Consider the following 95,908-nt stretch of genomic DNA (forward strand, 5'->3'; position numbering starts at 1 on the left):
GAACTCTACCCTGGAATGGGTTACTCAACCGAAGCCAGCCGTCCTCCTTCTCAGGTTTAGACTGAACGAATCGCACTTCCCAATGCCCAATGCCCAATGCCCAGAATGTAGTAATTTCCGAACAAAATCATTACCTTATCTCCGAGCGGAATACGTGCCTTTATGGGGTAAAATAAATATTAATCAAGGTAAAAATATTTGAACAGAAGATTATCATGACAGTTTCCACGGCATCTAGAAACCAAACGATCGCTTTTGACTTAGACAAATTAAATGAGCAATTTGAAACTGCCACTCCAAAAGAGATACTGGCATGGTCTATAGAAAATATCCCAACAGGACTGGTACAAACCAGCGCCTTTAACGTGGATGACATGATAATTACCCATATTCTTTACACTGAACTGAAGCATCCCGTTCCTGTGATCTTTCTCGACACCTTGCACCACTTCCCTGAAAGCCTAGAATTAGTTGCCAAAGCCAAACAAATCTACAACCTCGATTTGCAAACTTACAAAACTCCAGACCTAGACACCCGCGAAGCCTTTGAAGCCAAGTACGGCGAAAAACTCTGGGACAAAGATATTGCCCAATTCCACCACATTACAAAAATTGAACCACTACTACGGGGTCTAGACGAACTCAACAGCGTCGCTTGGATAACTGGACGCCGCCGTGACCAAGCAGTAACCCGTGGGAATATGCCCATATTTGAATTAGATGGTAAAGATCGGCTGAAAGTAAATCCTATAGCTACCTGGACACGCCAAGATAGCTGGGTTTACGTGGCTGAACACGGAGTCATCTACAACCCTCTACACGACAAAGGTTATCCCAGCATAGGCGACGAACCGATCACCACCAAAGTCGGCGAAGGCGAAGATGAACGCGCCGGACGCTGGCGGGGAAGTGATAAAACAGAATGTGGAATTCATATTTAAGGGGGAGTGGGGAATAGAAGAAAAGAAGAATTTCGCCTAACTCTCCCCTTCTCTCCTTACTCTGCGGTTCCGATTACACTGTTACACTCTACATTCCTAAGCAAAGGACAACAGCAGTTAATCAGTATAGCCCGTGCGATTTTGGTAAACCTGCGAATCTTGATTTGCACGCAACAACCAGTAACATTGGCAGCCAAACAGAGAATTTAGTTCAACAAGCGATCGCTAATTTACTTAGGAACACGTATTTAACGCGATGTGCGACTTCTTCTTAAAACCCCTCTCCAAACCTCTCCCCGAAGCGGAGAGAGGCTTTAAGTTTTGCTCCCCTTCCCTACAAGGGAAGGGGCTGGGGGTTAGGTTTGAGAGAAAGTTGCACAGCGCGCTATTTAATAAAATACAAAACCTCACACCCAACCCCTCTCCGTGAGTTCGGAGAGGGGGGACTTTGACGAAAGTCAAAGGCGGGGTGGTTTTTTTACAGGTGTAATTGGCAGACGTTACCCGATTGGAAAAATCCGAGGAGGTTTTGATCTAGAGATAGATAAGTGGCGCAGGTAGATCAATAGCTAAAAGCAAACCCCCACTTACCAATTGCTTTGTCAAAAAAGTTGACGCAGGTAGGTACTATGTAATATAGTATGTTACAGATGGAATGAGTTAAATTAAAAAGACTTCCTAGCCAGTACAGCACGGTGGAAATAAAATTACCATTTGTACGCATTTAGTTTATATTACAATAAAACTTTTTCAAAATCTCCTATTTCACACAAAATAACTCGACTAACGCTGCATAACTAACAAATATGGATTTTGACTATTTTAGAAGCAATGAAGGCTCTCCTACAAATAATAGTCGGCAAAGTTTGCTTGCTAGCGGTTGGCGACCGTTTAACCGAGAATTAGACTGGGGGTTTTTGTGGCAACTATTGTATAGTGACTCCCGCGAATTAAGTCAAAAAAGTTTGAATTTAGCGAGTAATGTTGCTGATATTTTAGGACGAAATAATTATGCGTGGTGGGCTAATTTATTAAGTGTTGTATCTGATAATACCCGCTATGAAGTTGAAAAGTTTTGGAATTACATCACGCCAGATCCCCAATCACCAGATCATCGCTACAAAGATGTTTTGAGTACGGAAACACCCATTGTCCAGTTTGTCAGTCGTAGTAGCATTCCCATTGATTATGTTCTTAACCGACTGCAAGAAATTACTGTACTCCGAGTTTTACAAGTGTTGGGTAGTCCCGATATTATTACCCAGTATTATTCAGAAAGAGATTTTTATTTTCCTATAGATAAATTTGTTAACTGGGAACGCTTAGACGTTCTCAATACTGTTTATGCTTACTGGTCGAAGTCTGACGTTTGGTTGCAAATTGACCCCTACGATCGCGGGCGACGACAATATAGTTTAATGGCGAAAAATCTCGCGCCACTAATTAACAAAGCAACTTACGACTTAGCAGTTATGCTGAGTGGATATCAAAGTCGTGTAGGCAAAGTTCACAGTCAATTTGCCATTCGGACATTTCCCGCAGATATCCAAAACTTTACTGATTCTGTACAGCAAGCGATTCTGAATCAAAACCAGTTAGCGGTTGTTGTACATGGGGAACCAGGTACAGGTAAAACAGTCTGGACACAGGCAGTAGCAAAAGAAATTCTTGTACCTTTAGGATATGTAATTTTTATTTTAGATCATGATGCGATCGCTAATTTTGTCCCACCGACTTACATAGAGCGTATTTGCATCGTGATTAACGAAGCTGATAATCTAGCGCAAAATCGTGCTTCCGAGGTAGCGCAATACAATAACAAAACCGAACACATTCTGAGTTTGCTGGACGGCACTTTGTATCAGAGTGTAATTGATGACTCTGGTATTCAGATGCAGCAACGGTTAGTTGTTTTGATGACTTGCAACACTACTGAAAGATTAGATCCAGCCATGTTACGTAAGGGCAGGGTGGATTTAATGTATGAGTTTACGCAACTATTTATTTGAATTGGGTAATACTATTTCACCCAAACCCTGATAGCTACTTATATCTTGCATTAGGCGACTGGAAGTCGCGGCTACACAGGCAAAACCAGCCTCCGCGGGTTGAAAACCTTGATTTGACCTTAGTCCGCGCAGGCGGACTTCGTTTGTATAGCCGCGATTTCTAATCGCTAGGGCTACGTGTAAGATGTGAGGCTACTTATTTTTTTTGAGTTCGTGCATACTTCTCACAACCTTTATGACTAAATTTCTGGGTGTAAATCTGACGCTTTCAGTCAATATTTTATTTCTGATCCCAGGAACGACAACAGTTTTGTTTGTCATTAAGCCTTGATAGCCAATCCTAGCAACGGTTTCCGTATCCATCATTCTCTTAACGCTAGCAATCTTTGAATCTTCCATTGCAGCAGTTTGTTGAAATTGGGATGCTGTTGGGCCTGGACAAAGAACAGTCACACTGACACCTGTGCCTTCTAATTCATTAGCGATCGCTTCCGAAAATGATAACACATAGGCTTTAGTAGCGAAATAAACTGCCATTAGAGGCCCTGGTTGAAAAGCAGCTGCTGAGGCCACATTTAATATTTTTCCATAGTTTTGCGCGACCATATCCTTGAGGAATAACTTAGTTAAATGAGTCAGGCTGACCATATTTACCTGTAGCATTTTCAGTTCAAGGGTGAGGTCTGTTTCGTTAAATGCTCCATAAGTACCAAAGCCAGCGTTGTTAACCAGCACATCAATCTTGATGGATGCTTGCTGTAGTTCTGTGAAAATTTCTTGTGGGGATGTTGGGATAGATAAATCCTTAGCAAAAATTTTGACAAAAATGCCAAACTTTTGCGGAAATTGATTTATGATTTCAGTAAGTTTTTGTTCATTCTTATCAACTAACACAAGATTATAACTATGACGGGCAAAAATTTGGGTTAATCGATAGCCTATCCCACTAGCGGCTCCTGTAATTAAAGCAGTTTTTTTTGCCGACTTTCGGATGTTTTATTCATGTTACAAAAATGGCCAACTTGAGTTAATTAATTTAACTTTTATAAATTTAGCCACAGCAATATTCTCATATTTGCTATAGCTATTTTTATGGGGACAATGAATGATGCTGTCCACCTGAAATGAGTATGTTTCAATCCAGCATATTAGGCGCACATATAAAAATCTGTATCTATATATAGCGTTTCCTAATCACATGAAGTACATCATAGCCCCCTCTCGAAGAGCCTACGGTGTACACACAAGTTATCCGATTACCCAAAACCTCACCCTGTCCTATCTTTAATCCCTCTCCTTAATAAGGAGAGGGACAGGTTTTACGTATTAAAACCAGGGTGAGGTATCTTAGAGGTTGTTTGAAAAGTCTAATTTATTACTTGCCTTGGCGACTAGAAGTCGCGCGCCAGTTGCTCATGGGGAGCCACTGCGGTGGATGGGTTCCCCGGCATAAAGCAAGTGGCGTGGAAACCCCCAAGACCGCACTGGCTTGGCTACACGAGACTTTACCCACCTTTCCTTGCAGAACGCTACGCGAACGTGGGTTAAAATCCTTAATTTTTCATTAGTCCGCGTAGGCTGACTTCGTTTATGCAGTAGATAATTATACTTAAAAAATACTTTTCAAACATCCTCTTAGGGGCTATAAGACTTAACCGTAAATTGCGTTCAGAAAGACTTATGTGTACACCGTAGCCTCGCCTGCGGGGAGGGGGTGGGGTTCTTGTACCTCACTGAACCGAGAACCGCTATAAACAAGAGCAAAAATATTTAACTAAAACGCCGTAAGTCCTGAGATTTTACAACTATCCATTGCGTCACAGGTGCTATTGCTCGCCAGCCCAAAAATTTACCAATAGGTTCCGCCCGTTGGATGGCAATACGAGTTAAATCACCACCGACTCGTTCATGCCATTGAAATAAAGTTTGCTCACCCTCTACCGTCACGACATTTGCTACCAAACGCCCACCCGGCCGCAGTGCCTCCCAGCAAACATCAAAAAGTCCTATTGCTGTTACTCCACCACCAATAAAAATAGTATCTGGTGTAGGCAAATCTTTCAGGGCATGGGGTGCTTTACCTTCAATGATTTGCAGATTTGGAGTACCGAGAGTGGCAGCATTATCGGCAATATAAAGTAGTCTAGAAGAATTTTGTTCGATCGCGATCGCGCGACACCGAGCATGACTTCGCATCCATTCGATAGAAATTGAGCCGCAACCTGCGCCAACATCCCACAATAATTCTCCCGGTGTCGGAGCTAAAGCTGCTAGAGTGATTGCCCTAACTTCACGCTTAGTTAATTGTCCATCATGGTGATAGGCGTTATCTGGTAGCCCTGGTAACTTTGGTAAAGGGATAACCCCAACATCAGCAATACAATAAACTGCGATCGCATTCAAAGCAGCAATTTCAGTTTGACTCCACGATGCAGCCGTACCTTCCACAATTCTTTCATGAGTGCCGCCCATGCGCTCCAGTACGGTAATTTTACTGCCACCATAGCCGCGATTTGTCAAAATTTCGGCAAGAATGGCGGGTGTGTCCTTCCCCTCGCTCAAAATCAAGAGCTGCGCTCCCGGATAGATGTAAGACTGGAGTAGGGAGGATGAACGACCATTCAAACTCAAGGTTTCCACCTCAGTTAAAGACCAGCCAACTCTGGCGCAAGCGAGGCTGAAGGCTGAAGGTGCGGGGATAATCGTCATTTCCGAGATGGGAATTCGCCGCATCAAGGTAACACCAATGCCGTAACACATCGGATCGCCGCTTGCGAGTACGCAAATCGACTGACCGCGACGCTGGATGATTTCCTCAACTGAGGCACTAATGGGGGATGTCCAGACTAGTTTCTCACGTTGGTCATCTGTAGGGAGCATTGCCAAATGGCGATCGCCTCCCACAATTACTGTAGCTTGATCGATTAGAGAACGAGCGATCGCACTTAACCCCTGTAATCCATCTTCCCCAATCCCAACGATAGAAAGCCATTTCTCTGTCATGCTAATTCATGAGTCATAAAATGCAAAAGCTTTCTACTGCCTATTTTTACTATTTATATCAATTAGCTTTAACATTCAGCGCATATTCTTTAAACCTTTCTAAATCAGCTTGAATCGTCGATTCAACTATTCGTCCCAAAAATAAGTTATCCATAATTTTGCCAAGAATGCCGGGGATGGCGTAGGAAATGGTCATTTTGACAACGCTACTACCATTGCGATCGTAAAAGCGAATCGCTCCCTGATTCGGCAAACCATCAATCGATTCCCATTGGATAATTTGGTTGGGAATAACTTTGAGAATTCGAGATTTCCAAGTAAATTCTAAACCACCCGTCTTTAATTTCCAAACAGATATATCTGGATTATCTGGCGGAATTTTCACCGAATCAATCCACTTCATCCAACGGGGCATTTGCTCCAAATCAGACCAGAGGCTCCATACTAAATCTATGGGAGCCTCTACTTCTACCTGCACAGTATGCTCTAACCAATCTGACATCTCTCTTTTTCTTCCTTCTCTACGAGACGCTTTGCGAACGCGTTCTTTGCGCCCTTCTCTAACGAGACGCTGCGCGAACGCGGTTTGTTATCTCTTCAAACTTTCCAAAATCACTTTTGCCGCCCGCCGTCCAGAAATAGTTGCTCCTTCCATGCTGTCGATGTAGTCTTGCTGAGTATAACTCCCTGCAAGGAAGAAATTATCTACTGGTGTTTTTTGATTAGGACGGTACGCATCCATCCCTGGGGCTTCTCGGTAGAGAGACTGAGCAAGTTTTACCACACTATACCAAGTCATATTTAGCTCCCGCGACGAGGGAAACAGTTCATGAACTTGCTTGAGGACATGCTGCGCGATCGCTTCATTACTTTGGGCAATAAACGGATCTCCCGGTGTCAGCACTAGCTGCAACAAAGACCCCTGTCCTGGGCGATAATAATCAGCAGGGCTAGTCAACGCCAAATCGGCAAAACAAGAAAAGTCAGCATCGGCTGTGTAAAGTAAATTATCGATTCCAGCCGCATGAGTTAGCTGTTTACGTTGTTCTTCATCGTTGAGTTCCGTTACCCAACCATCGAAGCGTAACTGCACTGTAGCCACTGGCACTGCATCCAGTTTGTAAATATTGTCAAATTCTGACCACTTACGCCACTCGTGGGGTAGGATGCGTTGAATTCCTGGAACATCACAGGCAAAAACGTAAGCATCAGCAGTGATAGTTTCTACGCTATCACCTTGAGCAACTACTATACCAGTGACGTGGGTTTGTTTGTCTAACTCAGTAAACTGAATTTCCCGCACTTGCCGACGCGTGTAAACTTTGGTGCCTCTTACTTCTAAATATTCCAGAATAGGCTTGTGTAAATACTCATCGGGAGAACCTTTGAGCATTCGCAAAACTGAAGCTTCAGTTCTGACTGCAAATAACTGGAATATCGTTAACATACAACGGGCAGACATATTTTCGCAATCAATAAATCCCAATGCGTAGGCGATGGGGTTCCATAAGCGCTTGATGCTGCCATTACTGCCACCATGACTGCGAAACCAATCGGCAAAGCTAATTTTATCTAAGTTGCGGATGGTTTTCATCGCCCCGTTAAAGTCTACCAATCCGCGAACTATCGGACTAGTACCCAAAGCGATCGCATTTTGCAATTTATCCTGCAACGAGAGTTGAGAAGTAGTAAAAAATGCCTTTAAGCCATTGAAAGGCGCACCCGTAAAGAAGCGAAAATCTAAAGCACCTGTGCGCCCCCCTTTGTTAATGAAAGTGTGGGTATGTTCCTTGAGGCGTAAGTTTTCTAACACCCCCACTTTCTTCATTAAGTCAAATAGTTGGTAGTAGCAGCCGAAAAATACATGCAACCCCATTTCTAGATGGTTGCCATCTCCATCAACCCAACTGCCAACTTTACCACCCACAAACGGACGAGACTCAAAAATCTCTACTTCACAACCAGCATCAGCTAGATCTACTGCGGTTGCTAGTCCAGCCAGTCCCGCACCTACGATTGCAACGCGCATTCCGTTGTTCCTTTTCAGTTTCTTTACAGATTGTAACTGGGTTGGTGTCGGAATTTGCTACTTAATATCGACTCCACCAGCATATTAAGTCCAGGCAATGTCGATACTAAAACCTCTTTGATCACTCCTTTTATTTCCCAAAAATGACCAGACGCGAGAAAAACGCGTCTGTATCAGCTAGACAAACTGTTGTCCATTGCGGCGGACTCAAAAAAGTATCATAGCTATTTTTTTGCTAGTAAAGCAGTTATCTGGATAAGTCATGAAAGTAACTTATTACTTGTTTACATCTTTGCTGTCGTCGGAGACAGGCAAACTTCTAATCAGTTCACGAATCACGTCGGTTGCGGGTCTACCTGTTTGTTGACAATATTTTTCTAGTTTTTCTGCTTCCTGTGTTGCGAGATTTACTGTTATGCGTTTAACCGCCCATTTTTTATTTGTCATTATCATGCTATTTGCTGTATGTTTTAGATCATTGAAAGAATCTAACTAAAGAGGAGGACGATAACAATATCAGAGTTTGTCTCAGGAAACAAGTAATACCATTAATATTAAAAATGTTCATTTTGTCCCAGGATTTATCATTTTGTAAAGAAATGAAAAAACTAGACTTTATTTGTTACTACTTTGACAGTAAAATAGCACAGACTTGCTTTTTAAAAAAATCACCCTACTAACAGCATGACTAAAGCCTGACAATGAAGTTTGATAAATGAATTTGAGACATCTACTGTTGACTCAATCAAGATTTACAAAATTATTCTCCATTGAAAGCATTTGACCTTCTCTCTTAACCAAGTTATCCAAACCCGCTTGGAGAAAGCATCTGGTACAAAACCAGAGAATAAAGCTTTACTATTCATTATGATGCTGAAATGCGGGCTTACAGGCGAGTTAGAGTCATGTGTATAGATCGTGAATAAGCACTTACAAAGTATGTAAATAAGCGATCGCTCTAGAATAAACACTCATCTGCATCCATTGCAGATATGATGTTAGTTGAATGTTGTTAAGCATAATTTTTGAGTTTTGTTTCATGCTTTCACACCAACTTCCCGTAAAAATACAATGAAAATGTGCATGCCTTTTATCCTCTCTCTAGCGATGTAGTTTGCTTTCAAATCAGCGATTTTTTTGATTGTTCCTATTCATCTATTTGGAATATATACGAATGGTTTTTAGCTAATTAGTGCGCCAAAAATTCGACAGCAAACCTTTTGATCAGATTTGAACTAAGAAATAAATTATTGGCAATAAAGTTTTGAGTTAAAACTATTTATTAATTGTTAAGTATAACCATAAAAGTAATTGTATATTTTAATGTTTTTCGGTAGTCTGTTCATTATAGCTATTATTTACGCACTTTAAATAATCTTCATTTAGACACTAAATAAGCTAATTTTCCTTCTTTATAAAAAACTTACAAAGAAAAAGATATACATCTGAACTTTTGCTTAATGATATTGATACATAACAAGATGCTCGACTCAAAAACATGTTAAAAAAAAGATTTCGATATCTAAATGTATCAGCTAGGTTTGATTAAACCGAACTCTGTAGATAGACTAGTATCAGATTGTAGTTATTTATACTGAAAAATAGCTAAGTAAAATAACTGGAAAACTATGAGAATACTGGGACTTCATGAAATCGAGGTAAAGTTAACTTCTAATCATTGGTCGCCTATCAGTATTTACATTTACATGAATATGGATTAAAAAGTGCAGCGCCCTGAGAGGTTCGCGGATGAAGAGTGCTGAATGGAGCCGGAGCATCTGTGAGAGGTTAAAAGACCACAAAAATTCTGAGTACTTTTTACTTCACCCAGGACGGGCTAAATCCTAGATATCCGCTAACAGGACTCAGCAAGAAATGCAGTCAAGATGCGAATCAAATACACATCAACTTAATTTCTCATAGCCACAATTTGAGATTGAGAATTACAGGAATTCGTGCAACTATTCAAATTCAAGTTGGGGCATCAGTTGAAGAGTGCCAATACCTAAATCTTTAGGTGAGAGCGATCGCGCTTCAAACAAAGCCATCATATCTCGTAACTGAGGATTACCACGGGAAGCTCCCGTTAGTCCTTTAGCAATGATTAAGCCACAGTAGCCCTTAGTATTTTTACAGCGCTGATTCCATTTTTTTCGGGCTTCGACATGAATCGGATCTTCATCTAAAAATTCACCAAATAGGAACAATTCGCCATTTTGAGTTTGTAATAAACCCAGATCATAGCGATCGCCATCGAAGGGGTCGGCACCTGGATTAAAGCAAATTGCTCTCAGTGTGCCTGCTGCTTCAATTCTTTCAATTACAATCTTAGCCTTGGGCCGGGAAGTTTGAATTAAAATCACCGGCAAACCGTCACCCACTTGTTTGATTTCACCAGCATTATGGTAGCTGATCCCCTTTTTGAGGGACTCCAACATTTCCCACGACACCACACCTAAGCTAAGGAAGGAATCTTCTGGGATCAAGTCATCTTGCAATGCTTGGAAAGATGGTGAGTCAGGGTTTTCAATCTCCTGATCATCGACATCAAAGCCTGCCATTTCCTCTAATTCTGCTGCTAACTGCGGCATGGTAGAGACTGTCACAGCCAAAGATTTAGTTGATTCTTCCGACTGCGGCAGAGAAATGCGATAGCGACGGCTGAGGATAGGGAAGATGTCCTCATGAAGCTGGCGACGGTGATCGCGAATAAAGCGGCTCAGGCTTTCGATGGCAACGAACATTACCAGTGCTTCTTCGTCATATAAAACAGACCGTAGTCCTTCTAATGGGTGGATATTACCGAAAGTGGGGTCAATTTCCGATAATGGCAGATCCGCTAAATCACCTTCTTCATCCTCATCTTCATCAGCACTGTCAAAAGTGAGAAACAGGCAATCTTGTTTGAGGAACGCTTCTTCTAAATGCTCCGTTGATTCTTCATCTGTTAAAACTGCGGCGCGAAACTGTTTTAAAGACTCTTCTGAGCGATAAAACAAAATTCCATACTCCATTCCCAGCATTCCCATAACTGAGGCGTAGAGTGTCCCAACATCCCAGTTATTAATCTCGATTGACAAAATTTGCTGTTCTTGCAAAAATTCCCAAGGTGCTGCTTGCCAAATTGCAAATGCCTTCTCTGGCAAGATTTGTGCATATTGTGGGGGTAAGTCGGGGGTTTGACTATCGAGGATGTCGGTGAACCCGCGAAACAGTTCGTCAATTAAAGGCAGTTCTGGTGCGTAGTCAATGGCAATATCCAAATCTTGCAGCACCCCCCGCAGGTAAAATTGGATCTCGCGATCTCTGACTATAATTCTTTGGGGTCTGGCAGGTCTTGCCGGACTCTGAGGATGCTCCATTGCTTGCATTAAGGTGCGAACTATTGCTTCTGGTCCGATATCTGAAGCTACCACGTCCATTCCTCGGACAATACCTTGGGAATAATCTACCCAAAGAATGCATTCTCCCTTTGCCTCTGAGTCTGAGTAATGGTTTGGTGATGACAACGGACGGCGATCGCCCTCCCATACAGAAGGAATTTGAGGTAATTTCTTCAACCGACGACTGGTAGAGCGATTAAAACTTGTCATAGAATAAGTTAATCAAAAGAAGCAATTTGGAAGTAAACTTTGGGGGATAGCTAGCCTCGGATTAAGTTTTGATGGCTGCACCTGAAGGGTGGTTGCTTCTGTGGCTGCCGCAAGACTTGAACTTCAAAAATACCGAATCTATAAATACACTAAGTCTCTCAATTCTAGAATAAAAATTTTTGGCTGCTTTTGACGGAGTGTTTACAATTTGGCATCTAGCGGCTCAGATGTCGCTAGAATGAATACAAAAACACTCAACGAGCAACCCACAGGCATTAACAAGCCGATATAGGGTAACACTTAAACTAATTAAGGAGTTAAAAAAGCAGATGACACAAGCAATTCAGGCTCAACAACGCGGAATTCTGTTGAGCGAAGCCGCATTGCACCAGGTAAAATCCCTCCGGGACAGGCAAGGCACAGATTTCTGCTTACGGGTAGGAGTCCGTCAGGGTGGCTGTTCTGGGATGTCTTACATGATGGACTTTGAAGACACGAGCAAGATCACCCCTGAAGATGAAGTTTTTGACTATGATGGCTTCAAAATTGTTAGCGATCGCAAAAGTCTATTATACCTCTACGGTTTAATGCTCGATTATAGCGATGCCATGATTGGTGGTGGCTTCCAATTCACTAATCCCAATGCTAACCAAACTTGTGGTTGCGGCAAGTCATTTGGGGTGTAATATAGTCATTTGTCATTTGTCCTTTGCAAATGACTAATGACCAATGACTAATGACCAATGACTAATGACCAATGACTAATACAGTAGAATCCCTATTTGATACAGGTTTAGAACGCTATAAAGCAGGAGAAGCAGTAGATTCTTTAATCCCTGTATTTAAAGAAGTGTGCGATCGCGCTCCTAAAACTAGTGCTGCTTGGATTTGTTTGGCGTGGTTGTATCTACTCGATAACAAACCCAACTTAGCTTACAAAGCCGCACAGAAGGCAGTCAAGTTAAATCCACAAGACCCCCAAGCTAGAGTAAATCTCGCCTTAGCAATGCTGGAAACAGGTCAAAAAGGTTTGCGCGAACACATCGATGTAGCACAACAGTTAATGTTTGTCAATGAAGAATGGAGTGATGAAATTAAAAATAGTATTCAAGACGGTTTAACTAGAAAACCAGATTGGCAGAGTTTGACAAAAGTCAAAAATTGGCTGTTTGAAGAGTAGAGAATGGGGAGTAGGGAGTTAGGGAGTAGGGAGTGGGGGGGGACAACGATAAATATATTGAATAAGTCTTCTTTCTTGTCTCTTGCTAATACCAACTCCCCATTCCCCATTCCCCATTCCCCACTCCCCACTCCCCACTCCCCACTCCCCATTCCAATCATGAAAGATAAATTGTTAAATTGGCTAAACATGGTTTTAGTCGCAGATGTTTTTTTGGTTTTGTTTGGCTTTGGCTGGTTAGCGATCGCTGCGATCGGAGATGCGGCGGGAGTAAACCTGGGTTTGGATTTGTGGCATAAACTGTGGCAACCCTTGTTTAACCCAGCAATTGGCATCCTCATGGGCGGTGCCATTCTCAGTGGTATTATCAGTTGGGTTTCAAGAAAATTTCTCTCTAGTCAATAGTCAAAGAATTGGGCATGGGGCATGGGGCATGGGGCATTGCTTATTTCTCCCTTGTCTCCCTCATCCCCCTTATCTCCTCCACTCCCCACTCCCCACTCCCCACTCCCTTTTAACTAAGAATTTGTGTTAGCGCTGATTGTAAATTAGGATATTTGTACTCAAAGCCTGTTTCCACGGTGCGTTTCGGGATGACTTGCTGACCTTCTAAAACTACTATAGCCCCGTCTCCTAAAAGAGCTTCGATCGCAAAAGCCGGAACGGGCAACCAAGAAGGGCGATTCATGACTCGCCCCAAAGTTTGGCTTAAATCTGCCATCCGAACTGGATTAGGGGCAGTGGCATTATATACGCCTTCTATTTCCGGTTTAGTTAAAGCTTGCAGAATCAGGTTAACTAAATCGTCTACGTGAATCCATGAGAACCACTGGCGGCCAGTACCAATGGGGCCACCAGCGAAGAGTTTGAAAGGTGAAATCATTTTACCTAAAGCACCACCATTGCCCAGAACGATCCCAAAACGCAGAATTACCAACCGTACACCAGCATCTTTTACCTTTTTCGCTTCTGCTTCCCAGGCTTGGCAGACTTGGGCGAGAAAATCGTTACCAGATAGACTTGTTTCATCAAAGGTAGCCGTTTCACTAGTGCCGTAGTAGCCAATAGCCGAAGCGTTAATTAAGACGCTAGGGAGGCAGCGCGTTGCGGGGGTTCCCTCCGTTGTAGCGACTGCCGTTTTGGGGTTAGCGTTGGCTATTGCTTCAACTATTTTTTGTGTACCTAGCTTCCGGCTATTGAGGATTTCTTGTTTCCGTTCTGGTGTCCATCGTCCTTCACCAATGGGTTCTCCTGCCAAATTAACTACACCATCACAACTAGCGATGACATTTTGCCAAGAACCAGATGCATTAGGTGTATAAGCAATAATTTCTAGATTGGCGTAAGCCTCAGATGGAAAAACCTTTTCAGCAAAGGTGGTGTTCCGAGTTAATACTACTATTTTATGACCTTCCTGGTGGAGTCGTTGTATCAAACGACTACCGACAAATCCTGTTGCTCCAGTAATTGCGACTTTCATTTTCTATCTCAGCCAAACTTTCATTGTAAAGTTTTTGATCAAACTTTTAGCTTACGGCACTTTCGTTGTCGATAGAACAGATGTGACTGTATATCTTGTAATCCCTGATCTCAAAACTCAATAACTTTGCTTTTCTAATGACTTTCCGTTTAGATGCTTCGGTATTATAGGATGGACGGAGTGTTGCAAGGCGTGGGGCTATTATGGCTCGCTATACCTGTTCATTTATTGTTTCTGTTCCTAGTGACCATCTGTTGCCGTTACTTGTAGAACTGCTACAGGAATCTCAATTGGATATTCAATACCACACGGCCGAGTACATTATCGCTCGTGAGGTTCCCGGTAATGTTCCTTTTCCTAAATTAGTCACAGTAGAAGTACTGATTGATAAATCAAAATCTACTGAAATAGAAACCCGAATGAGTATTGTGATTAAAAATGAAGAACTACCACTCCAACTAGATAATTATTGCCGACAAATGTTTGAATTCATCAAGCAGGCTATTGAAAATAGCCGCCATTGGCATTTGATTGAAAGTCTTGCAGGATAATAGCTTTAGTGATTATATTCACATTCCCACGACTTGAAGCCGTGGGATTCTTAGACTGCTATTGCTAGTTACAGCAGATTTCAAGTTAGTGAAATACACTATCTAAGCCTCAAAGCTAGGCACAGAGCCTATTCTAATTCTGAATTCTGATGCCTCGGCGGAGCGTCTCCGGCTTTGCTCCTGAATTCTGAATTCTGCTGTATAATTCACTCTCCCACATCCTCTAAATCCTCGGCCATACCGGGGTTTATTAGTGTAATGTCGTACTCACTCGAATCCGTTTGTCCCAAACGCTGATTGTTTCTTAAAAGGTAATAAATAGCACGTACTTGAGGTCCAAAAACGATCTCATCTTCATTTTTTAGATCGTGAGCTGGTATTTTACGTCCATTAATCATCAAACCGTTGGAACTAGGCTTACCTTTAGCATCGCCATCTACAATTCGGTAATAATAGCTATGACTATTATGCTCTCGTGGCAATCTCACTAATGTGGCATGGCGGCGGGAGACAAACTGCGACATCAAACGGATATTACACTCGCGATCTCTACCGATAGAGTAGACGGGGTGCTCCAGAGAAAATTCTTTGCGACCTTGATCGTCTTCAATAATCAGTAGATGGTTTTCATTGGTTTCTGCTGCCATTGACAAATCGGTGGAACTGTGATAAATCAATATTTGTTTAGTATCGTATCTTGCCATTCTCGCGCACCATAAGTCTGTGGTGCTGATCTAAATAAGCTTTAAAATTGCATAATACCTTGAAAGAGTAGAACATGGCCGTTCTACTCCAGTAGCTATGATAGTTTTGGTAGGTGTCTCAAGAGGCTTTGTGGGCTGCTTAAAACCTGACGGGGCGGACTTAGTACAGTTTTGCATAAAAGCGTAGCGTTTTTAATTGCAGGGAAACGCATTGGCATTGCAGAGTATTACCAAATTTAATTTGCTACGAATTAATGAAATGCTGTACTTATATCATGTCCGCATAATTAGTTACGATTTCCCCAGTCACTGCACCCCACCCCTTAATCCCCTCCCTGCTTGCGGGGAGGGGAGACAAAGCATAGCTTTGGCGGGGTGGGGTTCTTCGGGTTTAATAAGCAATCAAGCGGACATGATATTACAGCTATTTTCAGGTAAATAGACCACTCAGTAAGGGCACAGCATTGCTGTGCCCCTACGACAGATGTGGTTTAAATAGATGAAAACTGCTGTAGTTTACGCCGTGTGTGCAACTTTCTCTCAAACCTAACCCCTAACCCTTTACGCCAGGTGCAACAACAGTGGCTCGCCGCCCAACGCAATGGCTTCCCTACTAGCGTTGGGGAGTAAGAATCAAAACCTCTCGGACTGTGGGGGAGAAGAATGGAAGCGGGGTTTCAAGAATAAGTTGCACATCGCGTTAGTTTAACTTGAGATAGGAATAACCAAGATTTGTGCTGGCAAATTTGACAGATAAAAGAGTCTTCTACGGGTGATGAGCTAATCGTCGTAATAATATTGAGTTTGTAACGACGCTAACAGAGCTAAAAGCCATTAATGCAGCAGCACTAGATGGGTTAAGGACAAAACCCAGACTAGGGAACAAAACACCAGCCGCTAAAGGAATGCCAACTGTATTATATGCAAAAGCCCAGAATAAATTTTGGCGGATTTTGTTGAAGGTGGCGCGACTAAGCTGAATAGATTCGACGACATCGTTTAAGCGATCGCGCATTAGGATAATTTCAGCAGTTTCCATCGCCACATCTGTCCCGGAGTGTAAAGCAATTCCGATATCTGCTTGGGATAAAGCTGGAGCATCGTTGATTCCATCTCCCACCATTGCGACTACAGATTGGGGAGTGGGGAGTGGGGAAGGTGGGGTCCCCTCTGGGGATAAGGGGTAATGGGGAGTGGGGAGTAGAGACGCGATTAATCGCGTCTGTACAGGAGTTGCTTTTGTCCCTGCTTGTTGTAGAGACTGGATTGCAGCCGCTTTTTTGGCTGGGGGGACACCTGCGATCACATCAGTGCTATCTAATCCTAGTTGTTTGGCTATGGCGCTAGCTGCTTCTAGGCGATCGCCACTGAGCAACATTACCCGTAAGCCCATCTGACGCAATTTGTCTACGGTGGATTGGGCATCTGGTCTGAGGGTATCAGAAACAGCAATTAGTCCGGCTAAAGTTCCGCCAACTGCTACGCAAACGACTGTTTTACCATCTGTTGCTAAATCTTGTGCTACTTGTTGTGCAGTTTCACCAATGGCAATACCGTGCCAATTCAACCAGTCCCAGTTACCCAACAGCACAACTGTACTATCTACTACAGCAGATACACCTAGTCCTGGTTCCGTGTGAAAGTCCACAGCCTCTGGAATAGATAACTGTTGCCGTTGTGCTTCTTGCTGAATCGCTTTTGCTAGGGGGTGGTGAGTACCGCTTTCTACGGCTGCTGCTAGTTGTATTAGGGAGTAGGGAGTAGGGAGTAGGGAGTGGGGTTCCTGACTCCCTGCTCCCCATTCCCCACTGCCCATGTCTGAAATTAATAGGCAATCTGTGACGATGGGATTACCTGTGGTCAGAGTGCCAGTTTTATCAAATACTACGGTATCTAACTGGTGTACTTTTTCTAAAACGTCGCCGCCTTTGATTAACAGACCTCGTTCTGCGCCCATAGCAGTCCCCACAAGAATAGCTGTTGGTGTGGCAAGTCCCAAAGCACAGGGACAGGCGACTACCATAACTGCGATCGCTAGTTTTAAACTGATTAATAGGGGAGAGTGGGGGGCGTTGTTTGTAGCGTGGCTAATCATTTCCATGCCATCAGACATGGTGATATCAGTCCAGATGTGAGTGCCGAAAAAGTACCAAAAGACAAATGTTAATATAGATGCTGTCAGCACCCCGTAGGTAAAGTAACCAGCTACTGTATCTGCTAATTTCTGTACCGGGGCTTTCCGAGTTTGGGCAGCTTCTACTAAAGCGACAATTTGAGCTAGAGTTGTATCACTTCCAATACGGGTTGCCTGAATAGCGATCGCTCCTGACTGATTTAGGGTTCCCCCTGTCACCATATCTCCCGGTTGCTTGATTACTGGTACGGCTTCCCCAGTCAGCATTGACTCATCGACCGTTGTTTGACCAACCATCACTTCACCATCGACAGGGATTTTATCACCTGGTAGCACTTGTAACCATTCACCGACACGCACCTGTTCAGCAGGAATCTCTACACTAGAAGATCCCACTCCTGCTTTCTCCGGGTTGGCAATCAATCGCGCTAAGAGTGGCTGGAGTGCTAGCAATTTCCTAAATGCCGATGCGGCGCGACCTCTAGCTTGTTGCTCTAATGTTCTTCCCAAAAGAATAAACCCCAGCATCATTACTGGTTCGTCAAAGAAGCACTCCCAACCCATTTTGGGAAAAAGCAGCGCGACTAAACTAGCAATGTAGGCTGTCAGCGTTCCTAATCCAATCAGGGTGTTCATGTTAGGCGCATTTCGCCGCCAGCCTAGCCAGCCATCTACTAAAATCTGGCGACCGGGAATTAATAGCGCCACTGTCGCTAGTCCACAGTGAAACCAGATGTTATTTAGTACTGGCAACACTGAGCTACCAAGATTACCAAAATGTCCACTTCCCGACAATATCAGCAAGACCGCAGCGATCGCTAACTGCCTGAGTGAAGAGAGCATTTCTCGGCGTTGTCGTTCTGCTGGGTCTGGTAAAGTAGATATCTCGCCTGCTACTGTGCCACTAGCTTTTCTCTGTTGAGTCGGGAATCCAACGGCTGTTAATCGCTGTGCTAGTGCATCTGCATCTACCACACCAGTTTCTGACTCTACGACTGCTACCTCTGTCGCCAGGTTGACACAGGCACTTTTGACTCCTGGATGTTGGGTTAGCTCTCGCTCTACTGCGTTCACACACCCAGCACACTTCATGCCGCCAACGTCTAGAATAATTTTCTCTAGAATTGGGTCAAGTTCTGGGACTAGCTTAGTTTTCGGGAGAAGTTGCATGGCAAGTGTTTAGATTCGCTACAGAAATTCAACGCCTGACAAAAAGCGTCTCTAATTTGAGCGTAGGCGAAATATGGAACTATGACTCAATGTCAACCATATTTAAATTATTAATTTATCCTATTTCGTTGAGCATCAACGACTATCACTGCACTCAATTTAACGTTCCAAGTTCCCAGATTTATCTGTAGGGTTCTTAATTTTGAATTTTGTTAGGGCAGCGTTAGCGAGTCCGCGAGCGTCATTTTGAATTTTGAATTCCCCCACAGGGGGTTGACGGCTCCAGCGTAGATAAGTCACATAGATAATAGCTACCACCTGTATTGGCATGATCACAATCAGGCTTTTTAAGAAATAGTTGATTTCCAAATGAGACATAGCACTGAAATATCCTAAGCCCAATAAGAGGAACATCATCCAGGTAAGCTGTTGCTGTTTAGGTTTGATAATGAGCATATCAATAGAAATAAATATAATAGGTGATATTCTGTCAAGTTGATAAAGTACTAAGCTAATCGGCATTAAAATTGCATAATCAGGGCGGGCAAGACTTCGGCGTGAGCGCTCAGTCCTTCCCTGCGGGACGCTACGCGTAGCAAGAACCCCGTAGGGGAGGGGTACGACAAGGCTCAGGAACCATCGAACGCTGCCCACCCCACAAGATATTGAGAAAATTTTAGGAACGTGGATTAAATAAAATGCAAAACTTCATCCTGTCTCACGATCCCTCTCCTTATAAAGGAGAGGGATTGAGGGTGAGGTCAGCCAGGGACATAAATTGTATGTTATTTAATTCTTATTCCTTTATATGCAAATTAGATATGTTTTAGCTTAGAACCAGCCCTGCTTATTCACAAAGTAGGTATTTACGAATTCTTCAGGGGACTTATTCAAGTAGATCATGCCTTCAACTAAACCTACAAGTAGCATTATTAACAAGGCAAGCCCGTAGGTGAAAGAACCCCCAACTACAGAAATCACCAACATGATAAAGCCTTCTGAAGCGTATCCTAGAATAAACTTATGAACCCCAAATCCTCCAAGGATAATGCCACAGTAACCAGCTAGAAGTTGTTTGGTTGGATGAGTGGGGTTGAAATTTGCCATATAAGTGCTGCTCCTGGATAACTAAGGTATAAAAATAAACTTTTTCTGGGAATAAAACTAAGTAAACACATTTACTTAATCAATGGATTTTTAACTTTTTCAGTATAAGTAAGCCCCAAGACAAATAATCAAAATTAGCGTGCTTCTCTTCTTGAGGGGACGCTAAGATGTCTTGCGGCATAGCCTGAAAATCTGGCGCTCCTTAATGACTTTTGGTGGATTTGATGATTGCAAACTCTGGTGCGGCAGTTTTGCAGATTTTTAGGTAAGACATTTATCTTGAGAAAAATGAACCTCAATAATCAGCAAAAACTGCTACATACACCACTTTTTACAAGTCGATCAGTATTATTTCCGGATTTTTTGACGTAGGCGTAGCCCGTCGTAGACATCGCTTCCAGCAGGCATGAAACGCCATCGCACCAATATACGAGACCAGTTGTGTGGTTAGTGGGAATGTAGAAGACCAAGAGGCATCTTCTAATATCTCAAAAATGGCTCAAATCACCCGAATGAGAATAAATTGTCATCTTAACAGCATTCTTTGATTTGCTTTTGCCATTTTCTTACTTTGGTTTTCAACAAGTATTTATGCTTACAACCAATTCTAACTAGTAAATTGTTCCTACTTATGGAGATAAAAGCAAATATTTCCGATTTGGGCAACAGTAGCACTTTAGTATTAATTGCTGCCTAAAACGAACAAACTTAATAACGTACCACTATTCCAGAGACTATGGAGGAGCATAGGAGCGAGGAGGTTGCGCGATCGCGTGTAAACTACCCCCAAAACAATGCCTAATGCGGTCAGTGGCAGAATTTCCGACAAGCTGAGGTGAGCGATCGCAAACAACAGACTACTTATAAAAATCGCTCCCGACACGGGTAAGTAACGAGTTAGAGAGGGTAACAAAAAACCGCGAAATAGAATTTCTTCAAAAAATGGCGCTGCGATCGCTGCTGTGGAGAAAAATATACCAAGTGCTACACCATCTTGGCTTTCCAGTGCTAATTGCAACAGGGGATTACTACCACCCTGTCCTTGCCATAGCTGTTGATTAATCAAAGATACCACCACAACTATCGGTAAAGCCGTGCAATAACCCCCCAGTCCCCACAAAAACCAATTATCTTGAAAACGGAAGCGAAACCAAAATTCTGGTAGGGGAAAAAAGCGCTTGAGAGAGAAATACAGCACTAATAGCGCACCCGATGCTACCAGTAAGTAACTAATCAAGACAGAAAACGCCTGAAGTCGCACATCAGCGACGGGATGCGGGATGGGTAGCAGCGATATCACCAAGGGTACAAAAATTTGCCCCATGAAGAAAAAGCCGACGACAAAAACCTGCAAAATTGTTTCACCACCCCAAGGTGTTGACCAAGGGACATCAGCATTTTGAGCTAGTAACGAGGCTTTTCCTTTCAACAAGCGTTGAGCAAATAATAAAATCAGCAGTATTAGACCAATTAAAGCTGCCAAGGTAGGAATAGTCCCAATAACCGCTAATTTGATCACCGCTTGAGCAGCAGATTCTTGTTGTGCAGCTTTAACGCCTAATAAAGCGTCTTGTCGTTGCTGGAGTTGATATAGCTTTACCAAAGCAGTAGAGCGAAACCAACCTTCTAAATTCTTTTGAATCAACTCTTGGGCATTTGGGAGGAGACGAAGGGGATTGTTCCACAGTCCACTCAATGCACCAGCAGTTTCCCCAAATTCTGGATTAATATCTGAGCGTTGTTGTAATTCGCTCCAAGTATTGAGGGCTGTATCTGTCTGTCCTTGCTGTGCTTGTAAAATTCCCAGCCGCAAGTCTAACTCAGCCAGTAATTTTTGCAGTTGCTTGAAAGACTGCTGTAACTGTTGCTGTCCCTGTCTAGAGGTTTTAGTAGTCGGAGGAACATCAGGCAAAGGTTTCGGAGGCGTAAGAGTTATTTCCGGTTGAGAGCGTAATTGTGCGAGTTTGTTGTTAACTTTGTCCAAATTAGCTTGAACTGATTCACGCGCCTCCTGATACTGCTTTGTAGCGCTTTCCAGAGGTTGCTCACCAAGTATAGCTTCCCGAATCACCTGGAGATTGTCATCGTTGCTATCTTCTGATTGCCAAGCTTGGGCTTGTAGAGCAATATTGGTTTGGTATAGTTCCAGGCGACTTTGAAACTGAGGTTCTTGCCAACTATTAAATAAAGCCAAAACTGCCAACAGAACTGCTATAGGTGTCAGTATAAAAATTAAAATCAACCGCTTGAGTGTCATCTATCCCTCTTTTACTAACCAGTGGAGAGCGCGTCCCCCTTGGGAATTATCGCAAGAAAAAGTCAGAGGTGGATAGATATGATCAATATTATGAATCTGCGATGTCTACGACGGGCTACGCTTACGCACCCACCATGTTAAATTACAACCCATTGCACTGCTTACCTTCCGCCGAGGATCTGCCTGATTCGGACTATACACCTGTGGACAATGAACTACAAGATTTAATTCCCAGTTTGCTCAAAGCCATCCTAGCTTGGTTATGGACAACCCGCATGGATTGGTTTTTTGGGGTTGATATGGGGATATATTACGATCCTGAACTACCGCCGATTGTGCCCGATGGGTTTTTAAGTATACAGAAAATGTCTAATTTCTACTTTCCATGTGTTATTTAACGATTGCAACTGGGAAAGATAAGATGTAAGGCAAAATCTCATTAAAAAAGCAGGTGTTTATGTCGAAACCAGAACCTAATATACTCAAACTTGCTAAACAAGGAAATCCAAAAGCTATTGCAACTATAATAAACAAACAACTAGATCCTAAAGGTATCATTGCTCAAGTTGATTTAAAAGATGAATGCTTGCGTATTCTTATAGAGTCAGTTGAATTACCGGAAAAAGCAAGCATAGTTGAGTATTTTCGTAGGTCTTTTATCAGTTTAGGCGCTGCTTCAATAAAAAGTGTTCAAATTTATGGAAAACGACCTGGAGAAGTATTTTTTGATTGGCATGAGTTATTCGATTTAGTAGAACCGCCAGAACAAGAACTATTGAGAATGGCTAAATCTGGTGATATTCAATCAATAACTATTTTGATAAATCAGTGCTTAAAAGCTCAAGGCATTATAGCCAAAATAAATTTTAAAGATAATTGCTTGCGAGTAATGCTGGAAGCACAAGAAGCTATAAATCAACAATTAATAGTCCCAATACTAATTAATGAATTGGAAAAATTAACTATCGAATCTATCAATAAATTAATAGTCTATGGTAAACAAACTCATGAAGATTTTCCAGGATGGCATCAAGAAATTAACTATAATTTACTAACTAATAACTCAGGAAAAATAGTAGAATCTTTAGCTTTAGTCTCAATTAACAAGACTGAAGTTAAAGATATGATAAATGTAAGCCTCAGTCAAATTGAAAATATAGATTCTGTCAAGTTGTCAAACTATCTATATTATGAATTTTTAAAAACTAGAATATATGAACCTCTATCAGTTAGGTTGAAAGCTGAAGAAGAAGAAAATAAAATTCATCAAATAGTAAACGCCTTTAATATTTCTACTCTAGAAGAGGATATCAAGCTATCCATAAGGCAAATAGAAAAGCAAATTGTAAAAACATTAGAAGATAACTTCTATCTTACTTTAGATAAAAACCAAGTAGAAACAATATTTTATGATATTTGCAATTATAGGTTTTCTAGTCTAAAAAATGCAATTAAGCAGATGGATAAATCTATACAGGAAGTTTTAAATTTTGATTTTCCTGAAGAAACAAACGAGTTAAAAGCCTTCTTTAAAGGAACCGTAGAAGCAGCCGTAGATGGTCTTACAGGAAGAATTAAATATACAGAAGTGATTGTAGGAAGTGTAATTGGTAATTTTATTGTACCGGGATTAGGGGGTGTAATTGGTGGTGCAGTTGGAGGGTGGCTTGCAGGTAAGAAAGAAGAAAAGAATATGGAAGAAATTCTTAATAAATATGATACAGCTAGAAATAGACTAAATGAAGAATTTAATATTTTGATACGGAATTGTTATGAGGAAATTTCTAACTTAATTAATAATTTATACAAAATACATCTTATTAAATATCAAGATTTTGTACAATCTGAAGAACTTAATAGACAAGGAATAGAGAGTAGAAAAATTAAAAATCTTATAGAAGCTATTCATTGCTACGATAAAGCTGTCAGCTTAAATCCCCATTATTACGGAGCTTGGTGCAATAAAGGCTGGGCTTTGGTGTTATTAGGTAAGCATGAAGAAGCTATTGATACGTATGATGAAGCTATTAAAATTAATAATAAATTTACTATTGCTTTAGAAAATAAAATAATGGTTTTAGAATATCATCTAAAACAATATGAAACTGCCCTTTTATTATGTGATAATGCTATTTCTCAAGGTTGTAATACTTTTAATATATTGTATTCAAAAGGTTTTTCTCTCTATAAATTAAAGGAATACCAAGAAGCAATTAAAGTTTGTGATACAGCTATTTCAATTTATTCTTCTAGTCCTGATATATATCTGTGTTTTATACAGAAAGCTGCCTGTATGATATGGATGGGAGATTCAGAACTTGCTCTAGAAAATCTCAAAGAAGCGATAACATTAAACCCAGAAGATTCCCAAGAAGTAATAAGAGTTAGTCCGAGCTTTGATAGTCTGAGAAATGATGAAAGATTTATAGGGCTGATGGAATCGTCTGTGGGACTAGATTATAGTAATTTGAAAAAACTATTAGCAGAGAATAAATGGAGAGAAGCTGATATAGAAACAGCAAAACTCATGTGTTTGGCAGTTACTAATCATGATAAAAGACTTAATATAATCGTGAAGGATGCTAGAGCATATACAGAATTGAATAACGAACGAATTGTTAAAATACCAGCCATAGATTTAAATACACTTGATAAGCTTTGGCTAAATTACAGTGAAGGAAAATTTGGATTCTCTGTACAAAAAGAAATTTATCAAAGTTTAGGTGGAACTAAAGAATTTAATGGTGAAATACGAGATAAATTTGGAGTATCAGTAGGATGGAGAACCCTTAATAAGGATAATAACTACTTGTGGCGGAATTCAGACTATTTTCATTATTTTCTTGACATTGACATTGCACTAAGAGGACATCTCCCTAGTTGCTTGTGGGCAGGTATTAATGATGTCTTGTTTGAAGAAAATAGAAGGGACAGATTGATTACTCTTTTTTACCATTTGGAAGCTAGTAGTATTGGCAATATTTCAAAACAGTAATTATTCTCTAGGTTTCTCAAACATATTGGCTTGTATAGAGACTAAGTATAGTGGATATTTAGTTAGTATCAGAGACAGTGAAAAAAGTCAAGTGGGAGGATGAACGTCAGCGACTCCCCATCCATACCCGTAGCTTCTTTACCTATCATATCCGAGCTTAGAGTCCCGTCAGCTAGACACTCTCTCAGCAGTTCCACACTGTTATCTATCAAGCTAGAATCATGCTTGGTAGCGTCAGCGTCAACAACATTTGACTTTGGCTTATATATCCTTATTTTCTAAGCATTTTAGTACTTACTACAAACCCTCAAAACTAGCTGGACAAAGTACTAGAGTATGCAAGCTCTATAGTTTTTACATACCAAAGTGTATAACTTAATATAAGTTATGGCGTATTAACGCAGAAGCAGCACTACTATGAAATCGAAGTATTCTTTATACACAAAATTTTTAAACAATCAAGATTAATATAAATTTTTTAGGTTTTAAAACTATTGGCGATAGGGCTTAGTACACGCCATCTAAATCATACTATTAAAAAGCTGAAACTATTGCAAAAATAACTCAAATCCATTGTCTAGTAAGTTCTTAGGAATTATCAGAGATATGTTGATATATAACCTATAATGCGAACTTATATTAAGAATTAGTAATTATAATTTTTTTGTATTCCAGCTATCCACCCTCATCTCCTTTCATAGGGTAAATTGGGTTTATCCCTTGAGAGAAAATCTGGATGCTGGAAAAAGTGGGTGACGAGGGATTTGAACCCGCAACCAATAGATTAAGAGTCTACTGCTCTACCGTTGAGCTAGTCACCCACACGAATAACCATCATAGCAAACTTCTGACAGATTTGCTAGTGCCGCGCCCAAAAAAGAAATTAAAGGGGGAATTTGACGGTGAAAGTGGTTTGACCAGTTGCACTCTTTACATAAATTGAGCCACCTAAATGTCTGACCATTTTCTGCACTAATGCCAATTCCAGTCCAGTACCGCTATGTTTCCAAAGATCATGTTTGGAAAGGTGATAGAAAGGCTCAAAAATCCGTGAGAGTTCATTGCTGGTAATCTCTATTCCCGAATTAGTAATATTAAGCTCTACTGCATCCCCTGTTAGATGAGCAGAGACTGTGATGTATTCGCCTGCTGGGGTGTATTTGCAGGCATGGTTGAGCAATTCCGTGATAATCCGCTCCAAATCGGTGATATCTGTCTCTAAAGGCGGCAACGCACGAGCAACGATCAAGTTTAAGTGTTGTCGCTGACAGCTGGTGAGGTCTCGAAAAGACTCGACAATGGGGTAAAGCCAGCTTTGTAAGTCAATGGCAATCAAAGTTGGGGGATCGGGTTCGGCTTCGAGATATGTGAGTGTGAGTAAGTCGTTAATTAACTTGTTTTCTCGTCCACACTCGTTATGCAGAATCTGCAATAGTTGCGGAACTATTTCTATACTTGATATTTCTACTGGTGTGAGAACACTTTCGAGAGTTTGGACTGCGAGGCTGATGCTAGTTATTGGTGTCCGCAGTTCCTGGGAGAGGGTTCTGAGAAATTGGTTTTTGAGCCGATCGCCTTTTTCCAGTTCTTTTACCTGTGCCTGGGTTTGTTTATAAAGCTGGGCTTGACGAATAGCGATCGCACATTCATTTGCAACTTGCTGCACTAGCTCGATTTCAAATTCATCAAATGCATCTTGTGATGGTCTTATCAACCAAATATTTCCCAAAATCCCTTGAGGATCAAAAATTGGACAAGCCATCTGGGACATAACCAACAATTTTGGTTGCCATCCCGGCAGAATTTCCAAAAATTGCAATGGTTGTTTTTGCAACAGGGGCTGATAGACTTCCAGACGGTCTGCAATCTGTCTGGTCAATCCTTGACACTGGGGTAGGTTCGTGCTGCATTCGTAGGTAATCGTAACCAGGGTTTGGCAGATGCTATAGAGTTCGATTTGGCAACGATCAAGGTTCAGTAACTGTACTAATTCCTGGGTAACAGTCTGCAACACCTGAGTCTCATCCAGACTGTCGCGGATTTGTTCTGTCATGCGTCGCACCAAGGCTTGAAAGTTTCGTACCTGCTGCAACTGATTGATGTGCTTCTGTTTTTGCAACTCCCTCTTGGCTTTGAGATTCTTGATCTGCTGATGAAGTTCTGCCTGCCCAACAGCAATACCGATTTGAGTTGCCAACTGCTTGAGCAAATCGGTTTCTGTTTGCTGCCATTGACGCGGTTCGTGGCAATGCTGGGCAATCAAGAGTCCCCACATATCTTGCTCTGGGAAAATCGGCACGACTAGATTGGCTCTCACCTGCAAAGATGCTAGGAAATCTATATAGCAAGAATGCAACCCTGCTGCATAAATATCCTCGACAACTTGAATGCAACCTCGTCCGTAGTGTTCTCGATGTTTGCGACTGAAGCAGGGATCGGTGATCTTTTTTCCCAATAGTCGATCGCTGGCAGTTACAGTTGATTCGGCAATGATTAGTCCACTGCCATCAGCCTGGAAGCGATAAATTAGTACCCGATCGCAATTCAAAAACTGCCGCAGTTCTTTTGTGGACTTCTGGATAATTGTCTTTAATTCTACAGATTGGTGAATCCGTCGGGCGATCGCTTCTAAGAGTTGCTCTCGTTCAACCTGGAGGCCAACTGCTTGTTCTGCTTGCTTCACAGGCGTGATATTGCTACTAGTACCAATCAGTCGATAAATCCGAGAGTTAGCATCCCTGAGTGGGGTAAGAGTCGTACTCCACCAAGTAGGAATCCCCTGGAATTGCAAACATTGTTCGTAAGAAATAGTTTTGCCAAATAGCACGCAGTCAAAATAATGCTGACGCACTTTCGCAGCATCGATGGGAGAGAGAATATCCTCTGGTTTTTTGCCCCGGAGATCGTCTGAGCGAATGCCTATCCACCGCTCATGAGTGGGATTTAATGCCACATACCGAAAGTCTCCGTCCTCCAGCACATCCACTACAAATATTGATGCCTGCACAGAATCGTACATGCTCAGTAGAAACTGTTCGCTACTGCTTTTATCATCTACTTCTTTGCCAAAGAGAATCTGACGAGGTGATAATTTTGTCAACTCTATAGTTGATTCCACTGGATTTATATTCATGCGAGAGTCCCTGTCTGGTATTACTCTGACTCTTCTAGGCGCTCTCTTGTCGTTACGCTTGCACTCGATGCACTTTAGCGCCTATAGCAAAGTCTTGTCAGCTGTTGCTCATGGAAATTTGGATCTTTCTCTACTTCTGATCAGAAATCTAGGAAAGCTAAGTAGGAGTCAGCTTAACAAATCCTGCTTTTTGAAGGCGAAAATACATGATACTGTTGGTCAATTCACTCTCTTGTTAAACCCCCCACCCCTAAAACCTCGTTTTTGCGTTGCTTTCCCGCCCTGCAATAAATTGCGGGCTAATAGCTAAAGTGCGTTGAAAGGCACTGAAATTAAAGAAATTTCAGATGAATTAGGGCTGATGGGTTAGACCCCCTATTAATTCAACAACAGTATCATACATTTGCAGGTTAGGGCAAAGTTACTGAAATTTATTTTTAACAATTTCTTAATATTCTTGCATATATCTCAGTACAAGCATGAATATACATCAATTAAATTTACAATTCTTAATAAAGTTATTGTGTGAGGGTGGGGAATAGGAAGATATAATAGAAGATCCGAAGGATACTTAATTCCATCCTCAGTCCAAGACGATTGCGTGGTTTGTCTATAGGTTGCTTACTATTCGTTTCGCTTGAGCAATTGTTCTAAGATTCTATCAAACCTTTCCACAGCAGCATTAGTGGACATTTGTCCCTCTCGTAATTCAAGTATTACCCCATCTAGTACGGCGTTCCGCGCTTTAGTTGTATCGATAAAATCGTCAGTCTTGTCCACAAATCTGTCAGTCTTCTCCACAAATCTGTCAATCTTCTCCACAACTCTGTCAATTTTTTCACCCATAACTTGAACAGTTACGGCTAGACCATCAAGCTGTCTTTGGGTTAAGTCTTGACGTTCAACTAGTCGGTCAATCCTTTTGTCAGCTGATTCTGCATAGCTGGTTGTTGATACCAACAACTGTTTAACTGTTTCTAAATCATTTTCCACATTGTCAAGTCGTTGTGCGTTGCTCATGGTGTAGTTTCTCCTTTTTCTTTATCCTCATTTGTATTTAGATATTCTGCATATGATCAAGTATTGATTGCTTTTCTTTAGTCCATTTTCTAATCATTTCTTCCAGAGCTTGACCGAAACAGACTCATGATACAGAGCAACTAAATTTATTTATGGGGATTATTAATTTTGAATTTTGAATTTTGAATTCGGAGCGTTCACATCGCGTCTCGTTAGAGAAGCAATGTGACTTTGGTCTGTTTCGGTGGCGACAAAAATATTTTTGAATAATAAAGCAAGTTCTTTTGGTACGTAACCAGAGATTAATTTATAGCTTGGATCTCCCCTTTTACCGCGAGTGTTTTCAACCATAGATGTATAAGTAAATCCCATATTGTATCTATAATTGACATGAAGAAAGGCTATATTTTCAATAAATGTTCATGTACACACGTTATCATATCGGCGTGAACAAGCCAATGAAAACTCACGATCGCAATTTGTGAGCATTGATTCCTGTGAGGATACCAACTAGCAGCCAAGTGATGGCTAATCCCATGACTTCGCCTAAGAATAACTGCGTTAAGCGGTGCAAAATCATCCCGACAGCAGAACCCACGGGGACAGCAACAGCCCAACTTGCTGAAGAGACAAATATCCATCGCCACGCCATCGGCTGGGGAATTGCCAACCATTGTGCCAATCCAATTCCCAAGCCGCCAAGTCCACCATAAACCGCCCCAGACAGGATTCTCAGGGGAAGAATCTGAGTGCTAGGTACAATCCAACCCACGGCACCAATACCGATCGCGGTGATGATACTCCAACCCAAAAGACTTGACAAAATCCACCTAATGCAAAATATAGGTTCTTTGAGAAGACAACCTTGAGGAAGTGCGATCGCAAATCCGCCGATAGCTGCTTCTATTACCCCAACATCTGGCTTTTCGCCGACTTCAATTAAGAATAAACTTAATAAAAAACCGCTAAAAGTAGCTAAAGTCCACAGCAATGTAAAGCGAAATCTAGTATTTTCAAGCGCGAATGGCATCAAAGTTTCTTTGGTTGTAATAGTCTGACAGTTTTAGTATGAAACATCTCAAAAAAAGCTTTGCGTCGCTGTTGGGGTGATTCAGGTGCGATGTAACCCCACAGACTCTCCCAGTAGAAAAAGGAGATACCATCAAAATGGCGATCGCGCACTAGCTGAACCTGTTGTTTAACTTGTACCATTTTCACAGGATTAGCCATCGTTCCCGTCGATATACCAATACCTACAGGAATTAAACTTTGAGCCAATTTCACAGATGGTTGTTCCAGTTGAGCGATAAAAGAGTTTTTATCATTTCGATATACCTGCAAAATTAACTCATTAACTAAACCTTTTTTTACCCAACTTTCCCAGTCTTGCAAATAGTATTTGTAGGCGAAAGCTTGATAGTTAGGAGACAAAGATATTTTGACTTTGGGTTTAACCGCCTTGACAGCTTGATAGATTTCCGCCATAAAATCAGTAATTTTGTCTGCTCGCCAACGCATCCATTCTGGGTTAAAAGGATCACCAGGGGGACTTTTGCCTTGATGTTCTTGCTGGTAGAGTTGAATAGTGAAGCGATCGTAGCCAAACTGTACCGGCATCCCAAAATGGTCGTCAAGCTGAATACCATCTACATCGTAATCCCTGACTACTTCTAAAATTAGCCCTTGGATAAACTCTTGCACTTGTGGATGTAAAGGATTTAACCAAGCCTGTTTATTCACCAAACCATTCTCGATTTCTTCCGGTGGGGCATCTTGGATAGAATTTATACCTTCTTTCCCAATTGTCAACCAATCGGGATAACGCCTTGCTAATTGTGAATAATGCGGCGTCATGAATCCGTATTCAAACCAGGGAATGACTCTCAAATTTTTATTTTTAGCAAGTGTCACTATCTTTGCTAAAACATCCTGTCCACCATGCATGAAGTTGAGCAAAGGTTGAGTATCCGAGCCTGTAGTCATTTTGGCTATAGGACTTTTATAAAAAGTATGTCCTCGGTTCCAAACTACAGGATAAATTGTATTAAAATTGAGAGCCGATAATTGATTTAAAGCGCGGTTAATACCCCAAGGGACAAATAGTACACCACTAGCAACATTAGTGAGCCAAACGCCGCGAATTTCTGTAGTTAAAGGACTTATTTTTTGCGAATAAACTGGCAGTGAAGAGAGTGAAAAAACTGTTAAAGTGATTGCTAATCCCAAACACAGTAAGTAAGAAACACCACGGCGAGCAACCCGATTCATTTGTAAGCGTGACCTAGTGCGATCGGAATATATATAACTACAAAATAAATTTGTAATCCTCCGGATGATGTAAACAAATAATGATTTTATGCCCAGATGTAAATTAATAAATGTGCCTTAGCGGACAATTATCGCTATTTTTAATTCTGTGAAATACAAGAGGCCATGATGTGCGTAGTTTTCCCACATTTAAGCACACCCCTGAAACTCTTATTTCCAGTCTCCAGCTATTAGTGATAACCTCATAAAAAGGTAATGTTGTCAATAAGTGCATCCTTTACAACAAAGCAATGGGAAATCCACGAGTCGGTAATCCAGACTACAAGTGAGATCGAAATATGCCAGCGCCAGAAACAAGAGCGATACCTGTGGCGAGCTTTGCTAAAGCTCTGTGGATGCAGAAGCTTGGTATAAAACCAACTGAGCTATTACAACCAATTCAGAACCGCTATAGTTAACTTGTGTTGTTAACCAACTTCTTGGAGGCGCAGCAAAACTTACCTTAAAAAAGCATCAAGCTTCAGGGAAGCTGCGAAAACTGATGACTTATAACTTTTTCAGTAATAAAAAGCTACTTTTTGACGCCTGGGCACCAAGTTACGACTGGTTCTTTCCTTCAGTGTTTTATCGAGCCGTTCACAAACGGTTGCTGGAGTACGTCGATTTACCAGAGCCAGCAAATGTACTTGATATCGGCTGTGGTACTGGACGCTTACTTGAGCGCCTTGCTACTCAGTTTCCCGACCTGCAAGGCACCGGATTGGATTTATCTGCTAATATGTTGCGAGTAGCAAGACAGAGCAACCACCACCGTCCACGTTTAATTTATATTGAGGGCAAAGCTGAGTCTCTTCCCTTTGCTGATGGTCAATTTGATGCCGTTTTCAGCACTATCAGCTTCTTGCACTATTTGGAACCTAAACAGGTGGTTAGTGAGATAGCACGGGTACTTTCTCCCGGTGGACGCTTTTATTTAGTTGACATTACTTCTAAAAAAGAGACAGAACCTCAATTATTGCCAGTCTCTCCCCGTGGAATTAGACTCTACAGCCCTAATCAACGTCAACTTCTTGGCTCCTCTGCTGGGCTATTGTGTTTGAATCACCACTATTTACTAGGGCCAGTCTTACTAACGATTTTTGCTAAACCTCCGATTTGAAAATAGGGAATAGGGGAGAGTAAAGAGTTAGAAACAGCTTGTATCCAGCCTTGTTCTGCACATCTTAATTACGAATTACTCTGACCTCGATATTCCATAAACACCACAGGAACTCTGAGCAGGCTTTTAGCTAATTGCGAGAATCTAAATTTCCCTTTGAGCGTAGACAAGCCTATTGTCTTGGGAAATTGTGGTAAGTCTTCAAAAGATATTGGCACAAAGTCAAAGCGACTGTAAAACTGCGCCAGTCGCTCACCTAAACATTCAAGATAAAGTGGTTGTGTTGCTGTATTAATTAATTGCTGCATTAGCAAAGTAGCCAAACCGCGACCTCTCCAAGCTGATACAACGACCAAACTACCAAGTTCTTGTGCGCCTGAGAAATTACGTAGCTGTCCACAAGCTACCAGATTGCGTAGGCTTTGCCCCCCGTAGGCATCGCATTCAATTACCCAAAATTGCTGCCAATTTAATTGGGTTGGATCGAGTTTCGCTGAGAACACCAGCAATCGAATCGACCACTTATCCGCAGAGGTTGCTTTGCGAAGGATACACCCAGATGGTAACGATAGATTCTGGCTCATGAGTTGAATACTACTAAACAATACTTCCGATAGAGGGGCGAATCAGCCATAACTAGATTCTGGATAGATGTAGTCACACCCGAATTTTATTAAGATAATACCAACAATAGATGATTAGGAATATTAGTCATGGCTGAAGAACAAAAACAAAAACCTAATAATCAAGAAACGACACCTGCCGCTTCTGGTGGCTACCAAACCCCCATCGACGAAAATATCCGTAAAACTGGCGATGCTGAAAAGAGTGATGCTAAAACCACTGCTAAACCAGAAGCACCAGGAGAAGATGGTATCGCAGGTAGCCCCAATCAGGGAACTGAGTCACGTTAATTGGTTTGAACTTTCCCAAGTTCCAATAATCTAATTGATTTTTTCTAGTAACCCGGATTTAGTAAACTTTGAGTGGATAGTTGTGGTTTATATCATGATTATCCACTCATTTTGCTTGTATAAGAATCGTTTTTAGAGGATCTGAAACAAACAGCAGGAGCTATTAGAAAAAATTAATCCCAAATAGCTTGATACCGTAAAGCTCCACTACTGCCACTCGGAAAAAGCGCATTTTCATATATACCAACTAACTCTTTTCCAAGTCGCTGACAATTTTTAACTGAAACTTCGCTGAGATTACTGGCAACAATTCCACACCCTAACACTCCTGGATGTTCATCGAAGAGTGGGTCATCTATTGCAGCTAAACTTACGTCACCGCACCAAATTCGTCTTTCTATCAAACTTACTTTATATTTTGCCAAAGACAACTTTATTTCATTGATCAAAGTGTCTCTGTATTGATAAGAATCATAACCAGACCAATACAAGACTTTTAAACCTTGCTGACTCAATTTGCTAAATAAGTCTATCGAATGCAGTCCGTTAGCAGACCGCGTAAATGGACGAAAAGGATCAATATGTACAAATGTAGTTAAAGCATTTTCTGCTGACAACTTTGCTGCTTTTTCTGCTAATGTACTAATGCCGTCTGCGTGAATCACCTCAACAACTTTTGATATCCCTTCAGCATCCGATGTTTCTTGAATATTCTTCAAGCTTTCATTATCTATGTCGCAAAACAAAAACTTAGATTTGTTTTTATGCAGCACTTTTAATGCAATCAACGGTGAACCTGGATATGTAGATAATTGTCCCTCTTGTTGGTAGGTGTTAAGAATATGCTTGTATGCTGACGCTTCAAGCATTGGAGATTGGGTTGTATTGTCTATGAAGTAAAACACTCCATAATCCCTCTGAATAGAATGTGTGAGGGTGTACAACGCAGAACCAGCATGAGATTCCCAGTACGAAAACGGCTTTTCAACTCTCAGAATTTCTGCTAGTGGCAAATGTTTCCATATATCACCGATTGTTCCGAAATGTCTATTTGCCATATTGATTAGCAAAAGATTTTATCTGTAATAACACTTGTCAATCCAAATTCGCATTTCTTCTTCAGAGCCAAAACAAGCAGAGCGTCCTGTGATTGGATCGTAGGCGTGCCAACAAGAAATGTTACCACACCGGTCTGATTCTGGCCAAACTTGGAGGTCAGAACCACTAATCATCCATGTAACAAAATATTGCCAATATTTTCGTACATTTAACAAAAAATTAAATTTGTTCATAGTGAAAGTATCTGATAAACAGTGAACTATTACTTTTACTTTTACGTAAGAGTTTTTAATTGAGTCCAATTATACAAAATAGTAATAATACTAGTTGCGCCTTGTGTAGGATTAATCAACGGTAATTTGGCAGGCTTACCGTATTTTAACTGGTAGCGCCAGGATTCCCTATCTTTACCACAGCAAGTTGGGGATTGAGGACTGGGAAAGGATTATTTGAACCCTAATTCCTCATCTCTGATTCCTAATTCAAACAAAGATTTTTATCCGTTCAAAAAGTTAAATACTACCAGATTTACGTAGGTATAGCCCGCCCCAGGCATCGCGTCTGGATACAATGCCTTAGTATCTATAGCGATTTTAGTTTGGATGCAATACGCAATGTCCAATGCTCTTTTTTGTAAAGTTTATCAAATCTTCAGAAAGAAAAAGTTTGAGTGGGGTTCTGAAAGAGCTAAAGTTTTGTTAAGATGCAATTGCTAGCAGTTTCTCAGCGAAATTCACCTATCGGGGTGTGGAGAAATAAAAAGTACTAGCAGCACAAAATTCAAAAGGTGAAGCAATGACCACCTATATTTTTTTCGATGAAGCCCTAAGAATGTTGACCAACGCCTATTTGATATCAGGAGTACTGTTAATAGCAGCTTCTAGTATAGGTTTGGCGGTAATTGAAACAATAGAAAAGACAGGAGAACGCTAAGTTTGCAGATGGCAATGTCGTTATTGCCAAAAACCATTGGGTGCGAGTGTTCGCCGTGACGAAATCCTGGGAACACTAAAGCATGAAAGTCTCACAGCGTTGCAGCCTTACCTGGAAATCCACCAAACACACAGGTAACTGTAGCGCTATTGAGACCCTAAGCAAGGAGTTACTACAATGGGTCTATTCGACGCTGTGTTGGGCACTGAAAGCCAAACCCAAGCAGCACTCAATCCAGAGGAAGCTTTTGCTGTCATTATCTTGATGGCAACAGCCTCAGACGGTTATCTTTCTGTTGAGCAAGCAAATTCTATCACTTCTGTGCTGTCTCGGATGAAACTTTTTGAAAGTTATCCCGATGAAATGATGAACAGACTGTTTAACAAAATCTTGGGCATTTTCCAGGGTGATGATTTTAATGCTTTATTTGATGCAGCAAAAGATTCTCTATCTCAAGATTTGCGAGAAGCAGCTTTTGCAGTAGCCACCGATTTAGTCCTAGCTGAAGGCATTGTACCTGAAGAAGAAAAAAACTTCTTAAATGATTTATATCAAGCATTAGGTGTTTCTAATGAGATAGCAACACAAATTGTGCAAGTAACCTTGATTAAAAACCGAGGATAGGGCGATAGAAGATATACCTAATTAAACTATATAAATAGCTTATAAACAAAGCGTGCCAAAGAAGCCTAACTCCTTTGGCACTATTTTTGATGTTATTCTGACTAGGCTGAGATTCCCGACTTTTTCAAGAAGTCGCAAATCTTGTAGTTCAATGCAGTATTGTGTCATAATCCGATTTTATTTTTAAATTGTGAATTACTTATGCGTTGTTCTGCCACCCTGACCCAACTGGTTGAAGTTCTTTTGGCTCAAACTGTAAACTTATCTGAAACTGCTTTAACACAAGTAAGTAGCGGTATACAAACAGATAGCCGTACCCTGAAGCCGGGTGAAGTATTTGTAGCTTTGCGAGGCGATAAGTTTGATGGACATGAATTTGTGCCAACTGCGATCGCAAAGGGTGCAATAGTTGCAATTGTGGATTTTGAATACGAAAATCCTGGATTTCCGATATTACAGGTAAAAGACACCCTCAAGGCATATCAACAAATTGGCAGATGGTGGCGCGATCGCTTTAAAATTCCGGTAATTGGCGTCACAGGTTCCGTGGGTAAAACTACAACCAAAGAATTGATCGCCGCAGTTTTGGCAACCAAGGGACGAGTTCACAAAACTTATGGAAATTACAACAACGAAATTGGTGTCCCGAAAACTCTCCTAGAACTTCGGGCAGAAGATGACTACGCCGTGATTGAAATGGCGATGCGCGCTAGGGGACAAATTGCCGAACTGACACAAATAGCGCGTCCAACAATCGGAGTAATTACCAATGTGGGGACGGCGCATATTGAGTTACTGGGTTGCGAAGAAGCGATCGCTCAGGCAAAATGTGAGTTGTTAGTCGAAATGTCTGCTGATGGTGTGGCAATTCTCAACCACGATAATCCCCTATTAATGGCCACGGCGGCTTCAGTTTGGCACGGAGAAGTTTTGACTTACGGCTTTTCTGGTGGGGATATCCAAGGGCAATTAATTGATAACGAGACTGTGGAAGTCGCAGGAATCCAACTGCCTCTGCCTCTAGCCGGTCGTCACAATGCGACTAATTTCTTGGCAGCTTTAGGGGTGGCAAAAGTGTTGGGGATTGATTGGGCAAGCCTGAAAGCAGGTTTGGTGGTGAATATGCCCACAGGGCGATCGCAACGATTTACCTTACCCAATGATGTGGTACTCTTAGATGAGACTTATAATGCTGCACCAGAAGCTATGATCGCAGCGTTGCAATTATTGGCAGACACACCCGGAAAGCGGAAGATTGCCGTATTGGGTGCAATGAAAGAATTGGGAGAGCGATCGCAGCAGTTGCACCAGCGAGTGGGAGAAACAGTGCGAAAGTTGAATTTAGACGGCTTGTTAGTTTTGGTAGATGGACAAGATGCCGAAGTGATCGCTCTTAGTGCCGAAGGTATTCCATCGGAGTGCTTTGCAACTCATGCTGATTTGGTGGCTAGGTTGAAGACATTTGTCCAAGCAGGCGATCGTTTATTGTTCAAAGCCGCCCATTCCGTAGGATTAGATCGGGTTGTCAATCAGTTACGTGCAGAATTTCCCAAATGAGTCTCCCACTAAAAACCCAACGTCTCAGACTGCAAGACTTTGTAGAATCCTAATTCGCTGGGGGTTCATAAATACGCTGATGATTTTCTGAAAATCTCACCAATAGATGCCCGATAGACTTCAGTTGGAAAGACTAGGGCTATTAGTGTAGCGTCTTTGAAAAAGAATCGCTGCGAAATTAGTAACTAAACAGGTGATTGCTAGCCACAGCAAGATATAAGTAGGAGCCATCACCACGCCAATCATGAACCAAGTATATACGTGTAGTATCATTACAGAAGCGAAAAAGCTGGCAATTCCAGCACATTGCCACACTTGATGTGATGGGCGACGTAACGCTACTAGGCTCATCGTTAAAATTGTGATAAGCAAGTTCGCTGGTACGAGAAATGCACAAATACTTATGCAGTTGCCACGAGATAACTCAGCTAAGGTGTTAAAATCGAGCATTAATTTGTTGGGATAGATGTTAGCTTTTTAAGAATTTAATTTATTTTAAAATAACAAAATCTAAATTAACATATAAGTGAGTAATCACTTTGCAAATATAACATAAATTAAACTATTGAGTTGCGTTTTGATACTACTCAATAGTTAGTTAATTATAAAGATTTTAGATAAGTAGGGTGGAAAACACCCACCCTAGCTAAATTAACCCGGTAAAATCACTGTATCGATAACGTGTATCACCCCATTATCAGCTTCGATATCTGCTGCTAAAACTGTGGCATTTTTAACTTCAAAACCATCAGAAGAATCAATTTTAATGGGTGAACCTTCCACAGAATTAACCGTACCGAGTTGTGCAAAATCAGCCTTTAGGAGCTTTCCGGGAACGACATGATACTTTAAAATCCGCGTTAGCTGGGGAATATTCTGTAATAGAGTTTGGATAGTTCCTGCTGGTAACTTGGCAAAAGCATCGTCATTTGGTGCAAAGACAGTGAACGGACCAGGACTTTTTAATGTTTCTACTAAACCAGCAGCTTGTACAGCCGCCACCAGTGTTTTGAAAGACTCAGCCGTAATAGCAATATCAACAATATCAGCCATATATCTTACCTAAATCTATGCAAAAGATTTTAAAGGATAATAGACCTATTTGAAGTTTTATTAAATTAAATAAATTTAAAATCAGACCGGCATCAGTGCATCAGTAAGTAAATTTTGAGAGTATAAATAATACAAATTTGCCTTTGCTTGCTATTCAAAGCGAAGCGAATAATCTTACTAAATACATGACTACAGTACGTTTCGTTAAAAATAAAAAAAGAGTATTTATCCCATTTTAGTGTAATTGATGACACCATTGCCAAAATGAGTTACAAATGAGCAGTCATTGACTTGGAAAGTGAACATTTAGTCAAGACACATTAGAACTATTCGTTGGGAAAAACTCTTTTCATCCAAAGGCAGTACTTGCAGCCAAGGTTATTCATGCCCTGGCTATTCTCTGATTTTCATATCCGCATCAAACAAACAGTCATATCTTTAGGAGACACTTACTCATGAACTATCAAAGCCCTTTAAGCAAAAATTCCTCTCGCCGTGCGCTAATAGTGAGTGGGGCAGTCGGTGGTATAGCGACTGCGTTAGGTTTGCCGCTGATTGCCCAAAAAGCTGATGCTCGGACAACAACTCCTGGGCGAAACGAAACGATGCAAAAATTCTGAACAATGCTCTTTATTACGAACACCAGGCGATTTGGGCTTATGGTGCTGCTGCTGGCAAGCTAACTAGTACTGAGGTTGGTAAAGCTGTTTTGGCTTTGGCGCTCCGCAACCAAGCTGATCATAAAAACCATCGGGATACTCTAGCAGCTACGATCGCCAGTTTAGGTGGAACTCCAATAAAAACACAGTCTAGCTATGATGTTTCAGGCTACATCAAAAAGGGTGAGGGAAACTTGGATAGCGATGTAAATATTGCCAAGCTGGCTTTAGCTTTGGAGACTGATGCTGCGATCGCCTATACCCAAGAAATTGCTAAGTTGAAAACTCCAAAATTGATTACTGTCGGGGCGAGTATCGGCTCTACTGAGGCTGCCCATGCTGCGGCTATTCGTGCCACTTTCAAAGCCCTCGGAGTGAATCTCGAAATCGTACCAGAGTCTTTTGTTAGCCTTGAAAATCGTGAAGCCTGGGTGTTGAAGGTATAGATAGGGGAGTGGGGAGAAATCAATTCAAAATTCACGCATTCAAAATTGAATCCTGCCTCCTCTTTCTCAATGCCCAATGCCCAATGCCCAACGCCCATTAATTATGATTAGCTTTCCAGTTTGCTAGATCAGTTAAAGAGCGATCGCGGTAACGTCCGTAACGCTCTTGTTTACTTTTGATTTTCGCACCACCCAATTCAGGAAAAATCCCAAAGTTAGGCGGCATTGGTTGGAAATGCTTTGGCGAAGCGGAACTAATAAATTCCAATAACGCACCCATCATTGTTGTTGGTGGTAAAACCAAAGGTTCTTTACCCAAAGCTAGCCGTGCTGCATTAATTCCCGCCAAGCAGCCACCCGCAGCCGCAGCAGTGTAGCCTTCAGTACCAATCAACTGTCCAGCTGCTAACAATGTCGGACGCTCTTTAAATTGCAAAGTCGGATGCATTAGTTGAGGAGCATTAATAAAAGTGTTGCGGTGCATCACTCCCAGCCTTACAAACTCTGCCTTTTCCAAACTGGGAATAAGTTGAAATATGCGCTTTTGCTCACCCCAACGCAGGTTAGTTTGAAATCCTACCATATTCCACAGTTGACCGGCTTTATCTTCTTGGCGCAACTGCACTACAGCATAAGAACGTTCTCCGGTGCGAGTATCTGATAATCCCACTGGCTTTAGGGGGCCGTAGCGCATGGTATCTTCCCCCCTCTGTGCTAGTTCTTCTATGGGTAAACAAGCTTCAAAAAATTTCGCCGTTTCCCGTTCAAAACCTTTGAGTTCTGTTTGTTCAGCTTTACAAAGTTCTTCTCGAAACTGCAAGTACTGCTCTTTATTCATTGGGCAGTTGAGATAAGCTGCTTCACCTTTGTCATAACGTGATGCCATAAAAGCAACGTCACGGTTAATCGATTCTCCCACAATAATCGGACTAGCCGCATCAAAAAAGCTAAGGTATTCCATCCCGGTAAAGCGGCGTAAATCTTCTGCCAAGTCGGGACTGGTTAAAGGCCCAGTCGCCAAAACGACAATTCCTTCAGGAATCGCAGACACTTCACCCCGGCGAAATTCAATTAAAGGATGGCTAGCTAAAGTTTGAGTCAAGTCTTGGCCAAATTGTCCTCTATCGACGGCTAGCGCCCCACCAGCAGGTACGGCGTGTTCATCAGCTTTAGAAATGACGATCGAACCCAGTTGGCGTAATTCTTCGTGCAATAATCCCGCCGCGCGATCGCTTGCCATTGCCCCAAAGGAATTACTACATACTAATTCTGCCAAATGTTCTGTATGATGAGCAGGACTAAATCGCTTTGGACGCATTTCATGCAGAATTACTGGCACTCCAGCTTGGGCTATTTGCCAAGCTGCTTCTGTCCCAGCTAGCCCACCTCCAATTACTTGTATCGGTTGTTGTTCCATAGTTAAATTTTTAATTCCCTATATAATAACGGTTGGTTGGATTTGTCATTGCTATTTAACCACCATTAGCCAGATGTTGGAAATCCTCGTGTATTACACGATGAAGTGCGGAATGTGGGATATAAGCTTTGTCGCCATTTAATTTCTCAACAATCTTGAAAATGAGCGAACCAACCGTAAGGATGATTTCTCTATTGATATACTGTTTTGTCTCAGTTTGAGCAATCATGACAGGTTTACCTCCAAGGCTTTAAGTTGCTGGTTAATCCAATGGGTTGCGATCGCTTCATCAGTCTCTATCGCTCGTTATACTCCTGTTTTAGCAATTTCCAGCAGTAGTCATTCACTATGGAAAATATCGATATATTTCCTTGCGATGTAATACACGAACAAAGGTAATCATATCTTTGTCTTCGGCAAAACAATTCCATAGTCACCAACTCGGATACGGTAGTAATTTCCATCTGCCTTAAGTTTTTTGATGTTGCTGATATTCAAGAGACTTTCAGCAGTTTCCACTTCTTCTATTACAGTTTTAATTTTCAGGAGCAAGTCCTCATCTCGAATCTTACCAAGATCCTTTTCAAAGCTTTTTCTGAACTCGACTTTCACGATTTCGGCTCCAAAAGTTGAAAAATGGAGTCGCGGTTAACTAGATCAGTTGTTTCACCTTCGGCGATCGCTCGTTCCATTGCTATGTCTTCAATAATTTCTGCCAAAAATTCAGATACTTCTTCACGGTTATCACGAATCAATTCGACGATCGCGCTTTTCAAGATTTCCTTGAGTTGTTCTGGGTTTAGGGTAATGTCAGACATTATGCCTCCATTAAATTAAGTTTAATTTGATAAATTAATGCCAACCGCTTCAAGTTGTTGATTTATCCAAGCTGTTGCGATCGCTTCATAAGTCTCTATTGCCCGTTTTACGACTGTTTTAGCAATTTTCTCAGGAGGCTAACAATGCAGTCACAGTTTCATTTGACATAAAGCGTCGAAAGTCTAGTATTTCAACTAGAACTAGCTTGGTATCTTGAGAATAATGTAAAATCACTTGTCCTTCGTCTTCAGCATAGGCAATTGGCTCATTGGAAAGTTCAATTAATAGAACGTCAACATCTTTGCTATAGCTAATCTTTTTCATATCTAGACCTCCTGCCAGGATAAAGGGTGACGATCTAAATGAAAGCATTTAATTCTCGGTAAACGACTCGAAGCACTAAATTTTCGTCTAAACGTTTTTGTGCAATTAGTTTATCCACTTCACCAGTTTACAGCTTGTCTTGCGATCGCACTGTCTCTATTACAAAGTTCGGATCGATGCTTATTTCATGACTCGCTAAAACCTCCATTTTTAATTGAGCATGATCGCTAAAGCGAATTTCTTTCATTTTTTATTTCAACACATCTATTTCTATATTTAATGCTTTAAGCTGTTGATTTATCCAATGGGTTGCCGTTGCTTCATCAGTCTCGATCGCTCGTTCTACTCCTGTTTTAGCCATTCAACTCAAACGGTCGAAAAATCAATATTTTCGTAAAGTTCTGAAATTTGAATTTGAAACTCAAAGGTACTCAAAGAAAGGGTGACATTTGGATCGTCGTATTCTGAAAATAGCCACTGATGAGCGGCTGTTTTGACATGATGCTCAACGTGTGTACGGTATTGATCAATCAGCAGATATTCTCCGAAGGTGGAAATTGTACGATAGGCAACAAATTTCTCGCCGCGATCATAGTTTTGGGTCGACTTAGACAACACTTCAGCGATAAAGCAGGGGTTCACCACGGTATCCTTGCGTCCAGTTTGAAGTTCTAAGGGTTTGGGCAGAACCATCACATCGGGATAGGTATAAAGGCTGACACTTGGAATCCAAAGTCGTTGATCGGCATAGAAAGTCCGGTAGTCTTTCCCTTTTAAGGCAGATTTAAGCAAAATATACAAGTTTCCAGCAATATCATTGTGGTTGGGTGTTCCACCAGTCATTGAAATGATTTCTCCATTGCAATATTCGCTGCGTATTTCTGACGCGATTTCTAGTTCTAGATATTCATTAATGGTGTAGTGTTTTGTCTCAGTTTGAGCAATCATCACAGGTTTACCTCCAAGGCTTTAAGTTGCTGGTTTATCCAATGGGTTGCGATCGCTTCATCAGTCTCGATCGCTCGTTCTACTCCTGTTTTAGCAATTTCTAGCAGTTGTTTGGATTTTTGCTTTCTTTTAAGAGATAAAACATACTGATTTACGACTTGCTCCTGCTTCTCTTTTGCGATAGAAGGAATGACAAAATTATCAATATCCTTTGGATAGAGTTCTGCTTGTGCACTTCCAGCACTTAATTTTTCAGTTTGAAGCCTTCCGATTAATGAATTAATCACGAAACCCACGTAAATCTGATCCTCTTCTTTTAACCTCAAAATCTCGAATGTTCTTATCGGAAGAGTTGTTAAAGCGTCCTTGGGGAAGCACGATCGCCATTCTACCCCCCGGTTTCAAAAAATCCAGGTTGCGCTCAATAAACAAAATGTCGCGCCCCACTTTACTTTGCCACTTGCCATCCGGCTTTTTCGCTAGGTCATAGCGGGCAATCATGCGCGGTTCTTTATTCTTTAATGGCGATCGCTTGTTCAGGAGCCTTGTCTAACTGGTATGTTCAAATGCCTAAATTCAAGAAACCTAATATATTCCTGGTGAACACATCACCCTCATTCTATTTGATCTGTGCGATCGCAGTTCCCTAGAGAACTAGCCTCGCCTTTTACTACTGCGAATTTGCCAATGGATTCTAATGCGGCTAAACCCGGACGATTTTTTGTGTGGAAGCCCCGCTACCACACAAAAAGAATCTCAATTTAGGTGCATAGTGCTATAGAAGTATTTCGGTGGCCGCGCCGAGATAGGTGCAAAAGTGTGATTAGCTGTAATGGCTTAGGTATCCACCTATGCTGCAATTCTCTCCATCTGGTGAGAACTTTCCTGCAACATCGGGGTAATTATATCAGCAGGGACAGGACGACTGAAGTAGTAACCCTGACCTTCGTCACATCCCTGCATTCGCAGGTAGTCAAGCTGTTCTTTGGTTTCCACACCCTCTGCCGTGATTTTCAACCGCAGGCTCTTTGCGAGGGCAATGATCGCATCGGTGATGGCGGTGCTATCAGGATTGGAAATGACATCCTGTACAAATGACTGATCAATCTTCAGCATGTTTACAGGAAAGCGCTTCAAGTAATTCAGGGAGGAATAACCGGTGCCAAAGTCGTCTAGAGCCAACCATATACCCAGTTCTCGTAATTGTTTTAAGGTATTAATTGATCGCTCAATGTCACCCATCAAGAAGCTTTCCGTCACTTCCAGTTCCAGATAAGATGCTTTGAGTCCAGTCTCCTGAAGAATTTGGCTGACGACATCAACCAGATTCGGTTGTTCAAACTGTCTAGCTGAGAGATTTACAGATATCCGAATTGGGTTAAATCCAGCAAGCTGCCAAGCACGGTTTTGGGCGCAAGCAGTTCGCAAAACCCATTGATCAATTGGCACGATCAAACCATTGGCTTCGGCAATGGGAATAAACTTTGCTGGAGAAATCAAACCTAAAGTAGGATGCTGCCAGCGAACCAACGCTTCCATACCTGTAACTTTTCCGTTCTGTAAATCAATCAGAGGTTGATAATAAACCAGCATTTCATTACGCTTCAGCGCTGCATATAATTCATTTTCTAAGGTGAGTCGCTCTTGTAACTGAGCATTAATTTCCGGCGAATAGTATTGGTATTGGCTACGCCCTTGCTGCTTCGCCTGGTACAGTGCCATGTCAGCCTGTTGCAAGAGTTGATCTACGCTATTAAGATCATTTAGTCCATTAATTGTGATGCCGATGCTGGCGGTGATATGAATCAAGTTACCTTCTACAAAAAAGGGTTTGCTCAGGTTACTTGATAGCAGTTGAGATAGCTTAATCACACTTTCAAAAGAAACAATGTCCATGCGGGCAATGGCAAATTTATCTCCACTCAAATGGGCAAGAATATCTGTTTGCATCATGCAGGTTGATAACCTCTGAGCAACTGCTCTTAACAACAAATTTGTTATATGATGCTCCAACCCATGACTCAAAGCAGTGAAATCATCAATACTTAGCAAAAAGATAGCTACAAGGCGCTGGTTGTTTTCAGGTTGGGATAGAATCTCATGGAGGCGATCGCAGAATAAATCACGATTGGGCAATCCTGTTAGATCATCATAATTAGTGATGTAGTGAATTAACTGATCTAATTTGTGAAGAGTTTGTGAAGTATCCGCCATCAATGTACCCGCTTCATCAGCATATTCTGTGGGCAATTCAGGTAGGGTTTTGGTGTTCAGATAGTTTTGCAATGCAGCAGATGTCAAAATAACGGGTTTGAGAAGGTGGTGTAGTGCGTAGAGGGTGACGGCTGTACCCACTAACGTCGCCAACAGAGCAACGCTCATAACTCGCGCCGCCATCTCCAAGGAATAGGAGTTTGAGACGAGGAAACTCAAAAGTAACGTTAGAAGTGGTACATGAGTGCCCAAAAATGCCACCAACAAGATTTTAGCGGTGTAACTTTTCTTGAGCCATCCGAAATGAGCTAGGAACGAGTACAAGTAGAGCTTGTGATTGAGCTTCATAAATTCTGTTCAATAGTTGGCGAATTAGTTCCGAGCTATCCTGGCAAAAGAATATTTTTGATTCACAATCCAGTGTCATCAGCTCTCGTGGAACCCAACCCTGATAAGGTTATATTTTATGCTTCCCAATATAGGTTCCTACTTGATCTATCTAACCATAAAGTTTCTGTAAAAGTTATTCCATAAAGAACTTCACAATTAATAGGGAATTATGTTGATTGTTACCCCATTAGTATTTATTAGTTTGTATTAACGTGATGTAGGGTTTCCTAAGCAACTGGGGTACAGCTTAACCTCACCGCGATAAAGAATAAGCGGTTCTCCCCTCTTTTTGAGTTCAAAGCTACGGTGTACACACAAGTTATTGCATTCCCCAAAAGTCCTCTAAAACCTCACCCTGTCCTATCTTTAATCCCTCTCCTTAGTAAGGAGAGGGACAGGTTTTGCGTAGCAGAACCAGGGTGAGGTATCTCAGGGGCTGTGAGACTTAACCGTAAATTGCGTCACCAAAGACTTGTGTGTACACCGTAGTTAGTAAGGAGAGGGGTTGGGAGTGAGGTTTTGAGATGCACTTCACTCTTATTGGGAAACGCTATATACAGCAGAATTCAGAATTCAGGAGCGGAGCCAGAGACGCTCCGCCGAGGCATCAGAATTCTGAATTAGAATAGTCTCTGTGCCTAGCTTTGAGGCTTAGATGGTGTACTTCACTAACTTGAAATCTGCTCTAAGAGCAAAATTAACTACGGATAAACACTGATATTTACTTAAAAACTTTGCGGGATACCGCCACTATTGCCTATGAAGGTAACAGCGCTATTGTTACTTTGTCCGGCAATATCCGGTTAAATGTGGCGTAAATTTATCAGCAGATTTGTAACTTGCTCTAACACCTTTAATGCTGTTAACGAACCTCGAATCAGCCGAGTCGCAGCAAGGGGTTGTCGAAGCATTCCCATCGCTAAAGGCAAAGGGTTTAGGGAGCCATCAGAGTTAATTGCTGATGTAAGATCAGGGATATTATGCTGACAATCGTCACTGACGACTCTCAGTATTGCCACGGATACCCCAGATGCATTGAAAAACTCTAGGGCGGTAAATCCTTCCATATCAACAACATCAGCCGCCAAAGTCTCACCTAAATGGCGTTTTTCAGCAGCAGACCAAATGACGCGATCGCTTGTCAGTGACTTGACTAATGAGGCTTTTTGTGATATTAAAGAGTGCAATTGTGCTGTAAAAGTGCGATCGCATTCTTGCTGCTTCCCTTGATAAACACAATCTTGATACAGCACGATATCACCAACTGTATGGCGATCGCTCAAGCTGCCACAGATACCCATAATCAGCACTCTGGATTTTGGAACCAGAAATTGTCCATTTCCTGGGGATTGTTGCAGATATTTGAGTAAAGGCTTCATCCCAACAGGTATGGCTGCTACCGTGGGAATAGAGCCAGTAACGCCGCTTAATCCGCGACAGACAGCTTTATATTCTGCTCCCTGAGGTACCAGAATTATGTTGATGGGCAAAAAATTAGGCACTAGTAGACCACGGCGTAAATAGAGCAACCATTTAAAATTCTTAAAAAGCCCATTTCATAATACTTTTGACTTTTGACTTTCGCCTTGCGGTATTAGCCCTCTCGACAGTTTTGAAGTTTCCTTCTCGATTAAAAATTTTGCCATATCTGAGTGACAATAAATAATATTGCCGTTTAACAGTAACCAAAACTCGCAAACCGAAGGTGATTGCTGCTGCCAGTACTAAATTAACACGCATTAAAGTTGCATATTAGCAATTGCCAAAAGGCTGGCTAGAATTGTGTTTTTTCATTTTGAATTTTGAATTTTGAATTTTGAATTGCTTAATAATTGTGTCACCCACACGATAATTTTCCAAGATGGTAAAGCTTCATAACTCCAAATCCGCACGAGAACTCTTCAATATTTCCAAATTAGCGATTCAATTTTCGTGGCTGACGGTGAGTTTTTGGATTGCCGTAACGGTAGCTGGTGTTCTGGCTTTCAGTTCCCTTAAGTATGCCTTGTTTCCAGATATTACCTTTCCAGTGGTGGTTGTGAATGCTACAGCCCCCCTGACAACTGCCCTGGATACGGAAGCGAAGCTCACCAAACCCCTAGAAAAACGCCTCCGCTCCCTAGAAGGACTGGAAAATATCCGCTCATCCACCTATCCTGGTCAAACTGCTGTTAGCCTTTCTTTTGTTGTGGGGACGAATTTAGAAACATCGACCAAAAAGGTTGAAACTGCCCTCAAGCAGTTGACTCTACCTCCGGGAGCAACTGACAAAATTATTCCCCTGAATCTAAACGAGTCAGCCGCCATTAGCTATGCCATAGAGAGTTCCACGCGGAATCTCAAAGATTTGACGAAGTTGGCGCAAAATGAGATTGTGAGTGCGATCGCTAAACTACCAGGAGTCCTGAAAGTCTCACTACTAGGTGCTGCTACTGCAACTCCTCCGGTAAATCCAGCGAATGCGAGTGCAGCTGCTCTCCCCCAAGGTAGAGCAACATTAGTCAGGTTTAATGGTGAAGATGCATTAGCATTTCAGGTCATCAAACGCGGTAATGCTAACACCTTAGAAGTAGTGAGTCGAGTTGAGAAAGAAGTTCAAAGGCTACGCTCCACCCTCAAGGATGTCAACCTCACTTTAGCTGCCACCCAAGCAGAATATATCCGCCACGCTACCCAGTCAACAATCGATGCTTTGCTGGAAGCAGTCTTGTTGTCAATCGTGGTAATTTTTCCTTTTTTATGGAATTGGCGGGCAACTCTCATCTCTGCCTTGGCGATTCCGACATCTTTGTTGGCGACGTTTATCGTCATGGCGATTTTCGGCTTTAACCTGGAGACGATTACGTTGCTAGCTTTAGCTTTGGTGATTGGTAGTATTGTTGATGATGCGATCGTGGATGTGGAAAACATCATGCGACACATTGAAGATGGTGAAACTCCTCGCCAAGCGGCGCTTTTCGCGACAAATGAGATTGGGTTGACAGTTACCGCCGCCACTTTGACAGCAGTCGCGGTTTTTCTGCCCATAGGTTTGATGGGTGGGGTAATCGGTCAGTTCTTCAAGCCTTTCGGCATAACTGTTTCAGCCGCGATGCTTGCTTCGATGCTAGTTGCTCGGACTTTATCTCCAGTTCTGGCTATCTACTGGCTAAAACCTAAATCCTCACTCTCCCCGCGTCAGGAAGCAAAAATTTGGGTGGCGTTTACCCAATTTTACAGAAATTTGCTGAGTTGGTCTTTGAATCACCGGAAGATAGTTATCGGGTTAGCTGTCCTCAGTTTCATCGCAGGTATAGGACTGATTCCACTAATTCCCAAAGGGTTTATTCCCAAACTCGATCGCGGCGAATTTAATATTGCTTATACGGCTCCTTTGCCAAGTATCCCCAGGGGAGCAGAGGGGCAGGGGAGAAATCCCAGTCCGCAGTTCCCAATTCCTAATCCTTTGAACGATTCTCTTGAGGTTGCGAAGAAACTAGAAGAGGTTGTGAGAAAATCACCGGCAGTTGAAACAGTATTTACCACTGTTGGTTCTCGTGAGGGTGAGCCGAACAAAGGCATACTATATGTGAAGTTAAAGGAAAACCGGACAATCACAACTGGGGAACTACAAGATCAATTGCGCTCCTCCTTACCTGCTCTTTCTGGGGTAACTACCAGTGTTGAAGATATTCAATTTGTCGATTCCGGCGGTGAAAAACCCCTCCAAATAGCATTACAAGGGAATGATCTCCAAGCTCTAAGCAAAGCAGTCAAAGCGATTAAAGAGAGGATTCAGAGGCTACCAGGATTCGCTGATGTCACGGTTACAGGTGAAACGAATCCGCAGGGCAAGGTTTTTCAGATCGAGCGTCTGAATAATCAACGGGTGGCCTACATCAGTGCTAATCTGGGCAAGGATCTGTCCTTGGGTGATGCCACTGAGAAAGTGGTAGCTGAAGCAAAGGCGGTGTTACCCTCCGATGTTTCCTTAAATTTAGGGGGAGACTCTGCCCGTCAAGATGAAGTTTTTGGCAGTTTCGGCACTACTCTAGCTCTATCTGCCCTGTGCATTGTTGTGGTACTAATTTTGCTATTTAAAAGCTGGGTAGATCCTCTGGTTATTGGTGTCTCTTTGCCTTTGGCACTAGTGGGGGCAATGTTGGCGCTACTAATCACCAAGAGCGACTTTGGCATGATCTCACTGATCGGTTTCGTCTTTTTGCTGGGGCTGGCAAATAAAAATGCCATTTTGCTTGTGGATTTTATCAACCAGTTACGCAACGCTGGCTTAGACCGCACCGAGGCGATCCTCAACACCGGACTAGTGCGCCTCAGACCAATTATGATGACCACGGCCGCCACTATTTTAGGGATGCTACCGATCGCCTTAGGTTTGGGTGCTGGTTCAGAATTGCGATCGCCTATGGCTGTAGCGATCGCTGGTGGACTAGTAACTTCTACTATCCTCAGCTTGATTGTTGTGCCAGTAGTTTACACCATTTTGGATGATTGGTTTCCCCGATTTCAGAAAAGGGAGATAGGTTAATGCAGGTTTTTGTCACGGGGGGGACGGGTTTTATTGGTGCCCATTTGGTACGGTTGTTGCTGCAACAGGGTTACACAGTCAAAGCACTGGTACGCCATAGCAGCAATTTGGAGAATCTACGCGGTTTGGAGGTGGAAATTGTCAAAGGTGATTTAAATTCACCAAATCTCTGGCAACAGATGCTTGGTTGTCAATACCTATTTCATGTGGCAGCCCATTATTCCCTGTGGCAAACAGACCGGGAGTTACTCCACCGTCACAATGTCCTGGGTACGCGCAATGTGTTAGCAGCAGCTCGCAAAGCGGGCATTGAGCGCACCGTCTACACGAGTTCAGTGGCAGCAATTGGCGTAGGATCATCTGGTCAAGTCGTCGATGAAACACATCAGAGTCCCTTAGAAAAGTTGGTGGGTGACTATAAAAAGTCTAAGTTTCTGGCTGAACAAGAAGCTATGCAAGCCGTTGCTACAGGTCAGGAGGTAGTTATTGTCAATCCCAGCAGCCCGATTGGTTCGTTGGATATCAAACCTACCCCCACGGGTGATATAATCTTACGGTTTTTACGACGGCAAATGCCCTTTTACTTAGATACTGGTCTAAATTTTATCGATGTCCAGGATGTGGCATCGGGGCATTTACTGGCTTTGCAGCGAGGTAAATCAGGCGATCGCTATATCTTAGGTCATCAAAACCTCACTCTCAAGCAACTACTCGAACAGCTCGCCGATATCACAGGTCTAAGCGCACCTCAACGAACTGTACCCGCTTGGTTGCCCCTTAGTGTTGCCTGGGTTGATGAAAAGATTCTCGCACCACTGGGAAAATTGCCCTCAGTGCCATTGGATGGCGTTCGGATGGCGAAACAACCTATGTATTACAATGCTGCAAAGGCTGTACGAGAGTTGGGTCTACCCCAATCTTCACTGAAGGCGGCACTCAAGGATGCTGTAGATTGGTTTGTTGCTCAGGGTTACGTCAACCCCTCCGGGGAATTCAAAAGTCAAAATTCAAAATTCAAAATTAAAGACCCCACAGATAAATCTTGGGGCTGAGAAAGTGGTGTTTTGATCTACAGAGGAGTAATAGAATGGCAGTTAATATACAACAAGCTATGGATATTGGGAAGTACCTTGTTACTCAGCGTTTGAAAGGACGTAAACGCTTCCCTTTAGTATTGATGTTGGAACCTCTTTTTCGGTGTAATCTAGCCTGTACTGGTTGCGGTAAGATCCAACATCCAAAGGAAATATTAAAGCAAAATCTCACCCCAGAACAGTGCTTTGCCGCAGTGGAAGAGTGCGGCGCACCGGTTGTCTCAATTCCTGGAGGAGAACCTCTGCTACATCCCCAAATTGATGAGATTGTCCAAGGATTAATTGAGCGCAAGAAATATATTTACTTGTGTACCAATGGCTTGTTGTTAGAAAAGAGTCTGAATAAGTTTCAACCTTCTCCTTACCTAACTTTTAGTGTGCATTTAGATGGAATGCGGGAGTTGCACGATCAGTGTGTCGATCGCCAAGGTGTCTTTGATATTGCTGTCAAAGCTATTCGCGCCGCTAAAGCTAAAGGCTTTCGAGTTACTACTAACACCACTATCTTTGAGGGTACCCAACCCAAAGATATGCAAGAGTTCTTCGACTTTCTAGAAACACTAAATACTGACGGGATGATGATTTCTCCCGGTTACAGTTACGAGTGGGCACCAGATCAAGATCATTTTCTCCACCGAGAACAAACCCGCGCCCTCTTCCGGGAAATTCTGGCTCCATACAAAGCTGGTGAAAAAAACTGGAACTTCAATCACAATCCGCTATTCTTAGATTTTCTTATTGGTGAGAAAGACTACGAATGCACGCCTTGGGGTAGCCCTAGTTATAGCGTTCTCGGTTGGCAAAAACCTTGCTATTTGCTGAACGAAGGTTATTACTCTACCTTCAAGGAATTACTAGCACAAACTGACTGGAGTCAATACGGCCAGAAGAGTGGTAATCCCAAGTGTGCCGATTGTATGGTTCACTGCGGCTACGAACCCACCGCCGCAATCGATGCAATGCAGCCGCAAAATATGGCGCGTGCCCTTGGTAGTGTGTTTGGTAGGAACTAAGTAATTTTGTATTGCTCAAAACTTAATTGCTCTGTATTCTTACAGTCGGATAAAGCAATATTAAATCTGGGTAGTTCATCCTAAAGCTATTCCTAATAGCCTGTTAAAACAGGCTTTATATCATGTCCGCCAAATTACCCATAATAAAAGAACCCCACCTCCAACCCCTCCCCGCAAGCGGGGAGGGGAGACAAAGCATAGCTTTGGCGGGGTGTGGGGTTCTTCGGGTTTAATAAGTAATCAAGCGGACATGATATTATTTATATTGCCTTGCAAATCTAGAGCTTCGGCTGCACTAAGCTGTTGGACATTTATACGAAGTTGCCAAAGATCGTATAGAAAACGCTTCCTCGCAATTGGGGAGAGCGATGTCTAGCGACAAGCTATTCGGCATCGCATGACCCTAAAGTTTGTCAAACCCAAAGCCTCCTAATCGCCAAAACAAGAGCTAGATGGCAGCTTAGGAGGATGTTTGAACTTTGGACAAAGGCGATACCGAAGGCGGTAAACTACTCACTGATGACGGCATTCAAGCGATCGGGTTTAGCGTCTGGTAGAGAGGAAACGAAGCGATCGCTGGTAGGTTGAGACTTGCCAAAATATTCATTGAGAGAATGCTTACCTAGTAAGCTTTTCAGGCAAATGCGTCACTCTTTTGTGTGACTTAGGGTCGCACCTTCGATTGCTCATTTACCCCGTGTATGGAACGGAAAACCACCTTTAAAGCATCACGAGGTCGGGGTGTGGGTATCATTACTAAATCCAAATTTTGCCCTGGTACAAGTTCCCATTCATAACCACGCAATAGCAAAGCAGCAAATATTTTCATCTCTAATTTAGCAAATTCCTTACCTAAACATTCTCTTATTCCACCCCCAAAAGGAACGTAACTAAAAGGTTTAGATTTATCCTCAGCCCTATCTATACCAAACCTTTGCGGCTCAAAATTCTCAGGATTTTTATATATACTTTGATCTTGATGGGTTTTACCTATCTGATACAATACAGACCAACCTTGGGGAATACGATACCCATTAAACTCACAAGTTTGGATAGTCGAGCGAAAACCGCCACCAACTGGAGGAATAATTCGCAAAACTTCCTTGAGTATTTGGTCTAGGTAAGTCATTTGTTTAAGATGTTCAGATGTTAGCGCACCTGCACAAATTATTTGTTGTTGTTCTCTCCTAGCGGCTGCTAAAATTTCTGGATTTTGCGCTAACAGCAAACATAGAGAAGATAGTGCAGAAGTTAAGGTTTCATGCCCAGCGAATAATAAAGTCAGAATTTGGTCTTTTAGTTCTTCTATACTTAAACTCTTACCATCGTCATCTCTGGAATCTAGCAATAAACTTAAAGCATCTTGATGAGAATTTCCTTGTTGTTGACGCTGTAAGATCATCTCTTCAATTTTTGTTAATAACTTTTCTCGGCATTTTAATGCTTTCCCAAATTTCGTCCAAGGTAATCGAATAGGGAGAGTAAATAATCCGGCACAGCATTCTTCAAATAATTCAGTAAAATGGGTATCATTAGTAGCGTCTGTTCCTACTAATAATTTACAAGCTATATCAAGAGTATATTGTCTTAGCTGAGGATACCAAGTCAATTGATCGAATGTTTCCCATTTTTTGAAGTAGCGATAGCTAATTTCTGACATCGCTGGTAGATAACTTGCCAAAGCTCTCGGTTGAAATGCTTGTGATAATAATTTGCGTCTTGTTTGATGGATGCTGCCTGTTTGCGTTGATAAAGAAGCAGAGCCGAGTAATATTGCAACACTCTCTGGCCATTTTATTGCAAAATTCTGGTTTTCTTCGCTAAATAAATAACGATTAGCTTCTGCTCCCAACATCATAATAGTTGGCGAACCAAATAGATTAGTTTTAAAAATGTTGCCGTACTTCTGTTGTCGTTTGGTAGCAAAATCTGGGTCACGCAAAAAGCTAATTGTCTCCCCAATCAACGGGAAGCCCAAGCTTCCGGGAGGTAAAGGTAGTTGATTTTTAGTGAAAATATCTTGGTTTTGTGATTGTTTTTTTGGGATTTTCATGTGTTTAACCATCCAGCCTCGCCATCTACAAGATTTGTCTGTATTCTTGCTAGATAGTAGCTTAACAAGGTTATGCCAACATTTGACCAGATATAATCGCCTGACTTTTGCCGTTAAGTCTCAAAAAGCCTGCTAAAAAATTGCTCTACCCCCAGAGCAAAAATTTTTGTTGAGAGTGAGTTTATACTCTGGTTTTCCCTCCCGCGACTGGTCCTGTAATCCCACGACATGATTGGATTAGGGACTTCCAAAAACCTAACCTTTTTTCCTTGGTTTGCTACGCCCTGCTTTAGACCGTTCCTGCCCCGCCGTAGGCGATCGCTCTATCTAAGCAGTAAATATTGTCTGGACAGGATTTGGTTTGTTGTGGTCAAGCTTTATTGGACTACTGGATACAGCCTTGCCTGTTGAAGAAACAGAGACAATCCGGGTTATCCTCAGCGAATACGAACACCAGCTTCTATTAAGGCTGACCAAGGAAGTCTTGTTTGCCAAGTTCTACACCGCAGTGTCTGAGAATGTCATAAGCTGTTGTGACATGGAAATAAAGATTTGGTAAAACAAAATATAGGAGAAATGGCATTCCTTGAAAAGAGAGAGTGTTGTCACCCATCTTAAGGGTAATTGCTCTCTCGTCAGAACCGTCGATTTGCTCAGGTTTAAATGTATTTAAATGAGAGATAGTTTTTTGAATGCGGTCAATAAGTTGAGGGAATGTAGTTTCATTGTCCTCAAATTGGGGTGGTTCTATTCCTGCTAATCGTGCAGCACCTCTATTTACTATGTCAGAGGCAATTTGCACTTGTTTTGATAACGGAAACATATCTGGGGATAGACGACTATTGATCAACACAGAAGGATCTATTTTTTTAGTTTCAGCATAAGTAGCACCTTTTTGCAGAATATTTACAAGGTTATTCAGTGTGCGAATAGACACAGGTATTGAAGCTTGGTACATTGAAATGGTCATTGAGATTTCTCCACAAAAAGTTCAAAGGATTTTGAATCGTCCCATCTCATTTTATCGCATGGTTTACTACGACTATGAACCAACGGTTGCAATGCGATCGCAAATTAGGCGTGTGCCCCTGTCAGGGGCTAGGAAATGGCCAATACTACACAAATTAAAGGTGCGATGCCTGGGTTGGGCTATTCGGCGTCGCATTCTTTAACGGATTTCCCAGAAATAAATTATTCCATCTTTTATCTTTTGGGGTGGAGAGGATTCAATATGGTTCGCTTAACTTGTTGAACACTCGAAGATCCCCGTAACAGTGTAAATACTTAGTCTCAGAAGCTAAAAGTAATATTGCTTATCTTATCCGCTTTTTAGCCTTTGGAAAAATGTTAACTTATGTAAACGAAATTAACAAACATAACAATAATTTGTAATAAATTATGATGCGGTAGCATTGTATAAAGAGAACGTTAGAGGCAAAAAACAACATCTTAATCAGGTTTTCCAGTCGTTCGCAGAAGTTTTAAGTTTTCTAACAAAAGTTTTAATCTGAAAGCCTGGAGATCGTAAACTTATTTCTTAGATGTCTGTTTTAAACCTTTCGTAACTCGTCAGGCAGTGCTGACATCAAAAATAAACTGAACCATTCAGTTTTGAGTCCAATTATTCTTAACCAAGCAAATTAGGAGATTTAAGGCAATGGTTTTAGATGCATTTGCAAAAGTAGTTTCCCAAGCTGATACACGTGGGGAATACCTCACCGATGCACAATTGGATGCATTGAGCGAAATGGTCAAAGATGGTAACAAGCGTACAGATGCCGTGAACCGGATTACCAGCAATGCGTCAGCTCTTGTTGCTGCTGCGGCTCGTGATTTGTGGGCAGAACAACCCCAATTGATCACTCCCGGTGGTAATGCTTACACCAGCCGTCGCGCTGCTGCTTGCATCAGAGACTTGGACATCATTCTTCGCTACATCACCTATGCAATCTTTGCTGGCGATTCCAGCGTGCTAGATGACCGTGCCCTCAATGGTTTGCGTGAAACCTACTTGGCATTGGGAACTCCAGGAGCTTCAGTTGCTGTTGGTATTCAAAAGCTGAAACAAGCTTCCCTGGCCATTGTCAACGACACAAATAACATCACCAGAGGCGATTGCAGCGCTTTAGCATCTGAAATAGCTAGCTATTTTGATCGTGCTGCTTCAGCAGTAGCTTAAGGCAGACATTTCTGCTATTGACTGAGATATTGTCCATAGGACAAAACAAAATTTCAACTAAAAGTTTGTAAAAGGGAAATACCAAAATGACAAAAACACCTCTAACTGAAGCAATTTCATCGGCTGATTCTCAAGGTCGCTATCTCAGCAGCACCGAGATTCAAGTTGCTTTTGGTCGCTTCCGCCAAGCGCCAGCTAGCTTACAAGCAGCAAAAGCCTTGAGCGCCAATGCTCAACGGTTGACCGAAGGTGCAGCTCAAGCAGTCTATAACAAGTTCCCTTACACCACTCAACAACAAGGCCCCAACTTCGCGTCTGATACACGCGGCAAAGGCAAGTGTGTTCGTGATGTTGGCTACTACTTGCGGATTATCACATACGCTTTAGTTGTTGGTGGCACAGGTCCCTTGGACGATTTCTTGATTTCTGGCTTGGCTGAAATTAACCGGACTTTTGACCTATCTCCTAGCTGGTACATTGAAGCTCTGAAGTACATCAAAGCTAACCACGGTCTAAGCGGCGACCCAGCTGTTGAAGCAAATTCCTACATCGACTATGTAATCAATACTCTAAGCTAGAGTGTTTCTTTAGCCCGGAGAGGAAATCAGCTCTTATGACAAGTAAGTTCTATGAGTTGTTTACCTCTCCGGGCAGTTTTATAAGAAAGGCTAGCTGAAAACCCTGGAGAAACAGGAACGTAGTTCTGCATTTTTTGATTTAGACCAGGGATGAAAACTGCCGACGTAGCACGGCACTTGCTACAACTTTAGAAAAGTTTGCAACCCAGTGCCTCCTTTAAGCTACCGTCAATTGGCACAATAATTTTATCAGTACAAGATTTAAAAACCTACCCATGGACTGGGGGAAAGTATACGCCCGAAACAACGTAAGGAGATATCACTACGCCCTTGTGGCAAAGGTAGTGAGCCTGGGAACCTCTGCAAATAGGATATTAAGGCAGGGATGTCTTAACAATCACCGTACCTAAAGGTGCAGTGAGTGTCAATTTCAAAAGACTGTTAAAAGATTAGAAAAAAATTTTCTAAAAAGTTTTCAGTTTTGCAGTTAAAACTGAGGAGGTTTAAAGATGGCAGCTTTGGGACAAGCAGCAAGATTAGGGATTGGAGCATTTGAAAACTCAGCACTGGTAGAACTACGTCCCGATAGAATAGAAGCGGATGTGGCAGTGGTTATCCGGGCGGCTTATCGTCAAGTATTGGGTAATGAATACCTATTGGAAGGAGAGCGTCTAGAAAGTGCAGAATCACTGTTGCAGCAAGGTGCAATCTCAGTTAGGGGATTTGTGCAAGCTATAGCTCAATCGGAACTCTATCGGGATAAGTTTTTCTACTCTAATTCCCAAACTCGGTTTATCGAGTTGAATTATAAGCATTTATTGGGGCGTGCCCCACAAGATGAGTCAGAGATTTCGTACCATGTTGAGCTTTACAACTCACAAGGTTATGAAGCTGAGATTAATTCCTACATTGACTCATTAGAATATCAAGAGAGTTTTGGCGAAAATGTTGTGCCCTACTATCGAGGCTTTAAAAGTCAAGTAGGACTGAAAAACGTTGGATTTGGCCGACTGTTCCAACTGTATCGGGGTTATGCCAATAGCGATCGCGCTCAAGGACAAAAACAAGGACGGCTAACCTGGGAAGTGGCTAAAAATCTGGCTTCACCCATTTATCCAGTCTCCGCCGGAGCCTTAACAGGACTCTCCACAGGTGGTCGCGGGGAAACATACCGCATCAGAGTGCTACAAGCAGCTTCCCCAAACTCGACTGTAGTGCGGCGGGGAACTGCGGAATTGATCGTACCCTACGAGCAACTTTCTAGTAAATTGCAGCAGTTGAATCGCAAGGGTAGTAAAGTGATTAGCATTACAGCCGTATAAATAGTTACTGGAGTAGGGAGTAGGGAGTAGGGAGTAGGGAATTTCACCACTCCCCACTTCCCATTCCCCTTACCAATTACCAATTACAAAAGGAAAATTACCAATGGCTATTACAACAGCAGCGTCCCGTCTGGGGACAGAGCCTTTTAGTGATCAGGCTTCTGTAGAATTGCGTCCAAATGCAACTAAAGAAGACATTGAGAGAGTAATTGCTGCCGTCTATCGTCAAGTGTTGGGCAACAACTACATATTGGCATCTGACCGCCTTACAAGTGCTGAATCTATCCTGCGGGATGGAAAAAATACAGTGCAAGAGTTTGTGCGTCAAGTAGCTAAATCAGAACTGTACAAATCCAAGTTTTTCTACGACAATTTCCAAACTCGCGTCATCGAACTCAACTATAAACATTTGTTGGGTCGTGCCCCCTATGATGAGTCTGATGTGGTCTATCACTTAGACTTGTACCAAAACAAGGGATATGAAGCCGACATCGATTCTTATATTGATTCGCCAGAGTATCAATCTAACTTTGGTGAAAATATTGTGCCTTACTATCGCGGCTTTAAAACCCAAACAGGACAAAAAACTGTGGGATTTAGCCGGATATTCCAACTTTATCGCGGCTATGCCAGTAGCGATACGTCCCAACTCAAAGGCAAGTCCTCACGCCTTGCTAGCGAGCTAGGTCGCAATAGTGCATCCATCGTTGTTCCTCCCTCCGGTGGTCCTTCAGGCTTTTCATACGTTGCTTCGGAAAAAGGCGTTACCCCCAACAGTACTTTCGGTGGTGCGGGAACTTTTGGTAAAGAAGGCAGACTCTACCGCATTGAAGTAGCAGGCGTTTTTGGGGCTGGGTATCCTAGCACCCGCCGTGTTAATCAAGCGGTGATTATACCTTATGAAGAGCTATCTAGTTACTTCCAGAGAGTGGTAAAACAAGGTGGTAAAATCGCCAGTGTGAAGCCTCTTTAGTGTCATTTGTCAATGGTCATTAGTCATTATTTAAGGACTAATGACAATTTAGAATTTGGAATTAATTTTATGCTTGGACCAATTAGTAGTAGAACGAGTAGTCGTTACTTTCGGTATGAAGTAGTCGGTCTACGCCAAAGTGAAGAAACCGAAAAAACTAACTATCCGATCCGTTCAAGTGCCACTGTGTTTTTCACAGTACCTGAGAACCGGATGAATCAAGAAATGCAGAGGATTACTCGCTTAGGTGGCAAAATAGTTAGTATTCAGCCATTGAACGCTGAAGCTCAAACAAATAGCACACAAAGCCATCCTCCTTCTTGATAATGAATTCCAGTCCGCATAAATTTGAAGATTTATCACCGACAAGTAACTTTGGCGATGGTGAATCTTTAACGGTAGAGCAAGCTCTAGCTAATCTTGAAAGTGCAGATTTAGGCTTGCGCTTTTATGCTGCCTGGTGGTTGGGTAGATTTCGCATCGGTGAACCAGCTGCGGTTACAGGACTGATTAAAGCTTTAGAGGATGAAGCCGATCGCACACCAGAAGGCGGATATCCTCTGCGACGGAACGCAGCTAGAGCCTTGGGGAAACTAGGCGATCGCCAGGCAGTATCACCTTTAATTGGGTGTTTAGACTGCTCAGATTTTTATGTCCGGGAAGCTGCGGCACAATCTTTAGAGATGTTGGATGATCCGGTTTGTATTCCTGCCCTGATCAAGCTATTAGTAGTAGGTTTGCAGGGAGAGCAACTCATATCAAACCAGCCTGATTTATCTCAACCTTACGACTCCATCTTAGAAGCCTTGGGAACTTTGAAGGCGACTGAGTGTATCCCTTTGGTAAAGCCATTCTTAGAGCATCCAATTGAATTGGTGCAATATGCTGCCGCACGAGCCATGTATCAATTAACCCAAGAACCAGTTTATGGAGAACGGTTAGTAAAGGCTTTAGGGGGCGAGAAATTGCAATTGCGTCGAGCAGTGTTAGCAGATTTGGGAGCGATTGGATATCTACCCGCAGCAGATGCGATCGCACAGACTCTTGCCGAAAATAGTCTGAAGCTAATTTCTCTTAAAGGATTACTAGAATATCAAGTTAACCACACAGCAACAAGCACTTTCTCAGCAGGTGCGATTAAAGTGATGAATTTAATGGACTCGCTGTTGTAGTCCTAAGTTCTAGATAATCAGTTGTCATTAATACGTTTAAATTAAATATTTACCACACATAAACCCCCAACCCAACTGCAAAATCAGGGCTAGGGGTTTATGTATGATGCCAACTACGGATAACTCAAGCTACAATTGGCTGACGACTAATTACTCATCAAAAATTGTTATGAATAACACTGATCTTGCCCAAATATTAATCCGTGCTGTGCAAGAAGCAGACTCCTCAGAGCAGCTAGTAGACGCAGTTCAAGAGTTAGCAGCAGCTGGTATCGAGGAATCTGTTCCCACTCTGATTGCAGCTTTGGGCTATAACAATCCAGGGGCGGCGGTGGCGGCGGTAGATGGACTAATTGCGATCGGAGAAGCCACAGTACCCCCACTATTAGAACTAATTGATAACTACAACTACGGTGCTAGAGCCTGGGCTATTCGTGCCTTAGCAGGAATTGGCGATGTCCGGGCGCTGGATACCTTGTTAGAGGCAGCAAAAACCGATTTTTCCTTAAGTGTGCGGCGGGCAGCTGCCAGAGGATTAGGCACTTTGATCTGGCATCAAATACCGTCTGAGAAACTGGAATCTGTTCAGACTCAGGTATTAGAGGCGCTATTACTAATTTGTCAAGATCCAGAGTGGGTAGTGCGCTATGCAGCAGTGACGAGTTTAGAAACACTAGCCATTGCAATAGCAGTCACTTTACCCGATCAAGCGTCGCGGATTACAAATCAACTTCAGCAAATGCTCGATACAGATGCCGATCTGGGAGTTCGCACCCGTGTAAGGTTGGCACAGGAAAAAATTCAGCCGCAACAACATCAAGAAACGTTTGCACCGAAAAGAAAGCTACAAGACATTGAAGTGCCGGAAGTGCCTTATCGTGGTGGTGGCAGACGTTAAGCAATTCAAAATTTCTACCCGATTCCAATTGCATGGAATACAAGTCTGTTGTAGAGGTGCATAGTTGTGCATTGGTGTCAACTTAAGCCAAAACTCTTTTAAAATCTCGTTTTCTGCCAGAGGCTGAAAACGAGACAATCTCTAAAAACTGCTTCTAGACTGGTTTATAACGTTAAGTTTAACCAATAATAGCTGTGCTACCCTACCGCGTGTTGTATCCAAATAAAAATCACTGTAAAACTAACCAGACAATAAAGACTGAATTTCTGTCTGGATATTGCCACGGGCAGATGGTTCGGCGAACTCTGACATTAAAGGTGTAAAGTAGATATGCGATCGCTGTAAAAATTCCTCTAAAACCTGCCGACGACCTATGATATACTCTGCCTGTGCCACCCAGCCATATTCCTGGCGAATGGCATGAGCGTATTCTAGATATTGGACTGGGTTAGTAGCCAAAATCGCTAAATCTGCATCAAGTAGAACTTGGCTATCATAGTCATCCACCGCAACTTGGTGCTTTTTAGTGTTCAGAATCAGACGGGTGACAGTAATGATGGTACTTTCTGGAATACCCAAATTACTCAGCAATTCCAAAGCATAGTCTGCGCTTCGTTCTTCATTATCTTCAGCTTGAGAGTTATACACTACATCGTGAAACCAGGCAGCTAGTTGAACAGCAGCTAGGTTGTTAGTGTAGCCTTGCAAAATCTGAATTGTGCCCAGGACGTGATCAATGTGTTTCAATGTATGGTAGTAGCGACCAGGGGTAGAGTAAGCTGCAACCAAGCAATTAAAGGCTTTCTCAGCCGCTACCTGTTCAACACCAAAGGGTTTGAGTGTGTGTTGCCAGTTAGAAAATAAGATATGGGTGAGGTTTTCTGTAGGCATAAACATAGTATTCACAATAGTATTCACACTCTTAATATGACTGAGCTAATTTTTTGTGCTGCAACATTTGTCTCATCAAGTTAGAAATAGATCCACCCTCTCTACGAGACGCTACGCTAACAACTCTTAGTAGGGTGGGGAGGAATAGCTGGTAATGAGGAGCATTACCTACGACCAATCTTGAACGCAGTAAAAGTAGGGAATGGGTAAGCGACGAATTACTAATTTCACAATCTTCAATGTATATGTCTCATCGTTTTCAGTCTCACATTAATCACGTCATCAGCTACCAACTTGTGAAGTCTGCCAAGGCAACTAATCAGTTGATTGCTTTGGAAGAATTGACAGGAATTAAGGAACGCACAAATAGCCAACCACGTAGTAAACGGGAACGCCGATTGTCGAACAGTTGGAGTTTTTATCAGTTGCGGCAATTTATGACTTACAAGGCGCTTAAGTTTGGCGTGAAGCTGGTTTTTGTTGATCCAAGGTATACCTCGCAAACTTGTCACAACTGTTTGCACATTCATCCGGTAAGGGGTGAATCCTATCGCAGTGGTAAAAAGTTTACGTGTGGTCATTGTGGATGGGTTGGTGATAGTGATTTGAATGGTGCAAAAAACATTTCTGCAATTGGGGCTGTTGTAAACCAGCCTCTTGGTTCGGGACTATCTTGTAAGTTAGAAGTACGTTCGCCTTTGGCATCTTCCCTTGGGAGAAAATTTGAGTACGTGCAACTAAGCTTATTTGATATTTCTAGGGCTTCTGAAAGTTTCCACCTCAGCCGTTAGGCAGGTGGGGGTAGTTTACCAAAAGGATAACACTTGTGATTGAATTGGGCATTGGGCATTGAGAAAGAGAAGGCAGAAGGCAGAAATTCTTCAATGCGTGAATTTTGAATTGATTTCTCCCCACTCCCCACTAAATATACGAAAGCGTCAAAATAGAAGACACAGGCTTTGTCCAAAAAGCCTTGCCTTGATTAACGGAGTTTATGATCAGTGGTATTACAAGTACAAACAAGCACCTACGAAGCTAAAACCCAAGAAATTGCTAAACAACTTCTAGCAGCAACGCAGGAAAATCGTTCGTTTTTTTCTTCCCTGCGGGATCAAATGCGTTGGGATGATAAATTACTAGCTTGGGCGATGAGTAATCCTGGATTGCGGGTGCAATTATTTCGCTTTATAGATACGCTACCTGCTTTGCACAGTAAATCAGAAATTGCCTCACATTTACAAGAATATCTCGGAGATGAGTCTGTAGAATTACCGGCAGCTTTGAAGGGAATGCTCAACTTTGCTAACCCCGACTCTATGCCAGGACAAGTTGCTGCTACAACCGTTGGTACAGCTGTTGAAACTCTTGCTCATAAATATATTTCTGGGGAAAATATTAAACAAGTCATCAAAACAGTTGAACGACTGCGAAAAGAGAAAATGGCTTTCACCATCGACTTACTTGGTGAAGCGGTGATTACCGAAGCTGAAGCGCAGTCTTATCTAGAACGCTATCTAGAATTAATGCAACAATTGGTAGAAGCATCGAAGAATTGGACAGCTATCCCAGCTATTGATGAGGCTGATGGCGAACCCATACCAAAAGTTCAGGTTTCTGTTAAATTAACCGCGTTTTATTCCCAATTTGATCCTCTAGATGCTAAAGGTAGTGAGGAACGAGTTAGCGATCGCATTCGGATTCTCTTACGTCGTGCCAAAGAATTAGGCGCAGCTGTCCATTTTGATATGGAACAGTATGCCTATAAAGATATAACTCTCAGCATCCTGAAAAAACTGTTACTAGAAGAAGAGTTTCGCCAACGCACAGATATTGGCATAACAATTCAAGCATATCTGCGTGATAGTGAGCAAGATACCAAAGATTTAATTTCTTGGTTGAAACAGCGTGGTTATCCCCTGACAATTCGTTTGGTGAAAGGCGCGTATTGGGATCAGGAAACTATCAAAGCAGCGCAGAAGCATTGGCCACAGCCAGTTTACAACGAGAAAGCGGCAAGTGATGCTAACTTTGAAAGCATCACTCAGTTATTACTAGAAAATCATCAATATGTGTATTCTGCCATTGGTAGCCATAATGTGCGATCGCACTCTCGCGCCATTGCCATCGCTGAAAGTTTAAATGTCCCTCGCCGTCGCTTTGAATTACAAGTCCTCTACGGTATGGGTGATAAAGTTGCAAAGGCGTTGGTTGACAGAGGTTATCGGGTGAGAGTTTACTGTCCTTATGGTGAATTATTGCCTGGAATGGCGTATTTAATTCGGCGGTTGTTAGAAAATACCGCTAATAGTTCTTTTTTACGGCAAAATCTCGAAAATCGACCGATTGAAGAATTATTAGCGCCGCCAGTTGTAAAAGATGCAGAAAATGAAAATTTCCCCCCGTCCCCTCGTCCCCCCGTCCCCGTGTCCTCCTCCTTCCTTGGTGCTGCTGATACCGATTACGCTGAGGAAGAGATGACAAGAAAATCTGCTCAAGCTTTCCAAAGCGTTCGTCAACAGTTGGGTAGAACTTATTTGCCCCTGATTAATGGCGAGTATGTTAATACGCCGGAATTTGTTGATTCTCTGAATCCTTCTAATTTCAGTGAGGTAGTTGGTAAAGTTGGGTTGATTAGCGTTGAACAAGCCCAACAGGCGATGGAAGCTGCGAAAGCGGCCTTTCCTGGGTGGAAGAAAACACCAGCTAAACAACGCGCTGATATTTTGCGGAAAGCGGGAGATTTGATGGAAGAACGCCGCGCCGAACTTTCAGCTTGGATGGTTTTGGAAGTTGGGAAACCAGTTAAGGAAGCTGATGGAGAGGTTTCTGAGGCGATAGACTTTTGTCGCTACTACGCTGACGAGATAGAACGGTTAGATGAAGGTGTTAATTACGACATTTCTGGCGAAATAAATCGTTATATTTACCAGTCACGCGGTATTGTTGTAGTGATTTCTCCCTGGAATTTCCCGCTAGCGATCGCTTGTGGAATGACGGTTGCTGCTTTGGTTTCAGGCAATTGTACTCTCCTCAAACCGGCTGAAACGTCTTCTGTTATTGCAGCGAAACTCACAGAAATCTTGGTAGATGCTGGTTTTCCCAAAGGTGTATTTCAATACGTCCCTGGCAAGGGTTCGCAAGTCGGCGCTTATTTGGTAAATCATCCAGATACTCATGTAATTGCTTTTACAGGTTCCCAGGAAGTTGGTTGTAGAATTTACGCAGAAGCGGCAATTTTGAAACCTGGACAAAAGCACATGAAGCGGGTGATTGCTGAAATGGGCGGCAAGAATGCCATTATTATCGATGAAAGTGCTGATTTAGACCAAGCTGTTGTGGGCGTAGTGCAGTCGGCATTTGGTTACAGTGGACAAAAATGTTCTGCTGCCTCAAGGGTGATTGTGCTGCAACCAATTTATGATACCTTTGTGCAACGGTTGGTGGAAGCGACAAAATCCTTGAACATTGGGGAAGCAGAGTTACCGAGTACACAAGTTGGGCCAGTGATTGATGCTAATGCCCGCGATCGCATCCGCGAGTATATTGAGAAGGGTAAGGCAGAAGCACAACTAGCTTTAGAATTACCAGCACCAGAACAAGGATATTTTATCGGCCCAGTTATCTTTAGTGAAGTATCGCCCAATGCGGTAATTTCCCAGGAAGAAATTTTTGGGCCTGTGTTGGCGGTAATTCGGGTGAAAGATTTCCAGGAAGCCTTAACAGTCGCCAACGGTACAAACTACGCCTTGACTGGCGGACTTTACTCTAGAACACCTTCGCACATTCAGCAGGCGCAGACAGAGTTTGAAGTTGGGAATTTGTACATTAACCGCAATATTACAGGAGCGATCGTTGGGCGGCAACCCTTTGGTGGATTCAAACTTTCTGGAGTAGGTTCTAAAGCAGGCGGGCCTGATTACCTCTTGCAATTCCTGGAACCACGCGCGGTGACAGAAAATATTCAGCGCCAAGGTTTTGCACCAATTGAAGGCGCAGATTAAACTACAAGAGTAGGTAGGGCATATGCCCTACTTATTAGACTTCTTGCATAAATCAAAAATTAAGAACCCCGCCCCGCATTTGAGTAAAGCAAACGCTCCCCTCCCGAAGAGCGGGGAGGGGTTGGGGGTGGGGTGTTAGGGACTTTTGCAAGAGGTCTATTATATGTAGAAATCGTAGAGAGACTTTAATGAGTAATTTAGTTATAAAAGTTGCTGAATTACCTGAAGATTTTCCGGCAATTCAAGCAATTAGAATAGCAGTATTTCAAGAAGAACAAGGTATAGATCCCGCTTTAGAGTTTGATGGCAAAGATGAAATATCTGATCATCTAATTGCTTATTTAAATGAGGAAGTTGTGGGTACTACCAGAATTAGATATTTAGATGAGAAAACTGCCAAAATAGAAAGGCTTGCTGTTTTGTCTACAGCTAGAGGACAAGGTATTGGTAAGAAAATTATGATCAAAGCACTAGAGGTTATAGCTAATAAAAATATCCCAGAAGTAGTGATTCATGCTCAAGAATATGTGAAAGATTTATATAAAAAATTGGATTTTGTAGAAGACGGAGAAATCTTTGAAGAAGCCAATATTCCCCATGTGAAAATGAGGAAAAGTTTCTTACCGTGAAAGTAAAATATACTATATATTTTTTCACTAATTAGCCCTGAAAAAATGCATTTTTATGATCAATTAACTCAAATATCGCATCAGTACTGACTCTAGCTGAATTATCCGAATTGGCTTAACAAGATACCAAAATCACTTGCTAAACAAGAGCTTTAGCATTTAGGCGAATGATCTACCCCCCGTGAACGGTTACTCTTTTTATTCAATTTGGAATTTGAAATTTGGAATTGATTTCTGCCCCATCTCTCGAATGCACTGGATTTGGTAGAAACAGAGTGAACTGACTACCCTTTCCCAAAGTCGATGTAAAGGTAACATCTCCACCATGCAAACGCGCTAATTTGCGTGTTAAAGCTAAACCCAAACCAGTGCCTTCATACTGACGATTTAACCGACTGTCAAGCTGTTTAAACGGTTCAAATAGAAATTTAAACTGATTTGAGTCTATCCCAATTCCAGTATCTGAAACTGCAAACGTTATCCCTTGCGGTACTTTTTTGACTACCAGCGATACCTGTCCGGTTGGGGTGAATTTAATGGCATTGGTTAGCAGGTTGAGTAGCATTTGCTTAATACGCCGTTCATCAGCAATACAAATATCCGCTTCTAGGTCAATTTCATGCGTGAGTTGCAATCCCTTTTCTAAGGCGCGATCGCGCACTGTCCACATGGCATAATTACATAAATCTGACACTGGCAAAGGTGAGAGTAACGGTTGCTCTTTGCCTGCTTCTACCTTAGATAAATCAAGGATATCGTTAATCAGTGCCAGCAGATGTTCACCACTACTATATATAGAATTTACATATTTGTTCTGCTTTTCATTGAGTGAGCCAACTATTTCTTGTTGCAGCAACTGCGAAAAACCCATAATCGCATTCAAAGGCGTCCGCAACTCATGGCTCATGGTTGATAAAAATTCATTTTTTGCCCGACTGGCTGCTTCTGCTGCTTCTTGAAAGGCACGCAGTTTCAACTCTGTTTGCTTGCGTTCAGTAATGTCCTCAATCATCGCTAAAAAAAACTCAGGTTCACCATTACTGCCAGGTATAACAGAAACAGAGATATGAGTCCAAACTAAGCTACCATCTTGATGCAGGCAGCGTCTTTCCATCTCAATGCAATGTCTAGCGACAAGCTGTTCCTGATGTTTCGAGGCTTGGAAGCCGATCCTCGAAGTTCTCTTTAAGTCTGTACGAATTCCTGACATCAGTTGTTTGTAAAGTTTTAACCCCCCCCTTTCTGTGGGAATGTAATCTGTAAAGGGCTTGCCGTATAGTTCTTCTCGGCTATATCCAAAAATCTCGCACAGTGCCAGATTGGTATCGACTATCTGCGCTTTCATATCTATAAGTCCAATGCCGATAGAGGAACGCTCAAAAATCGCCCGGAATTGTAAAGCCTCTTGGGCTTGGTTCTGCTCTGTAATCTTTCTAGCCGATACCACCTGCATTAGTTATCCTTAAGAAGAAATAATTTTGTTTTGCAGTTATACGTAAAAAGTAAAACCGTCTTTGTATAACTACAATTACTTCATAGGGGTTTTCCTATCCGGAAAGTATAATTCTTTTCATCAAATCTTTATTTAGTACTGACTAGCAAAACACCGTTGATTCCCCTAGAGAAAGATGCCTAAAGTCTTAAATTTTGCCAAAATTAAGGTAATGGCAGCTGTTGTGGAGGTGGAACGATGACGGATAGTAGTGTGAGAATTGTTTCTTTAATTCCCGGTGGAACAGAGATTTTAGCGGCACTAGGGTTGGTTGATGCTATTGTAGGGCGATCGCACGAATGCGATTACCCTCCAGAAATCCAAAACCGTCCCATTTGTACCCAAGCACGTTTAAATTCCAATGCCTCCAGTAGCGAAATTAACGATGAGGTGAACAATTTATTGCAATCTGCTCTCAGTATTTATGAAATCAAAACAGATGTTTTAGAGCAGTTGCAGCCTACTCACATTCTCACTCAAGACCAGTGCGATGTTTGTGCTGTCAGCTTACACCAAGTTGAAAAGGCAGTTGCCACACTCATTGACAGTAAACCCCAGATTATTTCTTTACAACCCAATAGTCTCAAGGATGTTTGGGCTGACATTGAGCGAGTCGGCAACATCTTTGGCGTAGACTCGGTAAACATCTTAGAAAACTTAGAAGCTCGCGTCAAAATTTGTCAGCAAAGAATCCAAGGACTTTCTTTAAATGAAGTGCCTACTGTCACCTGCATTGAGTGGACTGATCCTTTGATGGTCGCCGCCAACTGGATTCCGGAATTAGTTAACTTAGCAGGAGGACACTCTCTATTTTGTGTTACAGGTCAGCCTTCTCCTATCTTGCCGTGGGAAACACTATTAACAAGTAATCCCGATGTAATTGCTTTTATGCCTTGTGGGTTTGATTTAAATCGCACTCGCCAAGAAGCCAATTTGTTAACTCAACATTTAGACTGGGAAAAATTGCATGCTACCCAAGCTGGTAGAGTTTACATCACTGATGGTAATTCTTACTTCAATCGTCCAGGTCCACGACTGGTAGATTCTCTAGAAATTTTGGCAGAAATTTTGCATCCAGAAATTTTTCAATACGGCTACAAAGGAACCGGTTGGGAACCTTTGTAATTTAGCTGAATCTGCAAGCTAGCAAGAGCGTCCCGTAGAAGAGCGTCATTTTGAATTGTTAAGGTGTTTGTTCAGAATTTGCCGATGGTTGATTGTTAAATAACAGCAGGCGTGCAGCGAGGATGGCAAATCCCACAGCAGCGATCGCTTTTAGGACGCGTGTAGGTAATAATTCCGCCACTGCACCCCCTGCTAATGATCCCAACAGACTTGTCAACAGCAATGCGCCTGCTGCGCCAAAAAATACTGTACGCGGGGAATTACAACGCCCTGAAAGTGCGATCGCTGCTAGCTGACTTTTGTCACCCAATTCTGATAAAAAAACTGTAATAAAGCTCAGTCCTAAAAGATGCCAGTCCATATAATTAAGGGGGAGAGTGGGGGAGGCAGGGGAAGCAGGGGAAGCAGGGAAAGATGAGGGAGAATAACTACTAACTCCTAACTCCTAACTCCTAACTTTTAACCTTTAACTAACCTTGGAATATATCCCAAAACAGCATTAGAGAAATCACCAACAACATCACGCCTGCTGATTTTTCTACAGTTTTCGGGCTGAGTCGGTTGGCTATCCAACTACCTAAAAGCACACCTAATAAGCTGGTGGTTATCAGCGCCGCCGCAGATCCGATAAATACCACCCATGGCGAATGAGATTCTGCACTCATTAACAGGGTGGATAGCTGAGTTTTATCTCCAATTTCTGCTAGAAAAATGGTTACAAAAGTTGTACCAAAAACTACTAGCGCTGATTGCTGCTTTTGAGGACTATCGGCAACTACAGGCTGAACTGACGGAGCGATCGCGATCACAGGAGTTAAGCTCAAATCAGTGCTATCTTCCAGTTTTAGCTCGATCTCAGTCTGAGATATGCCAGAAATGTCCAAAGGAGCAGAGTCAAGTTTCACAAGCAATAGTTTTGTTGCTAGATTGTTTTCATATTTCTATCATATTCTCAGATTGTTAATAAATTGCAACCCTATAGAAAAAAAGAAGTGGTGGAGTGAGTGTTAAAGCCCAACAGCTTTATTGAAGCGTAGTATTTCCAGACTGCGATCGCCATATACTCCTTCTATTTGCTGACGACAGCAGTCAATGGCAAAATCGTTGACTTCTTCTGGTTCAACCCCATACATATCTTGAAACACTTCTGATTCCACACGGCAGAAGCGAGGACGATTGGAGTAGATGCGACATTCTCGCGTGGTATGGTCGAAATTAACGCACCATCCTCCTTGGCCTACCATGCTGAGGTAGAGTTCTAATTCTGGTGGAGAGAGATACTCTTCCAAATCTGGACGCTCTGCTGGATCAAGATTACAGCAGGCTCCACATTGCTTTACACATTGCCAAGTTGACATTTTGGATTAGGGAGTAGGGAGTAGAGAGTGGGGAATAGGGAGTGGTGAGATGAGGCAGATGAGGGAGAAATAAGCAATTTCCAATGCCCCATGCCCAATTCCCTTATTTTACGTTTTTATATCTTTTCTTATAATTTTGTTAAGTAAATTAAATCTAACAGACCATAGCCAGATATGATCGATTGCAGGTTTTGTAATTAAGTTATTAAATTTTTTAAGGCAATTGGAAGGAGAAAAGGAAAAATGTTTGACGCTGTGTCTGACTTGTTTAACGCTTTTACCAGTATCAATTGGGAAGTTATTTTCCAATTGTTGTCCGTGGCGCTAATCGTGATTGCTGGCCCAGCAGTAATCTTTGTGCTGGCATTTCGCAACGGCAACCTATAAGAGTGCTGAGTGCTGATTGAGAGTTAAGAGTGAGGAGTTAGGAGTGAGGAATTAAATTTTCTTCTCAACTCATACTTATAACTTATAAATCAGCACTCGCACTGTCACAGTCACAAGTGATAAATTAATTAAGAGCTCCTAACTTCTAACTCCTAACTCCTCACTCCTCACTCTTAACTGATAACGCCTGAAGGGCAGCTTGGATAATATTGTCATACGGTGGTTGAGAAATATCAACCTCTTTAGCCTCTTGACGATTAGTACCCAGCAAACCGATTATATCTCCTGGCTCCATGACTAATACTTTGCCTTCAGAATTTTTAATTCTTAATTCTGCTTCAATACCGTTTTTATAGAAACCACAAGTATAATGTCGCTGGTTGTACTCAAAGGTGGTGCTTGACGGAATAGGTGGCGAAGCAAAAAATTGTTGAAGCTGAATTGGCAGTCTGACACCGATTAATTCTAGCTCGATGGTGGTCTTACCGTTAAAGTAATTTTCTCGCAGTTTGTAAGCGACATCCACTCGTGGTGGTAAGCGGAAATAGTCGCCCCAACGCCAAGCGATCGCCTTAATTTTGTATTCCTGATTATCGATAGTTTGGGCAATTGTCAGTTTAATGTGACCCTTACCAACGATTTTTTGCTCAATCACTTGAACATTAGGTGTCCAAAAAACTGGATCGGGGTTGTCCATACCGCAGGGGTGTAGAGCATTAAGCTGTTGATAAAGCTGCTGATTGATGTGATTGAGGTTGACTTCGGCATCAATTTTGAGCAGAGGCTTGAGATGTTGGGGTTCAAGACACTGGTTAGCAAACTCAATCAAACGCGATCGCAACACCTGTAAATTCTCTACTGGTAGAGAGAATCCCCCGGCTGCTTTGTGTCCACCAAATTTCCCTAATAAATCGTGACAATATTCCAAAGCTTCAAACACATGAAACTCTGGAATTCCTCGTGCTGAACCGCGTATATGTTCCTCATCCTCATAAGTACCGATAAACACGGGAACACCGTAGCGTTCCACCAAACGGGAGGCGACAATCCCAATAACGCCGTGATGCCAATTGGGTTGAACAACAACCAATACACAGTCTTTTTGTAGAGATGCAACAAATTCTGTTTCTACATAAGCGATCGCTTCTTGTTCAATTTGCTCACACATTAACTGGCGACTAGTATTAGTTTGTTCGCACTGCTTTGCGAGTTCCAGCGCCACCCCCATATCATCTGTAGTCAGCAATTCAATCACAGTTTGAGGATTACCAATCCGACCAATAGCATTAATTCGCGGCCCCAAACGAAAACCGATATCTTCAGGCTTTAACGATTTTGGATTTTGGATTTTGGATTTTGGATTGGGGATTTTCTCCCCTGCTTCCCCTGCTCCCCCTGCTCCCTCATCTCCCCTCGCCTGCACGCCACCTACCTGAATTAATGCCCGCACCCCAGCTAAGTTGGATTTGGGTAAATGCTGTAAACCACGTTTTACCCAACGGCGATTCACACCAGTTAAGGGAGCTAAATCTGCGATCGTTCCCAGTGTAAATAGTGCTAACATCGGCTGGATCAAGCCCTTAGTTGCCCCTAGCTGTTGTGCTAGAGACACTGCCAAAATGTAGGCAACACCAACACCAGCAACACCCCGATAAGGTGACGATTCTGCTATTAGTTTGGGGTTGAGGATAGCGTTAGCTGGAGGTAATTTTTGGGGTATGTCGTGGTGATCGGTGATAATCACTGCAAGACCAAGTTCTCTAGCTCTGGCAACTGGTTCAAACGCAGAGATGCCATTATCTACAGTGAGAATTAGTCCTACACCTTCGCTGTGAAATTCTTCAACTATGCGTTTATTAATACCGTAGCCTTCGTGCATCCGACTGGGAATAGCATAATCTACTTGTGCGCCTAAAGTGCGGAGACTACGTAAAAGTAGAGCAGTGCTGGTCATACCATCAGCATCGTAGTCACCACAAATAGCAATTTTAGTTTGAGAAGCGATCGCATTTTGCAACAACTCCAAACTAATCGCCAAATCAGGAAATTCCTCCAACGGCGAAGGTAAAACTAAAGACTCTGGCTCTAAAAATGCTTGTACCTGTTCTGGTGTTTCCATACCCCGATTAATCAACAACTGGCTGATAATGGGTGAAACATTAATCAAAACCGCCAGCTTTTGGGCGAATTCTGGTTTCTGCGGATAGATTTGCCAGCGCTGATTAGGTAAGCGCCTACTAGGTTTTGAGAGTTCAGATACAGGTCGGTCTAGCACAGTATAAAGTTAGGATTTTTTAGTTATGAGTGTTGAATTTAAAGTTGTTTCTTAACTCATAACTAATAACATTATTTGCAATCTAAAACACGTTAATCCTACCATCATCCATAATATATAACGAGCGATCGCCCGAAGAACGCAAAGTCGGACGGAGTTCCAGCCGCAATGTACCAAAGTTAGGTTTCGAGACAATTGCTTGTAGTGATAAACCCGTTTCGCTCCAAAATATTAGAGATGTATTTGGCTCTGTACCCTCTATTTGTTCTAAATTTAATTTCTGTCCTGGACTCAAGGATAGTGCATCAGTCCCGGAGGGTTTTTGGATTTTGATCAGGTTAGGTGTGCTATTGACGACTTCAACTCTGATATGTTGACCAGGCGTAAATTGAATTGGGTGCGACCCACATTTAGAGGCACAAGTTCGAGCTAAGGTAGCACTAGGATTATTGATTGATCCAACTAGAATGGTAGCTGCAACTAAAGCAAATGACAGAGGCTTAAACATAATACACAGTATAAGTACTAAACTGAAATATTACTCCAGCTTAGTACTATTAAGCCTCAGCATATTTTCCTGAATTAAGCTGAGGAGATTATCTTGACAGTGGCAGATGATACTGAGCATATTTGCGTAGGCGTAGCCCGTCGTAGACATCGCTATACTGCTTGGACTGGTGTAAGCCATAATCAAGAAAGAATTAGGAATCAGGAACACAGAAGCGAACTATGCACATTCTATCCCTTCACTATCCCGATGACTTACTCATTACCTCCGGCAAATCACCCCAAGCATTAGAAGCAGAACTTACATTTTTGCTCGCAGTCAAACTATTCGAGCTACGCCGACTATCTCTTGGTAAAGCCGCCGCCTTTTGCAGTATGAAAAAACCCCAATTCATGTACGAACTAGGACGTTTGCAAATCCCAGTTATCAACCTAGATGATGACCAAATCGCTGATGAATTGCGTGATGATTAACTCTGTCATTGTTGCCGATAGCAGCCCCCTCATTTCCTTGTCAATTATCGCGCAACTGGAACTTCTACCTCAACTTTATCAGCGAATATTACTTCCCCCAGCCGTATGGGACGAAGTAACAGTCCAAGGTGTAGGTCTACCTGGTTCACAAGCCGTCAGTCAACTAACTTGGCTGGAAATTCAAACCCCTGAAGCCCTGATATTAGAACCATTATCAATCCTAGTTGATCGTGGAAAAGCTGAAGCTATTGCCTTGGCTCAGTCCACTCCAGATAGTACGGTACTTTTGGATGATGCTCAAGCACGACGGGTTGCAGAACGCTTAGGAATTCGCCGGATAGGTACTCTTGGCATTTTGCGTAAAGCGAAAAAAGCGGGCTTGATTGTCGAGATTAAAGTATACATTGAGCAGCTACGCACTAATGGTATTTATATCCGACCTAGCCTCATTGATGCAGTACTACGAGATGTCGGAGAAATAGATTAATTACGGGTTTAGATAATTTATCAGTTAGTCTGGTATCAGGCTATAGCAAAGTTTTTTTAGTGTTTTGCAGTACTATAATCCAAAATATCTCTCCTTAGTTTTACTAAGCAAAACCGTCCCTCTCCGAGTCGGAGAGGGACAGACTTGAACTAAAGTTCAAGGCAGGGAGAGGTTCATGAATTACGAATTACGAATTACGAATTACGAATTATTTAACCGAAGCGTCCACTGATATAATCCTCAGCTTCTTTGGTTTGAGGAGAACTAAACATTTGGACTGTAGGATTAAACTCAACTAATTTTCCGCGACGTTTGCCATATTCGTCAATTTCTGTATTGAAGAAAGCCGTGAAATCTGCGACTCTAGAAGCTTGCTGCATATTGTGTGTCACCATAATGATGGTGTATTGCTCCTTGAGTTCTAAGCAGAGTTCTTCTACTTGGCGGCTAGAAATTGGGTCGAGAGCAGAACATGGTTCATCCATCAATAATACATCTGGCTTCATAGCGATCGCTCTTGCTATGCAAAGCCGTTGCTGTTGTCCGCCAGATAATGCAGTTCCCTTATCTTTGAGTTTATCCTTAACTTCATCCCAAATAGCAGCGCGTCTGAGGGAATCTTCTACCAATTCATCAATGTTACCTTTATAACCGTTAGCACGCGGTCCAAAGGAAATATTTTCGTATATTGATTTGGGGAAAGGATTCGGTCTTTGAAAAACCATTCCGACTTGGCGGCGTAATTTTACAGAATTTATCTTAGGATCGTAAATGTTGCGATCGCGATAATTCAGTCTACCCTCAACTTTCGCTCCGGGGATTAAATCATTCATCCGGTTGAAGCAACGCAGTAAGGTACTTTTACCACATCCTGAAGGCCCAATAAAAGCAATAATTTGCTTATCAGGAATCTTGAGATAAACATCTAAAAGTGCCAGAAACCCTCCATAAAAGACCTTCACACCTTCAACATTGAATACGCCCTTGTCTTGGTCGATTGTGGCACTATCTGATTGACTTCTACTATTGCTATAAGTCATTTGGCTGTTCTCCTCATATTCATGAATGTATTTGATTAGATATTTAATTACCTAATTTATTGAGAAGCGTTGTCGAATATAAATTGCTACACCATTTAAGACTAAAATCAAGAGTAACAACGCAATAATTGTCGCTGCTGCGGCACTAGCAAAACCCGGTTCAGGACGAGTGATGTAACTGTAAATTTGAATGGGTAATGCCATAAATCTCTGAAACAAACCAGGGTTAAAGGTGAGAAAACCCACAGCACCTACAACAATCAGAGAGGCTGCATCACCAATAGCGCGGGATACAGAGATAATCACCCCCGTCAAAATACCAGGAACAGCATAGGGTATGACATGATTGCTGATAGTTCGCCATTTGGTGACACCTAATCCGTAAGAAGCATTTCTCAGGGAATCTGGGACAGCACGAATTGCTTCTCTAGCTGTCACAATAATTACTGGTAAAGACAACAAAGATAAAGTCAATGCACCGGAAATCAAAGCGGGGCCAAACCCAAGCAAATAATTGAAAACCCCTAAACCCAGCAATCCATAGACAATAGAAGGCACACCCGCGAGATTACTGATATTAATCTCAATAATCGCTGTCCACCAAGCTTTAGGTGCATACTCTTCTAGATATAAAGCTGCTCCAACACCAATAGGGACAGTTACTAAAATCACAACAGCTCCTAAAAGAACGCTGCTGATAATCGCAGGACGAATACCACCTTGATCAGGAAAACGAGAAGGAGTTTCCGTAAGAAAGCCGGGTGATAAAAATCTGCCTAATCCGTCTCGAAAAATATCAAAAAGTAGCAATGCTAGGATAAATAAACCAATCAGCAATCCTAACAAAAAAAGCACTTCAAATACTTTCCCTAATGTCTCCCTACTCTCAACATTATCGGTAAATTCTGCCGCAGATTCTAGAGAATCATCTTGTTGATAACTTGTAGCCATATCTATTTAGTCGTATTTTTCTTTAAAGCGATTAGCAATCCAGTAACTAACAATATTCAAAGCAAGGGTAAGTAGAAACAGAACAGCACCTACAGCATATAATGTCTTGAAATTGAGACTACCACGCGGACTATCTCCACCAGAAATTTGCGCCATGTAAGCTGTCATGGTTTCTACTGATTCCATAAAATTAACTGTTAGTCTTGGTTGTTGTCCGGCGGCGATGAGGACAGTCATTGTTTCACCCACAGCGCGAGAAATACCCAAAATAATCGAGGCGATGATTCCAGAAAGTGCGGCTGGTAAAACTACTTTAAAAATGGTTTCCAGTTTAGTGATACCTAAAGCATAAGCTCCTTCTCGCAAAGAACGGGGAACTGCTCGGATAGCATCTAAGCTGATAGAACCAACAGTAGGAGTAATCATTACCCCCATCATTAACCCCGCACTCAAAGCGTTGAATATTTCCAGAGGGATAAAATTCCGCAGCAATGGTGTAAGGAACAACAGCGCAAAGTAACCATATACTACCGTTGGTATTCCTGCCAAAAGTTCTACTGCTGGACGTAAAACTGCTGCTACTTTGGGTTGAGCATATTCACTCAAATAAATAGCAGAAGATAAACCCAAAGGAATAGCAACTGCCATCGCAATAGCTGTAGTCAAGAAAGTGCCATTAATCAATGGCCAAACGCCAAAATGTCTATCGGCAAATAAAGGCGTCCATTTAGTATCAAGAAAGAATTTGGCAAAGGAGACTTCTTGGAAAAAACTGAATGTCTCCTGAAAAATAATTACGACAATACCAAAGGTAGTCAAAACTGAGACTAAAGCACAACCAAATAAAATCGCCGCAATAATCTTTTCTGAAATATCTTCAGATGCATTTTTCTCCAGTGACTCTCTGGATTGTAGATAAGGATCGTCTTGAGAATTAGTACTCTGCATAAACAGTTAATTTTTGACTACAATCAGACTACAATGAGTGAGACTTTATTTAAATAAACTTTGTGATTGGCTCACCTGGTTTTGCTTTTTTAAACTTTGTGCCAGTTTCACCAGTAGCAAATTTTTGTTTAACCTTGAGATAAGCTTCATCTGGTAGTGCCACATAACCAACACTATCTACCCACTTCCAGGAATTTTCTAGATAAAAATCTACAAATTCTTTGACTGCTGGCTTAGTATCTAAGGATTTTTTACTGACATAGATGAACAAAGGACGAGACAAAGGTGTATAGATATTTTTGATTACATTATCCACTGGCACCGGTTTTTCACACTTTCCTGTAAGACTTTCTACAGCAACTAGATTCAGTTTTTCTTGATTTTGAATATAGTAAGATATCCCTACATAACCCAAAGCTGTTACATCACCTGACACTCCTTGTACAAGAAGGTTTTGATTCTGAGTGGCAGTGTAATCTGTACGGCCATTCTTGGCTTTGCCCGTCACAGCTTGAGTCATATAATCGAATGTTCCCGTATCCGAAGATGGAGCATACAACTTCAGCTTTTCGTTAGGAAACTTGGGATTAACTTGATTCCATCTCAATACTTTCCCGTCAGATTTCCCGCCCCAAATCTTACCCAGTTCCTTAATAGTTAGACATTTGGCGAAGTTATTTTGACGGTTGGCAATCACGGCAATGCCATCTAAAGCTATAGGCAACTCGACAAATTTAATATTCTTACTTTTACATTTTTTGATTTCTTCATCTCGAATGGTGCGAGAAGCACCAGCTATATCAATATCGCCATTACAAAATTTACTGAAACCACCACCAGTACCACTTGAGGCAACGCTTACTTTAGCTTCAGGTTTGACTTTACCGTATTCTTCTGCAACTGCTAAAGAAATAGGAAAACCTACAGCTGCACCATCAATACTCACCTGACTTTTCTTTTCATCACTGCTGCTACAAGCATTGATAGTAGTGGTAATAATCATTAAAAATGTCAGGATAAAGCTATCCTTAAATTTGCTATGAAAACTCATAAATTATCAATTGAGTAAAGTGACTAAGAATTCCTTATGCTTGGCTATCTGTTAGTAGATAATCCTGCACGAAAAATATAGATATCATGCTTTGCTGGCAGCTTTAATTTTGTCAAAAATTGCCCCATCTCCAAAAAACTTTTTCTGGATAATATCCCAACCACCTAAATCTTGAGATGTGAATAAAGTTTTAATTGGCGGATGTTGTGATGCTACTTCTTGGCTGACAGTGGGGTTAACAGGACGATATTGTAATTTTGCTAATTCCCGTTGAGCTTCTGTCGAGTAAAGAAAATCAACAAATGCTTGTGCAACTTCTCTTGTACCGTGTTTATCAACGTTTTTATCAACTACGGCTACAGGATTATCAATGGAAATATTGACTTGGGGTACAACATAAGGTAGTTTAGTCCCATTTTTACCTGCTAAAATTACCTCATTCTCGTAGTTTATTAAGACATCACCCTGATTTTGTTGGAAAAATAAATCGCTAGCTTCACGGGCATCTTTTGTTAGAATAGAAGTATTTTTATAAACTTTGGTGACATAATCTAATGCTGTGGCTTCGTTACCTCCGGTTAAACTCACAGAACCCCAAAAAGCCAAGAATTCCCAGATAGCAATACCAGAAGTTTTTGGGTTAGCCGCAATCACTTTCACGCCATCTTTTGCCAAGTCTGCCCAAGTATTGATGCCTTTGGGATTGCCTTCGCGGGTGACGATCGCAGCAACCGATCTGCTAACAATACCACTTCTCGGTGATTTTATTTCCCAACCTGATTTAATTAAACCTGCAAGAGCAATTTTGTTGACATCCAGGGGAAGTGCCAAATGTACTATATCTGCTTCTTGCGAACCTGCAATAACAGCAGCCGTTTGAGCGCCAGAACCTCCATAGCTTTGCTCAAATCTGACGTTTTGGTTATGTTCTTGCTTCCACTTTTGCACAAATTTGGGGATTATCTGGTCGTGAGCCGCTTTGGTGACAGAGAAAGAAACGAGTTTTAGTTTAACATCATTTTTGCTAGCTGAACTGCTTCCAGAGCAGGAGGCAACTGCTATACTCAAAAAAGTACCTATGATAAACAGACTCACAAAGCTTTGCACACTGCGTCCATTCAACCAACTTCTAATTGTATGTTGATACGAAAGCTGTATGGACTGCAAAGCTTTCACAGCATAAACTTGCATTCCTTCAATTAGAAATTTACCCAATTGCGTCGGTTGTTGCGACTTGCTCATCAGAATTTACCCCTAAATCTACGGTATTTCTAGATTGATACCGTAATTAAAAAGATTATAGGGTATATAGAATAATATTTATCATCTGGCTTCAATTTTTTTTACTTAGTCAGCAATTGATCATCGAAAGTTGCAAATAAATCTGAATTTATCAAGGCATTGGAAAAATATGGCTTGTTTCTACTGTGAAGCGAAAAAATTCGATAAGATCCATACATAATATTTGCCAGAAAATATGTGATGATTAATACCAAATAGTCAACTTAACGTTACCAGACTTCCAATCTGAAGGGCATTTTGCACATTTGGGATATGATCGGTGCGATCGCATCCTGGCGATATCAACCAAAACTTTGAACAATATACATATCATTGCTACCCACTGCTACAGCAATTATCCCCTTGCGTAACCAACTCAGATTTCACAAACTCATTCAAGAATGTGGTCATCTATTTATTTATTTCTCAAAGCAGAGGGATGTATGACTATATGGCTGGACAACCGACCGTACATATATAAATTTAACCCAAATAAATTTCATTCTGAGCTAACAATGTTAAAACAAAAAATCATCAAATATACTTCTAAATTACCTTTTCATTCCCCTTGGTTTATTATCATTATTTTTTCTGTTCTTGGTTTAATAGGTATTCTTAACCATTCGATGTGGCGAGATGAACTAAATCCCTGGCTGATTGTCAGAGATAGTGAATCTTTGGGCGATTTAATTGCAAATATTCATTACGAAGGTCATCCTGTTCTCTGGTATTTTTCTCTGGCAATTCTGAGCAAAATAGTTGATAATCCGATGATTATGCAAATTTTTCATTGGGCAATTACAGTTGTTTCAGTTGCTGTCTTTTGCCTATATAGCCCTTTTAATTATCAACAAAAATTCATGTTTTCCTTTGGTTTCTTTCCTTTTTATGAATATCTTTTAATTTCTCGAAATTATGCCTTTAGTATGTTGTTCATTTTTGCATTCTGTACAGTTTTTTCATCCCGAAAAATAACTTATGTTTATTTGGCAATTTTATTGGGTTTACTAGCAAATAGTAGTGCTTATGGTTTATTTGTATCATTTTCTTTATCATTGACTTTGCTAGCTGAATTTTGTTTTGATAGCGAACATCGCCAGCAGTATTTTAGTCAAAGCCAAAAATACGATTTATTTTTAAGTATTGTATTTATCATATTTTCTTTTCTTTTATCCATTTATATTCTTACTCCTCCGATAGATAGTTATCTTTATGGAGGGTTAAAAAATGGTTGGCTAATGCAATTAGATATCCGTAATTTGTTGAGAAGCATAGGTAGAATATTTGGTAGTTATTTCTTAATTATTCCTGCACACAAAAAATGGCTAGATTTAATTGTTTGTGCGGTAATTGCTCTATTCATTGTAATTTTAACCTTGATTAAATTATCTAAAAAGCCAGTTGCTCTCTTTTTCTACATTATAGGTAATTGTGTAATATTTGCCTTTACATACTTTAGATTTATCGGTATGCCTCGGCATTTTGGACATTTCTATTTAGTTCTGATAGCGGCTTTATGGCTGGGAAGTTATTATCAAGAGTCTCCAGTTTTACTCAACAAGTTTTCTATTCGTCCAAATTCAATTACATTTATTCACAAATGGCATAATATCGCTTTGATGCTAATTCTTTTTGTCCAGTTTGGGGGAGGTATTTATAGTTTTTCAAGAGATTTAGTTGTACCATTTTCTGCCAGTCGGGAAACAGCTCAATATATTCAAAAAGCTGGGTTAGCTAATGAGTTTATTGTTGCCAGTCGAGATGCAAATATGGCTCCTTTATCGGGTTATCTAAATCGAAAGTTTTACTATCCTGAGCTTCAAAAAATGGGAAGCTTTACTTTATTTAAAAAAGGTCGTCAAGATGTCGAACAACCTGAGATATTAAACCAAATTAATTCTCTACTAAAAAATCAAAATGAGCAAAAGAAAATTTTGCTCATTTTAAATAAAAAACTGAATATTAACCGCAATGATTTGAAGATTGTTCCGATCAAAGATTTTCAGAGAGCCTGGGTGGATAGTGAACGATATTATCTTTATTGGGTAGATGAAGCTTAACAATTCAAAATTCATGAAATAGCTCTCTGCATCTTTGCGTCCTGTTAATTTAATCGGGGGGATCCCACTTTTGTACAAAGCCTAAACCTCACCTCAGCCCTCTCCTTAGTAAGGAGAGGGAGCAAGAATACTAAGGAGAGGGAGCAAGAATCTTGTTTCTCTTATGATGTATAGCGGCTGCCATCTTGCTTAGGACAAGTCTGCTATGGATAGCTGTAACAGCTCAACCGCTCTCTCAGATTTGCCAATGTCCTAAGCAGTCTGACCACTGCTATATTTGCAAAACTGAGATGCTCCCTTTTCACAAATTCTGGGGGTTTAAGTTGCTTGAGCTTCTAACAATCAGCAAGTTTTGTGGCGGGATCTAAATCTCCGTTGCAAAACTTAATTACGAATTACGAATTATTTTAATCCCCCTGTGGATGCTCATCCCACAAGGTTGTCAGTTCGCGTAAACTTTGATGATTGCCATTGCCCAAAATCAGATGATCTAGTACCGGAATGCCCAAAAGCTGCGCCCCTGCTAATAACTGACGCGTCAATTCTATATCTTCCTGGCTGGGTTCAAGGTTCCCAGAAGGATGGTTGTGGGCAACTATTACCCGCGTTGCACCTTGACGAATAACTTCTCGAAAGATATCACGGGGAGAAGCTAAGGTTTCGGTTGCAGTACCAATGGTGATTACTTGCGTACCCAATAAGCGATTCTTAACATCCAATAGCACCACTGCAAAACGTTCTTGTGTCTGCCACATCAAATCTTGACTGAGGGTAGCAGCAGCAGCAAGTGGGCTATCAATTAATGTGCCGTCATTGGGCCGAGATTGAAAGGCGCGTTTGCCCAATTCAATTGCTGCTAAGATACTTGTCGCCTTCGCCGGGCCAACACCAGAAATTTGCATCAATTCAGCAGGGGTAACTTCTCGCATAACTGCCAAAGGATCACGTTGGTGTTTGCCTAATTCGCTCAAGATATATTGTCCCAAACCTACAGCAGAGAGTTTCCCTGGTCCTTGTCCAGTGCCTAAAAGAATTGCAATTAACTCTGCTGTGGCTAAAATTTTGGCACCATGCGTCATTAGCCGTTCACGCGGACGCTCATTTGTAGGTAAGTCGGCAATTCTGAGGCAATAGGTCATAGAAAACTAAGAGAATCGTCACTAAAGATGTAACTATCCTTAGTTATCCCTTGTTTGCTTCCAAAATCATCTTTATTTGAGAAAATCTTTAATTTTGGGGAATTTTTTCTCTAGTTCCTCTGTAGAGATACCTTTGATAACACCATCTTCCCAAATACTTGCCACAAGATTCGGATAAAATTGGATTTAGTCTATTAATCGAAGACATTTGAGATAGAAGATGAGATGAAGGTATTTATCAGCCACAGCTTTCTTGGGTTTTATCAAGCTTTCAAATGATCAATTTTCAAGGAGCTTTTGAAGATGGTTGTCGTGATATTTTACGTCTATGGGGACTAGGCTACCAGATACTTTAGTAATCCTCTGGTTATAGAATTAGTCCAGACGGGTCAAGCATCCCGTTATTTTATGGAGAGGTGAAAATTGATCTAGAAAATCGATATCACGTTACTCCCCGCACCCCAAAGTTCAACTGAGCTGCAATTGGTGCTAGCTTTAATAAAACAATTTTATATGAGAGCAGCACACCATGTCATCGGCAGCAATCGCTACTGTATCGAAGATGATGGAGTCTTTATCTGTTGAGGTACAGGATAGAGTTGCAGAGCATCTTCGAGAATATATTAATGACTTGCAAGATGAAATTCAGTGGAACGAATCCTTCCAGAGAACGCAACAAAAACTTGTAGCGGCTGCACAGCGTGCTAAACAAGAAATCGCTGAGGGACAAGCTAAGTCGTCTTTGAATTGATGGAAATACACTACTCCCTATTTCCTACTCCCCACTCCCTATCCCAGTAGATTGATAAATTTGCGTTGCTTTGAGCATGTGGTAGGTAATGATTAGCTGGGTGAGAGCAAGAGGGTAACTTTGCAATGTCTCCCCAGTTGTACCAGCAATTTTACCCAGTTCTGGATTACTTTCGCGATCGCAAATATTTCGTAGATGCGGCATATCAGAACAAATAATATGCTCTAACTTATTCACCTGTTCTAAGGTTGCATGACCATCAACTTCTAAGACATCTACAGGCTTACTCATATCTCTATCTAGCCCCAGGCGGATGGCTGAGTCAGAATTACCATCGCTAGAGTTGGTAATTGCGGTGAAATCTGGATGCGGAATTGTCGGACGCAGTACCAGTCGGACATTCAGGTGTCCATTGGTTTCATCATCTTCATCAGTGGGTGGATAAAAGCTAATTACTATATCAGACCATTGTCGTTGCGGACGGATAAAGTGTGCTGAGTCTGGTTCGCGCTTTTCTAGTTCTGCTAGCACCTGTTGAGCAGTATAGCCACGCTTTTGCGTATCTCGCTTGACTTTCCACTGAGCACGTACTTGTTCCGGGGGTGCAAGGTAGACTTTAACATCGTAAGAGTCACGGGCGGCACGAGTAGAATAACCGAGTAATCCCTCAATAATCACAAATTTATTGGGCTTGATATACTGCGGTGGCTCGAATGTGCCGGTTTTATGGCTGTAAACTGGTTTGAGAATCGGCTGTCCTGTGCGTAGCAACGACAGGTGTTGCTGCATAATATCTAAGTAGTTGCAGTCGGGGTGCAGGGCAGTGATGCCAATTTCTGCACGTTCTTTGCGATCGTAACGGTGATAATCATCTGTACAAATGATCGTGACATTTTCTAGGCCAAGTACCTGAGCGATTCCTCGCGTTAGTGTTGTTTTCCCAGCAGCGCTGTCGCCGACAATACCAAGAATTATTGGACGGCTCATCATACCTCCCAGAATAAAAACAAGTTTATTAATAAAATTCCCTACGATAGTTTTAATTCTAGAAGGGTTTAGGCGAGTAACTCAAACAAAGACTTGGTATGCAATATCTCTACACACATACAATGTTTGGGCGATCGCTTTTGGCACAATCATTACTATTGCGATAGAAATAGGTCAGTTTGAAGTACCAAACCTGACCTAACATTTCTTTCACTGAGCGGCATCGACATTAAACTAGAGCATACACTTTAGCTTCCCACGGGAAGATACCTTCTCTACCTACCCATTCAGATGCAACTATCCGCTCTTGAGTAATTTCCTTCCACTGCTTGCCAACTGGGGTTGCAGGCCAATTCGGGACTCTGTACTCAGAACCAACAGGAGTGCCGTAGTCAGAGAAATTCGCCACTACAACTACTAATTGATCGGCTTTATTGCCACGCTGCCAGACTAGAACTCGTTTACTATCATTAAAGTCAACATGAAGAAATTGAGTATCATTCACAGCTAAAGCTTGAGAAGTTTTACGCAAGCGAATCAACCTCGTAACGTATTGGAAAATTCGTTGCCGCCAATCATCATTCACACGGCTGTAGTTAACTGGGTCAATCTGCTTATGCTCATCCGTTGGTGGCAAATCCTGCTGATCGGCAAATTCCTCTCCAGCAAGGATCATGGGAATTCCTACAGAGGTAAGCAGGGAGACAAATGCCAACTTAATCCGCGGTTCAGTATGATCAATTCCATTACTAGCAAGGTAGCTGAAGAAACGCTCGTTACCATAACCGCCAACATCATGGGAAGTTATATAGTTTACCGCCTGAGAACCATCTGTAAAGCCTAAGTTTCGGCAATCAATTAGTTTGCGGATACTCCACTCAAAGCTGGGTTCATCCCAAGCATTCTTACCTAAAATCACCTGTCGGATGATTTGCTTGAACTTTTCATTCCAAAGTCCATCCAGACGATTTTGTTGGATGAGAGATAGGGGTACACTCAACTCTTCGCCAACTACGAGGAAGCGAGCGCCGCTTCCGCCTCTTTTGTCCCAAAGGCTGCGGGCAAAGTCCTTGAATTCCTGCAAAAAATCGTAGTTGGCAATATTATTCACGCTATCCAACCGCAGACCATCAACCCGATAGTATTCCAACCAGTGGGCAATATGGGCTTTTAAGTATTCACGGGCTGGGACAAGCCATGACTTTTGCCCAGTAATCGGGTTATAGCCCTCTACCCAATAGTTGTACTTAAATAAATCCCCACCAAAGCCATCTCTTGACCCAAGTTCAGGATCACCACTGCCCCATTTGATGTAAAATTCCAAAAAATTAACGTTATGGTAAGGATTATTCCGCGAGAATGCCATCACCACATCCACAAAAAAGCGCAACCCTTGGTGATGGCAGACTTTGATCAAATTAGCTAAATCAGTCGAAGCAGTAGGTGCTAACTGGCTATCTGGGCGTCCTAAGTCAAAATCTGCTGCAAAATAATTTGCTGTACCATAGCCCCAATTGAGATTATCATCACTATCTTCTGGTGGCAGAAGTTCTAGGGCGTTGATTCCCAGTTCCACAAGATGAGCGCGGTTATTCAAGGCGCCCAGTATGGGAAAATTAGGAGCGATCGCTTCTGGTATTAATAGTGCCAGTACGTCACGAAATGTGCCGTTTCCTTCTTCAATCAATCCGTTTGCGTTAATCTTTGTCCAACGGGTTGGTAATTCGTAAATTACCAGTTGATTATTGGTTGGCAGCGTCTCTAAAGGAACATCGCCTTCCCAATTTACAGTTTGCCCTTCGGGATCACAGGGAATCAGCGTCCCATTTTGATAAAGCACGACGCTTGCTGGATATGACCTAGTAACACCTCCCGATTCTGAGGGCTTTGGTGCAGGTAAGCGTCGATCCACAGTCGTCGCTGTTGGATCTGTGCAGTAGAGAATTTGGTTAGCATTGGCAGAGTCGTAAGGGTCTGAGTTGCGGACTTTAAACCAGTAAAAGTAGACCTGTCCTTCAGTCAGACTAGATTCTTCAGCCGAAACTTCCCACAATTCTGGAAATTCTGTTGATTGACGAAGCGGAATTTCTTTGAATTGAGCTAATCTGTCTGGGCTTTCGGGAGCAGTATTGCCAATATAGAGAGTGGGAGCTAGTTCTGAAGCACTGGGACGCCACAAGACAAAATGAGTTTTTTTGCGGCTAAATAAATCGATAGGCATTACAAAAACCTCTGGTTGATCAAAGTTCAGTTATGAAGTTCTTACACAACAGCCGAGTGTTATTCCAGACGATAGGTTGAATTTATTTAAACTGTCAATATAGCGGTTCTCGTTTGCATGAAGTACATTTTTAAACCTCACCCCCAGCCCCTCTCCTTATCAAGGAGAGGGGAGTGTTTGCTTGAGCAAATACGGGGTGAGGTTCAGACTATATTGCAGCGAAGTGAGAATCGCTATATTAGGCAACGGATTGAGTATTTTGCTGGTAAAATTAGTAAATTAACTGTATATATCAAGGTCTTGATATTTCCTGCTATTGGCTTTCATCGCCGACTTAAAAGATATTTAATCCTCAAAACTTTTTGAGTTTTGAAGATTCCATTTCGGGGTTTTCTGTATATTTCTGATAAAACCAGAGAATTAGTGTATAGGATTTAGGCAAAAGAGGAACGCAGGTTATGACAACTAAAACACTAGGACTCGAACAAAACCTCTATGACTATTTACTATCAATCTCTTTGCGAGAACCGGAAATCTTGACCCAACTGAGACAGGAAACAGCCCAGCATCCTATTGGGAGGATGCAGATTGCTCCCGAACAGGGGCAGTTTTTGGCGTTACTGGTGCAGTTGCTGGGAGCTAAGAAAACTTTGGAAATTGGGGTATTTACAGGTTATAGTGCCCTGGTGGTGGCATTGGCGTTACCGAGCGACGGGAAGGTGGTAGCCTGTGATCTTAGTGAGGAATTTACAACGATCGCTCGGCGCTATTGGCAGCAAGCAGGAGTGGCGGATAAAATTCAACTGCACATTGCCCCAGCTTTGGAGACTTTGGATCGACTACTCGCAACAAAAGAGGCGGAAACTTTTGATTTTGCCTTCATCGATGCAGATAAGAGCAACTATGATGGTTATTATGAGCGATCGCTGCAATTAGTGCGATCGGGGGGACTGATTGCGATCGATAATGTTCTCTGGTCAGGGAAGGTTGCCGACCCCCAAGTGCAAGATAATAGAACTAAAAGGATTCGTGCCTTTAATCAGAAGCTGCATCAAGACCAGCGAGTTAGTCTGAGTTTAATTGCGATCGCAGATGGCTTGACTCTGGTACTGAAAAAGTAATGTCTTTAACTGTAAACCTTGGGAAGAAGACCATTTGTAGCTGCTGACTTTTCCCACTAAAATCCACTTTTGCTACTCGGAAGTCTCACACTAATAATTTTCTTTGTTTAAAGATTAATTTCTGTGTAAAAATTGTACCCATACAAATTTACTTTTCCTTTTTTAAGTATTTATTCGGTTGTATATTATTACTAGGCGAAAGTGGATAAATGCATCTAGTAACTGTTTAACCTTTAGTATTCGTGGAAGATATTCTGCAAGCAGTAGAAAAAATTCTGTAAGACAAGCCTCTTGCTTCCATTCAGTGGTTTGTGCTCTATCAATCGTGGTTGGGCAAAACTTACGGTGAAATGGCAGAGGCAGAGGCATCAGGCTACGGCAATAATTATATCAAGGAAGTTGGCTCTGAGTTGTGGCAAGCAAGAATTAATTAATAACTCATGATAGAAACCATCAATCAGTCTCAAGAAACGGCAATCCTGGAGAGCTTTCTAGAATTGGTGAAATCTCCTTATGGAAATTTCGCTGCCATTGGTAGGCTTTCCCATGTTCTGAACGATCCAGCTACGCTCCAAAAAATTGTAGCATTTCTCAGCCTGACCCCCCAAGGCAAACAAGCTTTTGTAGACCGCCCCTTGCTGGGAAAAATCGATTTACAGCAACTGCATCAATTACCGAACCATACACTGGGCTATGTGTATGCTAATCACATGATCACAAGAGGATTAACTCCACTGCCTGTTAATGAAATTGCAAATGATCCGTTTATGTTTTTGGGTACTCACCTTGGTGAAACTCATGATATCTGGCACGTCGTTACAGAGTGTGATACTGATAAACAGGGTGAGGTTCAACTAGAAGCTTTTTATATCGCACAGCTTGATTCAGACCGTTTATTTCTAGCCCTGCTTGCTAAGAATTTGCTCAAAACCGCAATGTACGAAGTCGAACTCTGTGAGCAGATTATGGATGGGTTGACGCAAGGCTGGATGATGGGAAAACGGGCAAAACCTTTGTTTGGCATCGAATGGAACAGATTATGGGAAACACCCTTAGAAGATGTGCAGACATCTTTTAACATTGCACCGATTTAAGTGGTTACGCAGTTCTTCTCAAAAAGAAAAAGGGGACATAATTTTATATTGAGAAGGTTCGCAATAAATTTGCTGTGGCGTTAATGGCAAATAGATATAAACTTGAAAATAAAAAGGTTATGAGAAGCTAGATGCTCATAAATCAAGAGCGATCGCCATGATCACAACCCCTAAACCACTAACCTTTAACCAATTCCTTGATTTCGCCGCAGGTAATGAACTTAATGAGTATGAGTTGGTTGCTGGAAGGCTAGTGCTAATGCCAGAAAAGTGCGAACTGGATGAAGAAATTCTTGAATTCCTGTCCTTCATGTTTGAACTTGCCTACCGCAAGCGTAAACTGAAATACTCAGTTCGGAAGCGAAACGCATTACAAATTAACGAGAGACAAAGCCGACGACCCGATATTGCGATTATCCAACGCCCCCAGTTTTACCCCGACGATCAACCGAGGATGGGCATCCAAACTCAGCCATTCATGATTGTTGAGATTGCCTCATCCAACTGGTCAACTGACCTCATAGACAAGCAAGAAGAATATCTTGTCTTGGGAGTGCCTGAATATTGGATTATCGACTACCGAGGTCAAATTCCTGCTAAGTATTGTCTGCGAGGAAAAGGAAAAAAGGCGATCGTCCTGACCCTAGAAAATCGTGAGTATCAACGCTCTGAGTATCTTGAAGGAGAAACAATTCAATGTCTTACTTTTCCAGACTTAACTTTAACCGTTGACCAAGTATTAGCAGCTGATGCCGAGGATGTAGTTTAGGCCGATCGCCGGATTTTGGGAAGTGTGATCGCCTGATCTGGTAGCGACAGTTTTATCTTCAATTTTCTCACTGTCCAAAGTCAAGAGCCGTTACGGAAAGCCCAGAATAATGGTCATTAAAAAACTTAGCTAGGGACTCTGCTTGAGATTGGCTAACTTGCCGTTGACCATTAACCACTTCCTTAACAATCTCAACAGAGCCAAAAACCCCGACTAAAGAAGTTGGTTCTACATCAAACTCATGCATGAGGGATTCCAAAGTAGCCACAGGTTTTGATTCACCCATCGAATAATGACGTTCCTCGTAATTCTCAATCAGAAGAACTAACAACTCAAAAAGCGCAGTTTCAGCCTCTGTCAACTCGCCAGACATCATCCCCTCTACTGCTGTTAAGGCTCTGTGATACTCCTGTTCTGTTTTAATTGGTTTAGGCTGATACTGAATCAGTAAGTCAGTGTAGGTTTTTTGACTAGAAGTAGGGGTCATCTTTCCATCTTTCCTTATCGTATTCAGGATGGGTAAGAACGTATTTAATAAAAATTGTCTGGCTGGAATATTTAATGTCTACTATCAAACGATATAGGAATCATATTTGATTTTTGAACAAAATTAGGTATTGTAGGGTGTGTTAGAACGCAGTTCGTAACGCACAAAACCCTTGATGATGGTGCGTTACGCTGTCGCTAACACAACGCCAGTTGCTACAACGGAGGGAACCTCCGCAACGCACTGGCTCCCCTACGTATCTTTTCAAAAATCAAATACTAGTCCTATAGTTATTACCTTTGATGTTAAACACTGTAAAGTTACCAACCGTTTCTGCTTTGGGATATCTTTTTTGAACATCTACTAAATTAGACCAGTTCGCAATAGATGCAAACTTGTACCAGTCATTAAGAGCATCTTCAGAATCAGCGTGTTAAACCCAGAATTCCCGCAATTTCACTTTGCTGATTACGTGCATCCCTAAAGTGAGAAATTTGTGCTACTCATAGCATTGATTGAGCCGAACGCCAGGGGAATAGTCCGTTAGCGTAGCTCGCCGTTCGCGTAGCGTCTCGCAGAGAAGGCATCGCTGATCTTATAGCCACAGTCTTGAAAGTCAAGCGTAGGCAAAGCCCGTCGTAGACATCGCTCATGTATTGTAGTTGATGAGCGTGCGACGCCGAATAGCCCGTCGTAGACATCGCCCTAAAGAAACCCAAGCCTGACCAAAGCTGCCGAAGATGTGAGTTAAAATACTGATATCTTCAATAACTACCCGCGCAGAACGCCTCCAAAAAAGCGATCGCTATGCTTCAGTATCCCCATCTCGAACAAGCGCTAAAATATCACTTCGGTTACGACCAATTCCGCCCCGGACAACGGCAAATTATCGAAGATGCGCTGCAAAATCGAGATTTAATGGTTGTGATGCCGACTGGTGGGGGGAAATCTCTGTGTTTTCAGCTACCAGCGTTGTTAAAAAATGGATTAACGGTGGTGGTGTCGCCCTTAATTGCTTTGATGCAAGACCAAGTAGAAGCATTGCGAAATAATAATATTAATGCGACATTTCTTAATAGCAGTTTGAATGCTTACCAGGTGCGATCGCGGGAAGAAGCCATCCTCAACGGTAAAGTAAAATTACTATACGTCGCCCCTGAACGTCTGCTGAGTGAAAGGTTTTTACCGTTTGTCGATTTAGTTAAAGAAAAAATCGGTATTTCTAGCTTTGCTATTGATGAAGCGCACTGCGTTTCGGAATGGGGACACGATTTTCGTCCAGAATATCGCCAGTTAAAATCTCTAAGAAAACGCTATCCTGATGTTCCTACCGTCGCCCTCACCGCCACAGCAACCGATCGCGTCCGTAGTGATATAATTCAACAATTAGGGCTGAAGCAACCTAGCATCCATCTTGCCAGTTTTAACCGTGAAAATCTTTATTACGAAGTTCGTCCTAAAACTAAATATGCTTATACTGAATTGTTAGAACTAATTCGAGAAACAGAAGGTTCGACAATTATTTATTGTTTAACTCGTAAAAAAGTTGATGAACTCACTTTTAAACTGCAAAATGATCAAGTTATTGTTCTGCCTTATCACGCCGGATTAACTGATGAGGAACGTAGTAGTAATCAAACGCGATTTATTCGAGATGATGTCCGGGTGATGGTGGCAACAGTCGCCTTTGGGATGGGAATTAATAAACCCGATGTGCGGTTGGTAGTTCACTTTGATATGCCCAGAAATATAGAAAGTTATTATCAAGAATCGGGCAGGGCAGGTAGAGACGGAGAACTATCTCGGTGTACAATATTTTTCAGCTTTGGTGATGTTAAAACAATTGAATGGAGTATTGATCAAAAAACTGACCCTCAAGAACAGTTGATTGCCAAACAACAACTGCGGCAGATGATTGATTATGCTGAAGGCACTGATTGTCGGCGAACGATTCAACTGGGTTATTTTGGAGAAAGGTTTGCTGGGAATTGCGGTAACTGTGACAATTGTCGTCATCCCAAACCCATGCAAGATTGGACAATTGAAGCCATGAAGTTTTTATCTTGTGTGGCGCGTTGCAAAGAAAGGTTTGGGATGCTACACATAATTGATGTGTTGCGGGGGGCAAAAAAAGACAAGATTATCCAGTACGAACACGATAAACTTTCTACCTATGGTATTGGTAAAGATAGAACTCTAGATGAATGGCGAATGTTGGGACGATCGCTTTTACATCAAGGGTTAATAGAACAAACTAGCGATGGTTACTCAGTTTTAAAACTAAATGCCTTAAGTTGGCAAGTAATGCGAAAACAACGCACAGTTTCCCTAGCTGTAACCACAGTCCAAAAGATTACCTGGGAACAGGGGAGTGAAAAAGCAGAAGTTGCAGAAGTATTATTACAGAAGTTGCGATCGCTACGCAAACAATTAGCTGATGAGCAATCTGTACCACCTTACGTCATCTTCCACGATTCCACTTTAAAAGTAATGGTACAGGTACAACCCCAAACCTTAGCTGAATTTGCCAAACTTTCTGGTGTAGGTAGTCACAAACTCGCTCAATATGGCGAAAGGTTTATTACAGAAATTCGCGCCTACCGCCAAGAAAAAGGTTTGCAAGATAAATCTGTTAATTTTGTATCCTCTCCCAACTCAGCTTCTTACACCGAATTACAGACATTACAATTATATCAACAAGGTTTAAATATCGCTCAAATTGCCCAAAAACGCAACCTTAGTCCGGCAACAGTTACAAATCATCTAGAAAAATTAATTGAGAAAAATCAGTCAGTTGATTTAAATCAATTAGTACCTCTAGAACATCAACAAAAAATTTGGCAAGTTTTAGAAGTACTTGGTGATATCTCTTTAACGCCAATTCGAGAACAACTAGGCGAAAGCTACAGTTTTGATGAGATTCGTTTAGTAAGGGGTAAGTGGCGGCGCGAAAATCGCAAGTGATAAGTGAACTACTCAGACTTGCCTGCGGCTGAAGTCTGAGCTTCTGTACTCACGGGGGAATGCCCAAACTTAGACTTTCGTCCGAGTCTAGGACTTACCTCCCCTCCTACAGCAGAGACGGCTGAACCTTCCGCCTTTAGTATTCTGATGCCTTCTGCTCTAATATTGATAGCTGCGTTTCCATCTCTATCATGATGAGTGCCACAGTGGGGACAAGTCCATTCACGGATATCCAATGGTATCTCATTCATTTGATAAAAACAATTAGAGCAAAGCTTGGAACTGGGGAACCATCTATCTATCTCCACTAACTTTCCACCCTTGCGTTCTAGCTTGTAGGCTAAAAAATTCGTGAATGTTCCCCATCCCGCATCAGATATTGATTTCGCCAATTTGTGATTACGTACCATGCCTTTGACATGAAGATTCTCTACTATCACAGCTTGGCTATCGCTGGACAACTTATAACTAAGTTTATGTAGAAAATCCTGCCGCGAATTGCTAACTCGCTCGTACACCTTGGCGACAACCTTTCTATACCTATTCCTTGAATTACTCCCTTTTTGTTTACAGGCTAATTTTTTCTGTTTGCGTTTAAGGTTTTTTTCGTGCTTGGCAAGGTGCTTAGGGTTATCGTAAAAAGATACCTTTTCGCCATCGGTTACAACAGCGAAATGTTTCATTCCTTTGTCAATGCCGTAAATTTTACCTTCTGAAATAACTGGATTTTCGCCCGCAGTCGCTACAACGGGGGGAAAATACGCAACGCGCTGCTCCTCTATCTCAGTCAGGATAGATGCAAGATATTTACCTGAAGGTGTTTTACTCACGGTAACAGTCTTGATTTTACCCTCAATTGGTCTGTGTATTTTGGCTTTGACTATCCCGATATTACCGGGAAGTTTCACATTACTATCTACAATTTTGACGTTTTGAGGATACTGAATAGACTGTTTACTATGCTTGGATTTGAATTTAGGAAATCCAGCACGTTTCTCAAAAAAGTTTTTATATGCAGTGGTCAGATTTAATGTTGTAGCCTGTAAAACTTGACTATAACAATCAGCTAACCATACTGTATTTTCTGCTTTTTTGAGAGTAGGAAGAAATGCATTGAGTGCAACGCGGCTAAGTCCCTTGCCCGAATATTTATAAGTCTCAATAGATTTATTTAGGGCATAGTTCCACCACCATCTAGCACAGCCAAACGTCTGAGCTAACAGAGTTTGTTGTTCAGTTGTTGGGTATAAACGGACTTGTACAACCTTGTGTAACACTCAACATCACCTCCTTAGTATTTACTATTTTAGCACAAATATATATTATGTTAAACTAATCAAACAAAGAAAATAACTGGTGAGCTAGTTCGGTCTTGGGGGTTTCCCCTCTTGAGTTACTACCGAACCCGTAAGGGGAATTCGTCATATAGCAACCGCCAAGGTGGTTTGGGCATAAACTAGAAGTAGTCCCTTTCGTTATCCTGCAAAACGCGATCGCTGTAAATATGCCCAAACCCTA

Annotated in this window: 94 protein-coding genes, 1 tRNA gene and 4 pseudogenes; 44 read left to right on the plus strand and 55 right to left on the minus strand. The window is 41.9% G+C overall.

Annotated features, from left to right (window positions below; translation table 11 throughout):
* The 4 genes and pseudogenes from V7K36_RS33400 to V7K36_RS33415 all read left to right on the plus strand — a co-directional run.
* Positions 1-202, plus strand: a 202-nt coding sequence (locus V7K36_RS33400; RefSeq protein ID WP_335122289.1) for a hypothetical protein, incomplete at its 5' end; no start/stop codon positions are given.
* A gap of 13 nt (positions 203-215) precedes the next feature.
* A complete protein-coding gene (gene cysH / locus V7K36_RS33405) occupies positions 216-941 on the plus strand; it encodes a phosphoadenosine phosphosulfate reductase (RefSeq protein ID WP_335122291.1) in 726 nt (241 codons plus the stop codon).
* Positions 942-1,037: 96 nt separating this feature from the next.
* A pseudogene (locus tag V7K36_RS33410) lies at positions 1,038-1,180 on the plus strand (ABC transporter); the annotation flags it as partial.
* A 567-nt stretch (positions 1,181-1,747) separates the two neighbouring features.
* Positions 1,748-2,950 (plus strand): AAA family ATPase, encoded by a 1,203-nt coding sequence (locus V7K36_RS33415; RefSeq protein ID WP_334942243.1) that lies wholly within the window; start codon positions 1,748-1,750, stop codon positions 2,948-2,950.
* A gap of 192 nt (positions 2,951-3,142) precedes the next feature.
* On the opposite strand, the gene V7K36_RS33420 is transcribed toward V7K36_RS33415, so the two are convergent.
* The 6 genes from V7K36_RS33420 to V7K36_RS33445 form a co-directional block, all read right to left on the minus strand.
* Positions 3,143-3,943, minus strand: coding sequence for an SDR family NAD(P)-dependent oxidoreductase (locus V7K36_RS33420; RefSeq protein WP_335122423.1), 801 nt, complete (start codon positions 3,941-3,943; stop codon positions 3,143-3,145).
* 777 nt (positions 3,944-4,720) lie between these two features.
* Positions 4,721-5,953, minus strand: a complete 1,233-nt coding sequence (gene cbiE, locus V7K36_RS33425) for a precorrin-6y C5,15-methyltransferase (decarboxylating) subunit CbiE (protein ID WP_335122293.1) — start codon at positions 5,951-5,953, stop codon at positions 4,721-4,723.
* Positions 5,954-6,011: 58 nt separating this feature from the next.
* Positions 6,012-6,455 (minus strand): SRPBCC family protein, encoded by a 444-nt coding sequence (locus tag V7K36_RS33430; protein ID WP_335122295.1) that lies wholly within the window; start codon positions 6,453-6,455, stop codon positions 6,012-6,014.
* Between the two features lie 87 nt (positions 6,456-6,542).
* Positions 6,543-7,982, minus strand: coding sequence for a 9,9'-di-cis-zeta-carotene desaturase (gene zds, locus V7K36_RS33435; RefSeq protein ID WP_335122297.1), 1,440 nt, complete (start codon positions 7,980-7,982; stop codon positions 6,543-6,545).
* Positions 7,983-8,258: 276 nt separating this feature from the next.
* On the minus strand, positions 8,259-8,435 hold the full coding sequence (locus tag V7K36_RS33440) for a CopG family transcriptional regulator (protein WP_335041530.1): 177 nt from the start codon (positions 8,433-8,435) through the stop codon (positions 8,259-8,261).
* Positions 8,436-9,943: 1,508 nt separating this feature from the next.
* The gene (locus V7K36_RS33445) at positions 9,944-11,575 is read right to left on the minus strand and encodes a DUF6930 domain-containing protein (RefSeq protein ID WP_335122299.1); all 1,632 of its coding nucleotides are present in this window, start codon (positions 11,573-11,575) and stop codon (positions 9,944-9,946) included.
* Between the two features lie 329 nt (positions 11,576-11,904).
* Here V7K36_RS33445 and V7K36_RS33450 point away from each other — a divergent pair, with 329 nt between their 5' ends.
* The 3 genes from V7K36_RS33450 to V7K36_RS33460 all read left to right on the plus strand — a co-directional run bounded on the left by V7K36_RS33450 (position 11,905) and on the right by V7K36_RS33460 (position 13,160).
* A complete protein-coding gene (locus tag V7K36_RS33450; RefSeq protein WP_292823481.1) occupies positions 11,905-12,261 on the plus strand; it encodes an iron-sulfur cluster assembly accessory protein in 357 nt (118 codons plus the stop codon).
* Between the two features lie 71 nt (positions 12,262-12,332).
* Positions 12,333-12,755 carry a tetratricopeptide repeat protein gene (locus V7K36_RS33455; RefSeq protein WP_335122300.1) on the plus strand — a complete coding sequence of 141 codons (423 nt, stop codon included), beginning with the start codon at positions 12,333-12,335 and terminating at the stop codon, positions 12,753-12,755.
* A gap of 159 nt (positions 12,756-12,914) precedes the next feature.
* Positions 12,915-13,160 (plus strand): hypothetical protein, encoded by a 246-nt coding sequence (locus V7K36_RS33460; RefSeq protein WP_334942248.1) that lies wholly within the window; start codon positions 12,915-12,917, stop codon positions 13,158-13,160.
* 109 nt (positions 13,161-13,269) lie between these two features.
* Here the strand turns inward: V7K36_RS33460 and thyD are convergent, their stop codons facing one another.
* Complete coding sequence (thyD, locus tag V7K36_RS33465) at positions 13,270-14,235, minus strand: thylakoid membrane protein ThyD (RefSeq protein WP_335122302.1); 966 nt, start codon at positions 14,233-14,235, stop codon at positions 13,270-13,272.
* 203 nt (positions 14,236-14,438) lie between these two features.
* On the opposite strand from thyD, the gene V7K36_RS33470 reads away from it, so the two are divergent.
* Positions 14,439-14,786, plus strand: a complete 348-nt coding sequence (locus V7K36_RS33470) for a hypothetical protein (protein WP_334827109.1) — start codon at positions 14,439-14,441, stop codon at positions 14,784-14,786.
* 206 nt (positions 14,787-14,992) lie between these two features.
* Here V7K36_RS33470 and V7K36_RS33475 read toward each other — a convergent pair whose 3' ends face one another.
* From V7K36_RS33475 to V7K36_RS33495, 5 genes are all read right to left on the minus strand, one after another.
* Positions 14,993-15,490: an FHA domain-containing protein gene (locus V7K36_RS33475; RefSeq protein ID WP_334942250.1), complete on the minus strand. Its 498-nt coding sequence runs from the start codon at positions 15,488-15,490 to the stop codon at positions 14,993-14,995.
* 766 nt (positions 15,491-16,256) lie between these two features.
* A complete protein-coding gene (locus V7K36_RS33480) occupies positions 16,257-18,794 on the minus strand; it encodes a heavy metal translocating P-type ATPase (RefSeq protein ID WP_335122304.1) in 2,538 nt (845 codons plus the stop codon).
* 159 nt (positions 18,795-18,953) lie between these two features.
* Positions 18,954-19,250: a hypothetical protein gene (locus tag V7K36_RS33485; RefSeq protein ID WP_335122306.1), complete on the minus strand. Its 297-nt coding sequence runs from the start codon at positions 19,248-19,250 to the stop codon at positions 18,954-18,956.
* 375 nt (positions 19,251-19,625) lie between these two features.
* Entirely contained in the window at positions 19,626-19,901 is a 276-nt protein-coding gene (locus V7K36_RS33490) for a TM2 domain-containing protein (RefSeq protein WP_334827101.1), read from the minus strand.
* 682 nt (positions 19,902-20,583) lie between these two features.
* On the minus strand, positions 20,584-22,158 hold the full coding sequence (locus V7K36_RS33495) for a CPBP family intramembrane glutamic endopeptidase (RefSeq protein ID WP_335122308.1): 1,575 nt from the start codon (positions 22,156-22,158) through the stop codon (positions 20,584-20,586).
* Between the two features lie 134 nt (positions 22,159-22,292).
* On the opposite strand from V7K36_RS33495, the pseudogene V7K36_RS33500 reads away from it, so the two are divergent.
* Both V7K36_RS33500 and V7K36_RS33505 read left to right on the plus strand, forming a co-directional pair.
* Positions 22,293-22,517 (plus strand): annotated as a pseudogene (locus V7K36_RS33500) (hypothetical protein); the annotation flags it as partial.
* Positions 22,518-22,615: 98 nt separating this feature from the next.
* The gene (locus tag V7K36_RS33505) at positions 22,616-25,153 is read left to right on the plus strand and encodes a GUN4 domain-containing protein (RefSeq protein WP_335122310.1); all 2,538 of its coding nucleotides are present in this window, start codon (positions 22,616-22,618) and stop codon (positions 25,151-25,153) included.
* 749 nt (positions 25,154-25,902) lie between these two features.
* Here V7K36_RS33505 and V7K36_RS33510 read toward each other — a convergent pair.
* From V7K36_RS33510 to V7K36_RS33535, 6 genes are all read right to left on the minus strand, one after another.
* A tRNA-Lys gene (locus V7K36_RS33510) sits at positions 25,903-25,974 on the minus strand.
* 62 nt (positions 25,975-26,036) lie between these two features.
* Positions 26,037-28,286 carry a sensor histidine kinase gene (locus tag V7K36_RS33515; RefSeq protein ID WP_335122312.1) on the minus strand — a complete coding sequence of 750 codons (2,250 nt, stop codon included), beginning with the start codon at positions 28,284-28,286 and terminating at the stop codon, positions 26,037-26,039.
* Positions 28,287-28,910: 624 nt separating this feature from the next.
* The gene (locus tag V7K36_RS33520) at positions 28,911-29,306 is read right to left on the minus strand and encodes a hypothetical protein (protein WP_335122314.1); all 396 of its coding nucleotides are present in this window, start codon (positions 29,304-29,306) and stop codon (positions 28,911-28,913) included.
* Between the two features lie 162 nt (positions 29,307-29,468).
* Complete coding sequence (locus V7K36_RS33525) at positions 29,469-29,657, minus strand: hypothetical protein (protein WP_335122316.1); 189 nt, start codon at positions 29,655-29,657, stop codon at positions 29,469-29,471.
* Positions 29,658-29,772: 115 nt separating this feature from the next.
* Positions 29,773-30,336 carry a hypothetical protein gene (locus V7K36_RS33530; protein WP_335122318.1) on the minus strand — a complete coding sequence of 188 codons (564 nt, stop codon included), beginning with the start codon at positions 30,334-30,336 and terminating at the stop codon, positions 29,773-29,775.
* Positions 30,336-31,574: a glycoside hydrolase family 10 protein gene (locus V7K36_RS33535; RefSeq protein WP_335122320.1), complete on the minus strand. Its 1,239-nt coding sequence runs from the start codon at positions 31,572-31,574 to the stop codon at positions 30,336-30,338. The genes V7K36_RS33530 and V7K36_RS33535 overlap by 1 nt, the downstream gene beginning before the upstream one ends.
* 541 nt (positions 31,575-32,115) lie before the next feature.
* Here V7K36_RS33535 and V7K36_RS33540 point away from each other — a divergent pair.
* A complete protein-coding gene (locus V7K36_RS33540) occupies positions 32,116-32,733 on the plus strand; it encodes a class I SAM-dependent methyltransferase (protein WP_335122322.1) in 618 nt (205 codons plus the stop codon).
* Between the two features lie 68 nt (positions 32,734-32,801).
* On the opposite strand, the gene V7K36_RS33545 is transcribed toward V7K36_RS33540, so the two are convergent.
* A complete protein-coding gene (locus V7K36_RS33545) occupies positions 32,802-33,317 on the minus strand; it encodes a GNAT family N-acetyltransferase (RefSeq protein WP_335122324.1) in 516 nt (171 codons plus the stop codon).
* 129 nt (positions 33,318-33,446) lie between these two features.
* Here V7K36_RS33545 and V7K36_RS33550 point away from each other — a divergent pair, with 129 nt between their 5' ends.
* On the plus strand, positions 33,447-33,647 hold the full coding sequence (locus V7K36_RS33550; protein ID WP_335122326.1) for a hypothetical protein: 201 nt from the start codon (positions 33,447-33,449) through the stop codon (positions 33,645-33,647).
* 173 nt (positions 33,648-33,820) lie between these two features.
* Here the strand turns inward: V7K36_RS33550 and rlmJ are convergent, their stop codons facing one another.
* A complete protein-coding gene (gene rlmJ / locus V7K36_RS33555; RefSeq protein ID WP_335122327.1) occupies positions 33,821-34,705 on the minus strand; it encodes a 23S rRNA (adenine(2030)-N(6))-methyltransferase RlmJ in 885 nt (294 codons plus the stop codon).
* A gap of 18 nt (positions 34,706-34,723) precedes the next feature.
* Entirely contained in the window at positions 34,724-34,939 is a 216-nt protein-coding gene (locus V7K36_RS33560) for a hypothetical protein (RefSeq protein WP_335122329.1), read from the minus strand.
* 562 nt (positions 34,940-35,501) lie between these two features.
* On the opposite strand from V7K36_RS33560, the gene V7K36_RS33565 reads away from it, so the two are divergent.
* The 3 genes from V7K36_RS33565 to V7K36_RS33575 all read left to right on the plus strand — a co-directional run bounded on the left by V7K36_RS33565 (position 35,502) and on the right by V7K36_RS33575 (position 37,820).
* Positions 35,502-35,639 carry a hypothetical protein gene (locus V7K36_RS33565; protein WP_334827066.1) on the plus strand — a complete coding sequence of 46 codons (138 nt, stop codon included), beginning with the start codon at positions 35,502-35,504 and terminating at the stop codon, positions 35,637-35,639.
* A 177-nt stretch (positions 35,640-35,816) separates the two neighbouring features.
* The gene (locus V7K36_RS33570) at positions 35,817-36,263 is read left to right on the plus strand and encodes a tellurite resistance TerB family protein (protein WP_335122331.1); all 447 of its coding nucleotides are present in this window, start codon (positions 35,817-35,819) and stop codon (positions 36,261-36,263) included.
* 201 nt (positions 36,264-36,464) lie between these two features.
* On the plus strand, positions 36,465-37,820 hold the full coding sequence (locus V7K36_RS33575) for a UDP-N-acetylmuramoyl-tripeptide--D-alanyl-D-alanine ligase (protein ID WP_335122333.1): 1,356 nt from the start codon (positions 36,465-36,467) through the stop codon (positions 37,818-37,820).
* 120 nt (positions 37,821-37,940) lie between these two features.
* Here V7K36_RS33575 and V7K36_RS33580 read toward each other — a convergent pair whose 3' ends face one another.
* Positions 37,941-38,270 (minus strand): hypothetical protein, encoded by a 330-nt coding sequence (locus V7K36_RS33580; RefSeq protein WP_335122335.1) that lies wholly within the window; start codon positions 38,268-38,270, stop codon positions 37,941-37,943.
* A 201-nt stretch (positions 38,271-38,471) separates the two neighbouring features.
* Positions 38,472-38,873 carry a fasciclin domain-containing protein gene (locus tag V7K36_RS33585; protein ID WP_335122337.1) on the minus strand — a complete coding sequence of 134 codons (402 nt, stop codon included), beginning with the start codon at positions 38,871-38,873 and terminating at the stop codon, positions 38,472-38,474.
* A 455-nt stretch (positions 38,874-39,328) separates the two neighbouring features.
* Here V7K36_RS33585 and V7K36_RS33590 point away from each other — a divergent pair, with 455 nt between their 5' ends.
* Positions 39,329-39,493 carry a hypothetical protein gene (locus tag V7K36_RS33590; protein ID WP_335122339.1) on the plus strand — a complete coding sequence of 55 codons (165 nt, stop codon included), beginning with the start codon at positions 39,329-39,331 and terminating at the stop codon, positions 39,491-39,493.
* A gap of 29 nt (positions 39,494-39,522) precedes the next feature.
* Positions 39,523-39,978 carry a DUF4439 domain-containing protein gene (locus tag V7K36_RS33595; protein ID WP_335122424.1) on the plus strand — a complete coding sequence of 152 codons (456 nt, stop codon included), beginning with the start codon at positions 39,523-39,525 and terminating at the stop codon, positions 39,976-39,978.
* Between the two features lie 97 nt (positions 39,979-40,075).
* Here V7K36_RS33595 and trmFO read toward each other — a convergent pair whose 3' ends face one another.
* From trmFO to V7K36_RS33650, 11 genes are all read right to left on the minus strand, one after another.
* Positions 40,076-41,395 (minus strand): FADH(2)-oxidizing methylenetetrahydrofolate--tRNA-(uracil(54)-C(5))-methyltransferase TrmFO, encoded by a 1,320-nt coding sequence (gene trmFO, locus V7K36_RS33600; RefSeq protein ID WP_335122341.1) that lies wholly within the window; start codon positions 41,393-41,395, stop codon positions 40,076-40,078.
* A 55-nt stretch (positions 41,396-41,450) separates the two neighbouring features.
* On the minus strand, positions 41,451-41,624 hold the full coding sequence (locus tag V7K36_RS33605) for a hypothetical protein (protein ID WP_335122343.1): 174 nt from the start codon (positions 41,622-41,624) through the stop codon (positions 41,451-41,453).
* Positions 41,625-41,794: 170 nt separating this feature from the next.
* Positions 41,795-42,007, minus strand: coding sequence for a type II toxin-antitoxin system RelE family toxin (locus V7K36_RS33610; protein WP_335122345.1), 213 nt, complete (start codon positions 42,005-42,007; stop codon positions 41,795-41,797).
* Complete coding sequence (locus V7K36_RS33615; protein WP_335122347.1) at positions 42,004-42,213, minus strand: hypothetical protein; 210 nt, start codon at positions 42,211-42,213, stop codon at positions 42,004-42,006. Before V7K36_RS33615 ends, V7K36_RS33610 begins: the two co-directional genes overlap by 4 nt.
* Positions 42,214-42,343: 130 nt before the next feature.
* Complete coding sequence (locus V7K36_RS33620) at positions 42,344-42,538, minus strand: DUF2283 domain-containing protein (RefSeq protein WP_335122349.1); 195 nt, start codon at positions 42,536-42,538, stop codon at positions 42,344-42,346.
* A 366-nt stretch (positions 42,539-42,904) separates the two neighbouring features.
* Positions 42,905-43,486 (minus strand): Uma2 family endonuclease, encoded by a 582-nt coding sequence (locus tag V7K36_RS33625; RefSeq protein ID WP_335122426.1) that lies wholly within the window; start codon positions 43,484-43,486, stop codon positions 42,905-42,907.
* Positions 43,486-43,773, minus strand: coding sequence for a hypothetical protein (locus V7K36_RS33630; RefSeq protein ID WP_335122351.1), 288 nt, complete (start codon positions 43,771-43,773; stop codon positions 43,486-43,488). The genes V7K36_RS33625 and V7K36_RS33630 overlap by 1 nt, the downstream gene beginning before the upstream one ends.
* Positions 43,766-43,987, minus strand: coding sequence for a hypothetical protein (locus V7K36_RS33635; protein ID WP_335122353.1), 222 nt, complete (start codon positions 43,985-43,987; stop codon positions 43,766-43,768). The genes V7K36_RS33630 and V7K36_RS33635 overlap by 8 nt, the downstream gene beginning before the upstream one ends.
* A gap of 348 nt (positions 43,988-44,335) precedes the next feature.
* Positions 44,336-46,048 carry a putative bifunctional diguanylate cyclase/phosphodiesterase gene (locus tag V7K36_RS33640; protein ID WP_335122355.1) on the minus strand — a complete coding sequence of 571 codons (1,713 nt, stop codon included), beginning with the start codon at positions 46,046-46,048 and terminating at the stop codon, positions 44,336-44,338.
* Positions 46,049-46,893: 845 nt separating this feature from the next.
* A complete protein-coding gene (locus V7K36_RS33645) occupies positions 46,894-47,580 on the minus strand; it encodes a 5'-methylthioadenosine/S-adenosylhomocysteine nucleosidase family protein (protein WP_335122357.1) in 687 nt (228 codons plus the stop codon).
* Between the two features lie 52 nt (positions 47,581-47,632).
* Positions 47,633-47,830, minus strand: a complete 198-nt coding sequence (locus V7K36_RS33650; RefSeq protein ID WP_335122359.1) for a hypothetical protein — start codon at positions 47,828-47,830, stop codon at positions 47,633-47,635.
* Between the two features lie 121 nt (positions 47,831-47,951).
* Here V7K36_RS33650 and V7K36_RS33655 point away from each other — a divergent pair, with 121 nt between their 5' ends.
* From V7K36_RS33655 to hpnH, 3 genes are read left to right on the plus strand one after another with little or no spacing between them, the layout of a single operon-like run.
* The gene (locus tag V7K36_RS33655) at positions 47,952-50,618 is read left to right on the plus strand and encodes an efflux RND transporter permease subunit (RefSeq protein WP_335122361.1); all 2,667 of its coding nucleotides are present in this window, start codon (positions 47,952-47,954) and stop codon (positions 50,616-50,618) included.
* Positions 50,618-51,670, plus strand: a complete 1,053-nt coding sequence (gene hpnA, locus V7K36_RS33660) for a hopanoid-associated sugar epimerase (protein WP_335122363.1) — start codon at positions 50,618-50,620, stop codon at positions 51,668-51,670. The genes V7K36_RS33655 and hpnA overlap by 1 nt, the downstream gene beginning before the upstream one ends.
* Before the next feature lie 35 nt (positions 51,671-51,705).
* Positions 51,706-52,725 (plus strand): adenosyl-hopene transferase HpnH, encoded by a 1,020-nt coding sequence (gene hpnH / locus V7K36_RS33665; RefSeq protein WP_335122365.1) that lies wholly within the window; start codon positions 51,706-51,708, stop codon positions 52,723-52,725.
* 664 nt (positions 52,726-53,389) lie between these two features.
* Here hpnH and V7K36_RS33670 read toward each other — a convergent pair.
* The gene (locus V7K36_RS33670; RefSeq protein WP_335122367.1) at positions 53,390-54,778 is read right to left on the minus strand and encodes a cytochrome P450; all 1,389 of its coding nucleotides are present in this window, start codon (positions 54,776-54,778) and stop codon (positions 53,390-53,392) included.
* Between the two features lie 463 nt (positions 54,779-55,241).
* Complete coding sequence (locus tag V7K36_RS33675; protein ID WP_335122369.1) at positions 55,242-55,748, minus strand: DUF1993 domain-containing protein; 507 nt, start codon at positions 55,746-55,748, stop codon at positions 55,242-55,244.
* Between V7K36_RS33675 and V7K36_RS33680 the strand changes: the two genes are divergently transcribed.
* From V7K36_RS33680 to V7K36_RS33715, 8 genes are all read left to right on the plus strand, one after another.
* Positions 55,702-55,950 carry a hypothetical protein gene (locus tag V7K36_RS33680; RefSeq protein ID WP_335122432.1) on the plus strand — a complete coding sequence of 83 codons (249 nt, stop codon included), beginning with the start codon at positions 55,702-55,704 and terminating at the stop codon, positions 55,948-55,950. The two genes, V7K36_RS33675 and V7K36_RS33680, sit on opposite strands and share 47 nt — an antisense overlap.
* Positions 55,951-56,435: 485 nt before the next feature.
* Positions 56,436-56,957 carry a phycocyanin subunit beta gene (locus tag V7K36_RS33685; protein WP_334827006.1) on the plus strand — a complete coding sequence of 174 codons (522 nt, stop codon included), beginning with the start codon at positions 56,436-56,438 and terminating at the stop codon, positions 56,955-56,957.
* Positions 56,958-57,043: 86 nt separating this feature from the next.
* Positions 57,044-57,535: a phycocyanin subunit alpha gene (gene cpcA, locus V7K36_RS33690; protein ID WP_334827008.1), complete on the plus strand. Its 492-nt coding sequence runs from the start codon at positions 57,044-57,046 to the stop codon at positions 57,533-57,535.
* Positions 57,536-58,044: 509 nt separating this feature from the next.
* Positions 58,045-58,857 carry a phycobilisome linker polypeptide gene (locus tag V7K36_RS33695; protein ID WP_335122371.1) on the plus strand — a complete coding sequence of 271 codons (813 nt, stop codon included), beginning with the start codon at positions 58,045-58,047 and terminating at the stop codon, positions 58,855-58,857.
* A 103-nt stretch (positions 58,858-58,960) separates the two neighbouring features.
* Positions 58,961-59,830, plus strand: a complete 870-nt coding sequence (locus V7K36_RS33700; protein ID WP_335122373.1) for a phycobilisome linker polypeptide — start codon at positions 58,961-58,963, stop codon at positions 59,828-59,830.
* 69 nt (positions 59,831-59,899) lie between these two features.
* The gene (locus V7K36_RS33705; RefSeq protein ID WP_334942981.1) at positions 59,900-60,154 is read left to right on the plus strand and encodes a phycobilisome linker polypeptide; all 255 of its coding nucleotides are present in this window, start codon (positions 59,900-59,902) and stop codon (positions 60,152-60,154) included.
* Between the two features lie 2 nt (positions 60,155-60,156).
* Positions 60,157-61,002, plus strand: a complete 846-nt coding sequence (locus V7K36_RS33710; RefSeq protein WP_335122375.1) for a HEAT repeat domain-containing protein — start codon at positions 60,157-60,159, stop codon at positions 61,000-61,002.
* Between the two features lie 169 nt (positions 61,003-61,171).
* Positions 61,172-61,900 carry a HEAT repeat domain-containing protein gene (locus V7K36_RS33715; RefSeq protein WP_335122377.1) on the plus strand — a complete coding sequence of 243 codons (729 nt, stop codon included), beginning with the start codon at positions 61,172-61,174 and terminating at the stop codon, positions 61,898-61,900.
* 240 nt (positions 61,901-62,140) lie between these two features.
* Here V7K36_RS33715 and V7K36_RS33720 read toward each other — a convergent pair whose 3' ends face one another.
* Positions 62,141-62,791 (minus strand): HD domain-containing protein, encoded by a 651-nt coding sequence (locus V7K36_RS33720; RefSeq protein WP_335122428.1) that lies wholly within the window; start codon positions 62,789-62,791, stop codon positions 62,141-62,143.
* 245 nt (positions 62,792-63,036) lie between these two features.
* Here V7K36_RS33720 and V7K36_RS33725 point away from each other — a divergent pair, with 245 nt between their 5' ends.
* The 3 genes from V7K36_RS33725 to V7K36_RS33735 all read left to right on the plus strand — a co-directional run bounded on the left by V7K36_RS33725 (position 63,037) and on the right by V7K36_RS33735 (position 67,421).
* Positions 63,037-63,582: a transposase gene (locus V7K36_RS33725; protein WP_335122379.1), complete on the plus strand. Its 546-nt coding sequence runs from the start codon at positions 63,037-63,039 to the stop codon at positions 63,580-63,582.
* Positions 63,583-63,792: 210 nt separating this feature from the next.
* The gene (gene pruA, locus V7K36_RS33730) at positions 63,793-66,792 is read left to right on the plus strand and encodes an L-glutamate gamma-semialdehyde dehydrogenase (RefSeq protein ID WP_335122380.1); all 3,000 of its coding nucleotides are present in this window, start codon (positions 63,793-63,795) and stop codon (positions 66,790-66,792) included.
* A 188-nt stretch (positions 66,793-66,980) separates the two neighbouring features.
* Positions 66,981-67,421: a GNAT family N-acetyltransferase gene (locus tag V7K36_RS33735; protein ID WP_335122382.1), complete on the plus strand. Its 441-nt coding sequence runs from the start codon at positions 66,981-66,983 to the stop codon at positions 67,419-67,421.
* Positions 67,422-67,623: 202 nt separating this feature from the next.
* Here the strand turns inward: V7K36_RS33735 and V7K36_RS33740 are convergent.
* Positions 67,624-68,859: pseudogene (locus V7K36_RS33740) on the minus strand (sensor histidine kinase); the annotation flags it as partial.
* A gap of 252 nt (positions 68,860-69,111) precedes the next feature.
* On the opposite strand from V7K36_RS33740, the gene V7K36_RS33745 reads away from it, so the two are divergent.
* On the plus strand, positions 69,112-70,038 hold the full coding sequence (locus V7K36_RS33745; RefSeq protein ID WP_335095141.1) for a cobalamin-binding protein: 927 nt from the start codon (positions 69,112-69,114) through the stop codon (positions 70,036-70,038).
* A 58-nt stretch (positions 70,039-70,096) separates the two neighbouring features.
* On the opposite strand, the gene V7K36_RS33750 is transcribed toward V7K36_RS33745, so the two are convergent.
* The 3 genes from V7K36_RS33750 to V7K36_RS33760 all read right to left on the minus strand — a co-directional run bounded on the left by V7K36_RS33750 (position 70,097) and on the right by V7K36_RS33760 (position 71,396).
* Positions 70,097-70,399 (minus strand): TMEM165/GDT1 family protein, encoded by a 303-nt coding sequence (locus V7K36_RS33750; protein ID WP_335122383.1) that lies wholly within the window; start codon positions 70,397-70,399, stop codon positions 70,097-70,099.
* Positions 70,400-70,508: 109 nt separating this feature from the next.
* Positions 70,509-70,943, minus strand: coding sequence for a TMEM165/GDT1 family protein (locus V7K36_RS33755; protein WP_335122385.1), 435 nt, complete (start codon positions 70,941-70,943; stop codon positions 70,509-70,511).
* Positions 70,944-71,045: 102 nt separating this feature from the next.
* Positions 71,046-71,396 (minus strand): YkgJ family cysteine cluster protein, encoded by a 351-nt coding sequence (locus V7K36_RS33760; RefSeq protein WP_334827040.1) that lies wholly within the window; start codon positions 71,394-71,396, stop codon positions 71,046-71,048.
* Positions 71,397-71,639: 243 nt separating this feature from the next.
* Here V7K36_RS33760 and psb30 point away from each other — a divergent pair, with 243 nt between their 5' ends.
* Positions 71,640-71,783: a photosystem II reaction center protein Ycf12/Psb30 gene (psb30, locus tag V7K36_RS33765; RefSeq protein ID WP_069068686.1), complete on the plus strand. Its 144-nt coding sequence runs from the start codon at positions 71,640-71,642 to the stop codon at positions 71,781-71,783.
* Positions 71,784-71,943: 160 nt separating this feature from the next.
* On the opposite strand, the gene V7K36_RS33770 is transcribed toward psb30, so the two are convergent.
* Together V7K36_RS33770 and V7K36_RS33775 are read right to left on the minus strand one after the other, a co-directional pair.
* On the minus strand, positions 71,944-74,058 hold the full coding sequence (locus V7K36_RS33770) for a single-stranded-DNA-specific exonuclease RecJ (protein ID WP_335122387.1): 2,115 nt from the start codon (positions 74,056-74,058) through the stop codon (positions 71,944-71,946).
* A gap of 82 nt (positions 74,059-74,140) precedes the next feature.
* Positions 74,141-74,566: a hypothetical protein gene (locus V7K36_RS33775; protein ID WP_335122389.1), complete on the minus strand. Its 426-nt coding sequence runs from the start codon at positions 74,564-74,566 to the stop codon at positions 74,141-74,143.
* Positions 74,567-74,787: 221 nt separating this feature from the next.
* Here V7K36_RS33775 and V7K36_RS33780 point away from each other — a divergent pair, with 221 nt between their 5' ends.
* Both V7K36_RS33780 and V7K36_RS33785 read left to right on the plus strand, forming a co-directional pair.
* On the plus strand, positions 74,788-75,039 hold the full coding sequence (locus V7K36_RS33780) for a UPF0175 family protein (RefSeq protein WP_335122391.1): 252 nt from the start codon (positions 74,788-74,790) through the stop codon (positions 75,037-75,039).
* Entirely contained in the window at positions 75,032-75,526 is a 495-nt protein-coding gene (locus tag V7K36_RS33785) for a DUF3368 domain-containing protein (protein WP_335122392.1), read from the plus strand. The genes V7K36_RS33780 and V7K36_RS33785 overlap by 8 nt, the downstream gene beginning before the upstream one ends.
* A gap of 212 nt (positions 75,527-75,738) precedes the next feature.
* Here the strand turns inward: V7K36_RS33785 and pstB are convergent, their stop codons facing one another.
* From pstB to V7K36_RS33810, 5 genes are all read right to left on the minus strand, one after another.
* Positions 75,739-76,566: a phosphate ABC transporter ATP-binding protein PstB gene (pstB, locus tag V7K36_RS33790; RefSeq protein ID WP_335122394.1), complete on the minus strand. Its 828-nt coding sequence runs from the start codon at positions 76,564-76,566 to the stop codon at positions 75,739-75,741.
* A gap of 51 nt (positions 76,567-76,617) precedes the next feature.
* The gene (pstA, locus tag V7K36_RS33795) at positions 76,618-77,517 is read right to left on the minus strand and encodes a phosphate ABC transporter permease PstA (protein WP_335122396.1); all 900 of its coding nucleotides are present in this window, start codon (positions 77,515-77,517) and stop codon (positions 76,618-76,620) included.
* A 6-nt stretch (positions 77,518-77,523) separates the two neighbouring features.
* On the minus strand, positions 77,524-78,465 hold the full coding sequence (gene pstC, locus V7K36_RS33800; RefSeq protein WP_335122398.1) for a phosphate ABC transporter permease subunit PstC: 942 nt from the start codon (positions 78,463-78,465) through the stop codon (positions 77,524-77,526).
* A gap of 49 nt (positions 78,466-78,514) precedes the next feature.
* A complete protein-coding gene (locus tag V7K36_RS33805; RefSeq protein WP_335122400.1) occupies positions 78,515-79,516 on the minus strand; it encodes a PstS family phosphate ABC transporter substrate-binding protein in 1,002 nt (333 codons plus the stop codon).
* A gap of 84 nt (positions 79,517-79,600) precedes the next feature.
* A complete protein-coding gene (locus tag V7K36_RS33810; protein WP_335122402.1) occupies positions 79,601-80,758 on the minus strand; it encodes a sulfate ABC transporter substrate-binding protein in 1,158 nt (385 codons plus the stop codon).
* Positions 80,759-81,312: 554 nt separating this feature from the next.
* Here V7K36_RS33810 and V7K36_RS33815 point away from each other — a divergent pair.
* A complete protein-coding gene (locus V7K36_RS33815; RefSeq protein ID WP_335122403.1) occupies positions 81,313-82,857 on the plus strand; it encodes a hypothetical protein in 1,545 nt (514 codons plus the stop codon).
* A gap of 407 nt (positions 82,858-83,264) precedes the next feature.
* Here the strand turns inward: V7K36_RS33815 and radC are convergent, their stop codons facing one another.
* The gene (gene radC, locus V7K36_RS33820; protein ID WP_335122404.1) at positions 83,265-83,996 is read right to left on the minus strand and encodes a RadC family protein; all 732 of its coding nucleotides are present in this window, start codon (positions 83,994-83,996) and stop codon (positions 83,265-83,267) included.
* Positions 83,997-84,370: 374 nt separating this feature from the next.
* Here radC and V7K36_RS34390 point away from each other — a divergent pair, with 374 nt between their 5' ends.
* Positions 84,371-84,472 (plus strand): DUF6972 family protein, encoded by a 102-nt coding sequence (locus tag V7K36_RS34390; protein ID WP_442948546.1) that lies wholly within the window; start codon positions 84,371-84,373, stop codon positions 84,470-84,472.
* A gap of 53 nt (positions 84,473-84,525) precedes the next feature.
* Positions 84,526-84,747 carry a hypothetical protein gene (locus V7K36_RS33825; protein WP_335122406.1) on the plus strand — a complete coding sequence of 74 codons (222 nt, stop codon included), beginning with the start codon at positions 84,526-84,528 and terminating at the stop codon, positions 84,745-84,747.
* 24 nt (positions 84,748-84,771) lie between these two features.
* Here the strand turns inward: V7K36_RS33825 and V7K36_RS33830 are convergent, their stop codons facing one another.
* Entirely contained in the window at positions 84,772-85,734 is a 963-nt protein-coding gene (locus tag V7K36_RS33830) for a phosphoribulokinase (RefSeq protein ID WP_335122430.1), read from the minus strand.
* Positions 85,735-85,963: 229 nt separating this feature from the next.
* Complete coding sequence (locus tag V7K36_RS33835) at positions 85,964-87,955, minus strand: alpha-amylase family glycosyl hydrolase (RefSeq protein ID WP_335122408.1); 1,992 nt, start codon at positions 87,953-87,955, stop codon at positions 85,964-85,966.
* Between the two features lie 177 nt (positions 87,956-88,132).
* Here V7K36_RS33835 and V7K36_RS33840 point away from each other — a divergent pair, with 177 nt between their 5' ends.
* The 5 genes from V7K36_RS33840 to V7K36_RS33860 all read left to right on the plus strand — a co-directional run bounded on the left by V7K36_RS33840 (position 88,133) and on the right by V7K36_RS33860 (position 90,939).
* Positions 88,133-88,321 (plus strand): hypothetical protein, encoded by a 189-nt coding sequence (locus V7K36_RS33840; RefSeq protein WP_335122410.1) that lies wholly within the window; start codon positions 88,133-88,135, stop codon positions 88,319-88,321.
* Positions 88,322-88,413: 92 nt separating this feature from the next.
* The gene (locus tag V7K36_RS33845; RefSeq protein ID WP_335122412.1) at positions 88,414-89,076 is read left to right on the plus strand and encodes a class I SAM-dependent methyltransferase; all 663 of its coding nucleotides are present in this window, start codon (positions 88,414-88,416) and stop codon (positions 89,074-89,076) included.
* A 311-nt stretch (positions 89,077-89,387) separates the two neighbouring features.
* Entirely contained in the window at positions 89,388-89,510 is a 123-nt protein-coding gene (locus V7K36_RS33850) for a hypothetical protein (protein WP_335122414.1), read from the plus strand.
* Positions 89,511-89,516: 6 nt separating this feature from the next.
* Positions 89,517-90,170, plus strand: a complete 654-nt coding sequence (locus tag V7K36_RS33855; RefSeq protein WP_335122416.1) for a Coq4 family protein — start codon at positions 89,517-89,519, stop codon at positions 90,168-90,170.
* Between the two features lie 157 nt (positions 90,171-90,327).
* Positions 90,328-90,939, plus strand: coding sequence for a Uma2 family endonuclease (locus V7K36_RS33860; protein WP_335122418.1), 612 nt, complete (start codon positions 90,328-90,330; stop codon positions 90,937-90,939).
* Positions 90,940-91,006: 67 nt separating this feature from the next.
* Here the strand turns inward: V7K36_RS33860 and V7K36_RS33865 are convergent, their stop codons facing one another.
* The 3 genes and pseudogenes from V7K36_RS33865 to V7K36_RS33875 all read right to left on the minus strand — a co-directional run.
* Entirely contained in the window at positions 91,007-91,426 is a 420-nt protein-coding gene (locus V7K36_RS33865; protein WP_334946070.1) for a helix-turn-helix domain-containing protein, read from the minus strand.
* On the minus strand, positions 91,410-91,514 hold the full coding sequence (locus tag V7K36_RS33870) for a type II toxin-antitoxin system HigB family toxin (RefSeq protein WP_442948545.1): 105 nt from the start codon (positions 91,512-91,514) through the stop codon (positions 91,410-91,412). Before V7K36_RS33870 ends, V7K36_RS33865 begins: the two co-directional genes overlap by 17 nt.
* Positions 91,515-91,697: 183 nt before the next feature.
* Positions 91,698-91,835 (minus strand): annotated as a pseudogene (locus V7K36_RS33875) (type II toxin-antitoxin system HigB family toxin); the annotation flags it as partial.
* 398 nt (positions 91,836-92,233) lie between these two features.
* Here V7K36_RS33875 and recQ point away from each other — a divergent pair.
* Positions 92,234-94,390 carry a DNA helicase RecQ gene (gene recQ / locus V7K36_RS33880; protein WP_335122420.1) on the plus strand — a complete coding sequence of 719 codons (2,157 nt, stop codon included), beginning with the start codon at positions 92,234-92,236 and terminating at the stop codon, positions 94,388-94,390.
* Between the two features lie 8 nt (positions 94,391-94,398).
* Here the strand turns inward: recQ and V7K36_RS33885 are convergent, their stop codons facing one another.
* On the minus strand, positions 94,399-95,667 hold the full coding sequence (locus V7K36_RS33885) for an RNA-guided endonuclease InsQ/TnpB family protein (protein WP_335122421.1): 1,269 nt from the start codon (positions 95,665-95,667) through the stop codon (positions 94,399-94,401).
* Positions 95,668-95,908 lie beyond the last annotated feature (241 nt).

The organism is Nostoc sp. (assembly GCF_036919555.1).
In the GTDB taxonomy this organism is placed as follows: domain Bacteria; phylum Cyanobacteriota; class Cyanobacteriia; order Cyanobacteriales; family Nostocaceae; genus Nostoc.

Coding starts and splice junctions, on each gene's coding strand:
- V7K36_RS33635 (WP_335122353.1), bottom strand. CDS start 43,987: ATGATTGCCCGCTATGACCTAGCGAAAAAGCCGGATGGCAAGTGGCAA.
- V7K36_RS33650 (WP_335122359.1), bottom strand. CDS start 47,830: ATGCGTGTTAATTTAGTACTGGCAGCAGCAATCACCTTCGGTTTGCGA.
- hpnA (WP_335122363.1), top strand. CDS start 50,618: ATGCAGGTTTTTGTCACGGGGGGGACGGGTTTTATTGGTGCCCATTTG.
- V7K36_RS33815 (WP_335122403.1), top strand. CDS start 81,313: ATGTTAAAACAAAAAATCATCAAATATACTTCTAAATTACCTTTTCAT.
- V7K36_RS33760 (WP_334827040.1), bottom strand. CDS start 71,396: ATGTCAACTTGGCAATGTGTAAAGCAATGTGGAGCCTGCTGTAATCTT.
- radC (WP_335122404.1), bottom strand. CDS start 83,996: ATGACCTATTGCCTCAGAATTGCCGACTTACCTACAAATGAGCGTCCG.
- V7K36_RS33710 (WP_335122375.1), top strand. CDS start 60,157: ATGAATTCCAGTCCGCATAAATTTGAAGATTTATCACCGACAAGTAAC.
- V7K36_RS33490 (WP_334827101.1), bottom strand. CDS start 19,901: ATGGCAAATTTCAACCCCACTCATCCAACCAAACAACTTCTAGCTGGT.
- V7K36_RS33615 (WP_335122347.1), bottom strand. CDS start 42,213: ATGTCTGACATTACCCTAAACCCAGAACAACTCAAGGAAATCTTGAAA.
- V7K36_RS33860 (WP_335122418.1), top strand. CDS start 90,328: ATGATCACAACCCCTAAACCACTAACCTTTAACCAATTCCTTGATTTC.
- pstA (WP_335122396.1), bottom strand. CDS start 77,517: ATGGCTACAAGTTATCAACAAGATGATTCTCTAGAATCTGCGGCAGAA.
- rlmJ (WP_335122327.1), bottom strand. CDS start 34,705: ATGGCAAATAGACATTTCGGAACAATCGGTGATATATGGAAACATTTG.
- V7K36_RS33835 (WP_335122408.1), bottom strand. CDS start 87,955: ATGCCTATCGATTTATTTAGCCGCAAAAAAACTCATTTTGTCTTGTGG.
- V7K36_RS33845 (WP_335122412.1), top strand. CDS start 88,414: ATGACAACTAAAACACTAGGACTCGAACAAAACCTCTATGACTATTTA.
- V7K36_RS33775 (WP_335122389.1), bottom strand. CDS start 74,566: ATGTTTAAGCCTCTGTCATTTGCTTTAGTTGCAGCTACCATTCTAGTT.
- V7K36_RS33530 (WP_335122318.1), bottom strand. CDS start 30,336: ATGCCATTCGCGCTTGAAAATACTAGATTTCGCTTTACATTGCTGTGG.
- V7K36_RS33585 (WP_335122337.1), bottom strand. CDS start 38,873: ATGGCTGATATTGTTGATATTGCTATTACGGCTGAGTCTTTCAAAACA.
- V7K36_RS33685 (WP_334827006.1), top strand. CDS start 56,436: ATGGTTTTAGATGCATTTGCAAAAGTAGTTTCCCAAGCTGATACACGT.
- V7K36_RS33720 (WP_335122428.1), bottom strand. CDS start 62,791: ATGCCTACAGAAAACCTCACCCATATCTTATTTTCTAACTGGCAACAC.
- V7K36_RS33450 (WP_292823481.1), top strand. CDS start 11,905: ATGACACAAGCAATTCAGGCTCAACAACGCGGAATTCTGTTGAGCGAA.
- V7K36_RS33700 (WP_335122373.1), top strand. CDS start 58,961: ATGGCTATTACAACAGCAGCGTCCCGTCTGGGGACAGAGCCTTTTAGT.
- V7K36_RS33855 (WP_335122416.1), top strand. CDS start 89,517: ATGATAGAAACCATCAATCAGTCTCAAGAAACGGCAATCCTGGAGAGC.
- V7K36_RS33805 (WP_335122400.1), bottom strand. CDS start 79,516: ATGAGTTTTCATAGCAAATTTAAGGATAGCTTTATCCTGACATTTTTA.
- V7K36_RS33640 (WP_335122355.1), bottom strand. CDS start 46,048: ATGAAGCTCAATCACAAGCTCTACTTGTACTCGTTCCTAGCTCATTTC.
- V7K36_RS33475 (WP_334942250.1), bottom strand. CDS start 15,490: ATGGCAAGATACGATACTAAACAAATATTGATTTATCACAGTTCCACC.
- pstC (WP_335122398.1), bottom strand. CDS start 78,465: ATGCAGAGTACTAATTCTCAAGACGATCCTTATCTACAATCCAGAGAG.
- V7K36_RS33830 (WP_335122430.1), bottom strand. CDS start 85,734: ATGAGCCGTCCAATAATTCTTGGTATTGTCGGCGACAGCGCTGCTGGG.
- V7K36_RS33745 (WP_335095141.1), top strand. CDS start 69,112: ATGACGGATAGTAGTGTGAGAATTGTTTCTTTAATTCCCGGTGGAACA.
- V7K36_RS33485 (WP_335122306.1), bottom strand. CDS start 19,250: ATGCTCATTATCAAACCTAAACAGCAACAGCTTACCTGGATGATGTTC.
- V7K36_RS33480 (WP_335122304.1), bottom strand. CDS start 18,794: ATGCAACTTCTCCCGAAAACTAAGCTAGTCCCAGAACTTGACCCAATT.
- V7K36_RS33655 (WP_335122361.1), top strand. CDS start 47,952: ATGGTAAAGCTTCATAACTCCAAATCCGCACGAGAACTCTTCAATATT.
- V7K36_RS33565 (WP_334827066.1), top strand. CDS start 35,502: ATGACCACCTATATTTTTTTCGATGAAGCCCTAAGAATGTTGACCAAC.
- V7K36_RS33560 (WP_335122329.1), bottom strand. CDS start 34,939: ATGAACAAATTTAATTTTTTGTTAAATGTACGAAAATATTGGCAATAT.
- V7K36_RS33575 (WP_335122333.1), top strand. CDS start 36,465: ATGCGTTGTTCTGCCACCCTGACCCAACTGGTTGAAGTTCTTTTGGCT.
- V7K36_RS33590 (WP_335122339.1), top strand. CDS start 39,329: ATGAACTATCAAAGCCCTTTAAGCAAAAATTCCTCTCGCCGTGCGCTA.
- V7K36_RS33495 (WP_335122308.1), bottom strand. CDS start 22,158: ATGACACTCAAGCGGTTGATTTTAATTTTTATACTGACACCTATAGCA.
- V7K36_RS33780 (WP_335122391.1), top strand. CDS start 74,788: ATGCACATTCTATCCCTTCACTATCCCGATGACTTACTCATTACCTCC.
- V7K36_RS33545 (WP_335122324.1), bottom strand. CDS start 33,317: ATGAGCCAGAATCTATCGTTACCATCTGGGTGTATCCTTCGCAAAGCA.
- V7K36_RS33810 (WP_335122402.1), bottom strand. CDS start 80,758: ATGAGCAAGTCGCAACAACCGACGCAATTGGGTAAATTTCTAATTGAA.
- V7K36_RS33535 (WP_335122320.1), bottom strand. CDS start 31,574: ATGAATCGGGTTGCTCGCCGTGGTGTTTCTTACTTACTGTGTTTGGGA.
- V7K36_RS33785 (WP_335122392.1), top strand. CDS start 75,032: ATGATTAACTCTGTCATTGTTGCCGATAGCAGCCCCCTCATTTCCTTG.
- V7K36_RS33515 (WP_335122312.1), bottom strand. CDS start 28,286: ATGAATATAAATCCAGTGGAATCAACTATAGAGTTGACAAAATTATCA.
- cpcA (WP_334827008.1), top strand. CDS start 57,044: ATGACAAAAACACCTCTAACTGAAGCAATTTCATCGGCTGATTCTCAA.
- cbiE (WP_335122293.1), bottom strand. CDS start 5,953: ATGACAGAGAAATGGCTTTCTATCGTTGGGATTGGGGAAGATGGATTA.
- V7K36_RS33725 (WP_335122379.1), top strand. CDS start 63,037: ATGTCTCATCGTTTTCAGTCTCACATTAATCACGTCATCAGCTACCAA.
- recQ (WP_335122420.1), top strand. CDS start 92,234: ATGCTTCAGTATCCCCATCTCGAACAAGCGCTAAAATATCACTTCGGT.
- V7K36_RS33705 (WP_334942981.1), top strand. CDS start 59,900: ATGCTTGGACCAATTAGTAGTAGAACGAGTAGTCGTTACTTTCGGTAT.
- V7K36_RS33715 (WP_335122377.1), top strand. CDS start 61,172: ATGAATAACACTGATCTTGCCCAAATATTAATCCGTGCTGTGCAAGAA.
- V7K36_RS33865 (WP_334946070.1), bottom strand. CDS start 91,426: ATGACCCCTACTTCTAGTCAAAAAACCTACACTGACTTACTGATTCAG.
- V7K36_RS33670 (WP_335122367.1), bottom strand. CDS start 54,778: ATGAAAATCCCAAAAAAACAATCACAAAACCAAGATATTTTCACTAAA.
- V7K36_RS33695 (WP_335122371.1), top strand. CDS start 58,045: ATGGCAGCTTTGGGACAAGCAGCAAGATTAGGGATTGGAGCATTTGAA.
- cysH (WP_335122291.1), top strand. CDS start 216: ATGACAGTTTCCACGGCATCTAGAAACCAAACGATCGCTTTTGACTTA.
- V7K36_RS33620 (WP_335122349.1), bottom strand. CDS start 42,538: ATGAAAAAGATTAGCTATAGCAAAGATGTTGACGTTCTATTAATTGAA.
- V7K36_RS33440 (WP_335041530.1), bottom strand. CDS start 8,435: ATGATAATGACAAATAAAAAATGGGCGGTTAAACGCATAACAGTAAAT.
- trmFO (WP_335122341.1), bottom strand. CDS start 41,395: ATGGAACAACAACCGATACAAGTAATTGGAGGTGGGCTAGCTGGGACA.
- V7K36_RS33625 (WP_335122426.1), bottom strand. CDS start 43,486: ATGATTGCTCAAACTGAGACAAAACACTACACCATTAATGAATATCTA.
- V7K36_RS33430 (WP_335122295.1), bottom strand. CDS start 6,455: ATGTCAGATTGGTTAGAGCATACTGTGCAGGTAGAAGTAGAGGCTCCC.
- V7K36_RS33415 (WP_334942243.1), top strand. CDS start 1,748: ATGGATTTTGACTATTTTAGAAGCAATGAAGGCTCTCCTACAAATAAT.
- V7K36_RS33675 (WP_335122369.1), bottom strand. CDS start 55,748: ATGACCATTTCAATGTACCAAGCTTCAATACCTGTGTCTATTCGCACA.
- V7K36_RS33505 (WP_335122310.1), top strand. CDS start 22,616: ATGTCGAAACCAGAACCTAATATACTCAAACTTGCTAAACAAGGAAAT.
- V7K36_RS33605 (WP_335122343.1), bottom strand. CDS start 41,624: ATGATTGCTCAAACTGAGACAAAACAGTATATCAATAGAGAAATCATC.
- V7K36_RS33455 (WP_335122300.1), top strand. CDS start 12,333: ATGACTAATACAGTAGAATCCCTATTTGATACAGGTTTAGAACGCTAT.
- V7K36_RS33825 (WP_335122406.1), top strand. CDS start 84,526: ATGTCATCGGCAGCAATCGCTACTGTATCGAAGATGATGGAGTCTTTA.
- V7K36_RS33750 (WP_335122383.1), bottom strand. CDS start 70,399: ATGGACTGGCATCTTTTAGGACTGAGCTTTATTACAGTTTTTTTATCA.
- V7K36_RS33520 (WP_335122314.1), bottom strand. CDS start 29,306: ATGAGCAACGCACAACGACTTGACAATGTGGAAAATGATTTAGAAACA.
- V7K36_RS33550 (WP_335122326.1), top strand. CDS start 33,447: ATGGCTGAAGAACAAAAACAAAAACCTAATAATCAAGAAACGACACCT.
- thyD (WP_335122302.1), bottom strand. CDS start 14,235: ATGAAAGTCGCAATTACTGGAGCAACAGGATTTGTCGGTAGTCGTTTG.
- psb30 (WP_069068686.1), top strand. CDS start 71,640: ATGTTTGACGCTGTGTCTGACTTGTTTAACGCTTTTACCAGTATCAAT.
- V7K36_RS33580 (WP_335122335.1), bottom strand. CDS start 38,270: ATGCTCGATTTTAACACCTTAGCTGAGTTATCTCGTGGCAACTGCATA.
- V7K36_RS33445 (WP_335122299.1), bottom strand. CDS start 11,575: ATGACAAGTTTTAATCGCTCTACCAGTCGTCGGTTGAAGAAATTACCT.
- V7K36_RS33735 (WP_335122382.1), top strand. CDS start 66,981: ATGAGTAATTTAGTTATAAAAGTTGCTGAATTACCTGAAGATTTTCCG.
- pstB (WP_335122394.1), bottom strand. CDS start 76,566: ATGACTTATAGCAATAGTAGAAGTCAATCAGATAGTGCCACAATCGAC.
- V7K36_RS33570 (WP_335122331.1), top strand. CDS start 35,817: ATGGGTCTATTCGACGCTGTGTTGGGCACTGAAAGCCAAACCCAAGCA.
- V7K36_RS33525 (WP_335122316.1), bottom strand. CDS start 29,657: ATGGTTGAAAACACTCGCGGTAAAAGGGGAGATCCAAGCTATAAATTA.
- V7K36_RS33540 (WP_335122322.1), top strand. CDS start 32,116: ATGACTTATAACTTTTTCAGTAATAAAAAGCTACTTTTTGACGCCTGG.
- V7K36_RS33470 (WP_334827109.1), top strand. CDS start 14,439: ATGGCTCGCTATACCTGTTCATTTATTGTTTCTGTTCCTAGTGACCAT.
- zds (WP_335122297.1), bottom strand. CDS start 7,982: ATGCGCGTTGCAATCGTAGGTGCGGGACTGGCTGGACTAGCAACCGCA.
- hpnH (WP_335122365.1), top strand. CDS start 51,706: ATGGCAGTTAATATACAACAAGCTATGGATATTGGGAAGTACCTTGTT.
- V7K36_RS33460 (WP_334942248.1), top strand. CDS start 12,915: ATGAAAGATAAATTGTTAAATTGGCTAAACATGGTTTTAGTCGCAGAT.